The sequence below is a fragment of the Klebsiella sp. FDAARGOS_511 genome (assembly GCF_003812845.1).
In the GTDB taxonomy this organism is placed as follows: Bacteria; Pseudomonadota; Gammaproteobacteria; order Enterobacterales; family Enterobacteriaceae; genus Klebsiella; species Klebsiella grimontii.
In genome coordinates, this window is the sequence record NZ_CP033824.1 from 1,195,068 (window position 1) to 1,310,410 (window position 115,343).

The following is a 115,343-nucleotide window of genomic DNA, read 5'->3' on the forward strand; positions in this document are numbered from 1 at the left end:
GCACGCGTCTGCGAACAGGTTCGTTCCGGCATCCAGTCCCTGCCGCGCGGGCAGAAAAACGCCGGGCTGGCGATGGGACTGACCTTACCGCAAACCTACCGCTACGTTCTGCTGCCTAATGCCTATCGCGTTATCGTGCCGCCGATGACCTCAGAAATGATGAACCTGGTGAAAAACTCGGCCATCGCCTCCACCATCGGACTTGCCGATATGGCTGCACAGGCGGGCAAGCTGCTGGATTACTCAGCCCATGCCTGGGAGTCGTTTACCGCTATCACCCTGGCCTACGTGTTTATCAACGCCGTTATTATGCTGATCATGTACGTAGTCGAACGTAAGGTCCGCCTGCCGGGCAATATGGGGGGTAAATAATGTACGATTTTGACTGGAGTTCCATTATTCCGTCCATGCCGTACCTGCTGGCTGGACTGGTTATTACCTTAAAAATTACCGTGACCGCGATTGTTATCGGGATTGTCTGGGGGACGATTCTGGCCGTTATGCGCCTGTCGAGCTTCCTGCCGCTGGCGTGGTTTGCCAAAACCTACGTTAACGTCTTCCGCTCCATTCCGCTGGTGATGGTACTGTTGTGGTTTTATTTGATTGTTCCGGGGTTCCTGCAGAACGTGCTTGGTCTGTCGCCGAAAACCGATATCCGCTTGATTTCAGCGATGATCGCCTTCTCCATGTTTGAAGCGGCGTATTACTCGGAAATTATTCGCGCCGGCATTCAGAGTATCTCTCGCGGCCAGTCCAGCGCTGCGCTGGCGCTGGGCATGACCCACTGGCAATCCATGAAGCTGGTGATTCTGCCTCAGGCCTTCCGCGCCATGGTACCGCTGCTGCTCACCCAGGGCATCGTGCTGTTCCAGGATACCTCGCTGGTCTATGTCCTGAGCCTGGCCGACTTCTTCCGTACCGCCTCCACGATCGGCGAACGTGATGGAACCCAGGTAGAGATGATTCTGTTCGCAGGCGCCGTATATTTTGTATTTAGTCTCAGCGCATCGCTGTTGGTCAGCTGGTTGAAGAAAAGGACTGTGTAATGATTACCCTGAAAAACGTTTCAAAATGGTATGGTCACTTTCAGGTGCTGACCGATTGCTCCACGGAAGTGAAAAAAGGCGAAGTGGTGGTGGTTTGCGGACCATCAGGCTCGGGTAAATCCACGCTGATAAAAACCGTCAACGGTCTGGAGCCAATCCAACAGGGTCAAATCATCGTCGACGGCACCACGGTTAACGATAAAAAGACTAACCTGGCCAGGCTACGCTCTCGCGTCGGGATGGTATTCCAGCACTTCGAACTGTTCCCGCATTTGTCGATTATCGATAACCTGACGCTGGCGCAGGTTAAGGTGCTCAATCGCGATAAAGCCGCTTCACGCGCAAAAGGGCTTAAGCTGCTGGAACGCGTAGGGCTTTCCGCTCATGCAGAAAAGTTCCCCGCTCAGCTCTCGGGCGGGCAGCAGCAGCGCGTGGCCATCGCTCGTGCATTGTGTATGGACCCCATCGCCATGCTGTTCGATGAACCCACTTCCGCGCTTGACCCGGAAATGATCAACGAAGTGCTGGACGTGATGGTTGAACTGGCGAATGAAGGGATGACCATGATGGTGGTCACCCATGAAATGGGCTTTGCGCGTAAGGTCGCCAATAGGGTGATCTTTATGGACGAAGGAAAAATTGTCGAAGACGCGGATAAAGAGGCGTTTTTTGCTAATCCACAGTCAGAGCGCGCCAAAGACTTCCTCGCCAAGATCCTCCACTAACCTTCTGGCGTGTACGCTCCCGTACACGCCTTTTATCTATTCCCCATCCCTCTCCATCCATAGTCCGGGTAAAATCTTAGCTATTATCAAATGCGTGGCATAAATATATCCCGCCTCACGACAAATAATTCACGACCTGAAATCCTCAATTCAACAAAAATTCACTCTTTACCTCGTGGATTACATAATCCGGCATAGATAATATATCGCGGTTTTTACAACGACACTGAGTAGCATTAGCGGTTTTGTTTTGATTTTAAGAAAATAAAATTATTATTGAGGTTGAGAACCCGACTTCGTTAACCCTACTCTATGAACACTAAACATCCTTTATAAGGGTATAACGGACGAATGAAACAAATGGATATTGCTTCGTGAATAATAAAATACTGGTCACCGCCATCTCTTTTTATATTTTTCTAACCGCATCAACAATGGCGAGCTTATCGATTAGCAATACCAATCAGGTCGAACAGGATAAGGCGCGCCAAAGCGCACTGGCGCCAGCACAGCAGGAGTATCAATCATCAGGTACGGGATCGCGGAAATATCAACTCGTCTTCCCACTGGAAGCAACCTGCCGATATATCAACCACGTTGAAATTCTTTCCGCTGACGACAAACTGACCCGTAGCCTACTCGGCAATATAGCCCTGCAAGCAGAAAAAAAGTGTCTGGGTATTGAAGGCATACGTCTACTCACCACAACATTGCAAAATGAACTCATTGCCCGGGGATATATCACTTCCCTTATTGATGTTCCTTCCCAATCTCTGAACGATGGTATTCTGAGCATCACTCTGACCTATGGTTATATCGGTAATATAAGTTGGACTGCAGGCAACAGCGCGACAACCAGTCTGTGGAACGCGATACCCGCCAAAACCGGGGATATTCTGCAGCTAACTGAACTTGAACAAGGGATGGCTAACTTACAACGTTTACCCGGTTCATCGGCGCAGATGAAAATCCTACCCGGTAAAAAAAATGCGGAAAGCGATATTCAACTCACACGGCATCTGGCAAAAAAGTGGCAGGTAGGCGCCTGGCTGGATGATGCAGGAAGCCGTACCAGCGGGCGATACCAGGCAGGTGCCGCGATTTATCTTTATGACCTGACGACGCTAAATGACATCCTCTATGTCTCTGTCGGCGGCGATGTCGAGTTTAATCAACATAACGATGGCAATCAGAATAATAGCCTCTATTATTCTTTTCCTTTTGGATTTTGGTCACTCAATCTTTACGGTTCACAAAGCCAATATCGTCAACAGTTTAATGGTAGATACTCGACCGTTGAATATAAAAGTAAAAATGATTATGCCAGCGCAACCTTATCACGTTTACTTTCACATACCCGCAAGCAAAAAACAACAATTGATGCGCGTATATCAAAAAGCACATCACATTATTATTTTGGCGGCAGCGAAATCGGCGTTATGCGCAAACAGAATCCTGCCTGGGATATTACCGCGCACCACCAACGGTACTTTACCAACACTATTTTAGATGCCAGCCTGGGCGTACAGCGTAGCCTTCCCTGGCTTAGTTCCACCCCTACGCCTGAAGAAAAAGCAGGTCTGTACAGTAAACTTTCGCGCATTATCCACGCCGATCTTCAAGCTTTAATGAAGTTTGAATCAACGGGGGATAAATTCAGCTATGCGCCGCATATTAATATCCAGGTCAGCCCCGATATCTTGTCCGCAGATAATCAATTCAATATTGGTAATCGTTGGACAGTACGTGGCTTTGACGGTGAAAGAACGCTTTCAGGAAACCAGGGCTGGTACTGGCGCAATGATTTTATTTGGGATATGCCAACTCCGGATCGGCAGCTCTACTTAGGCCTGGATATTGGCCGCATTACAGGAACCGAGCAGTACGAAAATGGCAAAGTCATCTCTGGCGCCACTGCCGGAGTGCGCGGAAGCATCATTGCCACTCAGTATGATTTATTCATAGGAACGCCGCTGGCAAAACCAAACGGTTTTCATACCGATCCTGTCAGCATGGGATTTTCTTTACAATGGAGGTATTAAAGTCATTTTTTCAAACAACCGGTTAATTTTTTTATTTTTAAAGGACTCAGTTAAATGTTTAAATTCAAATTATCCTATGTTGCACTAGCAGCAGCTTTAAGCTCAAGCTTTGTTTATGCCGACCCGAATAGTTATACTCATCTATCAGGTGCCAAGGTTATTGATATTGAAAAACCCAATGCCGCCGGTGTCTCACATAATATGTATCGTGAGTTTAATGTTGATAGTAATGGCGTCGTTCTTAACAATAGCGCCAGCGATCTCACCCACGCGACGTTGGGCAATATTGCGAAAAATAACAATCTTACTAACGGTAGCGCTTCTGTTATTCTTAATGAAGTCACCTCAAACCGCGCAAGCTCGCTGAACGGATTTATTGAAGTGGCGGGTCAAAGAGCTGATGTTGTTATTGCTAACCCCAATGGTATTTCCTGCTCAGGTTGTAGCTTCATCAACACCAATAAGGTGGTTTTAACGACAGGGAAAGTGACACTTTCCGATACTGGCGCTATCGCCAGCTATAACGTTACCGGTGGTAAACTGTCCATCGAAAAAAACGGAATGAATGCCAGCAATAGCTACGCTGTTCTCCTCGCCGATGCAATAGCCATTAACGGTGCGGTTAATGCGAAGAACGCGATAGTAGGCGCTGGAAACTTTACCTTTGATAACGGCTCAGGTGCAATGACCCCGGCAGGTAAATCTGCGACGGCGCTGCAGACCTTATTCCCTGAATACAGTATCGACATTAGTAATCTGGGCGGCATCAAAGCCAATAGCATTACCATGGTTGGCAATAATTTAGGTTTTGGCGTACGAAATAAAGGCGCGATTGTTGCTAACTCTGGCCTCTCCTTGACTAGCTTAGGTTCACTCACCAACGAAGGCTCTATCGCCAGCAACGGTATTATCACTCAGATAGTATCTGTAGGGAATTTAAAAAACACTGGTAATATATCAACAACAAATACAACTGTGATCAACTCGCTAAGTTCCTTAACCAATAATGGGACTATTTCCACGACTCGTCAGCTGTTAGCCAAGGCGTCAGGGAATATCGAAAATACAGGTACCTTAAGCGGCGGTGCCGCGTTAAACGTTACGGCGGATGGCAACCTGAAAACCACTTATGGATCCAATCTGCTGTCAGATAACCAATTAGTCGTGACCGCGGGTGGTAACATTGAAAACGGGGGCTCTACCAGAGCTACAAACACTACGGTAACCTTTGGCGGAGACGCCCTTAAAGTGACCGGCAATATTTACGGTTATGATACCCTCCTCATTCAGGCAAAAAAAAATGATAGCCTGACATCCGGAGAAATCATCAACTCAGGCTATATAGCCGGTGACAACGCAACTGTTCAAACTAAAGGTACCCTGACGCTACAAAAAAATAGTCAACTGCACGGTTCATCAACGTTGGTAACAAAGAGCTACCAGCTAAAGAATGAAGGATATATTGGTGGACACAATATCAATATCGAAAATGACGTTACCAACAACTATGGTACGATTGTTGGCCGTGATAATGTTTTAATTAAAACCTATAACGATCTTTACAATGAAGGCGAAATTTTAAGTTCAACAAACATGACTTTGGATACACAAAATCACGGTAATATTACTAACCGTTCTCACATAGGAGCTGGCGGCACTTTAACCATGTCGGCTAAAAAAGTGATTAATGGCGGTTACCGCTGCGGTTTCCTGGGGTTGGCAACCTGTGGCAAAGGCACTATATCCACGACTAATCTGTTTTTAAACTCATCCCATAAATACGCCAATGAAATGGGCGGCACTCAGCAGTTTAAAATCGCGACCATTAACACCATCAATTAACATGAAGTTGTCAATGAAGATGAGCGTCTCTTTCTAAAAAAAATCTTATGCTGGTTCTTCGGCGCCAGCATTTTTACGCATAGTGATAAAGAGTTAGCCAGCCCTTTAAATAGAAGGTCAATATATTAACGCGTTTTATATTGACCTTCTAACTGATTAAACGTGTAAGCAAAAATCTCCGCGAATTTTATCGCTCTCAGTCGTATCCCTACGGCTCAAATGGCCGGCGCTGGAACTGATCGTGCCCGCATTTTGGGCAATGCGGCAGCACATCAGGCGTATAAACCGGCAGATGGTAGTGGCACTTCTCGCACACCAGATTGCCAAGTCCCACGACTTCGCCGCTGTGATAGACGCCATGATGGCTGAGATCCTGAAACACCTCGCGCCACTCAAGCTGTGTTTTATCGGTAATATCCGCCAGTTCCTGCCACAGACTCTCTTTGATCACCCGCATAAAGACACTATCAGTGAGCTCATCCTGACTCTCTTCATAACTGAGCGCGAACTCTTCCAGATCGCGTCTGACAGCGCGGATCACGTTCTCGATTTCGCTCTGCGTTAACTCGCCCGACTGGCTAATCTTGACCCTGGCCTGCTCCACCAACACGTCAATATCGCGTTCTCCGTTGCGTAACCGCTCGCTGAGCGTCGACACCAGCTCTCGGTAGAATTGAGCAACCTTGTCCATCTTTTCGCCTCCGGTGTGGTTAACTTCTTCTAATGATAGACGTTATCTACAGATTGCTCTGCAAGCCAAGCCACAGAGTCGCGAAATTTTCTCTACCGCTTTCATCTATGTAAGTGCGTGAAAGGCTGTTTTGACGTTGGCGTTTGGGCTATGCTATGCCGATCTGAAATAACACATCCATTGGCTACATTTTGTAGCTGTATTGAAAACAGGACCACTGGCTGCCATGCAAGAGCAATACCGCCCGGAAGAGATAGAATCAAAAGTCCAGCAACACTGGGACGAGAAGCGTACCTTTGAAGTTACCGAAGACGAGAGCAAAGAGAAGTATTACTGCCTGTCGATGCTTCCCTATCCTTCTGGTCGACTACACATGGGCCACGTGCGCAACTATACCATCGGTGACGTGATTTCCCGTTACCAGCGTATGTTGGGCAAAAATGTCCTGCAGCCTATCGGCTGGGATGCGTTTGGTCTGCCTGCGGAAGGTGCGGCGGTGAAAAACAACACCGCGCCGGCGCCGTGGACCTACGACAACATCGCCTACATGAAAAACCAGCTGAAAAAGCTGGGCTTTGGCTATGACTGGAGCCGTGAAGTGGCCACCTGCACCCCGGAATACTACCGCTGGGAGCAGAAGTTCTTCACCGAGCTGTATAAAAAGGGGCTGGTCTATAAAAAAACCTCCGCGGTGAACTGGTGTCCGAACGATCAGACCGTTCTGGCGAATGAACAGGTTATCGACGGTTGCTGCTGGCGTTGCGACACCAAAGTCGAGCGTAAAGAGATCCCGCAGTGGTTTATTAAAATCACCGCCTACGCTGACGAACTGTTGAACGATCTGGATAACCTGGATCACTGGCCTGACACCGTTAAAACTATGCAGCGCAACTGGATCGGCCGCTCTGAAGGCGTCGAGATCGCCTTTGACGTCAACGACTACGCCGACAAGCTGACCGTTTATACCACCCGCCCGGACACCTTTATGGGCTGCACCTACCTTGCCGTCGCTGCGGGCCACCCGCTGGCGCAGCAGGCTGCAGCCAATAACCCCGCGCTGGCGACCTTTATCGACGAATGCCGTAATACCAAAGTTGCCGAAGCCGATATGGCGACCATGGAGAAAAAAGGCGTCGATACCGGTTACAAAGCCATTCACCCGCTGACCGGCGAAGCGATCCCGGTATGGGCGGCAAACTTTGTGCTGATGGAGTACGGCACCGGCGCGGTTATGGCCGTCCCGGGTCACGATCAGCGCGACTACGAATTTGCCAGCAAATACGGTTTGAACATCAAGCCGGTTATCCTGGCCGCTGATGGCTCAGAACCCGATCTCTCCGAACAAGCGCTGACCGAAAAAGGCGTATTGTTTAACTCCGGCGAGTTCGACGGCCTGGATCATGAAGCTGGCTTTAATGCCATCGCGGATAAGCTCGCGTCTCTTGGCGTCGGCGAACGTAAAGTGAACTATCGCCTGCGCGACTGGGGCGTTTCCCGTCAGCGCTACTGGGGCGCGCCGATCCCAATGGTCACTCTTGAAGACGGCACCGTGATGCCGACGCCGGAAGATCAGCTGCCGGTTATTCTGCCGGAAGATGTCGTGATGGACGGCATCACCAGCCCAATTAAAGCCGATCCGGAGTGGGCGAAAACCACCGTTAACGGTCAGCCGGCGCTGCGCGAAACCGATACCTTTGACACCTTTATGGAGTCCTCCTGGTACTACGCGCGCTACACCTGCCCGCAGTACGACCAGGGTATGCTGGACCCGGAAGCGGCAAACTACTGGCTGCCGGTCGATATCTATATCGGCGGGATTGAACACGCCATTATGCACCTGCTCTATTTCCGCTTCTTCCACAAGCTGATGCGCGACGCAGGCATGGTGAACTCTGACGAACCGGCTAAACAGCTGCTTTGCCAGGGGATGGTGCTGGCGGACGCCTTCTACTACGTTGGCGAGAACGGCGAGCGTAACTGGGTGTCGCCGAAAGAGGCGACTACCGAGCGCGACGAAAAGGGCCGTATCGTTAAAGCCTTCGACCCGCAGGGCCGCGAGCTGGTCTATACCGGCATGAGCAAGATGTCCAAGTCGAAAAACAACGGCATCGATCCGCAGGAAATGGTTGAACGCTACGGCGCGGACACCGTGCGTCTGTTTATGATGTTCGCTTCGCCGGCTGACATGACGCTTGAGTGGCAGGAATCCGGCGTGGAAGGTGCGAACCGCTTCCTGAAACGCGTCTGGAAACTGGTCTACGAACATACCTCTCAGGGCGAAGCCGCTGCGCTGGACGTTGCCAGCCTCAGCGAAGATCAAAAAGCGCTGCGTCGCGACGTGCACAAAACGATCGCGAAAGTGACCGATGATATCGGCCGTCGTCAGACCTTCAACACCGCGATTGCGGCGATCATGGAGCTGATGAACAAGCTGGCGAAAGCGCCGCAGGAAGGTGAACAGGATCGCGCGCTGATGCGTGAGGCCCTGCTGGCCGTGGTTCGTATGCTCAACCCGTTCACTCCGCATGCCAGCTTTACCCTGTGGCAGGAGCTGGGTGGCGAAGGCGATATTGACAACACGCCGTGGCCGGTCGCTGACGAAAGCGCAATGGTTGAAGACACCACTCTGGTCGTGGTCCAGGTAAATGGTAAAGTTCGTGGTAAAATTACCGTTGCGGTGGATGCAACCGAAGAGCAGGTTCGTGAACGTGCGGGTCAGGAGCATCTGGTTGCGAAATATCTCGACGGTGTGACCGTACGTAAAGTGATCTACGTTCCGGGTAAACTGCTCAATCTGGTCGTTGGCTAAGCGCAGGAGGAAGCGTGCGATATCTGGCAACATTGTTGTTATCTCTGGCGGTGTTAATCACCGCCGGCTGTGGCTGGCACCTGCGTAGCACTACGCAGGTTCCGACCGCAATGAAAACCATGATCTTCCAGTCGGGCGATCCTAATGGTCCATTAAGTCGTGCCGTCCGTAATCAGCTGCGTCTGAACGGGGTTGAACTGGTCGATAGCAGTACGCTGCGCAAGGATATTCCTTCCCTGCGTCTGGAGACATCGTCCATTCAGAAAGATACGGCGTCTATTTTCCAGGACGGCCGTACTGCGGAATATCAAATGGTAATGACGGTAAATGCCAGCGTCCTGATCCCAGGCCATGATATCTATCCCATCACGACCAAAGTCTACCGCTCGTTCTTCGATAACCCACAGGCGGCGTTAGCGAAAGATGCTGAGCAGGACATGATCGTTCAGGAAATGTACGACAAAGCGGCGGAGCAGCTGATCCGTAAACTACCGAGCGTACACGTTGCGGATGTCGAAGCCACCAAAGAGGATGAGAAGCCGGTCACCACGACCCCAGCCGCTTCCACCTCCGGCAATCGCGTCTCCACTACGCTGGGTAACTGATGATTCGGTTGTACCCGGAACAGCTCCGCGCGCAGCTCACTGAAGGGCTGCGCGCGGCCTATCTACTGCTTGGCAACGATCCGCTGCTGCTGCAGGAGAGCCAGGACGCCATCCGCGAAGCCGCCGCAGCCCAGGGCTTTATCGAACACCACACCGCCACCGTTGATGCCAGTACCGACTGGCCTGCCCTCTTCTCGTTAAGTCAGGCCATGAGCCTGTTTTCCAGCCGCCAGACGCTGCTGCTGATCCTGCCCGATAATGGCCCTAATGCGGCAATTAACGAACAGCTCGCGACGCTCGTCGGCATGCTGCATGACGATTTACTGCTGATCGTTCGTGGTAATAAGCTGACGAAAACGCAGGAGAACGCAGCGTGGATGACGGCGCTAACCAGCCGGGCGGTGCAGGTTAGCTGCCAGACGCCGGAATATGCCCAGCTGCCGCGCTGGCTCGCCGCGCGCGCAAAGCAGAATAATCTGCAGCTTGATGACGCGGCCAGCCAGCTACTGTGCTACTGCTATGAGGGTAATCTGCTGGCTTTGGCGCAGGCTCTGGAGCGCCTTTCGCTGCTGTGGCCGGATGGTAAACTGACGCTGCCGCGGGTTGAGCAGGCCGTGAATGATGCCGCGCATTTCACACCTTACCACTGGGTGGATGCGCTGCTGGCCGGTAAAAGTAAGCGCGTTCTCCACGTTCTGCAACAGCTGCGTCTGGAAGGCAGCGAGCCCGCTATCCTTCTGCGCACCCTACAACGCGAACTGCTGCTGCTGGTCAACCTGAAGCGGCAATCGGCCCATACGCCGCTGCGTTCGCTGTTTGACAAGCATCGCGTATGGCAAAACCGCCGCCAGCTGGTCAGCGACGCGCTGGCCCGCCTTAGCGCCGATCAGCTGCGTCAGGCTGTCACGTTGTTGGCCCGCGCGGAGCTCACCTTCAAGCAGGATTACGGGCACTCCATATGGCCCGAGCTGGAAAGTCTCTCTTTATTGCTCTGCCATAAAGCGCTGGCAGACGTTTTTATTGATGGTTGATATGACTCAGTTACAGGCGATGTATGGCGGCACCTTCGATCCGGTGCATTACGGTCACCTTAAACCGGTGGAAATTCTGGCCAACCTTATCGGCCTCAATAAAGTCACCATCGTGCCCAACAATGTGCCGCCGCACCGCCCGCAGCCCGAAGCCACCAGCGACCAACGCAGGCATATGCTGGCGCTCGCCATCGCCGATAAACCTCTGTTTATCCTCGACGATCGTGAGCTTAAGCGCGACACGCCGTCATATTCAGCGCAAACCCTGCGCGAGTGGCGCCAGGAGCAAGGGCCACAACGCTCCCTGGCGTTTATTATTGGCCAGGATTCACTGCTCACCTTTACCACCTGGCACGAGTATGAAAGCATTCTTGATAACGTACATCTGATCGTTTGCCGACGCCCGGGTTATCCGTTGACCATGGCGTGCGAGCAGGATCAGCAATGGCTGGACAAACATCTCACTCATGACGTCGAGCGGCTGCATAGCAGCCCGGCGGGCGTTATCTACCTGGCCGAAACGCCGTGGTTTGATATCTCTGCCACCCTGATTCGCCAGCGTCTTGAAGCTGGCGAGTCCTGCGCGGACATGCTGCCGGAAACCGTGCTCGACTATATCCATGAGCAGAAGCTCTACTGCTAGCCTTACAACAAGGAGAGTCTCATAGACTCCTTTTGAGAGGGTCATCATGAAGTTATGGTTAGTTCGTCATGGCGAAACCGAAGCTAACGTCGCGGGCCTCTATAGCGGGCATGCTCCCACAGCCTTAACCAAACGCGGAATCGGACAAGCGCAAACGCTGGGAAAGCGGCTGCAGGCCGTTCCTTTTCAGCGCGTGTTTTGCAGTGAACTTGAGCGCACCCAGCGCACGGCCAGCCTGCTGCTTGGCGACCGTGACGTCCCTCGCCAGTCCTTCGCCGAACTCAATGAAATGTTCTTCGGCGACTGGGAAATGCGCCACCATCGCGATTTACAGCATGAAGATGCGGAAAACTACGCCGCGTGGTGCGCCGACTGGCAGCATGCGGCGCCCACTAACGGTGAAGGTTTTCAGGCGTTCGCCAGACGTGTCGCCAGCTTCACCGCCACTCTCCCTCAGCACCAGGAACTTGATCATCTGCTGATCGTCGGCCACCAGGGCGTTCTTAGCCTGTTAATCGCTCAACTTCTGAGTATGCCGGATGCGGCGATGTGGCACTTCCCCATCGAGCATGGCGCGTGGAGCCTTGTCGATCTACAGCCCGATTTCACTACCCTGCGCGTGCTGAATAGCCGGGCAGTTTGGCTGGCGGAAGAAGAATTGCGCGCAGACCATTGACAGGGCAAAGCAGGCTGTTATTCTCCGCAGCCAGGCTGCATTTACCATTTGAACTTTGCAGAAATTGTTTTACAAAAATGGCGATGCAAACATCGGCGATGGATGGGATGATAGCGGCCTTAACCGCCCATTTATCGACATTTATCCCGACTTTGCTACCAGTTCGGGTATACTGTCAGGCTGTTTATTATTATCACTCTTCACACACCCAGGGGGAACTCTTGCAGGGTAAAGCACTCCAGGATTTTGTTATCGACAAAATTGATGACCTGAAAGGTCAGGACATCGTTGCCATTGACGTTCATGGCAAATCCAGCATCACTGATTGCATGGTTATCTGCACAGGCACTTCTACGCGCCATGTTATGTCCATCGCCGACCACGTAGTGCAAGAGTCTCGCGCCGCCGGTATGCTGCCGCTGGGCGTTGAAGGCGAAGTCGCCGCGGACTGGATTGTCGTCGATCTCGGCGACGTTATGGTTCACGTCATGCAGGAAGAGAGCCGTCGTCTGTACGAGCTGGAAAAACTCTGGAGTTAACGCGTGAAGCTGCACCTGGTAGCCGTTGGCACCAAAATGCCGGACTGGGTTCAGACCGGCTTTAGCGAATATCTGCGCCGTTTTCCAAAAGATATGCCGTTCGAACTGGTGGAAATCCCCGCCGGAAAACGCGGTAAAAATGCCGACATCAAGCGAATTCTTGAAAAAGAAGGTGAAATGATGCTGGCGGCCGCAGGCAAAAACCGCATCGTCACCCTGGATATTCCGGGGAAGCCATGGGATACGCCGCAGCTGGCGCGCGAACTGGAACGCTGGAAACAGGATGGCCGGGATGTCAGTCTGCTCATCGGCGGCCCGGAAGGCCTTTCACCCGCTTGCAAAGCGGCAGCGGAACAAAGTTGGTCGCTCTCAACGCTCACCTTACCTCACCCTCTGGTTCGCGTACTGGTGGCCGAGAGTCTGTATCGGGCGTGGAGCATTACCACCAACCACCCTTACCACCGTGAGTAATGATGACCAGGGTAGACTAAGCAGCGAATGAAATTACAGAATTCTTTCCGCGACTATACGGCTGAATCCTCGCTGTTCGTGCGCCGGGCGCTGGTCGCTTTTTTGGGGATTTTGCTGCTTACCGGCGTATTGATCGCCAATCTTTATAACGTGCAGATTGTGCGTTACACCGACTATCAAACGCGTTCGAACGAAAACCGCATCAAGCTGGTCCCTATTCCGCCGAGCCGCGGCATTATCTACGATCGCAACGGCACGCCGCTGGCGCTCAACCGCACGATTTACCAGCTGGAAATGATGCCGGAGAAGGTCGACAACGTTCAGCAAACGCTGGATGCGCTGCGCGACGTTATCGATCTCACCGATGACGATGTAGCGAACTTTAAAAAAGAGCGCGCCCGCTCGCACCGCTTTACCTCCATTCCGGTGAAAGTCAATCTCAGTGAAGTGCAGGTCGCCCGTTTCGCGGTTAACCAGTACCGTTTTCCCGGCGTGGAAGTCAAAGGCTATAAGCGCCGCTACTATCCCTATAATTCCGCTCTGACCCACGTTATCGGCTACGTCTCCAAAATTAACGATAAAGACGTCGATCGCCTGGATAAAGAGGGAAAGCTGGCTAACTACGCCTCCACGCACGATATCGGCAAGCTGGGGATCGAACGTTATTACGAAGATGTCCTGCACGGGCAGACCGGCTATGAAGAAGTTGAAGTAAACAACCGCGGCCGGGTAATTCGCCAGCTAAAAGAGGTTCCGCCACAGGCCGGGCGCGATATCTATTTAACGCTCGACCTGAAGCTACAGCAGTATATTGAAACGCTGTTGGCCGGCAGTCGCGCGGCGGTCGTGGTCACAGACCCGCGTACCGGCGCCATCCTCGCGCTGGTCTCGACGCCAAGCTACGACCCCAACCTGTTCGTTGACGGTATTTCCAGCAAAGACTACTCCGGGCTGCTTAACGATCCTAATACACCGCTGGTCAACCGCGCGACCCAGGGCGTTTACCCCCCGGCGTCAACGGTTAAACCTTACGTTGCCGTGTCGGCGCTCAGCGCCGGAGTTATTACCCGCAACACCAGCCTGTTTGACCCCGGCTGGTGGCAGCTCCCCGGCTCGGATAAGCGCTACCGCGACTGGAAAAAATGGGGCCACGGCCATCTGAACGTCACCAAAGCGCTGGAAGAGTCGGCCGATACCTACTTCTATCAGGTTGCTTACGATATGGGTATCGACCGCCTGTCGGAGTGGATGGGTAAGTTCGGCTATGGCCACTATACCGGCGTTGACCTGGCGGAAGAGCGCTCCGGCAATATGCCGACCCGCGAATGGAAGCTCAAGCGCTTCAAGAAACCGTGGTACCAGGGTGATACCATTCCGGTCGGCATCGGACAGGGTTACTGGACCGCGACGCCTATCCAGATGAACAAGGCGCTGATGATCCTGATTAACGATGGCGTGGTAAAAGTGCCGCACCTGCTGCAGAGTACGGTAGAGGACGGTAAACCGGTGCCGTGGGTTCAGCCCCATGAACCGCCGGTCGGCGATATCCACTCTGGTTTTTGGGAGATCGCCAAAGACGGGATGTTTGGCGTCGCCAACCGCGGCAACGGTACCGCGCATAAATACTTCGCCAGCGCGCCGTATAAAATTGCGGCCAAGTCGGGTACCGCTCAGGTCTTCGGCCTGAAAGCCAACGAGACCTATAACGCGCACAGAATCGCTGAACGCCTGCGTGACCATAAACTGATGACGGCGTTTGCCCCTTACAACAACCCCCAGGTTGCCGTTGCCATTATTCTTGAGAACGGCGGCGCAGGTCCGGCAGTCGGTACCATTATGCGTCAGATTCTCGATCATATAATGCTAGGCGATAACAACACCAACCTGCCGAGTGAAAACCCGGCGGTAACGGCTGGGGAGGATCAATAATGACTGATAATCCGAATAAAAAATCGCTATGGGATAAAATCCACCTCGACCCCACCATGCTGCTTATCCTGCTGGCGCTGCTGACCTATAGCGCGCTGGTTATCTGGAGCGCCAGCGGTCAGGACATGGGCATGATGGAGCGTAAAATCGGCCAGATCGCTATGGGGATTGTTATCATGATCGTCATGGCGCAAATTCCGCCGCGGGTCTATGAGGGCTGGGCACCCTATCTCTATATCTTCTGTATTATCCTGCTAGTGGCGGTTGATGCCTTCGGCGCCATCTCTAAAGGGGCACAGCGCTGGTTGGATCTCGGCATCGTCCGCTTCCAGCCGTCGGAAATTGCCAAAATAGCCGTACCGCTGATGGTGGCGCGCTTTATCAACCGCGATGTTTGCCCGCCATCGCTGAAAAATACCGCTATCGCGCTGGTGCTGATTTTCCTGCCCACGCTGCTGGTCGCCGCGCAGCCTGACCTCGGGACCTCGATTCTGGTCGCTCTGTCCGGCCTGTTCGTGCTCTTTCTGTCTGGTCTCAGCTGGCGTCTGATCGGTATCGCCGTGGTGCTGGTCGCCGCCTTTATTCCGATCCTCTGGTTCTTCCTGATGCATGATTATCAGCGCCAGCGCGTAATGATGCTGCTCGACCCGGAAACCGATCCGCTCGGTGCGGGTTACCACATTATTCAGTCAAAAATCGCCATCGGCTCCGGCGGGCTGCGCGGGAAAGGCTGGCTGCATGGCACCCAGTCGCAGCTGGAGTTTCTGCCTGAACGCCATACCGACTTTATCTTTGCCGTACTGGCGGAAGAGCTGGGACTGATTGGCGTACTGATCCTGCTGGCGCTCTATATTCTGCTGATCATGCGCGGGTTGTGGATTGCCGCCCAGGCGCAAACCACTTTTGGCCGGGTCATGGCCGGTGGTTTAATGTTGATTTTATTCGTTTATGTCTTCGTAAATATTGGTATGGTAAGTGGTATTTTACCGGTGGTGGGGGTACCTTTGCCGCTGGTCAGCTACGGGGGCTCTGCCCTAATCGTATTGATGGCCGGGTTTGGTATCGTTATGTCGATCCATACTCACAGAAAAATGTTGTCGAAAAGCGTGTAAGGGGTTCGCGATGCGTAAGCAATGGCTGGGGATCTGCATAGCAGCAGGACTGCTGGCGGCATGTTCGGGTGAAGACGTTCAACAAAAAACGGTCAGCACTCCACAGCCGGCCGTTTGCAATGGCCCGACGGTGGAAATTAGCGGCGCCGATCCGCAGTATGAAACGCCTAACGCAACGGCGAATCAGGATTACGAACGTGATGGCAAAAGCTATAAAATCGTTCAGGATCCGTCTAACTTCACCCAAGCGGGCTTCGCAGCTATCTACGACGCCGAGCCTAACAGCAACCTGACTGCATCGGGAGAAGCGTTCGATCCCACACAGCTTACCGCAGCCCATCCCACGCTGCCGATCCCAAGCTACGCGCGGATCACCAACCTGGCGAACGGCCGCATGATCGTAGTACGTATCAACGATCGCGGCCCCTACGGTAACGATCGCGTGATTTCACTGTCGCGCGCCTCGGCCGATCGTCTGAATACCTCGAATAACACCAAAGTGCGCATCGATCCGATCGTCGTCGCGCCGGACGGCTCGCTTTCCGGTCCGGGGATGGCATGTACGACGGTGGCCAAACAGACCTATGCCCTGCCTGCCCGCCCGAATCTTGACGGCGATAACAGCGCGGGGATGAGTCAACCCGCACAAACTGACGTGCACGCCATCAGTAACTCAACCCTGAAGCCGGAAGACACTACCGGCGCTCCGGTTAACAGCGGCGGTTTCCTCGGCGCGCCGACGCCGCTGAATAACGGCGTGCTGGAAGGCAGCGAGCCTGTCGTGCAAACCGCCCCGGTTACCGCGCCGGGTTCAGTGCAAGGCAGCGTGGCGCCTGCCGTAGCCGCCACCGCCGCCGTGACGCCTGCCGCAGCCGCCAGCGGTGATTTCGTCGTGCAGGTCGGTGCCGTCAGCGATCAATCGCGCGCCCAGCAGTACCAGCAGCGTCTGAGCCAGCAATTTTCCGTCCCGGGCCGCGTCACGCAAAACGGCGCGGTATGGCGGATTCAGCTCGGCCCATTCAGCAGCAAAGCGCAGGCCAGCACGATCCAACAGCGTCTGCAAAGCGAAGCTCAGCTGCAGTCATTTATTACTCGCGCCAACTAAAGGCATCGCACCCGCATCCCCTGCTCGTTGCGCATGACAAAGTCATTAACAAAGTCGTGCGCAATGTCGGATGCTGGTTCGTAATGCGTTTGTTATAGTAAGGCACTTTTTTAACTCCATCACGGATGCCGTTGTTCAGACCATGAAGACCTCTTTTACCGCTCGTTTACTCGTTACGGCGCTCTCCGTGGCAGCGCTGTCCTCCGCTGCCCGCGCCGATGACCTGAATATCAAAACTATGATCCCAGGCGCCCCGCAGATTGACGCCGAATCCTGGATTCTTATCGATTACAACTCAGGCAAAGTACTGGCAGAAAACAACGCCGACTCCCGCCGTGACCCGGCAAGTCTGACCAAGATGATGACCAGCTATGTGATTGGTCAGGCCATGAAAGCGGGCAAGTTTAAAGAGTCCGACCTGGTCACCGTGGGTAACGACGCATGGGCGACCGGCAACCCGGTCTTTAAAGGCTCCTCGTTGATGTTCCTCAAACCGGGTATGCAAGTGCCGGTATCCCAGCTGATCCGCGGTATCAACCTGCAGTCCGGCAACGACGCCTGCGTGGCGATGGCCGACTACGTCGCGGGTAGTCAGGATGCCTTCGTCAGCCTGATGAACAACTACGTTAACGCCCTTGGCCTGAAAAATACCCACTTTCAGACCGTTCACGGCCTGGATGCCGATGGTCAATTCAGTTCTGCGCGCGACATGGCGCTTATTGGCCAGGCGCTGGTTCGCGATGTCCCGAACGAATACACCATCTATAAAGAAAAAGAGTTTACCTTCAACGGTATTCGCCAACTCAACCGCAACGGGCTACTGTGGGACAACAGCCTGAACGTCGACGGTATTAAAACCGGCCATACCGACAAAGCGGGCTATAACCTCGTGGCTTCCGCAACCGAAGGCCAGATGCGCCTGATCTCCGCCGTAATGGGCGGCCGTACTTTTAAAGGCCGCGAGTCCGAAAGCAAAAAGCTGCTGACCTGGGGCTTCCGCTTCTTCGAAACCGTTAACCCAATTAAAGCCGGTAAAGAGTTCGCTTCTGAACCCGCCTGGTTCGGCGATAGCGATCGCGCCTCTCTCGGCGTGGATAAAGACGTTTATCTGACTATCCCGCGCGGCCGCATGAAAGATCTGAAAGCCAGCTACGTGCTGAATAACGCCGAACTGCACGCGCCGCTGCAGAAAAATCAGGTGGTCGGCACGATTAACTTCCAACTGGATGGCAAAACGATCGATCAGCGCCCGCTAGTCGTGTTGCAGGAAATCCAGGAAGGCAATTTCTTCGGCAAAATCATTGATTACATTAAGTTAATGTTCCATCACTGGTTTGGTTAAAAATCGACCACTTGAAAGTGTGATTTACATCCCCATATACTAGATATCCTGATAACTCCCACACGTCGTGGGAGTTATTATTTTTTGTTGTAACACCGGAGCTGACATGAAAACCAAACTTAACGAACTGCTTGAATTCCCTACACCATTTACTTACAAAGTAATGGGACAGGCGTTGCCGGAGCTGGTTGACCAGGTGGTTGAAGTGGTACAGCGCCATGCACCAGGTGATTACTCTCCGACGGTAAAACCCAGCAGCAAAGGCAACTACCACTCAGTCTCTATTACCATCAATGCAACCCACATTGAGCAGGTAGAAACCCTGTATGAAGAACTGGGCAATATTGAAATCGTACGGATGGTACTGTAAATCTATTCCCCCGACCCGGCCCTGCGCCGGGTCTTTCTCGCTGTGATATACTCCCCCACTCAAGTCATTCTCTCTCTGCGGAGACGTTGTTTTGCAGCACAATAAAATCCTCATCCGCCAGCTCGGCCTGCAACCTTACGAACCTGTCTCGCAGGCAATGCATGAGTTTACCGATACCCGCGACGATGCCACCCTGGATGAAATCTGGCTGGTGGAGCATCACCCGGTGTTCACGCAGGGTCAGGCCGGAAAGGCTGAACATGTTCTGGTCCCCGGCGAGATACCGGTTATTCAGAGCGATCGCGGCGGACAGGTCACCTATCATGGCCCCGGACAGCAGGTGATGTACGTTCTGTTGAACCTTAAACGCCGCAAGCTGGGCGTGCGTGAGCTGGTGACTCTTTTAGAGCAAACCGTCGTTAACACCCTGGCGGAGTATGGTATTGAATCGCATCCGCGGGCAGACGCGCCCGGTGTCTACGTGGGCGAACAGAAGATCTGCTCTCTGGGTTTGCGCATCCGCAAAGGTTGCTCATTCCACGGTCTGGCGCTGAATATCAACATGGATCTGTCACCGTTCCTCAGGATTAACCCATGCGGTTATGCCGGAATGGAGATGACGCAGATGCGCCAGTGGCGGCCCGATGCCCGTACGGATACCGTCGCGCCACGCCTCGCCGCCAATCTGCTGGCTTTACTAAACGATCCGCCGGCGGAATATATTCAATCTTGCTAGCTATCACGTCCCGTGAACGCGGGACGTCACATTTTTACATCCGCCTGGATTAAGTCTTTATTTTTGCAATCAATTATCACTAATAAAATAATTGTGACCGCTATAATGGTGCTAATCATCACTAGCGGAAATATAGAGTGGACGAAAATAACTCTCAGACAGAACCAACCGAACGCCTTGACGATCGCCACGATCGGCAGATGTTTCGCATTCTGCGTAATATCGATCTCAATTTACTCACTATTTTTGAAGCGGTTTACGTCCATAAAGGTATCGTCAACGCGGCCAAAATACTGAATATCACGCCCTCTGCGATTAGTCAGTCCATCAACAAACTGCGCGCCCTCTTCCCTGACCCGCTTTTTATCCGCAAGGGCCAGGGCGTAACGCCAACGGCTTATGCCTCGCATCTTCATAAGCATATTAGCCAGGGTATGGAGGCATTTCTTAACGCCCTGGATTTAACCGGGAATACCCGGAGCGAGCGGGTGATAACCGTGGCTACCTCGCCGGCTATTGGCGCGTTGATCATGCCGGTTATCACCAGGCAGCTGCGGAGCGTCTTTCCCCAGATTTTGCTGCACAATGTCGCCATCACCGACGCGGCCAGCCAGTTAAACCAGCGTCAGGTTGACCTGCTGGTTGACAGTTTCCCCCACAGCGGGCAGGGGATTACGCACCATGTGCTATTTCAGGATAGCGTACATATCTTCTGCCGGGCAGGGCATCCGGCCCTGACGCTGCCGGCAACCTCAGCAAATCTCAGTCAATATGAATTCGCGCTTCTGCAGCCTGAAGGCCAGCGCTATACGACGATCCTGCGCCACCTGCATGAGCATCTCGGCGAACGTCGCTATGGGTTCAGCAGCTACAATCTGTTAACTCAAGCAGCCCTGGTCAACGACAGCGATATGCTGGGGCTAATCACGTCCGGAATGTTCTCGCTGGTCGAGAAGATTTGGCCCTTAAAAATGATCGATTTTCCGCCTCTGCGGGAAGAAAGAATTGATATTGCGCTGCACTATAACAAGCTCAGCGCGAAGGAGCCCTTGCTGAAAGAGATCGTTGAGACGATTCGCCAGGCTTTTTAGTCGATAAAGCACGTGAGGGAAAAGCATAAAACAACAACTATTTTACAATTTGCCGGCCAGCAGGCTGCTTTATCCCCCGTATCAATGATATACTGCCTGCGTTTAATTCAAAAATAGTTGATAAATGCAACATTTACTTGAATTGATTCGCTTTCCTTCGTCACTCGCAACTGGAACACGCACGCTATGAGTAAACCCATTGTGATGGAACGCGGTGTTAAATACCGCGATGCCGATAAAATGGCCCTTATCCCGGTGAAAAACGTGGCAACTGAGCGTGAAGCTCTGCTCAGAAAACCGGAATGGATGAAAATCAAACTTCCGGCTGACTCGTCCCGTATCCAGGGGATTAAGGCAGCGATGCGTAAGAACGGCCTGCACTCCGTGTGCGAAGAAGCCTCTTGCCCTAACCTCGCGGAATGTTTTAATCACGGAACGGCAACCTTTATGATTCTGGGTGCCATCTGTACCCGTCGTTGCCCGTTCTGCGATGTTGCCCACGGTCGCCCGGTTACGCCGGACGCCAACGAGCCGCAGAAGCTGGCGCAAACCATCGCCGATATGGCGCTGCGCTATGTGGTGGTGACTTCCGTGGATCGGGACGATCTGCGCGATGGCGGCGCTCAGCACTTTGCCGACTGCATCAAAGCGATTCGTGAAAAAAGCCCGACGATTAAAATTGAAACCCTGGTACCGGACTTCCGCGGCCGTATGGATCGCGCGCTGGAAATCCTCCAGGCGACGCCGCCGGACGTGTTTAACCATAACCTGGAAAACGTGCCGCGCCTGTATCGCCAGGTACGCCCTGGCGCCGACTACAACTGGTCGCTGAAGCTGCTGGAACGCTTTAAAGAAGCACATCCAGAGATCCCGACGAAATCGGGCCTGATGGTTGGTTTAGGCGAAACCAATGCTGAAATCGTAGAAGTGATGCGCGATCTGCGTCGCCATGGCGTCACCATGCTGACGTTAGGCCAGTATTTGCAGCCGAGCCGCCATCACCTGCCGGTACAGCGCTACGTGAGCCCGGATGAGTTCGAAGAGATGAAAGCCGAAGCGATGGCCATGGGCTTTACCCACGCTGCCTGCGGGCCGTTCGTTCGCTCGTCCTATCATGCCGACCTGCAGGCCAAAGGCATGGAAGTGAAGTAACCCCTCCCAACCGCGGCGTGATATTTTTCGCGCTGCGGTCCATCCTGCCAATGCATTCTTTTCCTGAGAAAAAGCCCAACGCGGTAACAGTTGGTTGCATCTTTTTAGACCAATGTATATACATTTAACATAAAAAAGGCCGCAGCGTTAACGTTGCGGCCTCTTTGCCGACGCGGTTTAGCCCCGTCGGTAGCGAGCCTCCTCTATCAGGAAACTCGTCGCGAATTACTCTTTATGAGAGAGCTTCTGTGCCGGCGCTTCTTCAGCACTGGTCTTCTTCGCACTGTCATCGTCATCGTTCATGGCTTTTTTAAAGCCTTTGATAGCCGAGCCCAGGTCTCCACCCAGCGTGCGTAACTTTTTGGTACCAAACACCAGGATAATCAGCGCTGCGACTACCAGCAGTTTGGTAATACTAATCTCACCCATAGCTAACCTTCTTCTCTAATACAAGCTGCGAATACGCCATCATACACGCATACAATTAACGGCTATTTGACGCGCGGACACAATAGCAATCTGTAACAAGGTGAATCAAGCCTTGTTTAAAAAAACGTCATAATAATTGCGGTGGCGCAAAGCGGCGATTACGCAACACCGGCAGGCGCTCGCGTACCTGCTGGATATAATCAGCTGAAAGTTCAGAAAAAATCAACTGCGGTCGCTCTCCCGCCCCGGCAAGCGTTGTCCCTAAGGGGTCGATAATACGGCTTTGGCCGATATTACGCGTCCCGCACTCTCCTGCGGCGACAATATAGCAGGTGGTATCCAGCGCTCGTGCCGCCAGCAGCGTCGCCCAGTGATGTTCCTTCAGCGGCCCTTTTACCCACGCGGCAGGCAACACGATAAGCTGCGCACCGCTGAGCGCTAACGACAGCGCCAGTTCAGGGAAACGTAAATCGTAGCAGGTCATCAGCCCGACGCGCATCCCATCGACTTCGATCAGCGGCGGAATTTGCCGCCCGGCATCGACCAACCTGGATTCCTGGATATTGAACGCATCATAGAGATGCAGTTTCTGGTATTGCTCCACAATCTTCCCCTGACGCAGGGCCACCAGCGTATTCGTCGCTCGACCTTCGCCGGAAGGGATATGCAGGGTCAGCACCGTCGTCAACGCACTATTTTCGCTCTCTGCCAGCAAGAGCTGTAAAAAGTCGCCATCAAGCTGCTGGGCGGATTTAACTGACAAATCCGCATCGTTATCGTCTCGCGCCAGCAACGCCTCTGGCAGAACCAGAAGAGATGCCCCCCGCTCCGCGGCCTGACGCATCATACTGACGCAGGTCTGCGCGTTTTCACTCCAGTCCGGCGTTACGGCAAATTGTCCGGCAGCAACAAGCATCTTTTCTCTCCCGTCAGGTTAGTCGTAGCCAGTAAGGCCTTTCGCGCGCTACACTCGAAGTTTAGTCTCAATCAATAAACAGGGAATGACCGTGTTGCAACTCCTTTTTGCTGTGTTTCTTGGCGGCGGCACCGGCAGCGTTTTGCGCTGGTGGCTGGGTATGAAGTTTAACCCCATGCATCATGCTATCCCCATTGGTACGCTCACCGCTAACCTGCTGGGGGCTTTTATTATCGGCGTAGGACTGGCATGGTTTAATCGCCTGACGGATATCGATCCGATGTGGAAGCTGCTTATCACCACCGGCTTTTGCGGCGGGCTGACCACCTTCTCCACGTTCTCCGCCGAGGTGGTGTTTCTCCTGCAGCAAGGGCGCCTTAGCTGGGCGTTACTCAACGTACTCGTCAACTTATTAGGCTCATTTGCCATGACCGCCGCTGCGTTCTGGCTGTTCTCTCATGCCGCCAGCCGCTAACCGCAGGCAAAAAAAAACCCGCCATGAGCGGGTTTTTATATTCTACTGACGCGTTGCTTAGATAGGCATTACGTTTGCAGCAGAAGGGCCTTTGGCACCGTTAGTGATTTCGAACTCTACGCGCTGACCTTCAGCCAGAGTTTTGAAACCGTTGGACTGGATTGCAGAGAAATGTACGAATACATCTTTGCTGCCATCTTCCGGAGTAATGAAACCGAATCCTTTGGACTCATTAAACCACTTAACGTTACCTTTAATCTTAGACATCAAAATTACCTTTATATGAAAAAATCGACACTAATACTGTGTCGGGTATCAGTACACCAATTGTGGTACCTTTTGTCCAGCGCAACTTTGCTAAAAAGTGATAAAAGTCTCTATCTTTTTGTACAGGGTTCACTTTAGTCTTTGTTTTTCCACAAGACAGTCCGCTTATCTCTTTTATGGCTATCAAAATTCGCATCAAAACTGAATGCGCGCCCAGGCAAAGTAAACGTTACCGTTGTTGTAGGTACCGGGTATATAGGTCATCTGGAATGTTGCCGGACCGTAACCGATGGAAGCCAGGGGCAGCACGACCGGAATAGGGATATAGTTCCAGTTATCACGCGCCGTCACGCCAAGCGTGTAGCCCAGACCCAAGTGGAAATTATCGTCCGCCAGCGGACGCCACGTCTTCTCCCAGCCATAGCCGCCGATAGGCTCCCACTTGTTATAAGAGTCTTTAAAGGCCATCAGATAGATGCCATGCCAGTTTCCTTTATCGTCCCAGCGCGAGACCCCGAAGCCGGCGCCCCACGGGCGTTCGTTATACCGGTCCGTTTTCTCTTTATCGTAGGCGAAACGGGCATGCCAGGTCACCGCAGGGATATAAAGATCGTAGTGCTCAGGCTCATTCCACGTCTGCGAGACGTTATCGCTCAGCGTGTTGTAGCCGTCGCGAAGCGTCGAGCTGAACGATGCATTAGCGGAGGTGGATGATAGCAGCAGGCCCAGGCATCCAAGAAAAAATCCAATAAATCGACGTCGCATTAACACTTTCTCTTACCAGTATCATTTTTAAAGCGGAGTAAGATAGCAAAGATAAACTTAATACTACCTTAACGGAATTAGGCAAACTCTTGATTTGCCCGGTACAAAAAATCTGAAATCCCTCTTAGCTAACGTTTAACTATGCTGGCCTTGTACCGTCAGCGAGAGATTCTCATCGATTTATTGATTTGCATCAGCGAGTTTCGCCCGTTTTTTAGGCACATTCGCTCACTTAATTTTTCCTTCGCTTTATTTATCAGCAGATTCTTTGGATTAATGGTTTAGGGGTAAAAGAATGCTTACGCTAGTAGAGATCCTGATTGGGATTGTGGTCATTGTGGGCGTCGCCCGCTACATCATTAAAGGCTATTCAGCCACCGGCGTGCTATTCGTCGGTGGCTTAGTATTACTCATCGCCAGTGCGCTAATGGGGCATAAGATTTTACCAGGCGACGCAAAGAGCACCGGTTACTCCGCCACCGATATTGTTGAATATATCAAGATACTGCTTATGAGCCGCGGCGGCGACCTCGGCATGATGATCATGATGCTCTGCGGGTTCGCGACTTATATGACGCACATCGGCGCCAATGACATGGTGGTGAAGCTGGCGTCAAAACCGCTGCGCTTCATTAACTCACCCTATCTACTGATGATCGCCGCGTATTTCGTTGCCTGCCTGATGTCGCTGGCCGTCTCCTCGGCAACCGGTCTTGGGGTGCTGCTGATGGCGACGCTGTTCCCGGTCATGGTCAACGTTGGCATCAGCCGCGGTGCCGCCGCCGCTATTTGCGCCTCTCCGGCGGCGATTATTCTGTCACCGACCTCCGGTGATGTCGTGCTGGCCGCTAAGGCCGCCGAAATGCCGCTGATTGACTTTGCCTTTAAAACCACGCTGCCCATCTCAATTGTCGCTATCCTCAGCATGGCGATCGCTCACTTTTTCTGGCAGCGTTATCTGGATAAAAAAGAAAACGTCGTCCATGAAATGCTCGATGTGAACGAAATAACCACCACTGCTCCCGCTTTCTACGCCATCCTGCCGTTTACGCCGATCGTTGGGGTACTGATTTTCGACGGCAAATGGGGCCCGGAGTTGCATATCATCACCATTCTGGTTCTCTGCATGCTGCTGGCGGCGATTCTGGAATTCTGCCGCGGCTTTAACACCAAAAATGTGTTTAACGGCCTGGAAGCGGCGTATCGCGGCATGGCTGACGCTTTTGCCGGAGTGGTGATGCTGCTGGTCGCCGCCGGCGTCTTTGCTCAGGGGCTGAGTACCATTGGCTTTATTAACGGTCTGATTTCTATTGCCACGTCGTTCGGCTCCGCCAGCATTATTCTGATGCTGGTACTGGTCATTCTGACCATGCTGGCGGCCATGACCACCGGTTCCGGTAACGCCCCCTTCTATGCTTTCGTTGAGATGATCCCAAAGCTGGCGCACTCTTCCGGTATCAATCCGGCTTATCTTTCGATACCGATGCTGCAGGCGTCTAACCTTGGACGAACCATTTCGCCGGTATCCGGCGTGGTGGTCGCTGTCGCCGGGATGGCAAAAATATCACCGTTCGAGGTGGTAAAACGGACCTCTGTCCCGGTTCTGGTGGGTTTGCTAGTGGTTATTATCGCCACCGAAGTGCTGGTTCCCGGCAGCGCAATCCGCTAACGGTGACCCCCTGTGAAAAGGCGCCTGTTGGCGCCTTTTTTATGCTTTAATAACGCAATGTTATCAATGACCATTTGTCATCAGGAATAAAAATGTTCAGGAAGGATTTCGTCGCCATTGCCCTTTTGCTTAGTGCCGCCCAGGTCAGCGCGGATCCGCTGATCGCCACGCAATACGGTGATTTTGATCGCTACGTGCTGGCTCTCTCCTGGCAAACGGGGTTCTGCCAAAGTATGCAAGACCGAAACCGCGGCGAGCCGGAAGAGTGTCGCCTGCAGCAAGAACGCAGCAATAAAGCCGATTTCCTGACCGTTCACGGCCTGTGGCCGAGTCTGCCAAAATCCATTGCCGCGCGCGGAGTGGACGAGCGCCGCTGGATGCGTTTTGGCTGCGCGACCCGCCCTGTCCCCAATATGCCGGAAGCGAAAGCCGGGCAAAAATGTCGGGCGGCGGAAACCGGTCTATCGCTGGAAATGGCGAATAAACTTAACGGCGTCATGCCGGGTTCGGGCGGCAACTCATGTCTTGAACGTTATGAATACGCCAAGCATGGCGTTTGCTTTGGGTTTGATCCTGACAACTATTTCGGCGCCATGGTGCGCCTGAACGGCGAAATTAAGCAAGGCCCCCTTGGCGCTTTCCTGGCCAAATATTACGGGCAAACCGTTAGCCGGGATGACTTCAACGCCGCGGTCGCTGAGGCCTATGGAAAACAGAACGTTAAGGCGTTCAAGTTAACCTGCAACGGCAACCCCGCCTATCTGACTGAGATGCAAATCTCCATCAAAGCCGCGGCTATCAATGCCCCTTTATCCGCTAACTCATTCTTACCTCAGCCCCATCCGGGGAACTGCGGTAAGCAATTTCTGCTGGATAAAGCCGGCTAGGTTTTATACGACTTAGCTATCGTTCGTTAATGAATGTGCGTTTAATCACTTCAAACCACCAGCAAGTCTCAGTATGATGAGAGGACATTAACCCTTGCCATTTTCGGTGAGGGTTTTCTTTTACGGACAGGTTCCTGGATAACATGGAGTATGAGATGACCAGACCCGCAATCATCATTAATGAACTTGACGCAGAGCGCATCGACAGGCTGCTGGAGCAACCGGCTTTCGCCAACTCGCCGGTCGCGGACGCGCTAAATGACGAGCTTGACCGCGCGCAAATGCTGGCCCCGGAAGCCATGCCGCATGATGTTGTCAGCATGAATAGCCAAGTCAGGTTTCGCGATTTAACAACCGGTGAAGAGCGTATCCGCACCCTGGTTTTCCCGGCCCAGGTAACGGATAGCGCCACTCAGCTATCGGTTATGGCCCCGGTCGGTGCCGCCCTGCTGGGACTAAAAGTCGGCAGCGCGATTCACTGGGAATTACCGGGCGGCACCTCAACGCATCTTGAAGTGCTGGAACTGCTCTATCAGCCGGAAGCCGCTGGCGATTTCCACCGTTAACCCCCTTCCTGCCTGAGGCGTTTACGCTTTATCCAGAGGATGTATCCACATCCTCTTTCTGAACTTTTCACTCTTCACTTCTCATTTGACAAACTTTTACGCCGCACTCCAGCCGTTCTGACAATTTTGCGACCTGAATGGCACAATACTTTCCTATAATGTGTTGATATAAAAGCAGACGAACAAGGAGGAATGCATATGTATAAAACAATCATTATGCCCGTTGATGTCTTTGAAATGGAGTTAAGCGATAAAGCCGTTCGCCATGCCGAGTTTTTAGCCCAGCAGGACGGGGTTATCCATCTTCTCCACGTACTACCCGGTTCTTCAAGCTTCACGATGAGTCGTTTTACCGCCGACCTGCGCCGCTTTGAAGAGCATTTGCAGCATGAAGCAGAAACGCGCCTGAAAACAATGGCTGGACATTTCAGCATTGACCCGTCGCGAATCAAAATGCACGTCCGCTTTGGCAACGTGCGCGATATGGTCAATGAACTGGCCAATGAAATAAAAGCCGATGTGGTCGTGATTGGCTCCCGCAATCCTTCCATCAGCACGCACCTGCTGGGCTCCAACGCCTCAAGCGTGATTCGTCATGCCCATATTCCGGTGATGGTGGTCAGGTAACTCCAGCATGCTAAAAAAAGAGGCTACCCAAGGGTAGCCTCTTTACTGTGCAGGTTGAGTCTTACTTTATTATGAATTATGCAGTTTTAGTGCGAATCAGGTAATCGAACGAGCTCAGCGACGCCTTCGCACCTTCGCCGGTGGCGATAATAATCTGTTTATACGGAACGGTCGTGCAGTCGCCAGCAGCGAAAACGCCCTTCACGTTGGTTTCACATTTAGCATCAATGATGATTTCCCCCATGCGGTTGCGTTCAATCGCGCCTTCCAGCCAGTTGGTATTCGGCAGCAGACCTATCTGAACGAAGATCCCCGCCAGCGCCACGTGATGTTCATCGCCGCTCACCCGGTCGCGGTACTGCAGGCCGGTGACTTTGCTGCCGTCGCCCACCACTTCTGTGGTCTGCGCGTTCAGGATAATATCGACGTTTTTCAGGCTGCGGACTTTATCCTGCAAAACCTGATCGGCCTTCATTTCCGGCGCGAACTCCAGCAGAGTGACATGTTCAACAACGCCTGCCAGATCGATTGCCGCTTCCACGCCGGAGTTACCGCCGCCGATCACCGCCACGCGCTTGCCCTTAAACAGCGGGCCGTCGCAGTGCGGACAGTAGGTTACGCCCTTGGTACGATACTGATCTTCACCCGGCACGTTCATGTTACGCCATTTCGCGCCGGTAGCAATGATCACGCTACGCGCTTTCAGCACCGCACCGGAGGCGGTTTCAATCTGATGTAGACCGCCTTCAACCGCAGCAGGGATCAGTTTTGAGGCACTCTGGGAATCGATAACATCAACATCGTATTCACTAACGTGCGCTTTTAATGCGCCAGCCAGTTTCTGGCCTTCCGTTTTAGGTACCGAGATATAGTTTTCGATATCCACGGTATCCAGCACCTGGCCGCCAAAACGCTCGCCCATCAGGCCGGTACGAATGCCTTTGCGCGCGGAGTAAACGGCTGCAGCTGCGCCGGACGGGCCGGAGCCGACGATTAAGACATCGTAGGCTTCACGTTTATTCAGCTCTTCCGCCGCACGTTTTTCCGCGCCGGTATCCACTTTAGCCACGATTTCAGTCAGCGTCATGCGGCCCTGACCAAATTCCTTACCGTTCATAAATACTGCCGGTACGCCCATCACGTTGCGTTCGGTGATTTCATTTTGATACGTTCCGCCGTCAATCGCCGTGTGCTTGATACGCGGGTTCAGTACCGCCATCAGGTTCAGCGCCTGAACCACATCCGGGCAGTTATGACATGAAAGCGAATAGTAGGTTTCGAATTCAAAATCGCCGTCGATATTGCGGATTTGCTCAAGCAGGGACTGGGCTTCTTTTGACGGATGGCCGCCGGTCCACAGCAGAGCAAGAACTAAAGAGGTGAATTCATGTCCCAGCGGAGAACCGGCAAAGCGCGGCCCCTGGCTGGAGCCGGGGTTGGTAATCAGGAATGACGGCTTGCGCACCGCCAGGCCGTTATCTTCTTTAAAGGTGACTTTATCTGACAGTTCAGCAATTTCAGCCAGCAGTTCCCTGATTTCTGCCGATTTAGCGCCGTCATCCAGCGTGGCAATCAGCTCAACAGGTTTAGTCAGCTTCTCAAGATAGGCCTTGAGCTGGGTTTTCATGTTGGTGTCGAGCATTTTTATCTCCTGGGCTTAAAACATCATCATGCAAGCGGCCTCGTCCAGGCAGCCTGAATACGCTTGCATCATGGTGTTGGAATGAAATGGGCGCCGGTGCGCCCATGACTGAAGTCATTTCCAAAGTATTTCGCGTCAGAGCAAGGCGGCTAGCCTGAGAATCCCCGAGAGCTTACTGAAGTAAGCGACCGGGGTGAGCAGGCGACGCCAACGCAGCTATGGCGTGAAAGACGACGGAAATTTAGATTTTGCCGACCAGGTCCAGGGATGGAGCCAGAGTCGCTTCGCCTTCTTTCCACTTAGCCGGGCAAACTTCGCCTGGGTGAGAAGCTACGTACTGAGCTGCTTTGATTTTGCGCAGCAGGTCAGACGCGTCACGGCCGATACCTTCAGCGGTAACTTCGATAGCCTGGATAACACCCTGCGGGTCAACAACGAAGGTTGCACGATCTGCCAGACCTTCATCTTCACGCATGTTGTCGAAGTTACGGGTCAGGGCGCCAGTCGGGTCGCCGATCATCGCGTATTTGATTTTGGCGATGGTTTCAGAGCTGCTGTGCCACGCTTTGTGGGTGAAGTGGGTATCGGTAGAGACGGAGTACACATCTACGCCCAGCTTCTGCAATTCTTCGTAATGGTCTGCGACGTCGCCCAGTTCAGTCGGGCAAACGAAAGTGAAGTCAGCCGGGTAGAAGAAGAAGACGCTCCAGCGGCCTTCAGTATCTTTCTCGGTTACTTCGATGAATTCACCGTTTTTGAACGCCTGGTTTTTGAAAGGTTTGATTTTGGTATTAATTAAGGACATCTATACTTCCTCCGTGTTTTCGTTGAGGTCTAAGTTAACGAATTTTTCCTGACTCGACCAATGCGTTTGCATTATCGAATCAATAAGCGTTATCTAACAACCGAAACAAGACAACTTTGTGAACCTGTCAACGCGATGGCAAACCGCTACCGCGTTTCGCATTATATGCGCTGAAAAGTAAAAAGGCCGCCCTCGCAGGCGGCCCCGTTACCTGAAACACCCGCAGGTAGGTTCAGCGCCAGTAGCTGGCAATGTGTTGCGCTCTACACCTTAATGTAACAGCTCAGCGATTACATCACCCGCTGAACGAAAGGGCAATCCACGCGGCGTCAGGTCTTACCTATGGCTGTAATAGGTTTTACCACAGCCATGACTTTTACCTTTGATTTTGCTGGGCTTCACTCTATCCCCCCCTGTTCATGCGGATCTGAATCCCCGGCTTCTACGATCGGGCCTTTTCCACCCAGCACAAACGAAGCGTCTTAATGCCCCTCACCGGTTGATAAGCTATCCCGGTGCCAACGTCATATCAGCAATTGACCTTATGAATAACGAAAGAAGGATTCAACACGCAATGAGGCTGCGGATAAAGAAAAACTACAGATTATGAAGGAGGCAAAGCCAGACTTCATAAACGTCCTTCCGTCTCTGGCGTTGCAGTAAACAAAAGGATCTGGCGGAATGCGCGACGGTGGTATATATTTAGATAAACTTAACGACGACACGAGCATTAAATAATTAAGAACGAACATTCACCAAACAAATATAATGAAAACATATTATAATCTATTTTTCTTACTGCCAGCTTAACAGGACGTTGAAAATGGCTAACCTTTACGATCTCAAGAAATTCGATCTGAATCTACTCGTTATTTTTGAATGCATTTACCAGCATTTAAGTATCAGCAAAGCGGCGGAAACGCTATTTATTACGCCCTCTGCCGTCAGTCAGTCACTTCAGCGTCTCCGTACCCAGCTAAATGACCCACTATTCGTTCGTTCAGGTAAAGGGATAACGCCGACTACGGTAGGTGTTAATCTGCATCATCATCTCGAAAAAAACCTGAATCAATTAGAACAAACTATCTATCTGACCAACCGTTCTGAATTAAAGAAACGTCTTGTGGTTTATGCCCCGCAGCTTTTTATTACCCCTAAAACAACTAATTTGATTCATATGCTATTAAATGATTCAAACCTGCACGTTGAGCATCACGATCTGCTGGCATCAGGAGAGTCGGTAGAAAGCTTGCTATCCTACCGTAAAGCCGACCTGATATTCAGCACTCTGCCACTAATATCGCGAGCTACCGTCTGTAAGCGCATCCAGGAGATGGACATTTCGCTGGTGTGTAATGAAAACCATCCCAGGCTGGCATCGCTGACCACGACAAAAGCCATACTGCAGGAACGCTTTACCTATTATCTGTCTAACGATCAGGGAACTAAATCCTTTCAAAACCAGGCTGCAGGCATTCTTGCTGATAGAAAAATCGCTTTCAGTAGCGATTCATACACCGCCATCCTTAATATTATTCAACAGACTGATTTAATCGGTTTTGTACCGACGTGTATTCTGGAATATATAAGTTTCCAGAATAAATTTAAAGTTATCAACGTGCCATTTAAGATCCCCTCCGTCAGTATTTACATGATCTATAATCGGGTAAATCTTGATGACCCCAAGTTTGCAAGATTCATCGATAATTTCGAAAACAATAATATCAGTGAATAATTAAAATAATTTTCATTAAATCAATGAATAATAACTAATCTCTTGATTACGAAAAGAATATGATATAAGTACACAGTATCTTTCGCATTAAAGGAATAATGGCTGTGTCTTTTATAAAACTTCCATTACCAGAGTCCGTTCTGCAGGCCAGTCAGCAGAGAATAGAATGGGTAATGGATAACTTCTCTCGCATTTGCGTCTCTTTTTCTGGCGGTAAAGATTCAACGACCATGCTGCACCTCACTGCGCAGCATGCCCGCCATACAGGCAAAAAGATTTGCGTCCTGTTTGTTGATTGGGAAGCGCAGTTTTCCTGCACCATTGCGCATTGCGAAAGGATGCGCGAAGAGTATCGTGACGTTATTGAGCAATTTTTCTGGGTGGCGCTGCCCCTCACCACGCAAAACTCGCTGACCCAATACAACCCCGAATGGCAGTGCTGGGAACCCGGCGCGCGCTGGGTGCGTCAACCACCGAAGGACGCGATTACCGATCCGGGCTATTTCCCATTTTATCAATCGGGTATGAGCTTTGAAACGTTCGTCCGCGAATTTGCCGATTGGTTTTCGCAAAACCGTCCCGCGGCGGTTATGGTCGGCATCCGTGCCGATGAATCGCTTAATCGGTTTATCGCCATCTCCTCGCAGCGTAAGCTTCGCTTTGCCGACGATAAGCCCTGGACCACCTCAGCGCCGGGCGGTCACGCATGGTACATCTATCCTATCTACGACTGGAAAACCGCCGATATCTGGACCTGGTTTGGTAAAAGCGGCCTGTCCTATAACCCACTCTATAACCTGATGTATCAGGCGGGCGTTCCGCTGCGTTATATGCGCATTTGCGAACCCTTTGGCCCGGAACAGCGCCAGGGACTGTGGCTCTACCATGTGCTGGAACCTGAACGCTGGGCCGTCATGTGCCAGCGCGTCAGCGGCGTCCACTGCGGCGGGGTCTACGCCGGTCACGATAATCAGTTCTACGGTCATCGAAAGCTGGATAAGCCGGAACAGCACACGTGGAAAAGCTATGCCCTGTTCTTGCTCGATAGCATGCCGGAGAAAACGGCGGAACACTATCGCAATAAAATCGCCGTTTATCTGCACTGGTATCAGAAGCAGGGAATGGCGGATATACCGGATACGCAACCGGCGGACATTGGTTCCAAAGATATCCCCTCATGGCGGCGCATCTGCAAAGTTCTCCTGAATAATGATTACTGGTGCCGCCAGCTTTCTTTTAGTCCGACCAAATCTCATCAATATAAACGCTATCGCGAGCGTATGAATAAAAAGCGCCAGCAATGGGGAATACTATGCAACGACAATTAATCCAGGCTATTGAACGCTATCTGCAATCGCTGGAAGATGAAGAGGAAAAGATTACTGCGCTTAACGCCTTTCGCCAGACTCTGCATGAATATAGTCCTTTCAAATCACAACCGGTTGATTGCGTGCTGTGGGTCAAACAGGAAAACGTTTTGCCTAATGATTACAACCCAAATAACCTTGCGCCGCCTGAAAAGCGCCTGTTATTCACCTCGCTGGAAACGGACGGCTTCACGCAACCCGTTGTGGTGCTGAAACAGGAGCAGGAGCGCTACGCCATTATCGATGGTTTTCATCGTCATGAACTGGCCAGCGGCAAAGCGACATTGAAAAAACGGCTGAAAGGCTACCTGCCCATCGCCTGCCTGGAAAGCAACGGCGCTAAGCGTGATTCTCTAATGGCCGCGACCATTCGCCACAACCGGGCGCGCGGGCGGCATCAGATTCATGCGATGTCGGAAATTGTCCAGGAATTGGCGCATCTCGGCTGGTCCGATACTAAAATCGGCAAAGAGTTAGGTATGGATTCAGACGAAGTATTGCGCCTGAAGCAAATCAACGGTCTGGTAGAGATGTTCGGCGACCGTCAATTTTCTCAGGCGTGGACCGTTAAATAATTACAGACGACACAGTCGTTCCGCCGCAGCCAGCAGCGTTGCTGGCTGTTTGGCGAAGCACAAGCGTATCAGCTTATGCGGGAACGGATCGGCGCAGAACACCGACAGAGGGATCGCCGCGACGCCGATTTCGGTGGTTAACCAGCGGCAGAAGCTGACATCATCCAGATCCGAGACGGCGCTATAGTCCGCCAGCAGGAAATAAGTCCCTTCGCAGGGCAAAATTTCCAGGCGACTGGAACGCAACGCATCAATAAACAGATCCCGCCGCTCGCGGTAAAACGCCGGAAGCTGCCGGTAATGCTCCGGTTCGCGACGCAGCATATCGGCAATCGCCAGCTGGGCGGGCGTATTGACGGCAAAAGTCAGATACTGATGCACTTTACGCAGCTCCGCGCTAATGGCGGCAGGCGCTACACAGTAGCCGACCTTCCAGCCGGTCATATGAAAGGTTTTGCCAAATGAAGAAACCGCTACCGCCCGTTCGCGCAGCTGCGGATGCGCCAGCACGCTGGCATGCCCTTCAGCAGCAAAGCAGATATGTTCATAAACTTCATCGCTAAGCACGTAGATTTCACGATCGGCGATCGCCTGCCATAGCGCGGCAAAATCTTCCCGCAGCCACACCGTTGCTGACGGGTTGTGCGGCGTATTGAGTATAACCAGTCGAGTTTTGTCGCTGAGGCTCGCGGCGAACTGCCGCCAGTCAACGCGAAAATGCGGCGGCTGGAGGGCAATTCGCTTCAGCACGCCGCCCGACAGCTCAATCGCCGGGGCATAGCTATCGTAGCTTGGGTCAAAGCAGATAACCTCGTCGCCGGCGCGCACCAGGGCGGTAATCGCCGCATACAGCGCTTCCGTCGCTCCGGCGGTCACGGTCACGTCGCTGTTGGCATCGGGAAGGTAGCCGTACAGCTCTTCGGTTTTATCGACGATGGCTTCGCGCAGCGCGGCTACGCCGGTCATCGGCGCATACTGATTGGCTCCCTGCGCAACATGATACGCCAGTCGCTCCTGCAAATAGCGTGGGCCGTCGAAATCCGGAAACCCCTGCGACAGGTTTATCGCCTGATGCTGCTGGGCCAGGGCGCTCATTTGGCTAAAAATGGTCGTGCCCAGTGAGGGGAGTTTACTCTCAGGAATCAGTGGCTTATTGCTCATTCTTTTTGTACCGTTTGTGATGCTGTTGTTGAAGCCACTATAACACGATGTTAATATTTGGCAATCAAGACGCTTAGACGTCTAAATGATAACGTTATTTCGCTTATGATTGAAAAACAGCTATCAGCACAACGCCACCGTCAGCACGACCTACCGCTCACTCTGGAGAACTCATGATCCGCGCTATCGTGACCGATATTGAAGGCACCACCAGCGACATTCGCTTCGTCCACAACGTTCTGTTCCCGTACGCCCGCGAACGCCTGGCCGGTTTCGTTACCGCTCAGCAGTTTGTCGAGCCGGTGAAGACCATTCTCGATAACCTGCGCGAAGAGATCGCCCAGCCGGCGGCTGGCGCCGAAGAACTGATTGCGACCCTCTTCGCCTTTATGGATGAAGACCGCAAATCGACTGCCCTCAAGGCGCTGCAGGGCATTATCTGGCGCGATGGCTACGTTCATGGCGACTTTACCGGCCACCTATATCCGGATGTTCTGCCGGCGTTGGAAAAATGGAGGTCACAGGGTATTGATTTATATGTATATTCTTCAGGCTCCGTTGCAGCGCAGAAATTGTTATTTGGCTACAGCGATGAAGGTGATATTACTCATCTGTTCAACGGCTATTTCGATACCCTGGTAGGCGCCAAGCGTGAAGCGCAGTCCTACCGCAACATTGCTGAGCAGCTGGGACAGCCTCCTGCCGCCATCCTGTTCCTTTCCGATATTCATCAGGAGCTGGATGCCGCGGAAGAGGCCGGTTTCCGCACCCTACAGCTGGTGCGCGGCGACCGCGACCCGGCCAGCCACCATCCGCAGGTTCAGCGTTTTGACGATATTCATCCGGAGCAGATCCCAGCATGAGCGCATTAACCATTTTTTCCGTGAAAGACCCGCAAAACTCGCTCTGGCACAGCACTGACGCCGAAGAGATCCAGCAGCAGCTCAATGCCAAAGGCGTCCGTTTCGAGCGCTGGCAGGCCGACCGTGATTTAGGCGCGGCGCCAACCGCAGAAACGGTCATTGCCGCCTATCAGCATGCGATTGATAAGCTAGTGGCAGAGAAAGGCTATCAGAGCTGGGACGTGATCAGCCTGCGCGCGGATAATCCGCAAAAAGAGGCGCTGCGGGAAAAGTTTCTCAACGAGCATACCCACGGGGAAGACGAAGTGCGCTTCTTCGTCGAGGGCGCCGGGCTGTTTTGCCTGCATATTGGCGATGAGGTGTTCCAGGTTTTGTGTGAGAAGAATGACCTGATTTCGGTTCCCGCTCACACGCCGCACTGGTTTGATATGGGCTCTGAGCCCAACTTCACCGCCATCCGCATCTTCGACAACCCGGAAGGCTGGATAGCCCAGTTTACCGGCGACGATATCGCCAGCGCCTACCCACGGCTGGCGTAATGCCGCGATTCAAGGGGTGAGCAGGCTTATCATCGCTCTCAAGGCGCTTTCCCGGAGGCGGCGCGTAACGCGCCTGTCCAGGCTACTCGACCCGCAGACGGCGATGATCCTGTAGGCCGGGCAAGGCGCCTGCCGCCGCCCGGCGATTCCCTGCGCCTAAGCGCTAATAAACCTCGGCGGATCGAAAGCGGTCACCGGCGGCAGCGCCTCGCGCCATGGCTCAATTTCCACCCAGCAGCTCTGAGCGCTACAGCCCTGCCCCAGTCGCGAACTGCCGCGATCCTCGGTGAGCACGTTGGGATTACCGTGCTTATCCAGCGACCCCTTTTCATTCGGATCCAACGGATCGTACCAGGCGCCGGTCGACATCTGCACCACCCCCGGCAAAATCTGCTCACTCAGGTGCACGCCGGCGAGAATCGCGCCACGGGCGTTATAAACCTTGACCACGCTGCCTTCGCGAATATCCCGCGCCTGCGCATCCTGAGGGTGCATCCACAGCGGCTCTCGCCCCTCAATTTTCGTCGCCCGGCTCACGCTGCCGTGATCGTACTGGCTATGCAGACGGGTGCGCGGCTGGCTGGAGAGCAGGTGCAGCGGCCAGCGCGCCGCCTCCTGCCGCTGCCGCTCCGCCTCCTGCTCATCCCACCACGGGTGGCCTGGGCACTCGCGATAACCAAAACCGGCGATGGTTTCTGAAAAAAGCTCAATCTTGCCGGACGGCGTGGCGAGAGGATAGCGCTGCGGGTCGGCGCGAAAATCCGCCAAAAAGACCTGCGGTTTTTCCGGCGCGCTATACTCCAGCACTCCCTGCTGCCAGAACGCGTCAAACGACGGCAACGCGATCCCTTCTTCCTGCGCGCGCGGCCGCGACGCTTCGTAGATTTGCCGCAGCCACTGCCCGGCATCGCGCCCCTCGCTAAAACGCTCAGCGAACCCCAGCCGTTCGGCGAGATCGCAGAAGATGGCGTAATCATCGCGCGCTTCGCCCACCGGCGGGATCTGCGCGCTCATGGCGATCATAAAGCCGTCGTGGCCTCCGCTGCCGATATCTTCCCGCTCCAGCGAAGTGGTGGCCGGCAAAACGATATCGGAAAATTTGGCCTGCGCGGTCCAGAACTGCTCGTGTACGACTACCGTTTCCGGCCTCCGCCAGGCTTCGCACAGGCGGTTAAGATCCTGATGATGATGAAACGCGTTGCCGCCCGCCCAGTAGACGAGGCGAATATCGGGATAGCGCAGATGCTGGCCGTCAAACTCGTACGCTTCACCCGGATGCAGCAGCATATCGGAGAGACGCGCCACTGGAATCACGCTGTTCACGGCGTTATCCCCGGCAGGAAGACGCGGTCCGGAAAAGGCTTTCCGCGCCGCTCCTGCCAGATTGGTACAGGCGTAGCCAAATCCTAACCCGCCGCCCGGCGTACCGATTTGCCCCAGCAGCGCGGTAAGCGCCACCGTCGCCCAGTAGGCCTGTTCGCCCTGGCGCGCCCGCTGAATCGACCACGAGATATTGACCATCGTGCGCAGGCTCGCCATCTCGCGCGCCAGCGCGACAATCCGCTGCGCCTCAAGACCGGTTATCGCCGCCGCCCACTCCGGCGTTTTCGCGATGCCATCGCGCTCCCCCATCAGGTAGGCGCGATAAGGCGCAAAGCCCACGGTATGGCTGGCGACAAAAGCGCTGTCGTAAAGGGATTCATTAATCAGCACGTAGCACAGCGCCAGCAGCAGCGCGGTGTCGGTCCCCGGACGAACCGCAAACCACTCTGCGCTCTCCACGGCGCTCAGATCGTTGCGTACCGGGCTGATATTGATAAAGCGCGTCCCCTGCGCCTGCATCTTTTCCAGCCAGTATTTCAGCATATGGTCGTTGGCGCCGCCGCCGTTGACCTGCGCATTACGCAGCGGCAGGCCGCCGAAGGCGACGAACAGCTGACACTCGCGCGCCAGCTCGGAAAAGTGGGTATGCTGGCGGTGCAGCGGGCTCAGCGGACCGAGAATATGCGGCAGGATGCGCTCACCCGCCGCGCTGCTGTAGGTATTGGTGCTGGCGGTATAGCCGCCGAAGCACTTAAGGAAGCGATGCAGCTGGCTTTGCGCGTGATGGAAACGCCCGGCGCTGGCCCAGCCGTAGGAACCGCCGAAAATCGCTTCATTGCCGCAACGCGCTTTGACCGAATTCAGTTCGCGCGCCAGCAGATCGAGCGCCACCTCCCAGCTCACCTCCACGAACGGCTCTTTACCTCGCCCCTCGCGGGAAGCCGGACCATTTTGCAGATAGCCGGCGCGCACCGCCGGACGGCGAATGCGCGTCTTGCTGGTGACCGCATCCGGGAGCGACTGTCCGATAGGTGAGGGATTTTTATCCCACGGCACCGGCGTCACCGCCTCAATGTTGCCGTCACGTGCCTGTACCTGCCAGGTTCCCCAATGCATTACGGTCAGATTATGTTGTTTTCTCATGTGGTTTTTTCTCACCTGCTAACGGCCGCTATAATAAATCGCAGGAATAATAAATTTAAAAGCCCTGTCGCCATACAATCTACTGCCTTAAAAGCGTTTACCAATTAAAATGGCTTAAGATTATTGCGTAATACGATATATTTAAGATATGCATTAATACTAATTAAGCAGCAATATTGTTTTGATTAAATAAGAGTTGCAAGCAAATTAAGCCCACAAAATAAAAAGGGATTAAACTGCATCATGAAATATTTTCAGGTTGCAGATGACAAATTTACGTTTTCCTCAGGCAAATCTGCGATATAACATTGTTGATATAACTTAGACATATTTTGTATTTGAGGTTGTGTAGTTGTTATTGTCATGCTACGGCTCCGCAGCCACCTCCATTACAGGACCATAATAAGAATGTCGCAGAAAAATAAATTATTGCCCCTCGCGCTGGGCATGCTCTCGCTTGCCTCCGTTAACGCTCTGGCGGCGGAGACGCTATCGCTTCAGGGAAAAACCATCGGCGTCGCCGTGGTCGGCACACAGCACTTCTGGGATCGTGAAGCCTATAAGGGTGCGACCGAAGAGGTAGAGAAACTGGGTGGTAAGGTGATCGGCGTCGACGGCGGCCGCGATAATCAGGTTCATGCGAATAACCACGATATTTTACTGTCGCGTAAGGTTGATGCGGTAATTAGCATTCTGGGCGACAGCGCCGTTGAGCCTAAATTCAAAGCGCTGCGCGATGCCGGCATTCCGGTATTTACCGTAGACCACGTTTCGAAATATTCGGTCAATAACACCACCTCCGATAACTACACGCTGGGATCGACCATTGGTCGTTATATGGCCGATGAGCTGGGTGGCAAAGGCAACGTCGCGGTATTTAACGCGTTCTCCAGCTCCCTGCGTATTTGCGGCATTCGTTACGACCAGTGGAAATATGTCCTTAAAGATTACCCGGATATTCATATTATTCAGCCGGAGCTGGCCGAACAGTTTGCCAACTCCCCGGAAGACGCGCGGAAGAAAACCCTCGAACTGCTGAGCCAGTACCCGAAAGGTAAGCTCGACGCAATTCACGTGGCCTGCTGGGATCAGCCGGCAATCGGTATTGTCCAGGCGCTGGAAGAGACCGGACGCGATAAAGACGTGAAAGTCACCGCCATCGACGCCGGCCCGGAAACGCTGGAGATCATGGCCGAACCGGGCAGCCCGTTCGTCGCCAACGTCGCCCAGCAGCCGCACCTGATTGGCCAGACCTCTGCCGATAACGTCGCGCGCTACTTCGACAAACAGAAGCTGCCCCTGCAAACCTTTATTCCGGTGGTCCCGGTGAAAGGTCCGCAAGAGGCGAAAGCGGTCTACAAACAGCTAGGATATGGCGAACTGCAGTGATCACTCAATCCTCCGGCGGGGCGACCCCCGCCGCTGGCCTGGCGATGAACCAGATCAGCAAAAGCTTTGCCAACGTGACTGCATTAAATGCGGTCACGCTGCTTCTGAACCCCGGTGAAATTCACGGCCTGATCGGCGAGAACGGCGCAGGAAAATCGACGCTGATAAAAATCCTCGCTGGCGTCTATCGGGCCGATAGCGGCAACGCCACGCTCGACGGCGAGCCGCTGCCGCTCGGCAATCCCGCGGCGATTGAAGCGCTGGGCATCCGCGTTATTCACCAGGAGCTCAACCTGATCCCGCACTTTACCGTGGCGGAATCGGTATTCCTCGGCCAGGAGTATCGCACCCGCTGGGGGGCGCTGGACCGGCGGCGGATGAACGCCGCGACCGAGGCGTTTTTCCGCGACAGCTGGCAGCTGGACATCAATCCCCGCCGCCTGATCCGCGACCTCAGCCTCGCCGAGCGCAAACTGGTGCAAATCGCCAGGGCGCTGATCGACGGCGCGGCAAAGCTGGTGGTCTTCGATGAGCCCACCGCGCCGCTGGAGGCGCAAGAGGCCAGCCTGGTCTCCTCAGCGATTCTGCGCCTTCGCGAGCAGGGGATCGCGATCCTCTATATTTCCCACTATCTCAACGAAATCGCCGCCCTTTGCGATCGCGGCACGGTGCTGCGTAACGGCGAGGTCGTCGGCTATCCCGACCGGGAGCTCCTGCAGAATACCGACGCGCTGATTAAAATGATGGTCGGTCGCGACATTGAACAGCTCTATACCCCTCGCCAGAGCAGCGCTCATCAGGTCGATGCCGCCGCGCCGGTGCTGTCGGTTCGCCATCTCAGCGACGGTCAGCAGTTGCACGATATTAGCTTTGATATTCAGCCGGGAGAGATCGTCGGCATCGCCGGGCTGCTGGGCGCCGGGCGCGACGTGCTGGTCGATCTGCTTTACGGGCTGCGCCGCCCCCGCAGCGGCACGATTAGCATCGACGGCCAGGCGAAGCGGCTGCGGACGCCGTATCAGGCTACCCGCGCCGGGCTAGCCCTTGTGCCGCGCGACCGTCGCCATCAGGGGCTGATTCTCCCCTTCTCCACCGCCGACAATATCAATCTGGCCTCGCTACCGGAGACCGCCACTTTCGGCTGGGAACATCGCGGCAAAGCGCTGGATAAAGCGCGCGGCTGGATCGAACAGCTCGCCATCCGCCCCGGCCGTCCGGAACTGCCGGTGCGTTTTATGAGCGGCGGCAACCAGCAAAAGGCGATTCTCGCCCGCTGGCTGGGCACCGATGCGCGGCTTTTCATCCTCGATGAACCCACCCTCGGGGTGGATATCGGCGCGCGCAGCGATATCTATCAGCGTACCCGCGAGCTGGCGGATCGCGGTCGCGGCGTACTGGTCTCATCCAGCGACGCGCCGGAGCTGCTGGGCCTTTGCGACCGCATCCTGGTGATGTGGCGCGGCGAGCTAGTGGCTAATCTCCCGACCCGCGGGCTGACGCTGGACGCGCTGCTGGTGACGATTAACGGTGGACAGGAACAACAGGTATGAGTGCAGGTATCCAGCGCCGCCCCCTTCCGGGCATCACGACGCTTATCGAAAAATTTCCCCTGATTCTCTTTTTTGCGCTGCTGGTCTGGCTCAGCCTGCAGTCGCCTTTCTTTTTAAGCTGGCAAAATATCAGCATGATGCTGGTGCAGAGCGTGCCTCTGGCGATCCTCTGCTTCGGCCTGGTCTGCGTGATTGCCGTCGGCGGCGATGATGTGGTCTCCGGCGGCATCGACCTGTCGCTGCCCGCCATCGCGGTGCTCGGCGTCGCGCTGCTCAGCCTCGGCATGGCCGAGTGGAACACCCCGTACCTGGCGCTGTTTATACTGCTGATTGCCGTGAGCCTGGCCTGCGGCGCGGTCAACGCTACGCTGGTGCTGGCGGCGGGTCTGCCGCCGCTGCTGGCGACCCTGTCAACCTCGGTGGCCTTCACCGGACTGACCGACCTGCTGACCGGCCAGCGGCGCATCGCGGTAAACGACCCGCTGATGGTGGCTTTTCGCGATAACGATCTGTTCGGCATTCCCTTGCCGCTTATCTATCTGCTGGCGGTCTTCGCGCTGTTTCAGTTTTTGCTCCACCACTCCCGCTTCGGCCAGCATTTACAGGCGGTGGGCGGTAACCGCGATATGGCGCAGATGAGCGGGCTCAACGTTCGTCGTTTGACCATTATCGTCTGGCTGCTGGCAGGCATTGCCGCCGGCCTGGCGATTTTACCGCTGCTCAGCCAGGGCTCCGGCAGCTCCAGCGGCACGGCGACGCCGCTGCTGCTGGAAACCGTCCTCGCTACTTTTATCGGCGCGGCGTTTTCGCGGCGTCGGGTGGTCACCATCTGGGGGGCGCTGCTCGGCGCGGTACTGGTCAACGCGCTCTCAAACGGGCTCGGCCTGCTGGGGGTGAATATTTTCTGGATGGGCGCGATCAAAGGCGGCCTGATCCTCGTGGTGCTGGCGGCGTCGGCGGTCAGACATAAAGGAGGCAACTGATGAGCCAGATGACGCTCAAGACCCCATCAACGAGTCAAACCGGCAGCACCCCGCTGGCGTGGCTTTCTCGGGCGGGATTCGGCGGCATTACCCTGCTGGCGATTGCCCTGTTCGGCTGGGCGAACCCGGTATTTCTGACCTTCGATAACTGGGCCAATCTGCTGCAGGGCAGCGCGATTTTGCTGATCGTGGCGATGGCGATGACCCTTATCGTTAGCGCCGGGGCGATTGACCTCTCCGTCGGCGTCGCGCTTGATTTCGGCGCTGCCTTTGCGCTGGTGGCGCTCAAAACCTGGCACCTGCCGTGGCAGGCAGCGGTGGGCTGCGCGCTGCTCGGCGGGGTGATTATCGGCCTGCTGAACGCCTTCCTGATCCTTGTCTGCCAGATTCGTCCGTTCCTCGCCACCCTCGGCACCTGGTTTATCGCCAGCAGCGCCGAACGCATCTATACCGACGGCGGCGGCTCTATCTCCTACCGCCGGATGGCGCCGGAGTATCACGATCTGGCGGTCGGCAATATCGCCGGTATTCCAACGCCGGTGGTGATCGTGCTGGCGCTGTGGCTGACGGCCTGGCTGATTACCGAACGTACGTTGTTCGGCAAATACGTGCGCGCTATTGGTCAGAACAGCGAAGCGGCGCGGATCGCCGGGATCCGCGACCGCCGGACCATGCTGTGGGTGCTGGTGTCGGCCTCCGCGCTGTGCGCCGTCGGCGGCGTCATTCTCTCCGCCAACCTGCGTCAGTTTACGCCACTGGCCGGTCAGGCCTACCTGATGGACGCCATCGCCGCGGTCTTTATCGGCACCGCCTTCAACCGGCTGGGTCGGGTCAGCATCGCCGGCACCCTCGGCGGCGTGCTGTTCCTCGCGATTATAGATAACGGCCTGAACCTGATGGGGCTGAACTACCTGGTGAAAGACGCGCTGGTTGGCGTGATTCTGGTGGTCGCGCTGGCCCTCTCCTTCTGGCAGGCGCGTCTGCGCCAGACCCATCGTTAAGCGGAGCTCTCATGGCAACCTTTGACGCCGTCTTTGTCGGCCTGACTATTCTTGATATCGCCGGTCGCCCGGTCATCGACATCCCGCCGCGCGGCGGGGTAGCCTTTATCGAACAGATCCGACTTAACCCCGCCGGAACCGCCGCCGGGGCCAATATTAACGCCGCGAAACTGGGCATTCGCACCGCCGCGGTGGCCTGCCTCGGCGAAGATGAAAAAGCCGATTTTATCCTCGCCAGCTACGCGCGTCTGGGGATCGACTGCTCGCTGATCCAGCGCACCGCGCAGCAGGAAACATCGGCGACGATCCTGCCCATCCGCCCCAACGGCGAGCGCCCGGCGCTGCACTGTCGGGGGGCCTCCGATGCCCTTTTCGTCGGCGAAGAGGAGTTTGACGCGATCCTTGATTGCCGCTTTCTGCACCACGGCGGCAGCGGCCTGCTGGCGGCGATGGACAGTGGGCAAAGCGCGCTGCTGTTACAGGCGGCGAAAGCCCGCGGCGTCACCACCAGCTTTGATTTAATCGCCCCCGACGCGCGCACCCTGAATCTGCTGCGCCCGCTGCTGCCGTCGGTGGACTACTTTATGCCTTCCCTTGAAGAAGCGGCGTATCTCTCCGGGGAGACCCAGCCGGAAGCGATCGCCCGCTTCTTCTTTGCGCTTGGCGTCGGAACCTGCATTCTGAAGGACGGCGAGAACGGCTCCTGGCTGCTGACCCGCGACGGCGCCGTCGAGCATATCGCGCCGTACCGGGTCGATGCCGTAGATACTACCGGCTGCGGCGACAGCTACTGCGGCGGCTTTATCGCCGCGCTGGCCCGTGGGCTAAGCGTCAAAGAGGCGTGCGAGGTGGCTTCCGCCGTCGCCGCCCTGGTGGCGACCGGCATGGGATCGGATGCCGGCGTGGTTGACTGGCAGCATACGCAGGAGTTTATGGCGACCCACCGTCGTGGATAACAAGCTTCGCCGCCGCATTGCGCGGCGGCAAGCGCGGCTTAACGCCACTGATAGAGCAGCGGCTCTCCGGCGACGTAGCGCTGGAGATCGGCGGCAATCATCGCCGTATGCTTAGCAATGCTCTCCCGCGTCGCCCCGGCGATATGCGGAGTAATAATCACGTTATCAAACTCGGTAACGAAAGGATGATCGCGCCACAGCGGCTCGCGATGGTAGACATCCAGCGCCGCACCGCCCAGCGGGCCGTGGCGCAGCGCGTGAATCAGCGCCTCCTCATCCACCACCGCCGCGCGCGAGGTATTAATCAACAGCGCGCCCGGCTTCATGCTATTCAACAACTGCGCGTTCACCAGCCCATCGCTGTGCGGGCCGCTGCTCAGATGCAGGCTCACGATATCCGCCTCGCGGAACAGCCCTTCAAGCGTCGTCTTCTGCAACCCCGGTTCGTTGATATCCTCAGCGGCGACAAACGGGTCCACCACCAGTACCGCCATGCCAAAGGCGCGGGCGATACGCGCCACCCGGCGGCCAATATTACCGTAACCGATCAGCCCCAGGGTTTTGTTGCGCAGCTCGCTGCCTTTAAACACCTCATACGGGCTTTGCGGACTGACGTCCCACACCACATCGCGGCGCAGCCCGCTCTGGGTAGCCTGGGCCGCGTTCTCAGCGTGAGTGAATTCACCGCGCTTCAGTGCCGCGTGGGATTGCGGAATATGCCGCGCCAGGCTCAGCATCAGCCCCAGCGTCAGCTCGGCGGCAGCGTCGGCGTTGCGCCCCGGCGTATAGAGCACGCGGATACCGCGCGCCTGGGCGGCTTTGGTATCGATGTTCACCGGATTGGCGCGCGTGCAGGCGATCACCTGTAAACGCGGGCAGGCGGCGATCACCGCTTCCGTCACCTCATCGTAGCTGGTCACCAGCACCTCGGCGTCGTGGGCCAGTTCGATCAGCTGGCCTGCGCTCAGCTTCGGCTTGCCCAGCGCCCAGCCTTCCACCCGCAGTTCGCCCAGTTGCTGAAAAGCGCTGAGGTCGCCGGCGTGCTCGGCGGTAAAAACAATTTTCATATGCGTTATTCCTGAGAAATATGTTGAAGCGCCTCGCGGCGGGCCTGCCACACCGGGAGCATCTGCTCGCGCAGCAGGCGGTAAACCGGATAGAGCGCGACATAGCGGCTGTGCGCCTGCGGATTGGGCCGATAGCGAGTCTGTTCCAGCGCCGGATGACGGGTCAGCGCATCGACGCTGCGCGCCGCCAGAATCGCCGCGCCGCGCGCGCTAAGTTCGTTGAAAGGACTGGAAACCACCGTTCTGCCGGTACAGTCGGCAATAATTTGCAGCCAGGTCGCCGAAGCCGCGCCGCCGCCGGTCAGGTACAGTTCGCCGCCCTGCGGGTAGCCCTGAAGCGAGTCGACGATGGCGAAGGCCAGCCCTTCGAACACCGCCCGCTGCAGCTCCGCGCGGGTGGTGTGCTGGCTAATGCCGAAATAGCCGGCCCGCGCCTCAGGGCTAAAGAACGGCGCGCGTTCGCCGTTGAGGTAGGGCTGCCAGAAGACGCCGCCGCTGCCCGGTTCAACGCTGGCGATGTTCTGTTCCAGCTGCCGTAAATCCGGCTCAAGCGAGATTTGCTGCTGGAGCCAGTCGATGTTCGGCGTCCCGGCCTGCATCGGAAAAAGGTTAATAAAGCTGCCGGCTTCGGTATGGGTGACGTAGCGCGTCCCCTCGTTGACCGTCTGGCGACCGTGGCAGACGATGCCGGTGCAGCAGGTGGTGCCGAGAATGGTATAGATATCGCCGTCGTTGACCGCGCCGCAGCCCAGCGCCGCGCTGCAAACATCCAGCGCACCAGCCGCCACCGGCGTGTCCGCAGGCAGCCCGGTGAGCGCCGCGACCTCTTCACGCAGCGCGCCCGCCTGTGCGTCCGGCGCCAGTAGCGGCGGGAACAGATGTTGTAAATCTGCCAGACCCATCTCATTGAGCACCACCGTGGATAGCTTCCCGCTCTGCTGATTCAGCAAAGAGGTGCTGGCATCGGTGAGATCCAGCGCCGCGACGCCGGTGAGGCGAAAGCGGATCCAGTCCTTGGCGAAAAACAGATAGCGGGCCGCCGCCAGCCGCTCTGGCTGGTGATGCTTGAGCCAGCATAGCTGCATGCTGGTGTTACAAGGCTGCAGGTGGGTGCCGGTATCGTCAAAGAAACGGCGGTCAAAGCCGGGGCGGCTGAGCAGTTCGCTCATCAGATCGCGGCTGCGGGTGTCGCTCCACAGAATACCCGGCCCGACCGGTTCGCCTTCGGCGTCGCTGAGCCACACCCCTTCGCCTTGCCCGGCGAGGCCGATGGCGCGTAAACGCCCGTTTTGCAGCGCCGGATGCCGGGCGATATCGCGTAAAATCGCTACCACCGACTGCCACAGCTGGGCCATATCCTGCTCGGCGTCACCGTTGGCCGACAGCAGAGGACCGGTGTTCTGCGCCGCGCTGGCGCACGCCTGAAAGCGTTCATCAAACAGCACCGCTTTCACACGCGAGGTGCCGATATCGATTCCGAGATAAAAATCCATGCCTGACCCGTTAGTGAAGAGAAATTAGTCACGTTCGTAGCGGCGGCGCATCAGCTCGCATTCGAAGAGAAACTCCAGTCCTTCGAGCTGGCGACGGGCCTCGTGAATGTCTTTACCCCAACAGGTCAGGCCGTGGCCGCGCAGCAGGAAGCCGTAGCGCAGCGGGTGGGTCTGGGCATAATCTTCAATGCGCGCCGCCAGGGCATCGATATCCTGGTCGTTATCAAAAATAGCGACCGGCACGGTATCGAGATGGCTGTGCTGGCCGGTCAGGGTTTTCTGCATCTCATAACCCTGCAGCGCCAGGGTGGCGCTTTTTTCAATCCGCGACAGCACGGTGGCGTTGACGGTATGCACGTGCAGAACCACGTTCGCCTCCGGGAACAGGCGATACACCAGGGTATGCAGGCCGGTTTCAGCGGAGGGTTTACGCCCGGAAGGCGCTGTGTTGCTGGCGATCTCCACCTGGAGGAAATCCTCCGTCGTCAGGCTGCCTTTATCGCGCCCCGACTCGCTGAGCCAGCACCAGGTCTCATCCTGACGCACCGACATATTGCCGCCGGTGGCCGGCGCCCAGCCCTTCGCGCCGATCCAGTGACAGGTGGTGACCAGTTGCGCGAGTCTTTCTTGCCACATAGCAGTTCCTTAGTTTAGCGATGTTGTATTTAGCCGTCTAAATGGCTATTTACCCGATACTAACACCGCCGACGTAAGCGAACAATATTTCAGGAAAGACTTACATTGATAATGGTTATATCAGAAAAGAATATGAAATTACTGTTTTTAACAACAATACAACTGAGCATTTTCATGACGCCAAAATTACCGGCTACAGGTGGTCAAAAAGATGGGGGATCGTGCCGCCGGGAAATGGCGCAAAATTGGCATCATTTGTCGATTCCGCCCTCCCCGCAGGTCGGGTAAGGTGCCAGCCGACAGGAATGCGTGCAATAGCGCACTCCCCTGCTCCACGGCGGTGCAAAACATGTCATTGTGCACACATTTATGGCAAACATCGGCTAAAAAACGCCATTTTATGTGCACACTGCCCACTTCATTGTGTTACCCCTGCCCCGCTTTTTCTGGCACACCTCTTGCTACTCCTCTGCCATCGCTTTTCGGATAGCCACTCAGAGGTTCCACCATGTCAAACAGCAATGATTTTCCGCTCGTCGAAGCGCCCGCATCCGGGCGTAAAGGCGTATTTTCCATCTCGATGGTTCTGTTCAGCTTTACTTTTTTTACCGGCACCATGTTCGCGGGCGGCAAGCTTGGCGTTTCTTTCTCCATCGTTAACCTGCTGTGGATTGCGGTCATCGGTAACTTTTTGCTGGCCCTGTACGCCGCGTCGCTCGGTTGGATAGCCGCGCGCAGCGGGCTGAATACCGTGCTGATGGGCCGTTTTTGCTTCGGTGAAATCGGCAGCAAGCTCGCCGATTTTATTCTCGGTTTCGCCGAGCTGGGATGGTACGCCTGGGGGACCGCGACGGTCGCCATCTCGCTGGTCAAAATCCTCGCCCTTCCTGAGGCGACAACCATTCCGCTGATGATCCTGTTCGGCATCCTGTTCTGCGTCACCGCGCTGGTGGGCTATAAGGGGCTGGATGCGCTGTCGCGCGTGTCGGTACCGCTGATGTTTATTCTGCTGGTGGTGTCGATGTATCTCGCCGCCCATCATGCCGGCGGCTGGCAGGCGATGACCAAAATCGAACCGGGCGAAACCATGACCTGGTCGGCGGCCATCACCATGGTATTCGGCACCTTTGCCAGCGGCGCGACCCAGGCGACGAACTGGACGCGGCTGGCTAACTCCAGCCGCACCGCCATCGTCGCCAGCATGAGCAGCTTCCTGATCGGCAACGGGCTGATGATTATCGCCGGCGCCTGGTGCGCCATCGTCTACCAGCAGGCCGATATCGTGGAAGTGCTGATTTTGCAGGGGCTGTCGGTCGCCGCGGTGGTGATGCTGTGCCTCAACCTGCTGACGATTCAGGGACCGACGATCTACAACGTTTCGGCGGCGGCCTGCCATCTGCTGCGCAGCGAGCGTCGCCGCACCCTGACCGTGGTTGCCGCCGGGGTCGGCATTCTGCTGGCCATTGGCGGTATGTATGAAATGCTGATCCCTTTCCTCGTGCTGCTGGGCAGCATCATTCCGCCCATCGGCGGCGTGATCCTCGCCGACTACTGGTTTTATCGCGGCGGCCGCTATCCGCTGCTGCACACCGCCCGTTTGCCGCGTTTTAACTGGCTGGGACTGAGCGCCTACGCCGTGGGCGCGGTGGTGGCTTACCTGTCGCCGTGGATCGCCCCGCTGGTTGGCATTAGCGTGTCCGCGCTGGCCTATATCGCGCTGACTCGCCTGAGCAAACGCCAGCCCGCCGCTGATTCGGTCGCGGAGCAGTAGCCGTGAGCCTGACGGTCGGCGAAATCCTCGCCCTGGAGGGGCTATCCGCCATGCGCCTGCGCGCCGGTAAGCAGGGGCTGCAGCTGGCGGTTCGCTGGTACTACGTGGCGGAAAATGAAAATATCGCCGAATGGATCATGGGCGGGGAGCTGGTATTTATCACCGGGATCAACCATCCCCGCGATGAAGACAACCTGATTCATTTGCTGATGGAAGGCAAACAGCGCGGGATCGCCGGCATGGTGATCCTCACCGGCGACGTCTATATTCAGGCGATCCCGCCGCGCCTGATCGCGCTGGCCGACGCGCTGGGCATTCCGCTAATCGAACAGCCCTATCTGCTGAAAATGGTGATCGTGACCGAACGCATCGGTACCGCACTGGTACGCAGCGAAAACGCCCTGCAATCGCAGCGCGATATTCTGCTGCAGCTGTTAACCGGCGACTACCCCGACCTGCAAATACTGCATCAGCGCGCGCTCCACCAGCAGCTGGATTTTACACGTCCGCTGCGGGTGGCGGCGCTGCGCCTTGAGGGGATACCGCGTCTGTTTCGCCAGTTTCCGCCGGAGCAGGCCGAAGCCTGGCTTCAGCAGGCCCGCCGCACCGTGCGCCAGCGCCTGCAGCAGCAGCTCAATCAGCAGGGCAACCCCTTCCCTCTGGTCGAGCGCAGCAATATGTTTCTCTTCCTCCTGCCGGATGAAGACGGCGAGTTTTATCAGCAGAAAACGTGGCTCCAGGCGTGGCTGATTGCGCTGGCGGAGGGCGACGACGGGCTTTCGCTGCTGTGCGGCCTTTCGGCGCCGGTGCAGCAGCTGCAGGGATATCAGCGCGCGCTGTCGCAAGCGCGTCAGGCGCTGGATCTTAGCGATAATCTGCGTCCGGCCCAGCGCATCAGCGACTACCAGCAGCTGGGGTTTATCAAGCTGCTCTCCGCCGTTAGCGACCCCGCCCTGCTGAGCGACTTTATGCACGACACCCTCGGCTGTCTGATTGAGCCGGATCGCAAAAGCCCGTGGCTGCTGATGGAGACCCTGGAAACGCTGCTTCAGGAGAGCGGCAACGTGGTCAGGGCCGCCGAGCGGCTGGGCATTCACCGTAACACGCTGCATCAACGTATTCAGCGTATTGAAAAGTTGACCGGCTATCCGGTCAGCCATCCGCAATTTCATCTCAACGCCTCGGTCGCCTTAGCGATCTGGCGTATGTCGCAAAACCATTTACGGGAACAACCATGAAAATTATCAACGCGCGCCTGCGCCAGCAAGAAGCGCTCTATACCCTCGACTTACAGGACGGCGTGATTAAAAGCATTACCGCGCAGGCGGCGGCGCAGGTGGCTGGCGCCAGCGACATCGATGCCCAACAAAAGCTGGTTATCCCGCCATTCGTCGAGCCGCATATCCATCTTGACGCCACCCTGACGGCGGGCGAGCCGGAGTGGAATATGAGCGGCACCCTGTTTGAGGGCATCGCCCGCTGGAGCCAGCGCAAAGCGAGCGTCACCGTCGAAGATACGCGCCAGCGGGCGCTGAAAACCATCGGCATGCTGCGCGACAACGGCGTACAGCACGTGCGTACCCACATTGATGTCACCGATCCCTCCCTGACCGCCCTTGAGGCGATGCTGAGGGTGAAAAAGGAGGCGGCCCATCTTATCGATCTGCAGATCGTCGCCTTTCCGCAGGAGGGCATTGAGTCCTTTCCCGGCGGACGCGAACTGATGACCCGCGCCATCGAAATGGGCGCCGACGTGGTGGGCGGCATTCCGCACTATGAAAATACCCGCGATAAGGGCGTCAGCTCGCTGGTTTTTCTGATGGACCTGGCCGAGCGCCACGGCTGCCTGGTGGACGTGCACTGCGATGAAACCGACGACCCGCAGTCGCGCTTTCTGGAAGTGCTGGCGGAAGAGGCCCGGGTGCGCGGCATGGGCGCGCAGGTCACCGCCAGCCATACCTGCGCCATGGGCTCTTACGATAACGCCTACTGCTCGAAGCTGTTCCGCCTGCTCAAAGCTTCGGGCATTAACTTTATCTCCTGCCCGACCGAAAGCATTCATCTGCAGGGTCGCTTCGACAGCTGGCCGAAACGCCGCGGCGTGACGCGGGTGGCGGAGCTGGACCGCGCCGGGATCAACGTCTGCTTCGCTCAGGACTCCATTCAGGACCCGTGGTACCCGCTGGGCAACGGTAACATCATGCGCATTCTCGACGCCGGGCTGCATATCTGCCATATGCTGGGATACGAAGATTTGCAGCGCTGCCTCGATCTGATTACCGAGAACAGCGCCCGCACCCTGTGCCTCGGCGACAACTACGGCATTGCCGAAGGACGCCCGGCGAACCTGCTGATCCTCGATGCGGAAGACGACTATGACGCGCTGCGCCGCCAGGCCAAAGTGCTGACCTCCATTCGACATGGCAAGGTCATTTTGCAGCGTCAGGCGGAGCAGATTCGCTATCCGGCATAAGCCTGAAGTTGACGCGGTCGCGATGCCGCGTCAACCCACTGCTCGCCCGGGGATTTATGTGGTACCTTTTAACGACTTTTTCCGTGCCGGCCATGGGCTCCAGCGTCGGCGCGGGCTCACTGAGGATAACCCGTACCCTGATACTATGAGCGAAAAAAAATGGATTAAGGCAGAGGACGTTGCCCGGCTCGCTGGCGTCTCCCGTTCCGCGGTTTCCCGTACCTTTACGCCCGGGGCATCGGTGGCGGAAAAAACCCGCCAGAAGGTTCTCGCCGCGGCGGAAACCCTGGGCTATCAGGTGAATATCATCGCCCGCACGATGAACACCGGCAGCAGCAACTTTATTGGCATCGTCACCGCTGGGTTTGATAACCCGTTCCGCAGCAAGCTGCTGTCGCCGCTGGTCCACCAGCTGGCGCTCAACGGTTTTATGCCGCTACTGATGAACGCCGACGATCCGCAGCAGCTCGCCCCGTCGCTCAGGCAGCTGCTGAGCTATCACGTCGCGGGGGTCATTATCACCTCCGGGGCGCCGCCGCTGTCGCTGGCGGAGGAGTATCTGGAGCGAAAAATCCCGGTAACCCTTATCAACCGCCACGCCGAGCTGGCCGGCTGCGACCGCGTGTGCAGCGACAACGCGCAGGGGGCGAAGCTGGTGGCCGAGCTGTGTGCCCAGCGCCGGTGGCGCCAGGCCGGGTTTATCGGCGAAAGTCTGGATAACTTCAGCACCCGCCAGCGCTACGAAGCGTTTGTTGCCCATAGCCAGGGCATGGAGATCGCCGCGCACTTCTGCGACAGCAGCGGCTATCAGGCGGGATTTGCCGCCGCCAGGCAGCTGCTCGCCGCGCATCCGCGTCTGCAGGCGCTATTCTGCGCCACCGATATGCTGGCGCTTGGCGCCCTGGACGGCCTGCGGGCGGACAACCCCACGGCTTCGCTGCCGGCAATTATCGGTTTCGACGATATCCCGCAGGCGGACTGGCAGCCCTATCAGCTGACTACCGTGCAGCAGAATACCGCCCTGCTCGCCCACCACGCGGTGGATCTGCTGGTGACGAGGATCGCCAAATTCAGCCTGCCGTCACGCCATCGTGAAGTGCCGGTGAAACTGATCGTTCGTCAAAGCGCGAAATGAAAAATTCATTTTATGTCGAAGCGATCACAGAATAATTCTTTTAATCCATCCACACTCATTTTGCCCTTCGGGGCTGTTTTTTTCAGGCGAATTGCACACGTGTGCAAAAATAGGGAGTTACGATGAAATCACTGGAATTACATGAACTGCAGGCCCGCTATCGTTTAGCCTGCGAGCTGGCGAAGGCCGGCGCTGAGCTGGCGTTCGAATACTATCAGCAGCGCGACCGGCTGGCGGTGGATCATAAAGGCGACGACCTGCAGGATGTGGTCAGCGTCGCCGATAAGCGGGTCGAAGCGTTTGTTAAGCAGCGCATTACCGACGCCTTCCCGCAGGACGGTTTTCTCGGCGAGGAGAGCGGGACGCAGATGCCGGACGCGCGCGTGCTGTGGGTTGTCGATCCTATCGACGGCACCAGCTGTTTTCTTAACGGCCTGCACACCTGGTGCCTGTCGCTGGCCATCCTTGCCGAAGGCGAACCGGTTATCGGGGTGGTGTACGACCCCAACCACCGCGAGCTGTTCCACGCCCTGAAAGGCCAGGGCGCATGGCTTAACGATACGCCCATCGCGCCGCATCCGGCGGCGACGGTCAAAGAGGGGGTGATGGGCGTCGGCACGTCGCACCGCGTGACGCCTGCGGTCTTTCTGCCCTTCCTTGATGCGCTGCTGAGCGACGGCGGGATGTTTATCCGCAACGGCTCCGGAGCGCTGATGAGCGCCTGGGCGGCGGCGGGCAGGCTTATCGGCTACTACGAACCGCATATGAACCCATGGGACGGACTGCCGGGGCTGGTGCTGATGCGCGAAGCGGGCGGCCTTAGCAACGACTATCTGGCAAACGACGGGATTCGTCACGGCAACCCGCTGCTGCTGGCCAGCAAGACGCTCTACCCACAATTAAAAAACATGCTTTGTCACCCACTACCTTAACCCGTATCGGGTCAGGCTTTATCTGATTATGTACTCTACACAACGACAATCAACCCTAAATAATTCGAGTTGCAGAAAGGCGGCAAGTGAGTGACAAATTCGTCGGGAACGAATTTGACCAGCCGAAGGCTGGCCTCCGGTGAGAGGCAGGAGCCTCTCATTAATCCCCAGGAGCTGACTCTGGTAAGTGACTGGGGTGAACGAACGCAGCCAACGCATATGCAACTTGAAGTATGACGGGTTAAACCTCATGGACGAACCACACTAATCAGTCAGGCCTCCGACCTTCGGAGATACCATTATGTCTGGAAGAATTATCGCATTTTTTCGCGCTTCGCCGCCCAAAGCGGGCGGAGAGTTCGATGAGCAGCGCTTTCGCAGCGTGCGCTGGCAAACCTTTATTACCATGACCCTGGCGTACGTCACCTTCTACGTTTGTCGGCTGTCGTTCACCGTCGCCAAAAGCGCGCTGGTGGAGCTCGGCATTACCCCGACGGAGCTGGGCATGATCGGCTCAACGCTGTTTTTCAGCTACGCCATCGGCAAGCTGGTCAATGGCTTTATCGCCGATCATGCCAACGTGGTGCGCTATATGAGCCTCGGGCTGCTGCTAAGCGCCGGGATGAACCTGATGATGGGGATGACCAGCAACGCCATGCTGCTGGCTATCTTCTGGGGGATCAACGGCTGGGCGCAGTCGATGGGCGTCGGCCCCTGCGTGGTATCGCTGGCGCGCTGGTACGGCTGTAAAGAACGAGGCACCTTTTACGCCATCTGGTCGACGGCGCATAATATCGGCGAAGCGATGACCTATATGGTGATCGCGGCGGTGATTGCCGGGTTCGGCTGGCAGATGGGCTACCTGTCGACCGCCGCGCTCGGCGCCGCCGGGGTGGTGCTGATGCTGCTGTTTATGCGCGACTCGCCGCAAAGCTGCGGCTTCCCGTCAATCAACGTGATTCGCGACGAACCGCTGGAGGAGACGGAAGCCCGCGGCTCGGTGTTTAAAAACCAGCTGCTGGCGCTGCGCAACCCGGCCCTGTGGACGCTGGCGCTGGCCTCGGCGTTTATGTATATCGACCGCTACGCGGTGAACTCATGGGGGATCTTCTTCCTCGAACAGGATAAAGCCTACTCTACTCTCGAAGCGTCCGGGATTATCGGGGTCAACGCCATCGCAGGTATCGCCGGAACCATTATCGCCGGGATGCTCTCCGACCGTTTCTTCCCGCGCAACCGCAGCGTGATGGCCGGCTTTATCAGCCTGCTCAATACCGCCGGCTTTGCGCTGATGCTCTGGTCGCCGCACGGCTACTACACCGATATTCTGGCGATGATTATCTTCGGCGCCACTATCGGGGCGTTGACCTGCTTCCTTGGCGGCCTGATCGCCGTCGATATTTCGTCGCGTAAAGCGGCGGGCGCCGCGCTCGGCACCATCGGTATCGCCAGCTACGCGGGGGCGGGACTCGGCGAGTTTCTCACCGGCATCATCATCGATAAAACCTCGATGATCGAAAACGGCAAAACGCTGTATGACTTCAGTACGCTGTCGCTGTTTTGGGTAGGCACCGGCCTGATGTCCGCGCTATTCTGTTTTACCACCGCCGCGATTGTCGCCAGGCGACACGCGATAGAACGTCAGACCTCATTCTCGTCATAACCTTTTAACTTATAAGGAAGATTTTATGATGCCTGTACGACATCAGGTTTTGCTACGTCTGCTGCTCGCCTGCACCCTGCCGCTGCTGGCTGCGCCGGGGCACGCCGCCGCGCAGTTTGCGCTGGAAAAGGTGGTTGAACTCAGCCGCCACGGCATTCGTCCGCCGACGGAGGGCAACCGGGAGGCCATCGAAGCCGCGACCCAGCGTCCGTGGACGCAGTGGACCACCCACGACGGCGAGCTCACCGGCCACGGCTATGCCGCCGTCGTCAATAAAGGGCGCGATGAAGGCGCGCGCTATCGCCAGCTCGGTCTGCTGACGGCGGGCTGTCCGGCGAACGGGGAAATTTACGTTCGCGCCAGCCCCCTGCAGCGCACGCGGGCCACCGCCCAGGCGCTGGTGGACGGCGCATTTCCCGGCTGCGGCGTGATGATTCATCACGTCAGCGGCGACGCCGACCCGCTGTTTCAGACCGATAAATTTGCCGCCACGCAACCCGATCCCGCCCGCCAGCTGGCGGAGGTGAAGAAGAAGGCCGGCGATCTGGCCCAGCGTCGGCAGGCGCTGGCCCCGGCTATTCAACTGCTGAAAAACGCGGTTTGCGTACCCGATAAGCCCTGCCCGGTGTTTGATCTACCGTGGCAGGTGGAGCAGAGCAAAAGCGGCAAAACGTCGATTAGCGGTCTGAGCGTAATGGCCAATATGGTCGAGACGCTGCGCCTGGGGTGGAGCGAAAACCTGCCCCTCAGCCAGCTGGCGTGGGACCATATTACCCGCGCCAGCCAGATCACCGCCCTGCTGCCGCTGCTGACGGAAAACTACGATCTGAGCAACGACGTGTTTTATACCGCGCAAAAACGCGGCTCGATTCTGCTTAACGCGATGCTGGAAGGGGTACAAGAAGGCGCCACGCCAAACGTACGCTGGCTGCTGCTGGTGGCACACGATACCAATATCGCCATGGTGCGTACGCTGATGGATTTTAGCTGGCAGCTGCCGGGGTACAGCCGCGGCAACATCCCGCCGGGCAGCAGCCTGGTCCTCGAGCGCTGGCGCGATACCCACAGCGGGAAACGCTACCTGCGCGTCTACTTCCAGGCGCAAAGTCTGGACGATTTACGCCGCCTGCAAATGCCGGATAGCCAGCATCCAATGCTGCGCCAGGAGTGGCGTCAGTCGGGCTGTCAGACCACCGACGTCGGAACGCTGTGCCCTTACCAGGCGGCGTTGACGGCGCTCGGCAAGCATATCGACCGGCAGTCCGCTCCGGCGGTAGAAATGGCGCTGCCATAAGTTGAAGGCGAAGCGAGTGAGGTCGCTTCGCCTTTTTCGCTCAGGTTCAGGCCTTTTCTGGCTTGAACGCCCCGGCGGCGACCTGCTCCGGGGTCACCACGCCGCTGTCCAGCACCCAGCCGCTGACTAACGATGCGGGCGTGACGTCAAAGGCCGGGTTGTACACCGCGGCCTCTCTCGGCGCCCATTGTACCGCGCCAAAGCTGCCAGCGACGCCGGTCACTTCGGCGGCTGCCCGCTGCTCAATCGGAATCGCCGCGCCGTTCGGGCAATGGCGGTCCAGGGTGGTCTGCGGCGCGGCCACGTAAAAGGGAATCTGATGATACTTCGCCAGCACCGCCAGCGAATAGGTGCCGATTTTATTCGCCACGTCGCCGTTGGCGGCAATACGGTCAGCGCCCACCCAAACCGCGTCGACCTGGCCCTGCGCCATCAGGCTGGCGGCCATCGAATCGGTAATTAGCCGGTACGGCACGCCCAGCTCACCCAGCTCCCAGGCGGTCAAACGTCCGCCCTGCAACAGCGGGCGCGTTTCATCCACCCAGACGTTGGCCACGTTTCCCTGCTGATGCGCCAGCGCAATCACCCCCAGCGCGGTGCCGACGCCCGCCGTCGCCAGGCCGCCGGTATTGCAGTGGGTCAACAGGCGGCTGCCCGGCGTCACCAGCGCGCTGCCCGCCTCGGCGATGCTGGCGCAAAGCTGTTTATCTTCTGCGATCAGACGCAGCGCTTCCGCTTCCAGCGCCTGCGGAAAGTGCTCCTCCGCCAGCGCCTGCTTCATGCGATCCAGATTATTCATCAGGTTTACCGCCGTCGGCCGCGCAGCGCGCAACGTTTCCAGCGCCTGAAATAGCGCATCACGGGTCAGACCGCGCTGCGCCAGCAGCGCCAGCAACAGGCTCGCCGACAGGCCAATCAGCGGCGCGCCGCGCACCCGCAGGGCGTGAATATGATCCACCAGCAGCGCCACGTTATCCGCCGCCAGCCAGCGTTTTTCCTGCGGTAAGGCCTGCTGGTCAAGAATAAAGAGCTGATTTTCGCTTACCCGCAGGCTGGTGGTCTGTAGTGTCTGCATTTAGTTAAATCCCTGTTGCGTTGTTGTATCACATTGTGTCAGGATGGAATCCAGAAGTATAGACGTCTGAACGGCTTAATCAGAATTTTGAGGATCGAGGCAATGTCGCAATACCATACTTTCACGGCCAGCGATGCGGTGGCTTACGCCCAACAATTTGGCGGTATCGAAAACCCGTCAGAACTGGTGTCCGCGCAGGAAGTGGGCGATGGTAACCTCAACCTGGTGTTTAAAATTTTCGATACCGAGGGCGTGAGCCGGATCATCGTTAAGCAGGCGCTGCCCTACGTGCGCTGCGTGGGAGAATCCTGGCCGCTGACCCTTGATCGCGCCCGCCTTGAGGCGCAAACCCTTGTGGCTCACTATCAGCACTGCCCGCAGCACACGGTACGGATTGTCCATTTCGACCCCGTGCTGGCGGTGATGGTGATGGAGGACCTCTCCGATCACCGCATCTGGCGCGGCGAGCTGATTAACAACGTTTACTACCCGCAGGCCGCCAGCCAGTTGGGGGAATACCTGGCCCAGGCGCTGTTCCACACCAGCGACTTTTATCTGCATCCTCACGAGAAAAAAGCCCAGGTGGCGCAGTTTATTAACCCCGAGATGTGCGAAATCACCGAGGATCTGTTTTTCAACGACCCGTATCAGGTTCACGAGCGCAACAGCTATCCAGCCGCGCTGGAAGCCGATGTCGCCGCCCTGCGCGACGATACGCAGCTGAAGCTGGCGGTGGCCGCGCTCAAGCACCGCTTCTTCTCCCATGCCGAAGCGCTGCTGCATGGCGATATCCACAGCGGCTCGATTTTCGTCGCCGAGGACAGCTTTAAGGCCATCGACGCCGAGTTCGGCTTTTTCGGCCCGATAGGCTTCGATATCGGTACCGCCATCGGCAACCTGCTGCTCAACTACTGCGGTCTGCCAGGCCATCTGGGCATTCGCGATGCCGCTGCGGCTCGCGAACAGCGCCTCAGCGATATTCAGCAGTTCTGGACAACCTTCGCCGAGCGTTTTCAGACGCTGGCGGCGGAGAAATCCCGTGATGCCGCGCTGGCCTGGCCCGGCTATGCTTCCACGTTTCTGAAGAAAGTCTGGGCAGACGCGGTGGGCTTCTGCGGCACCGAACTGATTCGCCGCAGCGTCGGGCTGTCGCACGTGGCGGATATCGATACTATCCAGGACGAAGCCATGCGCCATGAATGCCTGCGCCACGCCATCACGCTGGGTAAAGCGCTTATTCTCATTGCTGACCGTCTCGACAATGTCGAAGAACTGATTGCGCGAATTCGTCAGTACGGTTGAATCTCCGTCCAGCCTTTCCAGGCTCGCGCTGCGCTTAGCCGGGCTACGGGTTCGCCACCGTCTGTGGTCCGGTAGCCCGGGTAAGGCGTTTACGCCGCAACCCGGGAAGGCAACAACCCACAATCCCCTACCCCAGATACTCAATCACCGATAGCCCGCCGTTATAGTCGGTGCTGTAGATTATGCCCTGCGCATCAACGAAGACGTCGCAGGACTGGATCACCCGCGGGCGGCCTGGGCGGGTATCCATCATTTTTACCGGTGCGGCAGGCACCAGCGCCCCGGTTTCCACCGGTCGATAAGGGTTAGATATATCGTAAGCCCGCACGCCCGCATTCTGGTAAGTGGCAAAAATCAGCGTTGAGCTGACAAAGCTGCCGGGACGGTTTTCATGCAGGTTATGCGGGCCGAAATGCGCCCCTTTCGCCACATAGTCGGTCTCATCCGGCTGCGGGAAAGTCGAAATACTCACCGGGTTTGTTGGGTCGCGAATATCAAACAGCCAGATCAGCTTCTCGCCGTCCTGCTGGTTATCCAGCACCGCCTCATCAAGCACCACCAGCAGATCCCGATCCGGGAGCGGCAGCGCGGTGTGGGTGCCGCCGCCAAACGGCGGGCTCCAGTTACGGTGGCTGATCAGCTTCGGATGCGCGCGGTCCTGCACATCAAGCAGGGTCAGACCGCCGTCGCGCCAGCTGCCGTAGGCGGTGTCGCCGGCGATAATCGCGTGATGCAGGGCATAGCGCTTGCCCTCCGGCCACTGCGCGGTCTCCCCCGCCGCCAGATTCATTCCCGGTAGCCACCAGCGCCCGGCGACTTCCGGCTTACGCGGATCGGCCAGGTCGATAGTGAGGAAAATGTAGTCGCTAAAACCGTCGATCAGCGAGGAGACGTAGGCCCAGCGTCCGCCGACGTACCAGATGCGGTGAATGCCGATGCCGTTAAGCGACAGGAAGCTGATTTCACGCGGTTTATCCGCAACCGAAATATCAAAGATCCGCAGTCCGGCGCTCCAGCCCTTATCCCGTACGTCGCTGACCGTCTCGCCCACCGAACGGGTGTAGTAAACCTTCTCGTCGGCGAAGCGGGCATCGGCGAACAGATCCCGGGCGTTGATCACCAGCAGCAGATCGTCGTGCGCCTGTAAATGGACGTTCCAGGTACCCGGCGGCGCAGCGATGTAATTGACCGTTTGCGGATTTTTCGGGTCGCGCACATCCACCACGGAAAAACCCTGCGAGACCATATGGCCGATATAGGCAAAACCACGATGGACCATCAGTTGGACGCCGTCCGGGCGTCCCCCCTGATCGCTATGCCCGATCAGCCGCATATTGCGGCTGTATTCTGGTGTGGGTAACGCAGTCACGCAACCTCCTGTTGCCCGGTAAGCGCAGCGCTACCGGGTAGTTGTTATTTGTTCTTTGCTTCGAGAGTGGCGAACCACGGGGCGATAAAGTCTTCGGTCTGGCCCCAGCCCGGGATTATTTTACCCAGCGAGGCGACGTTCACCGCCCCCGGCTGCGCCGCCAGCAGCGCCTGCGGGATCGCCGCCGCTTTAAAGTCGTAGGTCGCAGGCGTCGGTTCCCCGGCAATCTTATTGGCGATCAGGCGCACGTTGGTGGCGCCGATAAGCTTCGGATCCACCGCCACGCTCACCTTCCACGGACTGCCGGATTCGCGCATCAGCTGCAGATCCTGGTTGGAAATATCGATGCTGTAGAGTTTGATCTCGGTGCGGCCGTTCTCTTTCAACGCTTTATACGCGCCCTGGCTGAAGGCGTCCCAGGTTCCCCAGATAGCATCAATTTTGCCTTTCGGATATTTCGCCAGGATCGCGCCGACCTTGTTGGCGGTATCGCCCTGCACGTCGGAAGAGACCGCGCCGATGGACTCCAGCTCTTTGATGCCGGGGTTTTGTTTAAGCAGCGTCTGGTAGGCCGCCTGGCGGCGCTCCATCGGCGGGAAACCCGCGACCCACAGTTTGACGATGTTGGCTTTGCCGTTGAAATCTTTCACCAGTTGGCCAAAGGAGAGTTCGGTCAGCGAAGCGTCATCCTGCTGGGTAACGGTAACGCCCGGGATCTCGCCGTTTACCGCGGTATCGAAGACCGAGACTTTGATCCCGGCGTCCACCGCTTTTTTCACCAGCGCGGTGGCGTAGGGGTCGCGTCCCTGAGATAGAATAATGCCGTCGTATTTCTGGCTAATCGCCTGGTTAACGAAGTCCTGGAATTTGGCATCATCACCGTTACTGAGGAAGGTGCTGATTTTAAACCCGAGCTTTTTCCCCTCCTGGAGCGCCCCGGAGACAAACTGGGTGGTGTTATCGTCGGAGCCCAGATTGCGGATCACCGCGATGCGAATCGGCCCGCTATGTTCGGCAATCGCCGCCGGAAGCGGCGTCGGAGTTTCAGCAAAAGCTGCCGTCGCGTTGAACAACCCCAGTGCGATGAGTGAATACGTTATCTTTTTCATAGTGTTTCCTTTTTGTTACCCTAGATAATTCGAATTGCAGGACGGCGGCAAGTAAACGAATCCCGATGAGCTTACATAAGTAAGTGATTCGGGTGAGTGAACGCAGCCAACACACCTGCAATTTGAAGAATGACGGGTAAAATTTTAGGTACGGCGCTGAAAATAAGTCAGTGCGAGTGCGCCAGCCAGCACCAGCCCTTTAATAATGTCCATTGCGTAGTACGGCACCGAGAGCATCACCAGGCCGTTGGAGAGCACGCCCAGAATCACCGCCCCCACCAGCGTACCGAGCGCGTTCGGTTTACCTGAACCAGCCAGCGAGAAGCCAATCCACGCCGCCGCCACCGCATCCATCAGGTAGCCGCCGCCGGCGTTCACCTGCGACGAGCCGATACGCGAAGCCAGCAGAATGCCGCCGAGCCCCGCCAGCAGAGAGGCGATCACATATGCCGCCACCTTATAACGGGTGATCCGCAGGCCGGAGAGGCGCGCCGCTTCCGGGTTGCCGCCGATGGCGTACATCCGCCGCCCGTGGGTGGTAAAAGAGAGCGCCAGCTGAGCGATAACGGTCACCACCAGCATAATGATCACTATCGTCGGCACCTGCCCCAGCGAACCGAACGCCGCCGGGATCGCGCCTTCCGCCATATCGCCGCTCGGCAGCACCATATTTTCGGTGATCGACCCGCCATAGCTGTAGGTCATCGCCACGCCCTGAATCACGAACAGGCTGGCAAGCGTCGCCAGCATGTCGGGAATACGCAGGATCACGATAAGAAACGCGTTAAACAGCCCCACTAAGGTACAGAGCGCCAGGGTGACAACAATCGCCTCGGTGGTGCCGAAGCCGTGCCAGACAAACAGCGAAATCACCAGCGCATTGGCCAGCGAGGCGGTGGAGCCTACGGACAAATCGAAGCCGCCGATGGTCAGCGATATCGACACGCCGATGGCGATCACCGTCACGATGGCGATGGAGCGCAGGATGTTGATGATGTTAAACGGGTCGAGGAAGTTGTCCGACGCGAGGCCAAAAACGGCGATCAACAGGACGACGGTCAGCAACATGCCCCATTTGTAGAGAAAATCGAAAAATCGCTGACGGCCCGATACCGTCGCGTTCACTGCCAGGGCTTTACTCACGCTGCTGCTCCTCCGGTGGAGTAATAAAGAATGTTCTCTTCCCGGGCCTCTGCGCCCGGAATTTCCGCCACGATGCGCCCGTCCCACAGCACGCAGATGCGATCGCACAGCCCGACCAGCTCGGAGAATTCGCCCGAGGCGTAAATCACCCCTTTGCCTTCCCGCGCCAGGCCGTCAATCACGTTGAAAAGATCCGTTTTGGCTTTGACGTCGACCCCTTTGGTCGGCTCATCGAAAATCAGGACGTTGGCGTTGCCGCGCAGCCATTTGCCAATCGCCACCTTTTGCTGATTGCCGCCGGAGAGACGGCGCAAGGTTTGCGCCGGACCCGACGTCCGTATCCCCATCCGGGCGATCACTTCTTCCGCCCAGCGCCAGGCCTGACGATGGCCAAACAGGCTCCAGCGAGAGAAGCTGCTGTCGGCGCTAACCGCCAGATTCATCGCCACCGGCTCTTCGATAAAAATGCCCTCTTTGCGCCGCTCTTCCGGCACCAGCGCCAGACCGCGCGCCACCGAATCCGCCGGGTCGCGCGGTCGCCACGGCTGGCTATTCAGCTCGCCGCGCGTCAACCGGCTTTTGCTGGCGCCAAACAGCGCCTTGCACAGCTCGGTTTTCCCGGCGCCCGCCAGCCCGGCGATCCCCAGAATCTCCCCCTTGCGCAGGCGCAGCGAGATATCCTGCAGCAGCCCTTCGTCGTGCAGCCCTTCAACCTGTAACAGCACCTCATCGCTATGCGGCGGCCGCTTCGGCGGGAAGATATCGCTCAGCTCATGGCCGAGCATCTTTTCGACGATCTGCTCGCCGCTCAGATCGGCCATCGGCCCGCTCTCAATCAGCCGGCCGTCGCGCAGCACCGTCAGGGTGTCGCAAACCGCGTTTAATTCATGAATGCGGTGCGAGATAAACACGATACCGATGCCCTGCCGCTGCAGGCGGCGAACCACCGCAAACAGGCGCTCGCTTTCGTTTTGGTCCAGCGGCGCGGTCGGTTCATCGAGGATAAGAAAGCGGCAGTGGTGCGACAGCGCGCGGGCCAGCAGAATTTGCTGCTTTTCCGCCAGCGTGCAGCTGTCGATGGAGCGGCGTACATCGAGGCTGACGTCAAGCTGGGCCAGCGCCTCGCGCGCCAGCTGGCGCAGCCGCCCCCAGCGAAAAGCCAGCCCCGGTTCAGCCAGCCTGTCGAGCATGATGTTTTCCGCGATGCTCAGGCCCGGGACCAGCGCGACGTCAACCTCCTGCTGCACCAGGTGAATCCCCAGCTGTTTGGCGTCGCGCGGCGAGCGAATGCTTACCGGCTGATTGTTAATCACCACTTCGCCTTCGTAATGGGCGTGCGTGCCGCACAGCACCGCCATGAGCGTTGACTTACCTGCGCCGTTGGCGCCGGTGAGTGCGTGCACCGACCCCCCCTTCAGGGTAAAAGACACGTTGCTCAGCGCCCGAAAGCCGGAAAAGGCCAGGCTAATATTTTGCATCTCAAGGCGATTGCCGGTCATCCCCTGCACCCTGTCGATTAATGTTCTGATTTAACGAATTTTTCATAGCCGCCCTTGACTGACAAATGCATAAAAGGCATAAGTTAAAGCGAAATAATATTAGCCATCCGGATGTCCAGACATAACATCGGGTTAGCGAAACAGCACAAGGACAGCATTGATGAGTCACAGCGATATCCGCGTGGTCCCCGGCCCCGCCAACTACTATTCCCATCCCGGCAGCCTTGCCCGGCTGCAGGATTTTTACAGCGAAGAACAGCTTTCACGCGCGGTGTGGGTTTACGGCGAGCGGGCTATCGCGGGCGCGCAGGCTTTTCTGCCGACAGCGTTTAACGCGCCTGGCGCCAAAAAAATATTATTTAAAGGCCACTGCAGCGAAAGCGACGTCAGCGAGCTGGCCCGCGCATCCGGCGACGATCGGTCGGTGGTGATTGGCGTTGGCGGCGGCGCGCTGCTCGATACCGCGAAGGCGCTGGCCCGTCGTCTCGGCCTGCCGGTGGTGGTCATCCCCACCATCGCCGCTACCTGCGCGGCGTGGACGCCACTGTCGGTGTGGTATAACGATGCCGGTCAGGCGCTGCAGTTCGAGATTTTCGACGACGCCAACTTCCTGGTGCTGGTGGAGCCGCACATTATTCTTAACGCGCCAGCGGAATACCTGCTGGCGGGCATCGGCGATACGCTGGCGAAATGGTATGAAGCGGTGGTGCTGGCTCCGCAGCCGGAGACGCTGCCGCTCACCGTGCGCCTGGGTATCAACGGCGCGCTGGCGATCCGCGATGTGCTGCTGGAAAGCAGCGAAACGGCGCTGGCCGACCAGCAGCGCGGCGAGCTGACCCAGGCTTTTCGCGACGTGGTGGATGCGATCATCGCCGGCGGCGGTATGGTCGGCGGGCTGGGCGAGCGCTATACCCGCGTCGCCGCCGCCCATGCCGTGCATAACGGGCTGACGGTGCTGCCGCAGACCGAGAAGTATCTTCACGGGACCAAAGTCGCCTACGGCATTCTGGTCCAGAGCGCCCTGCTCGGCCAGGACGAGGTGCTGGCGCAGCTGGTGCAGGCGTATCAGCGCTTTAACCTGCCGACCACGCTGGCGGCGCTGGAGGTGGATATCAAGAATCGCGAACAGCTGGATCAGGTAATTGCCCATACCCTGCGCCCGGTGGAGTCCATCCATTTTCTGCCGGTTGAACTGAACGCCGAAACCCTGCGCGCGGCGTTTGAAAAGGTCGAACGTTTCGTCGGTTAATCTCCGTTTTATTCGCCTCTGCCGCCCGGCGGAGGCGCTTTCGAGCCGCCTCGCAAAGCTGATTTTTCTGCCTTCGCCAGAAGACGATTCTGCGTTAGGGTACCCTCATAAGAAAGTAACAAAATTATCTTATAAACTTATTATTTTCTTATGTTCAACTGAGGTGTACAGTGGAGGTACATAGCATGCTCATCTGGTCAAAAGTGGCAAAAAAGGAACTGGCAAATATCGATTATCGCTATCAGCAGAGAATCAAAAGCAGGCTAGCTGATTTAGGTGACCGTACGGCTCCTCGGCCCGATGTCAGAAAGTTATCTAAACCAGAGAATCATTACCGTCTTCGGGTAGGGATTATCGGGTCATTTTCACACGTCAGGGGCTGACGCTGAGCGACCTGTTTATCGTGTCCGTTAAGCGCAGAACCTCAACAACCTATTTGCATGAGGAGAATATGCCATATGGCTGTTCAGATAATTAAGGATGATGAAGGGAAAGCGCAGTACGCGGTGATCCCCTACAACGAATACTTCCAGATGTGTTTGCAGCTAGCCGAGCTGGATGATGAAACGGAAGCCGATCTTGAAGATATTCCGGTAGAACACGATATCTACGACAACGTGATGCTGCCGGGTGACGTCTGCGACATCATGGATAAAGAGAAAGTCAGCCTGCAGGCGGCGTGGCGCATTTTGCGCGGCCTGTCGCAGCAGGAGGTGGCCGATAAGCTCGGAATTAGCCAGTCGGCGGTTTCCCAGCTAGAAGCTATCGACTCCCGCCCGCAAAAGCGCACCCGCGAAAAGCTGGCGGCCATTTACGGCTGCACGCAGGAGCAGATCAGCCTGTATCTGCCGAAAGAGGGTTAACAGCACTTCGCGCCGCCTTTACCACCGTAGCGCGCGTCCTGACGCTCGCGGAAAAACTCTTCATAGGTCATCGGCGTTTGCTCGGGGTGGGTCGCGCGGATGTGTTCCACGTAGTTGTCGTAATCCGGGACGCCGATCATCATTTTCGCCGCCTGGCCTAAATATTTTCCTGCTTTCGAAAGGGTATCAAACATTTTCAACTCTCATAATCGCCCCCCTTCTTTCGAAGAGGGGCGATAACGTGATGGCTTAGTGAGCGCGTTTCGCCTGGGTCACCAGGCTATCGGCATCGGCAGGTATCGCCTGGTACGGGGTCTCTTTCGCCGTCGGTTTGTCCTCTTTCAGCGCCGCCAGCGCGGTCTTAATCGAGAACAGCGCCAGCACCACAACCACCACCATAAAGAAGATGGTCAGCCCGGCATCCAGACGGTTGTTAAACACCAGCTGCGCCAGCTGCGACTCGGTGTACTGCGGCGGAATATTTCCGCTGTCGATCATCGCCTGGAACTTGTTGGCAATCGCCAGGAAGCCGACTTTGGTGTCGGTGCTGAACGACTTTTGCCAGCCTGCGGTCAGGGTACAAATCAGCAGCCATGAGGTCGGCAGCAGCGCGACCCATGCATAGCGCTGGCGCTTCATCTTAAACAGTACCACCGCGCACAGCATCAGCGCCATCCCCGCCAGCATCTGGTTAGCAATACCAAACAGCGGCCACAGCGTGTTGATGCCGCCGAGCGGGTCAACCACGCCCTGATGCAGGAAGTAGCCCCAGGCCAGCACGCACAGCGCCGTGGCGAGAAGGTTCGCCGGCAGCGAGCTGGTTTGCTTCAGGCCGGGGCTTATCACCCCCAGCAGATCCTGCAGCATAAAGCGCGCCGCGCGCGTACCGGCATCCACCGCGGTCAGGATAAACAGCGCCTCGAACAGAATGGCGAAGTGATACCAGAAGGAGACATCCATCAGGCCGCCCAGCGAACCGTGCAGAATGTAGGCCATGCCTACCGCCAGCGTCGGCGCGCCGCCCGCGCGGGAGATAATCGACTGCTCTCCCACTTCGTGAGCGATCTGGTTAAGGGTATCCGGCGTCACGGTAAAGCCCCAGTTGCTCACCACCTGCGCCGCCGACGCCACCACATCGGTCACGCCCGCCGGAGCCAGCACCGCCATCGGGCTATTCATCGCGAAATAGACGCCCGGGTCGATAATACAGGCCGCCACCAGCGCCATAATCGCCACGAAGGACTCCATCAGCATGCCGCCGTAGCCGATAAAGCAGGCCTGGCCTTCATTGGCCAGCATTTTCGGCGTGGTGCCGGAGGCGATCAGGGCATGGAAGCCGGAAACCGCGCCGCAGGCGATGGTAATAAACAGGAACGGGAACAGGCTGCCGCTCCACACCGGGCCGGTGCCATCGATAAATTTGGTCAGCGCCGGCATCGTCAGCGTTGGACGCATGATCAGGATACCGATCGCCAGGCCGACGATGGTGCCGATTTTCAGGAAGGTGGAGAGGTAGTCGCGCGGCGCCAGCAGCAGCCAGACCGGCAGCACGGCGGCGATAAAGCCGTAGCCCACCAGAATCCAGGTGAGCTGCACGCCGGTATAATCAAACCACGGCGCCCAGGTCGGGCTTTCCGCCACCCAGCCGCCGGAAATGATGGCGAACACCAGCATCACCAGGCCAATCACCGACACTTCGCCAATGCGCCCAGGGCGCAGATAGCGAATATAGATCCCCATGAAAATCGCCAGCGGGATGGTAAAGGCTACGGTGTAAGTCCCCCACGGGCTGTGGGTCAGCGCTTTCACCACGATCATCGCCAGTACCGCGAGGATAATCACCATGATCATAAAGCAGGCCACCAGCGCCAGTACGCCGGCGGTCGGGCCCATTTCCTCTTTCACCAGTTCGCCGAGCGAACGTCCGTCGCGGCGAGTGGAGACGAACAGCACCATAAAGTCCTGTACCGCCCCGGCCAGCACCACGCCCGCGAGAATCCAGATCATTCCCGGCAGGTAGCCCATTTGCGCCGCCAGCACCGGGCCGACCAGCGGCCCCGCGCCGGCAATGGCCGCAAAATGGTGGCCGAACAGCACTTTTTTGTCGGTCGGAACGTAGTCGAGGCCGTCGTTGTGACGCACCGCCGGGGTCATGCGCGTCGGGTCGACCGCCAGTACATTTTTAGCGATATACAGGCCGTAGAAGCGATAGGCGATCAGATAGACGCAGACTGCCGCGACGACAATCCACAGCGCGTTGATCTGTTCACCCCGGTTTAGCGCGATATAGCCCAGGGCAAAGGCTCCGATAACGGAGAGCAGTGTCCAGATGAGGTATTTCCCTGAATTATTCATCATTGTGTTCCACTGTAGGGTAATCAGGATGTTACAAGTTGTTTCTAGAACATAATGTGAATTTTAACAACTTTGAAACGTTGCGGATGTCGCCTGACGGCAAGGATTTATCTCACATTGCAAGCGAGATCACTTCTGGCAGGAAAAGAGATGAAAACGGAGAGGATAATCTGTAACTGCATCGCGGTCTGTTTCCCGGAGGCGGCGCTTAACGCGCCTGTCCGGGCTACTGGTCCGCAGACGATGATGAACCCGTAGCCCGGGTAAGCGCTGCGCGACCCGGGAAGAAAACGCACCGATACATTCATCCCGGCGTATCCCCGGGTTGCGGCGTAAACGCCTTACCCGGGCTACCGGTCCGCAGATGACGGTGAGCCCGTAGCCTGGGTCAGCGCAGCGCCACCGGGGAAGCACACCGCAGACGACGGTGAGTTGTCCGGAACCACAGACGGCGCGTTACCCGTAGCCCGGGTAAGCGCTGCGCGACCCGGGAACAGGCTATGCCTCAGCCGAGGATCGCCGTACTCAGCCGGCAGGTGCAGCAGCGGCGCCCCCGCTCGTCGAACACCGCAATTTCCCAGCTCTGGCCCTGACGCCCCAGGTGCAGCGGTCGACATTCACCGCGCACTTTACCGCTGGAAACCGCCCGGTGGTGAGTGGCGTTGAGCTCGGTGCCTACTACGCACTGCCCCTCTTCGGTCATCAACCATCCGGCCATTGAACCGAGGGTTTCTGCCAGCGCGGCGGAGGCGCCGCCGTGCAGCAGCCCGAACGGCTGATGGGTTCGCGCATCGACCGGCATTTCCGCCTCCAGTACCCCCTCTTCCAGCCGGGTATAAACGATGCCCAGATGCGCCACCATCGTATTCGCGCTGGTCGCATTAAGCGCATCCAGCGTCAGCTGACGTTTCCAGGCCATTTATGCTCCCAGCGTCGAGCCGCCGTCCACCACGATATCCTGCAGCGTGATGTGGCTGGCGTGAGCGGAGGCGAGGAACAGAATGGTATTGGCAATCTCCCGTGGACGGGCGATTTTGCCCAGCGGAATGCCCAGCTTAAACTGCTCGCCGAAGCCGCGAATACGCTGCTGTTCAGCGTCGTCGCTGACCCACAGCGTCCGCTGCATGTCGGTGTCGGTCGAGCCAGGAGAAACCAGATTACAGCGTACCCCGCTGCCCGCCAGCTCCAGGCCGACGGTCAGCGCCAGGCTCTTCAGCGCTGCTTTCGAAGCACCGTAAGCGCTCATGCCGATACGCGGGGTATGTGCGGCGTCGGAAGCCACGGTGATAATCGCCCCGCCCTTCTGGCGGCGAAACTGCGCCATCGTCTGCTGGAACAGGTTAAACGCCCCGCCGACGTTGACGGCGAAGGTCTGTTGCCAGTCCTCCAGGCTCAGCGCATCCGTCGGCCCCATCCGTAAAATGCCGGCGGCATTGACCAGCACATCCAGCCGTTCAATGCCAGCCAGCAGGCGACCGCAGACCTGCGCCACCTGCCGCGCGTCGGCGACATCCAGCGTCTCGGTGGCGAACGGATAGCTTTCACCGTCGAACGCCAGATCGAAGCCGGTTACCTGCGCGCCGGCCTCAACGAACGCCAGGGCGGTGGCGTAGCCGATCCCCTTGCCCGCCCCGGTGATCCACACGGTCTGGCCGTGAAAATCGAGTCCATTCATTATTTCACCTCGCGGGAAAGCAGCGCCCACCAGGCATCAATGGTCGGGTTTTTCGCCAGCACCACGAAGTCAATATCGCCGTGAACTTTACGCCAGCGCGCGGCGAGCGCCATCATGCGTACCGAATCCAGGCCGTAGTCGATCAGGTTTTCGTCATCCATCGGTTCATCGGATTCATCGAGCAGCGGCAGCACCAGCGCACGCAGCGCTGCTTTCGATGCCGGCAGCGGCAGCAACTCTTCAGTCATCACCACGCGACCGGAGCGGCCCGCCACGTAGTTGAGCGCCATCAGATGCTCTTCACGGCTGAAATCGGCCAGCGCATCGGCGACAAAGAATGGTTTAATATCGCGCATAAACGCGTCAGTCGCAGTGGTCATACAGCCGATATGGGCGTAAACGCCGGTGATGATCAGCTGATCGCGCCCCGCCTCTTTCAGCATCTCCTCCAACGGCGAGCGATGAAACGCGCTGTAGCGCCATTTCACCAGCACCGTGTCGCTGTCGTCCGGTGCGAGCGCGGCAATCACCTGCTGCTGTTCCGGCGAACGGGTCAGGCCCGGTCCCCACATGTCGTTCAGCAGCGCGCGGTCTTCATCGCTCTGCTCTTTCGGCTGAGCGGTGTAAAAGACCGGAATATGGTTCTGTTTGCAGAACTCGCGCAGGGCGGCGATGTTGGCCACTACTCTCTCCATCATCGGGCTGTTTTCGCCCCAGAAGTTGAGGAAATACTCCTGCATATCGTGGATCAACAGCGCGGCACGGGACGGCTCAAATGCCCAGTTCACTTTGTTCGCCGGGATATCGCTGGCTTCCGGCAGCGCGTAAGCCTGTAATTTTGGGATTGCCATTCTGTCTTCTCCTTCAGCCCAGCTTGCGTTCAGCCAGCCACTGACGTAATTGTTTTTTATCGACTTTGCCCACCGGCGTCAGCGGCAGCGCATCAACGCACTCCACGCGGTCCGGAAGTTTAAATTCTGCGACCCCTTGTTCACGCAGGAAGCGGCGCACCGCCACCGCACGCAGAGGCTCTTTCACTACCAGATACGCACAGCTTTTTTCACCGAGCAGGCTATCTTCCATGCTGACCAGCGCCGCGTGGATCACCGAAGGGTGGCGCAGCAGCAGGTTTTCGATCTCTTCCGCCGCGATCTTCTCGCCGCCGCGGTTGATCTGATCTTTTTCCCGCCCCTGCACGGTGATGTAGCCCGCTTCATCGATCGAAATCAGATCGCCCGAACAGTAGAAGCCCTCGGCATCAAAGGCTTCGGCATTATGCTGCGGGCTCTTGTAGTACCCGCGGAAGGTGTAAGGCCCGCGGGTCATCAGGCGTCCGACTTCGCCGCGCGGCAGCGGATTACCGTCGGCATCGGCCACCCACACTTCGTCATCCGGGCACATCGGACAGCCCTGGGTGTTGATGATGCGCTCGGGGCTGTCGTTGAGGCGGGTATAGTTCACCAGCCCCTCCGCCATGCCGAAGACCTGCTGCAGCTGGCAGCCGATTTCCGCCGGAATGCGCGCGGCGAGGGTCGCTGACAGGCGCGCTCCGCCCACCTGCAACAGTCGCAGCGATTGCAGTTGAGCATTGCTGCCGGCGTCATGGATCTCCTGTAGCCACAGGCTGACCGCGGGGGGAACCAGCGAGGTCAGGTTGATCTGGTGCTTTTCTATCAGCGGGAAGCAGAGGGTCGCGCTCGGATCGTGCGCTAACACCACCACGCCGCCCGCGAGGAACACGCCTAATGAACCCGGCGAGCTCATCGCGTAGTTGTGGGCGGCGGGAAGCGCGTTCAGGTAGCGCGTTTCGGCGCTCACGCCGCACAGCTCGTTGCTGCGGCGAATGCTATAGTCGTAGTCGTTATGCGTACGTGGAATGAGCTTCGGCGTCCCGGTACTGCCGCCGGAAAGCTGGAAAAAAGCCACTTCGTCGGCAGGCGTCGGATGCGCAACGAAACTATCGTCAGCGCGCTCAATGGCCGCCGTCAGGCTCTGCTCGCCGTCGTCGTTCAGCAGCAGCACCACGCGTACCGACGGATGTTGCGTAACAAAAGCGTTAAGAAAATCATCATCGGCAAACAGCGCATGTGCGCGGTCGGCAATCAGTAAGGCGGGTTCAATTTGCGCGGCGTAGGCGTTCAGCTCGCTACGCTGATGGCTGAACAGCGCGTTGACCGGCGCCACGCCAATGCGCAGCAGCGCGAAAAAGTTAATATAGAATTCCGCGACGTTGCCCAGCTGCACCAGCGCCGTTTCGCCGCGCTTCAGGCCAAGACGCTGCAGCGAGGAAGCGAGGTTATCCACCAGGTGGTTGAATTCACGATAGCTGTAGCTTCTTTCGCCGTCGATAATCGCCGGGGCGTCGTTTTCCGCATGACGGGTAATCAGATGGGTTAACGGCAGATCCTGCCAGTAACCTTTTTGCCGATAGCGGGCCGCGAACGCTTCCGGCCAGCGGGTAAATTCGATCATCATCGTCCCTTATTGCAAGCCGAATACGTTCAGCATGGTGGTCAATTTGACGCCGGTTTCGCGCCACTCGCCCAACGGCGAAGAGGCCGGAACGATACCTGCGCCGGCAAATAGCCGCAGGGTGCGCTGCTGCAGGCGCGCGCAGCGGATGGTCACTACCCACTCGCCGTTGCCTTCATCATCACACCAGCCGACAATGCCGCCGAATAGCTGGCGGTCGAACGGCTCCAGTTCGCCGATCAGGCGTTTCGCCGCCTGATGCGGGAAACCGCTCAGCGCCGGAGTCGGATGCAGCAGGCAGGCCAGCGACATGGCATTCTCGTTTGCCAGCGCGGTACCCTGAATCTGCGTCGCCAGATGCCACAGGGTCGGCGTGGTGATCAGTTGCGGAGAGTCCGGCAGAGAGAGTTCGCTGCTGCGCGGCGCTAATACGGCCTTCATCGCCTGAGTCACCAGCTCATGTTCATGGCGGTCTTTTTCCGACGCCAGCAGCCTGTGCCCTGCTTCACGATCCAGCACATTGTCCGGCTGGCGGCGGGCAGAACCGGCCAGCGGAAGAGAGCTGAAATGCGCGCCTTCTTTACGCAGCAGCAGCTCTGGGCTTGCGCCCAGCAGCACGCCGCCGTCTGAGAGCGGCACGTGGAAGTTAAAGCTGGCCGGGTTCTGGGCGATCAGGCGCTCGAGCAGCGCCCCGCTATCGACTCGTTCGCGGGTGGTGATATCAATCAGGCGCGACAGGACTACCTTGTCCACTTCCGGCGTCGCGGTGAGGGCCGCCGCGCGCGCCACCATCGCCATAAAGGTATCCTGCTCGGGGATCTCCCGGCGCTGCACGACATCCATCGGATTTTGCCCCGACGCATAGCGCGCGGAGTGCTGCTTTTCAGTGCGGGAGAATGCTGTCCAGCTCGCGGGGATAAACAGCTCGGAGGGCTCGCTGGTATCGAACGGAATGGCGCCGACCATCACCGGCCTGGCGATCCCGGCAGTTCGCGCCGCTTTAAAAGCAGCGGCCATTTTTTGCTGAAACTCTCCGTTCGGATCATCGCCGTCGGCGGCGGGATGAGAGAATCGGCTAAAGCAGCCAGCGGTGGTGAAACTGCGGTACGGCGACATAAAGAAGAAGCTTTCCGGCGGCAGGGTCATTTTTTTCTCCCGAACTTCCTCAGCCAAAGACGTTTCCATATCATCCTCCAAAAACGATAAAGATATTACGAATAATTATCATTTATATTTTGGTTGGCTAACCTAAAAGGTATTGCGCTTTATGTCAACCGTACAGGTAGCATGTTGTGCGACTTATACTCGTCATACTTCAAGTTGCAGGTGTGTTGGCTGTGTTCGCTCACCCGAATCACTTACTACAGTAAGCTCATCGGGATTCGTTCACTTGCCGCCTTCCTGCAACTCGAATTATTAGGGTATAGACTTGCATCCACGCGGCGCAAAGCTGAAAATGAGAAGCATTTATCACCACTCAATCAGGATGCGAATACGTGAATTTCTCCACCTTTTGCCGCCGTACCCTCCTCGCCAGCGGCCTGGCGATTTTAGGTATTAGCTCAGCGCTGGCGGCAGACTGGCCACGACAGATTACCGACAGCCGCGGAACACATACGCTGGAAAGCCAGCCGTTGCGCATTGTTTCCACCAGCGTGACGCTGACCGGCTCGCTGCTGGCGATTGACGCGCCGGTGGTGGCCAGCGGGGCCACGACGCCCAATAACCGCGTCGCCGATGGCCAGGGTTTTTTGCGGCAATGGAGCGAGGTGGCGAAAGCGCGCAAGCTCTCACGCCTCTATATTGGCGAACCGAGCGCTGAGGCCGTCGCCGCGCAAATGCCGGATTTGATTCTGATTAGCGCCACCGGCGGCGATTCGGCGATGACGCTCTACGACCAGCTTTCCACCATCGCTCCAACGCTTATCATTAACTACGATGATAAAAGCTGGCAGGCCCTGCTGACCCAACTGGGGGAGATTACCGGCCACGAAAAACAGGCGGCGGAGAGAATCGCGGAGTTTGATAAAAAGCTAGCGGCGCTGAAAGAGAAAATGAAGCTGCCGCCGCAGCCGGTCACCGCGCTGGTCTATACCGCCGCGGCCCATAGCGCCAATATCTGGACCAAAGAATCCGCTCAGGGACAGCTGCTCGAGCAGTTAGGCTTTACCCTCGCCGACCTGCCCGGCGGGCTGCATGCCAGCCAGAGCCAGGGAAAACGTCATGATATCGTGCAGTTGGGCGGGGAGAATCTGGCCGCCGGGCTTAATGGCCAGAGCCTGTTCCTGTTCGCCGGCGACCAAAAGGACGCCGACGCGATTGACGCCAATCCGCTGCTGGCGCATCTGCCAGCGGTCGAAGGCAAACGCGTTTATCCGCTAGGGACGGAAACCTTCCGCCTGGATTACTACAGCGCCGTTCTGGTGCTGCAGCGTTTAGCAGCTCTCTTTGCCTAAGCCGATCTCCCGGGGGCGGCGCAAAGCGCCTGACCAGGCTACAGGACCGCAGACCGCTGGGGAAGCGTAGCCCGGACAGATGCGCAGCATCGCCGCCGGGAAACCCAGCGGAGTTAACTTTCGCTGACCACTTCCGGGCGCTGAAAGCGGCGCAGTTCGCGTAACAGCCCCACCAGCACCGCGCCTACAATCACCAGCGCCCAACCGCTGGCGCTCGCCGAGGCCACCGGCGTCAGGATCGCGCCCAGTCCGCCGAGCAGCGCCGCGCCTATCGCATCGCCGGTCACGTTCTGCGCGGTCCACAGACCGTTGATGCGCCCGAGCATATTTTCCGGGGTCTGGGTCTGAATCAGCGTATATTGCAGCAGCGAGCTTATCGCACTCAGCCAGCCAAACAGCGCCAGACACAGCGCGCCCAGCTCCCACACCGGCATCAGGCTGAACAGCGCAATCGCCACAAACGAGCCGACGGTGGTCGCCAGCATCAGCACGCCCGGCCTCGCCGTCTGCGCCAGTTGCCCGCTGGTCAACGCTCCGAGCGCCGCGCCGAGAGGGATCGCGGCATACAAAAGGCCAATCTGCGACGCCGACATCTGCCAGCTTCCGGCCAGCGCCGGATAGAGCACGCGCACCGCGCTGGCCATCGTCAGCAGGCCGCCAAGCAGCGCGATGCCGCCGATAAGCGGGCTGTTAAACAGAAACTTCAGCCCCGCGTTCAGCGATTTCAGCGGGTGCTCGCGCGGCTGCGGCGGCGGCGCCAGCAGCGGTAAACGCAGGAGGGTCAACGTGGTGATAAAGGTTCCCGCCGCCGCCAGGCCATAGTTCCAGGCCACGCCGCCGGTTGCCAGCAGCAGACCGCCAATCATCGGCGAAATCACCGAGCCCAGCCGCACCGTCAACATGGTGATCGCCCCTGCCTGCATCAGATTTTCCCGGCCAACCAGCGCCGGCGTCGCCGCCAGCAGCGCGGTCACGCCAATAGAAGCGAACAGACCGTCCCAGATACCGAGCAGATAGATGGCGATTAACGACGGCTCCGGCAGCATGGCGTTCAGGCACAGCCCAACGAAGCCAATCCCGCAGGTGCCGCGCGCCAGCAGGATCAAACGCTTGCGCTCATAGCGGTCGGCAAGCACGCCGCCGATCATCAAACCGACAAACATTGAAGCGCCGGTCAAGGTCACCGACAGCCCCACTTGCCAGGTCGAATGGGTCATCATCTGGATTTGCACCGGGATCGCCACGCCCAGCAGGCCAAGCGACAGGATTGAAATAAAACGAGCGATAAAGACGGCGCGAAAGGCCGGGTGAGTTTTCAACAAGCTGAGATTCAGCAGCCAGGATTGTCGGTTCATGACAGCGCCTTGTTATTATTTTCCATACCATTTTTATGGGTGCACATGCTAACATAACTGAATAGAATCGATAACGATAATTACTATCATTATCATGCCAGGGATGTAAGCCATGTCGTGTTCCACGACCGCGGCGCGCGCCTTTGCCGTGCCGGGTCTTTTAATCGTTTTAATCATCGCCGTTGCGCTCAGCCTGTTGATCGGCGCCAAACCCCTACCGTTTAGCGTCGTCCTCGATGCCTTCACCGGCACCTGCCAGAGCGCCGATTGCACCATCGTCCTTGATGCCCGGCTGCCGCGAACCCTCGCAGGGCTGCTGGCCGGCGGCGCGCTGGGTCTGGCCGGCGCGCTGATGCAAACGCTGACCCGCAACCCGCTGGCGGACCCGGGGATCCTTGGCGTCAACTCCGGCGCCAGCTTCGCTATCGTGCTCGGCGCGGCGCTGTTTGGCCTTTCCTCGCCGCAGGAGCAGCTGCTGATGGCCTTTTGCGGCGCGTTCGGCGCCTCGCTGCTGGTCGCCTTTACCGGCAGCCAGGGCGGCGGACAGCTTAGCCCCGTGCGTCTGACCCTCGCGGGGGTCGCCCTGGCGGCGGTGCTGGAAGGGCTTTCCAGCGGTATCGCGCTGCTTAATCCTGACGTCTATGACCAACTGCGCTTCTGGCAGGCGGGCTCGCTGGACGTGCGCACCCTGCAAACCCTGAAAATTGTGCTAATCCCGGTGCTGATGGCCGGTCTGGTGACCCTACTGCTGAGTCGGGCCTTAAACAGCCTGAGCCTCGGTAACGATACGGCCACCGCCCTCGGCAGCCGCGTCGCGCGGACTCAGCTTATCGGTCTGCTCGCGATTACGGTCCTGTGCGGTAGCGCCACGGCGGTGGTTGGGCCAATCGCCTTTATCGGCCTGATGATGCCGCATATGGCCCGCTGGCTGGTGGGCGCGGATCATCGCTGGTCGCTGCCGGTGACCCTGCTGGCGACCCCCGCTCTGCTGCTGTTTGCCGACGTACTGGGGCGCCTGCTGGTGCCCGGCGAACTGCGGGTTTCGGTGGTCAGCGCCTTTATCGGCGCGCCGGTGCTGATCTGGCTGGTGCGCCGCCAGCCGCGCGGAGGTGGCATGTGATTGCGCCTTCTCGTCGCCTGATATTGAGCTGTCTGCTGCTGCTGGTCGCCAGCGTGCTGGTCTCCCTGTGGGGGCTGGGTAGCGGCCTGGTGCCGTTAAGCGTTGAGCAGGTTATCTCCGCGCTGCTCGGCGATGCGCCGCGTAACGTCACCCTGGTGGTGACCGAGTGGCGACTGCCGCGCGTGCTGATGGCGCTGCTGATCGGCGCCGCCCTTGGCGTCAGCGGCGCGATTTTCCAGTCGCTGACCCGTAACCCGCTGGGTAGCCCGGACGTGATGGGATTCAACACCGGGGCCTGGAGCGGCGTGCTGGTGGCGATGGTGATGTTCGGCCAGAACCTGGCGGCTATCGCCATGGCGGCAATGGTTGGCGGTATTCTCACCGCGCTGGTGGTCTGGCTGCTGGCGTGGCGCAACGGCATTGAGACCTTTCGCCTGATTATAATCGGCATCGGCGTGCGGGCCATGCTGGTGGCGTTCAACACCTGGCTGCTGCTGCGCGCTTCGCTGGAAACCGCCCTCTCCGCCGGGCTGTGGTATGCCGGTTCGCTTAACGGTCTGACCTGGGGGAAAACCTGGCCCTCCGCGCCGCTGATTCTCTTGATGCTGGCGTGCGGGGCGCTGCTGGCGCGGCGTATGCGGCTGCTGGAGATGGGCGACGACACCGCCTGCGCGCTGGGCGTGCGGGTTGAACGCTCGCGGCTGCTGCTGATGCTGGTCGGGGTGGTGCTGACCGCCGCCGCTACCGCGCTCGCCGGGCCGATTTCGTTTATCGCCCTCGTGGCGCCGCATATCGCGCGGCGCCTTAGCGGTACCGCCCGCTGGGGGCTGGCGCAGGCGGCGCTATGCGGCGCCCTGCTGCTGGCGCTGTCTGACTACTGCGCGCAGCGTCTGTTTATGCCCTATCAGTTACCGGTGGGCGTGGTGACCGTCAGCATTGGCGGCATCTACCTTATCGGGTTATTAATTCAGGAGTCCCGCAAAAAATGACCGCTGTAACCTCCCGTTTGCGCGGCGACCAGTTGACCCTGGCGTACGGCAAAAAAACCATCGCCGAATCGCTGAACGTCACCATTCCCGACGGCCACTTTACCGCCATTATTGGCCCCAACGGCTGTGGTAAATCGACGCTGCTGCGCACTCTGAGCCGCCTGATGACGCCCGCCAGCGGTCATGTTTATCTCGACGGCGAGCAGATCCAGCGTTACGCCAGTAAAGAGGTTGCCAAACGCATCGGCCTGCTGGCGCAGAACGCCACCACCCCGGGGGATATTACGGTCCAGGAGCTGGTGGCCCGCGGGCGCTATCCGCACCAGCCGCTTTTTACCCGCTGGCGCAAAGAGGATGAAGAGGCGGTCAGCAGAGCGATGAAGGCCACCGGTATTACCGATCTGGCGCGACAAAGCGTCGATACGCTATCCGGCGGCCAGCGCCAGCGGGCGTGGATCGCCATGGTGCTGGCCCAGGAGACGGCGATTATGCTGCTCGATGAGCCCACCACCTGGCTGGATATCAGCCATCAGATCGATCTGCTTGAGCTGCTGAGCGAGCTGAATCAGCAGAAGGGTTATACGCTGGCGGCGGTGCTGCACGATCTGAACCAGGCCTGCCGCTACGCCACCCATTTGATTGCCCTGCGCGAGGGTAAAATCGTCGCCGAAGGCGCGCCGAAGGAGATCGTCAGCACGGAGCTCATTGAAAAGGTTTACGGTCTGCGCTGTACGATCATAGAGGATCCGGTGGCACATACGCCGCTGGTGGTGCCGCTGGGTCGAAAGTAGAGACTCCCGGCTCGCGCTACGCTTAGCCGGGCTACGGGTTCACCGCCTTCTGCGGGCCGGTAGCCCGGACAGGCGCGTCAAGCGCCGCCTCCGGGAAATGTGCCAGGTCTGAAATGCTCTGCGGTTTGCTTCCCCGGTGGCGCTTCGCTGACCGGGCTACGGGTTCACCACCATTTGCAACCCGGGAGTTCATCGTTCCCTAACCCAGTATCTCCCTGAGCACCGGGCCGATCGCTTCAAAAGCCTGCTGAGAGATAATATCCACGTGGGCGCAATCCTGGCTAAATACCTCCAGCTCACCGACCCACGGCCTCCAGACCCTCTGCGGATCCATCCCGGGCTGACGAGTTTTCTCCGCCACAAACAGCGTCGCCTTACCGTCAAACTTCGCGCTGTGCGCGGTGGTCAGCAGGCGCACCGCGTCGGCGTAGTTACCCTCGATCACGCTGAACAGCTCGCCGGAAGCCTGCCCCTGCTGAGCGGCAAGAAACGCCTCGCGCTCGCGGGCGATCTCCGCCAGCACCTCAGGATCCAGACCGTTGGCCTCTTTCTCCGCCCAGTTCTGCGTTTCCGGCGGCCAGGTATCCAGCAGGCCGAGAAACGCCACCGCTTCGCCGCGCTGGCGTAAGCGGGCGGCAATTCCCTGCGCCAGGGTGCCGCCGAGCGAATAGCCCAGCAGATAATAGGGGCCGTGGGGCTGCTGCGAAAGCAGGGTTTGCAGATGATGCTCGCAGACCGCATCCAGATCCGCCGCCGTCGCCATCGGTCCGTGCGGTCGCGGCGACTGAATGCCGACGATCGACCAGCGCGGGTTTAAATAACGCGCCAGCACGCTGAACTGCCAGGCAAAACCGGAAGCCGGGTGGAAGCAAAATAGCGTCGGGCCGTCGCTCTCGCGCAGCGGCAGGATCGCGTCGAAACCCAGCCGTTGCGCCTGCTCATCGCTGAGATCCGATACCAGCAGCGCGCTCAGCTTGCCGACGGTAGAAGCGACCATCACCTGCCCCGGCGTCACCTGGCGTTGCAGTTCGCGGCCGAGCGTCGCCGCCAGACGCATCGCCAGCAGCGAATGGCCGCCGAGGGCGAAGAAATCGGCGTCGATATCGTTCACCTCGCAGCCCAGCAGCTGGCTGAACGCTGCGGCAACGGTGGTTTCAACGCCCGGCTCCGGCGGACGACCGCGGCTTACGCGGCTCAGCGTCGGCAGCGGCAGCGCTTTGCGATCCAGCTTGCCGTTGGCGCTCAGCGGCAGCGCCGGCAGCTGAATCAGCACCACCGGCACCATATGCGGCGGCAACTGTTCGCCAAGCCGCGCTTTAAGCGCCTCGGTATCCAGCGGCAGGCCGGATTCAGAAACCAGATAGCCCACCAGCTGGCGGGCATCGCCCCCGGTCGCCGCCGCCTGGTTGAAGACGCAGGCGTGAGCCACCGCCTGCGCAACGTCCGGCAGCGCCGACATTGCGCGATCAATTTCCCCAAGTTCGATCCGCTGGCCGCGGATTTTTAGCTGATCGTCGCTGCGCCCGAGATACTCGACCGCGCCGTTATCCAGCCAGCGGGCAACGTCGCCGGTGCGGTACATGCGCTCGCCCGGCGCGTAAGGATCGGCGATAAAGCGGCTGGCGGTTAAATCGGGACGCCCGAGATAACCCTGCGCCAGCTGAATGCCGGTCAGGTAGAGATCCCCCGCCACGCCCGGCGGTACCGGGCGCATCGATGCATCCAGAATACGCAATCCGGTATTCCATACCGGCCAGCCAATCGGCACGCTGGCGCCGGTTACCGCCGCCAGAGCAGGCCCGCAGGCCGGATACCAGCTGACGTCCACCGCCGCTTCCGTCGGTCCATACAGGTTATGCAACGGCGCGCCGGTCAGTGATTCCCACTCCCGGCACAGCGTTGTCGGCAACGCTTCACCACTACAAAATACTCGTTGCAGGGTTTGGCAGGAGGCGACATTTTCCGTATCCAGCGAAGCGACAAACGCCGCCAGCATCGACGGCACAAAGTGGGTGGTGGTCACGCCGTAGCGGGCAAAAAACTGCTGCATCGCCAGCGGATCGCGATGGGCTTCCGGCTCGGCCATCACCAGCTGCGCGCCGGCGATAAACGGCCACCAGAACTCCCATACCGACACATCAAAGCTGCACGGCGTTTTCTGCGCCACCACATCATCGGCGGTGAGCGGATAGTGGTCCTGCATCCACAGCAGGCGGTTGACGATGGCGGTTTGCCCGACCATGACTCCTTTCGGTCGCCCCGTCGAGCCGGAAGTGAAGATGATATACGCGGTATGTTCCGGCTGCGAGAGCGCCAGCGGCGCGGCATCCGCCGTCGCCAGCGGCTGCTGGTAGCACAAGCTTTCGAGGCCGGGAATATCGCTAAAGCGCGCCCGCTGATCTTCAGAGGTAATCAACAGCGACGGCCGGGCGTCTTCCAGCATCATCCGCAGACGATCGTCGGGATAGCCGGTATCCAGCGGCAGCCAGGCGGCGCCGGCTTCAACGATGCCGTGCAGCGCCAGGGTCAGAAATACCGAACGCGGCAGCGCCACCGCCACGCTATCGCCCGGTTTGACGCCCCGCGCGCGAAGCTGTTCAGCCAACGCCACCACCTGCTGGCGCATCTCGCGGTAGCTAAACTGCCAGCGGCCGTCCGCCAGCGCCGGGGCATCCGGGGTTTTCGCCGCCTGCTCCGCCACCAGGGCGCTCAGGGTGGTGAGCGGCAGATCGACGGCGGTGGCGTTCACCCGCCGTAGTTGCTCCGCTTCCGCCGCCGATAGCATATTCACGTCGCCGCAGCGCAGGGCCGGATTATCGGCAAACTGCGCCAGCAGCGCGGAAAGTCGGGCGATATGGTTGCCCAGCGTCTGTTTATCATAACGCTGCTTATTGGCCAGCACCTCCAGAGACAGGCCACCGGCTTCATCCGGGAACAGCGCCAGCTCCAGGTCGTTGACCGGACCGGTCGCCAGGGTATGGGTTATCGCCTGTACGCCATCGATATCTAGCTGATAATCAAAAACTTTAATATTAAGCACCGGGCCAAACAGTGGTTCATCGCCCGCCGCCTTGCCGCTGTCGCGGACAATCTGTTCGGCATCATAGCGCTGATGGCGGCGCATTTTCCTCAGCTGTCCGGCAAGACGCGCGGCCAGCTCCGGCAGCGTTTCCCCGGCGTCAATGGTGACCGCCAGCGGCAGAACGTTGAGCACCGGACCGGTGGCGGTGAGCGCCGCGGAGCCCATACGACGCATAAAAATAAAGCCTGCGGCATACTCCGTTCGGCTGCACAGCCGTCCCAGCCACAGGGCGGTCAGCGCCAGCGCCAGATCCGCGCGCTGGCACTGCGGCGCACTTGCCGCCAGCCGGCTAAAGACGCCGGCATCCGCCTCCAGCTTCATGCGCCAGATATCGCTGCTGGTCGCCCTTCCCGCTAGCGGCGCGTCCGACAGCGAGGCCGGGGACGGCAGCGCCTGACGCTGCGCCTGCCAGAACCGTTTGTCACGCTGCCAGGCGTCGCTGCCGTAATAGCGCTGGTACTCTTCCACCACCTCAGCAAAGGGCGTAAACGGCGAGGCGGGCGTATCTTCACCGCGCTGCCAGGCACGATAAATTGCGGCGATCTGGCGGGTAATGGCCGGGAAGCTGAAGCCATCGACCAGCAAATGGTGGTAACGCTGATACCAGTACCAGCACTTATCCCCCACCCGCAGCAGCTGATGGCAGACCAGCGGATTACCGCCGTCCACCCGCAGATTCTGCCCGAGGTCGGCCTGCATCAGCGCCAACGCCGCGGCGTGCGGATCGCTCAACGCGCGCAGATCCCGACAGTCCGGCTCGGCAAAAATGCGATGTTCATCGACCCACTGCCAGGCTTCGCCGTTATCTTCACAAAAGCGCATGCTGAGGGTGTCGGCCTGCGACAGCCCGGTGATAATCGCCCGCCCGAGCAGGACCGGGTCAATATCGCCGCGCAGCTCAACATAGTGGGCGACGCTCCAGGCACCGGGCAGCGTCGAGAGGCGCTCCGCCATCCAGATCCCAGGCTGCGCCGCAACCAGCGGTAAACGTGTGGTCATTATCGGCTCCTCAGGACGCATGGTGGGCGGGGCTCAAGGTAGACCAGTTCGCCGCCAGCCAGGCGTTGCACGCCTCTAACGACTGCGGCGGGCACTCTACCGACCAGCCTTGCGGCAGCGCGCAGTGGCGCGGCCACAGGCTGTACTGCTGCTGCTCATTGCGCAGGATGTAAAACTGCCCTTGTGGATTGTCGAAGGGATTACTGAATTGCATGTCAAATTCCTCGTAAAGCGCGGTTTGCTACTCGTCACGGCATAAAGGCTGCCACAGCTGGATGAGCCCCGCCGTCAGCCCGCCGCGCCAGCACAGCGCATCATGCCCGCCGTCAACCTGACGCCAGAAAATCGTCTGCTGTTCCAGATGCGTCAGTAGCGCCTGGTTAGCGCGAAAAATGATCGGCTCGCGAATACCGGCTTCCAGCCAGATACGTAGCCCTTGCGGATGTAATTCGCCGCGGCTCAGGCGGTCAACCAGCAGGCCCGTCTGCGCGCCGCCGCGATGCGGCCACCAGTAGGAGCCGGACTGGCTGAGCACGCAGCCAAAGCGCTGGGGCCAGTAGAGGGCGGCGAACATCGACGCCAGTCCGCCAAAGCTCTGCCCCGCCACCACCGTGCGATCGGCGCGATCGCTAAAAGGCGCTAGCCGGTGAACCATTGGCAGCAGCTCTTCCTGTACCGCCAGCCAGAACGCGTCATTGCAGGGCAGCTCTGCGGCCCGGTGTGAGTTATCAATCGCGTCAATCAGCAGATAAACTGCCGGCGGCAGCCGTTTTTCGCGGGTTAGGCCCGCCAGCGGCGACCATACCGGCATGCTTTCGGCCCAGAACTGGCCGTCGAGCAGGATCGCCAACGGGCGCTGCTGCGGCTGCGCGTCGCCGGTGGCGTAAACCCATATTCGTCTGCGGTTACCGAGCCGCTGGCTGCGCCACTCAATGCAGATCGGAGGCTGATAAGGCTCATCGCGCAGCGCCCAGCCCGGCTGCTCAGGGGCTTCCGGCAGCTCCAGCGCGGAGACCGCGTGACCGCGCCCGCCCTTCCAGCTTTGCGGATTAAGTGGGTCGGCAATCGCCCGCGGCAGCAGCTTGCGCCAGCCTTCGCGCAGCAGCGCGCGGTCCGGGCTGTCGCCGTTAAAAAGCTGAGGAGAAAAATCGTCGTCGCGCGCGGAAGGGATAAAGCAGTAGCTGCCGCGCCAGGTGGGAGAAAGCGTGGTTTGCCAGCACCAGGCATCGGTGCCGGGAATGCGCTGCAGCGTTTGCGGCACGGCGTTTTTATGATGGTCAGTCACGCCGGTAATATAAATCCACACCCGCCGGGTTGCCGAAGACGCTTCGTCGCCCGCCGGATCGCGCCACCAGAAGGTCACCCGATACGCGTCGTCCACGGCCTCTATTTGCGGACCGGAGATAGTGCGCCACCAGTCGTCGCATCCTGTCTTATGCATTCCTTTTCAACCCTATGTTTATCGTGACATTTATCAACAAACGCATTAATAAACGCAATATTTATTGATAATATTATTGATAACTATTTTCATTTGCAATAGCGTATTAGCGCGCTGTGGGAAGCGCGTCTTTCAAAAATAAACATGTCAGAGAGGGCTCATTTAGCCAGCGACGGAATGCCTTTGCCCTCGACTGGCACTATTGATTCCGCCTCCCCTCCCGACGGGAAGGGCCTTTGGGGAAGGCGGCGACGAAAAGCAGGAATGACAATGAATAACAGGATCAAATCCCTGGCCTTGCTGGTCAATCTGGGAATCTACGGGGCTGCCTTTCCGCTGAGCGCGGCGGAAACGGCCTCCGATAGCAAAGCCGCAGCCGCTGATGAAACCATGGTCGTCACCGCCGCCGAGCAGAACCTGCAGGCCCCCGGCGTTTCAACCATTACCGCGGACGAAATTCGTAAACGCCCGCCCGCGCGCGACGTGTCGGAAATTATTCGTACCATGCCCGGCGTTAACCTGACCGGCAACTCCACCAGCGGCCAGCGCGGCAACAATCGCCAGATTGATATTCGCGGCATGGGCCCGGAAAACACCCTGATCCTGATTGACGGCAAGCCCGTGACCAGCCGCAACTCCGTACGTCTGGGCTGGCGCGGCGAGCGCGATACCCGCGGCGATACCTCATGGGTACCGCCGGAGCTGATCGAACGTATTGAAGTCATTCGCGGCCCGGCGGCCGCGCGCTACGGCAACGGCGCGGCGGGCGGCGTGGTCAATATCATCACCAAGAAGAGCGACGGCGAATGGCACGGTTCATGGAATACCTACATGAACGCCCCGGAGCATAAAGACGAAGGCTCGACTAAACGCACCAACTTTAGCCTCAGTGGCCCGCTGGGCGGCGATTTCAGCTTCCGCCTGCTGGGCAACCTCGACAAAACCCAGGCCGATGCCTGGGATATCAACGACGGACATCAGTCCGAGCGTACCGGCGCCTATGCCAATACCATGCCTGCCGGGCGCGAAGGGGTGAAAAATAAGAACATTAACGGCGTCGTGCGCTGGGATTTCGCCCCGATGCAGTCGCTGGAGTTTGAATCCGGCTACAGCCGTCAGGGCAACCTCTACGCGGGCGATACGCAGAACACCAATACCAACGATCTGGTGAAAGAGAACTACGGTAAAGAGACGAACCGCCTCTATCGCCAGACTTACTCCGTCACCTGGAACGGCGGCTGGGATAACGGCGTGACCACCAGCAACTGGGCCCAGTACGAACGTACCCGTAACTCGCGTAAAGGCGAAGGTCTGGCGGGCGGCACGGAAGGTATCTTCAACAGCAACCAGTTCAGCGATATCGACCTCGCCGACGTGATGCTGCACAGCGAAGTCAACATTCCTCTGGATCTGGTGTTCAAACAGAACCTGACGCTGGGCACCGAGTGGAATCAGCAGCGGATGAAGGATCTGGCGTCAAATACCCAGACCTTTATGGGCGGCGATATCGACGGCTATGACAGCACCGGCCGTAGCCCGTACTCGAAGGCCGAGATCTTCTCCCTGTTTGCCGAAGATAACGTGGAGCTGACCGACACCACCATGCTGACGCCGGCGCTGCGTTTCGATCATCACACGATCGTCGGCAACAACTGGAGCCCGTCGCTGAACCTGTCTCAGGGTCTGTGGGATGACTTCACGTTAAAAATGGGCATCGCCCGCGCCTACAAAGCGCCGAGCCTGTACCAAACTAACCCGAACTATATTCTCTATAGTAAAGGCCAGGGCTGCTACGCCAGCGGTAACGGCACCGGTTGCTACATGATGGGTAACGATGACCTGAAAGCCGAAACCAGCATCAACAAAGAGATTGGCCTTGAGTTTAAGCGCGACGGCTGGCTGGCGGGGGTGACCTGGTTCCGCAACGACTACCGCGATAAAATCGAAGCGGGCTACGCGCCGATTGCAAAAACGTCGAAAGGTAACGTCAAAACCGATATCTATCAGTGGGAAAACGTGCCGAAAGCGGTGGTTGAAGGTCTGGAAGGCACCCTGAACGTGCCGGTCAGCGAAACGGTGAACTGGACCAATAACATCACTTATATGCTGCAAAGTAAAAACAAGGAAACCGGCGATCGTCTGTCGATTATTCCGGAATACACCTTGAACTCTACCCTGAGCTGGCAGATTCAGCAGGATATTTCCGTACAGTCGACCTTCACCTGGTACGGCAAGCAGCAGCCGAAGAAATATAACTACAAAGGTCAACCGGCGGAGGGTTCTGAAACGGACGAAGTCAGCCCGTACAGCATCGTTGGCCTGAGCGCCACTTGGGATGTGACCAAAAACGTCAGCCTGACCGGCGGCGTGGATAACGTCTTCGACAAGCGCCACTGGCGCGCGGGTAATGCGCAAACCACCGGTAGCCTGACCGATGTTTCTTATATGGCTGGCGCTGGCGCCAATACCTATAACGAATCAGGCCGCACCTGGTATATGAGCGTCAATACCCACTTCTGATTGTCTACCGTTCCCCCGCCCTCTTCCCATAGAGGGCGGAAGGGAGAATCTGTTAACATCGCCTGATGCACATCCAACACTCGATCATTCAACTTGCCGGTCACTCGCTGCAGCGGGTGGATTTCGACCCGTTGACCTTCCAGCCTGAAGACCTCCTCTGGCTCCCGCATCATGCCCGGTTAAGCGGCTGCGTCCGCAAGCGGCAGTCCGAGCATCTCGCCGGGCGTATCGCCGCGGTTTACGCGCTGCGGGAAGTGGGTGAAAAAGAGGTGCCTGCCATTGGTGACCAACGCCAGCCCCTGTGGCCCGCGCCGTGGTACGGCAGCATCAGCCACTGCGAACGCAGCGCGCTGGCGGTTGTCTCCGCCGGGCCGGTCGGCGTTGATATCGAACGAGTCATGGCGCCTTCGCTGGCGGCGGAACTGGAAAGCAGCATCATCAATAGCGCGGAAAAAAGACGGCTGGACGCCAGCGGCCTGCCGCCTGAGCTGGCGCTGACGCTGGCGTTTTCGGCAAAAGAGAGCGCGTTTAAGGCCAGCCATTCGGCGATCCAGGCCAGGATAGGTTTCAGCGACTTTGAAGTTACATATATAAAGGAAGGAAACCTGCGGCTTCGGCTCTCCGCCGGGGAGTATCAGCTACAGTGGATTAAGGCAGGGGACTGCGTCATCACGCTCTGCGCGCCATAAAAGACGCGCCGCTGCGACAACCGGAGACGGATGGCAACCCGCTTTCAGCACCATAGCCGCATTTCTGCCGGGCGGCGGCTACCGCCTTGCCCGGCCTACGAATACCGCGCTACCCTCTCGCTGCACATTTGTTGCAGGCCCGGTATCACCGGGCACGCGCTTGCCACTCGCTGATATCAGCGCATTTTCTGCGCCAGTTCGGCGACGGATGCGGCATCGAAACCGTGATGTTTACGCAGCCAGCCGCGGTCCGCCGCCGCCGCATACTCGCCATCCGGGATCCCCAGACGTTTGAGCGGGATTCCCGCGCCGGCTTCGGCCAGCACTTCCGCCACCAGGCTCCCAAGGCCGCCGTTGACGTTATGCTCCTCCACCGTAATCACCGTCTTGCACGGCTTCAGGGCCGCCAGCAGCGCGGCGGTATCGCAAGGGCGAATAGACGGCACGCTCACCACTTTGGCCTGAATCCCCGCATCGGCCAGCATCTGCGCGGCATCGACGATTTCGTGCACCGTCGATCCGGTAGCGACCAGCGCGATATCCTCGCCTTCCCGCAACGTGATGACCGCTCCCGGCACAAAGCGATAGCTTTCGTCATACAGTTCCGGCAGCGCCTTACCGTCAAGACGAACATAGACCGGCCCCTGATAGCCGATGGCGTAATCGATAATCTGTCGACATTCGCGCGGCGAAGACGGGGCGAAAATCTGGATATTGCCGAAGCCGCGCATCACCGCCAGGTCGTCAATCGCGTGATGGGTGCTGGCCAGCGGTCCGTAACTGGCGCCGGCGTTAAGGCCAAATAGCTTAACGTTGGTGTTGTTGTAGCAAACGTCGACCTTAATCTGCTCATTAGCGCGGGAAATCAGGAACGGCGCGGCGTTACAGGTGACCGCCACTTTCCCCCCCAGCGCCAGACCCGCCGCCGTCCCGACCATGCTCTGCTCGGCGATGCCCACGTTCACCAGACGACCGGGGAACTGCTTAATAAACGGCGCGATTTTGGCCGTTGAGGTGGAGTCAGCGACGACCGGCACCAGATCGACGCCGCGGTCAACCGCATCAATAAAGGCCTGAACCATCACGCTCGCCAGGTGTTCTGCATTACTCATCTTTCAGTTCCTCCAGTGCCAGTGCAATCTCTTCGCCTTTCGGTACCCGGTGGTGCCACTCCGGGCGCCCCTGGATAAAGGAAATACCGGCGCCTTTCGTGGTGTTGGCGATAACGACGTTCGGTTTACCTTCCTGCTTCAGCCCTTCCAGGGTCGCGACAACCGAGGCCATGTCGTTGCCCTGGCATTCGGTGACCGTCATCCCGAAGGCCTTCCATTTGTCGGCCAGCGGATCGGTATTCATAATTTCGCGCGTCGGCCCCGCCAGCTGGAGATTGTTCTTGTCATTAATAATGATCAGATTATCAAGGCCGTAGTGCGCCGCGGCTAGCGCCGCTTCCCAGTTACTGCCCTCCGCCAGTTCGCCATCGCCGGTAATTAAAAAGATGCGGCGGGAGCTGTTGCTTTTTTTCGCCGCCAGCGCCAGCCCCACCGCAACAGGCAAACCGTGGCCCAGCGCGCCGGTGTTGAGCTCAATGCCCGGCGTTTTCTGACGAACCGGATGACCGGGAAGATGGGAATTGGCATGCTGATAGGTGTCCAGCCAGTCAACCGGGAAGAAGCCCGCCTCGGCCAGCACGCAGTAGTAGCAGCCCACCGCATGGCCTTTCGACTGGATGTAAATATCGCGCTGATCGTCAGCAAGACGCTCCGGCGCGACGTTCAGAATGCGGAAATAGAGCGCGGTGAGCAGTTCAACCTGCGACAGGTCGGCGCCGGTGTGCCCGCCCGCAGGGCTGTTGGCGTTCAATCTGACGATATGGCGACGTACGGCGCGGGCTTTGCGCTCGAGTGCCTGGACATCATAGCTATAGGGATTCATTTAATACCTCTGAATTTATTTTCAACTTGGAATATTTATTCCGTCAGGGACTAAAAAAACCAGACATCCCCAGGCAACGCATCGTAAGACTTACGCCGCTGCATCATACTCAGGAACATTCTGCCTCCTTACCACCGGGCATGACGTCACCCGGGCACTTTTCAGTTGACCTGAAATCGCCATGAATATATATTCACTTGCGACTCTTTATTCAATTATGCAGCTACTGTTCTGTTTTTGTCCATCGCTGATTTTGAGGATTGGCGAAAGTTAGATATCCATCACACTTAACTGTCTTTTCTTTTCGCGTATGATAATGAGCTCTAACATAATGGCTGCACGTAAATGATTTTCGGGGAAATATATGGCTAAGCAGGATGAACAACGGCTATTAGTTAAGATTGCCACGCTCTACTATCTTGAAGGACGAAAGCAGTCCGATATCGCTCAACTTCTCTCGCTTTCTCAGTCATTTATCTCCCGAGCGATCGCCCGCTGCCAAAAAGAGGGCGTGGTCAAAATCAGCGTTGTTCAGCCATCGAATATTTTCCTCAATCTTGAAAAAGGCCTCGAGGATCGCTACGGAATTAAACAGGCCATCGTCGTGGATACCGAAGACGACGCCAACGATCACACCATCAAGCGCGCCATCGGTTCCGCCGCCGCCCACTATCTGGAAACGCGATTGCGGCCGAAAGATCTGATCGGCGTCTCTTCGTGGAGTTCGACTATCCGCGCAATGGTTGATGAGGTTCACGCCCAAAACCTGAAGGCCAACGGCGTGATTCAACTGCTTGGCGGCGTGGGCCCAAATGGTAACGTGCAGGCGACTATCCTGACCCAGACCCTGGCGCAGCATCTGAACTGTGAAGCCTGGCTACTCCCTTCCCAGAGCATTGAAGGCTCCACTGAGGAGAAAAATCGCCTCGTGGCCAGCAAAGATGTCGCCGACGTCATTGCCCGCTTCGACGAAGTCGATATCGCCATCGTCGGAATTGGCATCCTTGAGCCTTCGCAGCTGCTCAAAACTTCCGGTAACTACTATCACGAAGATATGCTCCAGGTGCTGGCGGAACGCGGCGCCGTGGGCGACATTTGCCTGCACTACTACGATAAAAACGGCAAGGCGGTGTTACGCGATGATGAAGATCCTGTGATCGGCATGGCGCTGGAGAAGGTGAAGAAGTGCCCTAACGTGGTGGCCCTTGCCGGTGGCAGCGAGAAGGTGGCGGCTATCAAAGGCGCGCTTTCGGGCGGTTATATCGATGTTCTGATCACCGATTATCCAACGGCCAGGCTGCTTATCGCCGGGTAATTTCCTCACTCAAACACTTTCCCACAGCCTTTACGCTCTCCTTCAGGCGTAAAGGCTTAGGCAATAAATTTTTATATTTCAATCGTATATAACCATCCAACCGCGCTCTTTTCCTCCGACATCCGGAAGCTTCACCAAACGGATAAGTGTGATTGCCAGCACAATTGATAACTTTTCCGGTAGCCCGACGGGAAGTTTCTGGCTAAGGTAACAAATAAATAATCACTATCGAATATATATTCAGTGATTAAAAAAGTGAAAACGAATTGTCACATCATGGCCTGCTAAGAAGCAATGCGATAAAGAGGAATACCGACTTCCCCCTCCGCGCCAGGACGAAGTGTGACTCAGGAGACTACCTAATGCAGGCAACACGTAAAGAGTTCATCATTGCGCTGGACGAAGGCACCACCAATGCCAAAGCCGTCGTACTCGATAGCCGCGGCCAGGTCGTGGTGAAATTCTCTCAGCCGCTGGCGCTCCAGACGCCGCGTGAAGGCTGGGTCGAGCAGTCGGGAGAAGTCCTGGTTGACGCTTCGCTGGCGGTTATCGCGAAAGCGGTAGCGCACGTTGGCGCAGAAAAGGTCGCGGCATTAGCCATCAGCAACCAGCGCGAGACCGCGATCGGCTGGTATCGCCAGAGCGGTAAGCCAATTAACGCCGCGATCACCTGGCAGTGCAGCCGCAGCGCCGCGTTTTGCGATGAACTGCGCCACAGCGATAAAGAGCAGCAAATCAAGGCCGTGACCGGCCTGCCGATCGCGCCTCTGTTTTCGGCCTCGAAAATGCGCTGGCTGCTGGAATCTCTTCATGAGGGGCGCGCGCTGGCTGAGCGCGGAGAAATCTGCCTCGGCACTATCGACAGCTGGCTGCTGTGGAACTTAACCCAGGGCGATGCGTTCTACTGCGATTACTCCAATGCCGCGCGTACCCAGCTGCTGAACCTGCAAACCGGCCAGTGGGACGACGACATGTTGGCGCTGTTCCAGATCCCGCGCGCCGCGCTGCCGGAGATCAAGCCCTCCAGCGGATTGTTTGGCTATACCCGGGGGTTGAACGCTATCCCAGACGGTATTCCGGTGATGGCGATGGTCGGGGATTCCCACGCCGCGCTGTTTGGCCACGCGCTGGGCGAACTCGGCTGCGTGAAAGCCACCTACGGTACGGGGTCATCGGTGATGGCGCCGGTAAAATCCGCACAGTGCGATATCGACGCGCTGGCCACCACCATCGCCTGGCACGACGGCGACAGCATCACCTACGGACTCGAAGGTAATATTCCGCATACCGGCGATGCCGTAGCGTGGATGGCGGACAGCACCGGCTTGAGCGAACTTTCCGATGCTGAACTGGCGCATGAACTCAACACCCTGCCCACCTCCGTGGACTCCACGCTGGGCGTCTATTTTGTGCCGGCGTTAACCGGCCTGGGCGCCCCGTGGTGGGATGACAGCGCCCGCGGCGTGATTTGCGGCCTGAGCCGCGGCGTCAAGCGCGCCCATCTGATTCGCGCCGCGCTGGAATCCATTACCTATCAAATTGCCGATGTTGTGGTGGCGATGCGCCAGCAGGACGACTTCCACTTAACGGCGCTGATGGTCGACGGTGGCCCGACTAAGAACGACTGGTTAATGCAGTATCAGGCTGACCTGCTTGGCTGCCCGGTGATGCGCAGCGACGTTGCCGAGCTGTCGGCGATTGGCGCGGCCCTCCTTGCGCGCAAGGCCCTGAATCCGGGAACGGTCACCGACCTGAAAGCCTTTTTAACCGAACACAGCGAATTTATCCCCGATATGGCCCGCCACCAGCGCCTGCAGAAGAGATGGCAGGAGTGGCGCCATGCGGTGAACAGAACATTATGGAAACCGGCAACGTCCGCCTGACGCCCACCAGGGAATCGAACGCGTGACGCACCTTAGAGCCTATTCCCGTAGGCGTTATTGGCGCAGGCAGTTTGAATACGGACAGCGCTTCGATCCCGGAGCGTACACGTAGTACGTGAGGATTAACTCGCGATGCTCGCCCTCCGGGCCGCCCTGAAGGGCGTTCAAAATGGCCAGTAAAATAGCCCTAATGGATAGGCTCTTAATTATCAACAAAAGGAGACCCCCGGCCCATAAACTCGATTTGCAGGCCTTACGTTGTTTCACCGTACCCGACAATAACAACCAAGAGAGAAAATTGTCATGAAATTACGTTTAACGCTTTTAACCGCAGCCACCCTGACCGCCTTTTCTTTCGCTGCCCAGGCGGCAGAAAAAGGCACCATTATGATCATGGTTAACTCGCTGGATAACCCCTATTACGCCTCTGAAGCCAAGGGCGCCAGCGAAAAAGCCAAAGAGCTGGGCTACCAGACCACCATTTTGTCGCATGGCGAAGATGTCAAAAAACAGAATGAGCTGATCGATACCGCCATCGGTAAAAAAGTTCAGGGCATTATTCTGGATAACGCCGATTCCACCGCCAGCGTCGCCGCCATTGAAAAAGCGAAGAAAGCGGGTATTCCGGTGGTTTTAATCAATCGCGAAATTCCTGTCGATGATATCGCGCTGGAGCAAATTACCCACAATAACTTCCAGGCCGGTTCTGAAGTCGCCAACGTATTTGTCGAGAAAATGGCGGAAAAAGGAAAATATGCCGAACTGACCTGTAACCTTGCAGATAATAACTGCGTGACCCGCTCTAAATCTTTCCACCAGGTGATTGACCAGTACCCGGATATGGTCAGCGTCGCTAAACAGGACGCGAAGGGCACCTTAATCGACGGCAAGCGCATTATGGACAGTATTCTGCAGGCGCACCCCGATGTTAAAGGCGTAATTTGCGGCAACGGTCCCGTTGCTCTCGGCGCCATTGCCGCGCTGAAAGCGGCGAATCGTAACGATGTGGTGGTGGTCGGTATCGATGGCAGCAACGATGAACGCGACGCGGTAAAAGCCGGCACCCTGCAGGCCACCGTGATGCTTCAGGCACAGGCCATCGCCGCTCAGGGGGTGACCGACCTCGATAACTACCTGCAAAAAGGTGAAAAACCGGCCAAGCAGCGCGTGATGTTCCGCGGCATTCTGATTACTCAGGACAATGCAGACAAAGTGCAGGACTTCAATATCAAATCCTGATTTCGGGTTGTTGCGCCCCGTCCGGGGCGCACAGGAGCGTATTATGTATAAAAAAATCTCGCTGATGCTGGTCGTTCTCGCGCTCGGAGGCTGTCGTATCGTCTCTCAGCAGGAGCTGGCCGATCTTAAATCTCCGCCCAATCCGCATATGGCGGATATCGATCGGACATGGCAAGACCAGCTGGTTCCCCAGGTTGTGGCTAAAGCTCGCCCCGTTGCCGAGCTTATGACCGCCCTGCGCGCGGCGAAAGATATTGATAGCGCCTGCAAAGCGTTAGGCTATCGCGCTCAGGACGAAAACCCCTGCGTGTTTTACGTCAAAGTCGAAGGCAATATCAGCAAAATTGATTCCGCTTCGCGCAGCGGAAAAATGACGATTGAGGATACCCACGGCGGCAACGTGGTGGTGCAAATTGGCCCGACGCTGCGCGGCACATTATTACGCGACGGCTATCAGGGCGCCAGCTATCAGGACTTTAACGATCAGGTGCTGTTTGGCGAATATAGCCGGAAGATTAACGAACACGCGGTAAAAATGATCCAGACGGCGCAAGTGAAAACCGGCGAAGCGGTACAGGTGTACGGCGTGTTCTCGGCCTGGGATATTCCACAGAACATTCCTGATATTACGCCAGCAAAAATTGTTCGTTTGGGAGGACAATAACATGCAGCGGCAAGAACTCGTCAATTCCCAACCAGTCGACTCTGAAGTTATTATCGAAACCCGCGAATTATCCCGTGTTTATCCGGGCGTCGTCGCCTTAGATAACGTGAATTACCGGGTCTATCGAAATAAAGTAAACGTTCTGATCGGTGAAAATGGTGCGGGTAAATCCACCATGATGAAAATGCTTGCTGGCGTTGAAACACCCTCGTCCGGTCAAATTATTCTTGATGGCGCTCCGGTGACCCTTAGCTCGACGCACCAGGCGGAAAAGCAGGGAATCAGCATCATATTTCAGGAGTTAAATTTATTCCCGAATATGAACGTCATGGATAATATTTTTATGGCTAACGAATTCTTTCAAAAAGGGAAGATTAACGAAAAATATCAATATGAGTTAGCCAAATCATTACTGGAAAGGCTGGAGCTTGATGTCGATCCCTACACCCAACTCGGCGAATTAGGCATCGGCCATCAGCAACTGGTAGAAATTGCGCGCGCGCTTTCAAAAGACACCCGGGTATTGATTATGGATGAACCCACTTCCGCGCTCAGCCAGTCGGAAGTCAAAATCCTGTTTAACGTCATTGAGCAGCTTAAACGTCGCGGCGTCACCATCATCTATATTTCCCACCGTCTGGAAGAGCTAATGGAAATTGGCGACCACATCACCATTTTCCGCGACGGGCGCTTTATCAGCGAGCGCGAGGTCAGCGACGCCAGTATTCCGTGGATTATCGAACAGATGGTCGGCGATAAGAAAAAACATTTCGACTACCGGCCGGCGCCGAAAGGCGAAGCGGTGCTTGCGGTTGAAGGTCTGACGGCGCTTCATTCCAGCGGCGGCTATAAGCTCAACGATGTGACCTTTACCTTAAGTAAGGGAGAGGTGATCGGCATCTATGGCCTGCTCGGCGCCGGACGCACGGAGCTGTTTAAAGGCCTGGTCGGTCTGATGCCCTGCCAGAGCGGGAACGTCCATCTCAACGGCGAAAATATCGACAAGGCGCCGTTCCAGGCGCGGCTTAAAAAAGGGCTGGCGCTGGTGCCCGAAGACCGTCAGGGCGAAGGCGTGGTGCAGATGATGTCGATTCAATCGAATATGACCCTCTCTGATTTCAGCCTGCAGGGCTTTCGCCGGGCGTGGAAGTGGCTCAATCCGCAGAAAGAAATCGCCTGCGTCAAAGAGATGATTCGCGAACTGGCGATCAAGGTCAGCGACCCCGATCTGCCTATCACCTCGCTCAGCGGCGGCAACCAACAAAAAGTGGTGCTCGGCAAAGCGCTGATGACGAAGCCGGAGGTGGTGTTTCTCGACGAGCCCACTCGCGGTATCGACGTCGGCGCGAAAACCGACGTATATCACCTGATCGGCAAAATGGCCCAGCAGGGTCTGGCAGTGATGTTCTCTTCATCGGAGCTGGATGAAGTGATGGCGCTGGCGGATCGCATCCTGGTCATGGCCGACGGCCGGATTACTGCCGATTTACCGCGTCATGCGGTGACCCGCGAAAAATTAATCGCGGCTTCAACACCTCAAGATTAATCAGGCTGGAACCCATCATGAACCAGAAATATATGATTTATATGTACCTGCTGAAGGCCAGAACGTTTATCGCTCTGCTGCTGGTTATCGCGTTCTTCAGCGTGATGGTACCGAATTTCCTGACCACATCTAACCTGCTGATTATGACCCAGCACGTGGCCATCACCGGCCTGCTGGCCATCGGCATGACGCTGGTTATCCTGACGGGCGGTATCGACCTCTCCGTCGGCGCCGTCGCCGGCATCTGCGGCATGGTGGCCGGGGCGCTGTTAACCAGCGGCCTGCCCTTATGGAACGGCAGCGTTATCTTCTTCAACGTACCGGAAGTGATCCTCTGCGTGGCGCTCTTCGGCGTGCTGGTCGGCTTTGTGAACGGCGCGGTCATCACCCGCTTCGGCGTCGCGCCCTTTATCTGCACCCTGGGCATGATGTATGTCGCCAGAGGCTCGGCGCTCTTGTTCAACGACGGCAGCACCTACCCGAACCTTAACGGCATGGAAGCGCTGGGCAACACCGGTTTTTCCACCCTCGGATCCGGGACGCTGATGGGCATTTATCTGCCAATCTGGCTGATGATCGGCTTCCTGCTGCTGGGCTACTGGCTGACCACCAAAACCCCGCTGGGCCGCTATATCTATGCCATCGGCGGTAACGAATCCGCCGCTCGTCTGGCCGGCGTGCCTATCGTTAAGGCAAAAATCTTCGTCTACGCCTTCTCCGGCCTGTGCTCGGCGTTCGTCGGCCTTATCGTCGCCTCCCAGCTACAAACCGCGCACCCGATGACCGGCAATATGTTCGAAATGGATGCCATCGGCGCCACCGTGCTCGGCGGAACCGCGCTGGCGGGCGGTCGCGGTCGGGTGACCGGCTCAATCATCGGCGCGTTCGTCATCGTCTTCCTCGCCGACGGCATGGTGATGATGGGCGTCAGCGACTTCTGGCAGATGGTCATTAAGGGCGTGGTTATCGTCACCGCCGTCGTCGTCGACCAGTTCCAGCAAAAACTGCAGAACAAAGTCATCCTGATGCGTCGTCATGAGGAGAAGCTGGCTGCGGCAGGAGCCACCAGTTAATCACGTCTTTATTACCCCGCCGGACGCTCTGCCGTCCGGCCTCTATAAGGGATGAAAAATATGCAAAGAAATTTCACAAATAAAACGGTGGTTATCACCGGGGCCTGCCGCGGAATTGGCGCCGGTATTGCCGAGCGCTTTGCTCGCGACGGCGCGAATCTGGTGATGGTCTCTAACGCCGAGCGCGTCCACGAAACGGCGGAAACCTTACGCCAGCGCTATCAGGCCGATATCCTGTCGTTACAGGTTGATGTCACCGATGAAGCGCAGGTGCAGTCGCTTTACGAGCAGGCGGCGGCACGTTTCGGCGCCATCGACGTCTCTATCCAGAACGCGGGGGTGATCACCATCGACTATTACGATCGCATGCCAAAAGCCGACTTTGAAAAAGTGCTGGCAGTTAACACCACCGGCGTCTGGCTGTGCTGCCGCGAGGCCGCCAAATATATGGTCAAACAGAACCACGGCAGCCTGATCAACACCTCTTCCGGCCAGGGCCGCCAGGGGTTTATCTACACCCCGCACTATGCCGCCAGCAAAATGGGCGTGATCGGCATCACCCAGAGCCTGGCCCACGAGCTGGCGCCGTGGAATATCACCGTCAACGCCTTCTGTCCGGGCATTATCGAGAGCGAGATGTGGGACTACAACGATCGCGTCTGGGGCGAAATCCTCAGCACCGAGCAGAAGCGCTACGGTAAAGGCGAGCTGATGGCGGAGTGGGTCGAAGGCATTCCGATGAAGCGCGCCGGCAAACCGGAAGACGTTGCCGGGCTGGTGGCATTCCTGGCTTCCGATGATGCGCGTTATCTCACCGGGCAGACCATCAATATCGACGGCGGCTTGATTATGTCGTAGTTGGGCTGTTTCCCCGGGTTGCGGCTGACGCCTTACCCGGGCTACAGATCGGCACGGTTTGGTCACCTGGCGTGCCGCAGGATATTTATTCAGAGAGTGATAACTATGATCGCAAAAGATTTTGCCCAACAGCTATTTAATCTGCAGGACCGCGTGGCCTTTGTAACCGGCGCGGGCAGCGGCATCGGCCAAATGATTGCTTACGGACTCGCCAGCGCGGGCGCTCGGGTCGTCTGCTTCGATCTCCGCGAAGATGGCGGCCTTGCCGAGACCGTAAAAAATATCGAAGCCATCGGCGGCGAGGCCTGTTTCTACACCGGCGATGTGCGCCAGCTTAGCGACCTACGCGCTGGGGTGGCGTTGGCAAAAAGCCGCTTTGGCCGCCTTGATATCGCCGTCAACGCCGCCGGTATCGCCAACGCCAATCCGGCGCTGGAGATGGAAACCGAGCAGTGGCAGCGGGTGATCGATATTAACCTCACCGGCGTATGGAACTCCTGTAAAGCGGAAGCCGAACTGATGCAGGAAACGGGCGGCGGTTCGATTATTAATATCGCCTCGATGTCCGGCATTATCGTTAACCGCGGCCTCGATCAGGCCCATTACAACTGCTCCAAGGCGGGCGTGATCCACCTGTCAAAAAGCCTGGCGATGGAGTGGATTGGCAAAGGGATTCGGGTCAACTCCATCAGCCCCGGCTATACCGCCACGCCGATGAACACCCGGCCTGAGATGGTTCATCAGACTCGCGAATTCGAAAGCCAGACGCCGATCCAGCGTATGGCGAAGGTTGAGGAGATGGCCGGCCCGGCGCTGTTCCTCGCCAGCGATGCCGCATCGTTCTGTACCGGCGTTGACCTGGTGGTTGATGGTGGTTTTGTCTGCTGGTAGAACGGACCGAATACCGGTATGGATGTCAATATACTGGCAGCGACCGGCGAAGCAGTATGCAGGGTGGCGGCGCGATTGTTTTAACCGGTCGATGTTCTCTCGCCGTCCATCCTGCCCCATAAGCAGAAAAAAGGTGCCTTAAGGTGCCTTACCCAGCCTGCGGATAAGCGGGGATAGCTCCCCGCATACCGGCTACTTCTTCGTTTCGTAAGCGAGAACGGCCTTAAACTCCATACTACGTTCTTTGATGCTCAGCTCGCACAGCGAGTCGCGCACCATTAACGTCAATCCCAGCGCTGTCAGACATAGCACGATGATTGCCACCAGGGCGTATTTTGTCAGCATCTCGTTGCCTCCATACGAAGAAGAGGCTACTATCCAACGTGCTAGGTTTGGATTGTAGGCCTCAGGTTGATGGGAACATCTCCTGGGGCTTCGTCTTTCTGAATCCTCACCTAAGCCTGAACGCAGAAAGCCTCAGGCACCCGCCGTCATCATACGCTTCCCTGCGCAATTCACTGTATATTTAACCAGCCAAATCCCTTTTTCAGAAAACGTTTAGACGGCCTACATTCCGGGGAAGGTCACGCTGTTGCCCGGCGCTTCGCGATGCAGGTGGATAAAGTTCAAATGACGCTCGTACTGGTCAAGAATATCGGTAATGACCTGTTCTTTGCTGTAGTCCATCAGGTCGTTGCCCTGACTCCCTTCCAGCAGGAAGGTCTCCAGACGATAGTAGGTCGACTTCCCGCTGCGCGCCCGGTAGGTAAAGCCGGGAATGGCGTACTGCTGCGGCCAGATCTGATAAACAAAGTTCTGCTCATCGCCCATATGCACCAGCAGGTCAAGATGGCCAAGGCTGTCTCCCTCTTCCGGCGGCAGGCTTTTCAGCTCGACGTAAGCGCCGCGCAGCTTCAGCTCCTGCGCCACCTCTTCCATCGCAGGGAAGCACACCGTCTCCATCATCTGGCGGGTATAGCGCGTGCCGGGGTAGTTCATCAGCCGCGACAGGCGCTTCTTCCAGCTCAGGCGATCCTGCACGCCGAGCGGTCGCGGGGCGGTGTCGCGGTTGGCGCTCTCGCGGCGATAATCCTCAACCTTCAGCGACTTATATAACCCCGCCATCACGAAGAAGATCACGAAGCTAAACGGCAGCCCCATAATCACCGTTGCGTTCTGCAGGGCGGAAATGCCGTTAGTCATCAGCATCCCCAGGGTCAGCAGGCCGATAACCACCGACCAGAAGATGCGCAGCCAGTTTGGCGCATCGCTGTTGATATCCTTCAGCTTCGAGGTGAAGTTACCCAGCACCAGCGCCCCGGAATCCGCGGAGGTCACATAGAACAGCAGGCCGGTAATGGTTGCCACCGAAGCGCTAAAGGTAAACGCCGGATACTGCGCCAGCAGGTTATAGAAGCCGCGCTCCGGGTGGGCGACCGCCTCGGCGGCGAAGGCCGCGTTGCCGTGGATGATTTCATACAGCGCGCTATTGCCGAACACCGACAGCCACAGCAGGGTAAAGGTGAACGGGATAATCAGCGTTCCCACCACAAACTGACGAATGGTGCGTCCACGTGAAATACGCGCCAGGAACAGGCCGACAAACGGCGACCACGCCACCCACCACGCCCAGAAGAACAGGGTCCAGTTATTCATCCACTCTACCGGCCGATCGAAGGCGAAGCTATTAAGGGTCATGCCCATAAAACGATTCACATAGTCGCCAACGTTGAGCACCAGCGCGTTGAGCAGAAACTCGGTGTCGCCCATAAACAGGATGAACAGGATCAGCCCGAGGGCCAGCACCACGTTAAGCTCGGAAAGAATACGGATGCCTTTATCCACCCCAGAGGTCACCGAGATAGTGGCGATGATCACCGACAGTACGATCAGCGCCGCTTTCGCCCCCAGCGAATCCGGAATATCAAACAGCACGTTGAGGCCGTAGTTTAGCTGCACCACACCAATCCCGAGGGTGGTGGCGATACCGAAGATGGTGCCGATAACGGCGGCGATATCCACGCTGTGGCCAATCGGACCATTAATCTTCTTGCCGAAGATCGGATAGAGCGCGGAGCGGATGGTCAGGGGTAAATTATAACGATAGCTAAAGTATCCCAGCGCCATCCCCATCAGGGCATACATCGACCATCCGGTCAGCCCGTAGTGAAACAGCGTCCACACCATCGCCTGGCGCGCCGCCTCCATGGTCTGCCCCGCCCCTTCCGGCGGCTGCATATACTGGGTCACCGGCTCGGCGACGGAGAAGAACATCAGGTCGATGCCGATACCGGCGGCGAACAGCATTGCCGCCCAGCTGAGCACGCTAAATTCCGGCTTCGAGTGTTCCGGCCCGAGCTTCACCGAACCGAAACGCGAGCAGGCGATGCACACCACAAACACAATATAGAGCGTCGCGGCCAGCAAATAGTACCAGCCGAAGGTGCGGGAAACCCAGTTCAGGGTACGGCCAATCCAGGCCGCGGAAAAATCGCTGAAGAAAAGAGTCATCAGGGAAAACAACAAAATCAGTCCGGCGGAAGTGTAAAAAACCACCGGATTGATTTTGTCCTTTTCTCTGCTCGGCGAAAGGTCTGTCATCCATTCTCCTTACTGTTTTTGCAACTATTAAAACCAAAATCCGCAACAATTAAGACACATTTTATATTGAACGTCCAATCAAAAACCGCTTTAATAGATAAACAAAGCTGATGAATGGAGTCTACGAAATGCCCAAACTGGGGATGCAACCGATACGGCAGCGGCAGCTGATTGACGCCACCCTGGCCGCCATCAATGAAGTGGGAATGCACGATGCCACCGTCGCGCAGATCGCCCGACGGGCTGGCGTATCGACCGGCATCATCAGCCACTATTTCAAGGATAAGAACGGGTTGCTGGAAGCGACGATGCGCGATATCACCGGCCAGCTGCGCCAGGCGGTGTTGAGCCGCCTGCACGCCCTGCCCGACGCCGGCCCGCAGGAACGCCTGCGCGCCATCGTGGCGGGCAACTTCGACGACAGCCAGATAAGCAGCGCGGCGATGAAGGCCTGGCTCGCCTTTTGGGCCAGCAGCATGCATCAGCCGATGCTCTATCGCCTGCAGCAGGTCAGCAGCCGACGACTGCTGTCGAATATCGTCTATGAATTCCAGCGCGCCCTGCCGCGCGAAGAGGCGCAGGAGGCCGGATACGGTCTCGCCGCGCTGATCGACGGGCTGTGGCTACGCGCGGCGCTGAGCGGTAAACCGCTGGATAAAGCCCGCGCCGAAACGCTCGCCGAGCACTTCATCAGCCAATACCTGCCACCGACTTCTCAATAATGGAGGACCCATGTCCCGAATGGCCGAACAGCAGCTTTACATCGACGGTGGTTATGTATCCGCCACCAGCGGTAAAACCTTCGAGACGATTAACCCCGCCAACGGGGAAGTGCTGGCGACCGTCCAGGCCGCCGGGCGCGAAGATGTCGACCGGGCGGTAAAAAGCGCCCAAAAAGGGCAAAAAATCTGGGCGGCGATGAGCGCCATGGAACGTTCGCGCATTTTGCGTAAAGCGGTAGATATTCTGCGCGCTCGCAACGACGAACTGGCGCGTCTGGAAACCCTCGATACCGGCAAACCGCTGAGCGAAACCGCCGCCGTCGATATCGTCACCGGCGCGGATGTGCTGGAGTACTACGCGGGCCTGATCCCGGCGCTGGAAGGCAGCCAAATCCCGCTGCGCGACAGCGCATTTGTCTATACCCGCCGGGAACCGCTGGGCGTGGTCGCCGGGATCGGCGCCTGGAACTACCCGATCCAGATCGCCTTGTGGAAATCGGCCCCGGCGCTGGCGGCCGGTAACGCGATGATCTTTAAACCGAGTGAAGTTACCCCGCTCACCGCTCTGAAGCTGGCGGAGATCTACCGCGAAGCGGGCCTGCCGGCAGGCGTGTTTAATGTGCTACCGGGCACGGGCGCCGAAACCGGTCAGTATCTCACCGAGCACCCGGACATCGCCAAAATCTCCTTTACCGGCGGCGTCGCCAGCGGCAAAAAAGTGATGGCTAACGCCGCCGCTTCTTCACTGAAAGAAGTAACCATGGAGCTGGGCGGCAAATCACCGCTGATCGTCTGCGAAGACGCCAGCCTCGACCTCGCCGCCGACATCGCGATGATGGCTAACTTCTACAGTTCAGGCCAGGTCTGCACCAACGGCACCCGGGTATTCGTTCCGGCACGCCTGAAAGCGGCGTTTGAAGAGAAAATCCTCGCGCGCGTGGCGCGTATCCGCCCCGGCGATCTGTTCGCTGAAGGCACCAACTTCGGGCCGCTGGTGAGCTTTCCGCATCGCGATAACGTGCTGCGCTACATCGAGACCGGTAAGCAAGAAGGCGCGCGCCTGCTCTGCGGCGGCGAAGCGCTGAAAGGCGAAGGCTTCGACCACGGCGCGTGGGTCGCCCCGACGGTGTTTACCGACTGCGATGACCAGATGACCATCGTTCGCGAAGAGATCTTCGGCCCGGTGATGTCGATTCTGAGCTACGACGATGAAGAAGAGGCCCTCCGCCGCGCCAACGCCACCGAATATGGCCTCGCCGCCGGCGTCGTCACCCCGGATTTAAACCGCGCCCATCGCCTGATTCATCGGCTGGAGGCCGGGATCTGCTGGATCAACACCTGGGGCGAATCCCCGGCGGAGATGCCGGTCGGCGGCTACAAGCACTCCGGCATTGGCCGCGAAAACGGCGTGCAGACGCTGCACAGCTACACCCAGATAAAATCCATCCAGGTTGAGATGGGTCAGTTTCAATCCATATTTTAACCAGGAGGTCATTTTTGCAGTTTGACTACATTATTATTGGTGCCGGTTCCGCCGGCAACGTACTGGCGACACGACTGACGGAAGATCCCGATACCACCGTCCTGCTGCTGGAAGCGGGCGGCCCGGATTACCGTTTCGACTTCCGCACCCAGATGCCCGCCGCGCTGGCCTTTCCCCTCCAGGGTCGGCGCTATAACTGGGCCTACGAGACCGAGCCTGAACCGCATATGAACAATCGCCGCATGGAGTGCGGACGCGGAAAGGGCCTCGGCGGATCCTCGTTAATTAACGGCATGTGCTATATCCGCGGCAACGCCATGGATCTCGACAACTGGGCCTCGGCGCCGGGGCTGGAGCACTGGAGCTACCTCGACTGCCTGCCCTACTACCGCAAAGCGGAAACCCGCGATATCGGCGCCAACGACTACCACGGCGGCGACGGCCCGGTCAGCGTCACCACGCCAAAGCAGGGCAATAATCCGCTGTTCCACGCGATGATTGAAGCCGGCGTACAGGCCGGCTACCCCCGCACCGACGATCTCAACGGCTATCAGCAGGAAGGGTTTGGCCCGATGGATCGTACCGTGACGCCGCAGGGACGCCGCGCCAGTACCGCGCGCGGCTATCTCGACCAGGCCCGCGCGCGTCCCAATCTGACTATTCGCACCCACGCGCTGACCGATCATATTATTTTTGCCGGCAAGCGCGCCGTCGGCGTCGAATGGCTGGAGGGCGACAGCGCCGCACCGTCAAAAGCCACCGCCAATAAAGAAGTGCTGCTCTGCGCGGGCGCTATCGCCTCGCCGCAGATCCTGCAGCGCTCCGGCGTCGGCAACCCGGAACTGTTGCGCCAGTTCGATATTCCGCTGGTTCACGCCCTACCCGGCGTCGGCGAGAACCTGCAGGATCATCTGGAGATGTACCTGCAGTACGAATGTAAAGAGCCGGTGTCGCTCTACCCGGCGCTGCAGTGGTGGAATCAGCCGAAAATCGGCGCCGAGTGGCTGTTCGGCGGGACCGGCATTGGCGCCAGCAACCAGTTTGAAGCGGGCGGATTTATCCGCAGCCGCGAGGCGTTTGCGTGGCCGAATATTCAGTACCATTTCCTGCCGGTAGCGATTAACTACAACGGTTCAAACGCGGTAAAAGAGCACGGATTCCAGTGCCACGTCGGTTCCATGCGCTCCCCGAGCCGCGGGCACGTGCGTCTGAAATCGCGCGACCCGCACCAGCATCCGGCGATCCTGTTCAACTATATGTCGCATGAACAGGACTGGCAGGAGTTCCGCGACGCCATTCGCATCACCCGTGAAATCATGAGCCAGCCGGCGCTCGATAACTATCGCGGCCGGGAGATCAGTCCGGGCATTGAGTGCCAGAGCGATGCCGAACTGGATGAGTTCGTGCGCAACCATGCGGAAACCGCCTTCCACCCCTGCGGTACCTGTAAAATGGGCTACGACGAGATGGCGGTGGTCGATGGCGAAGGTCGGGTTCACGGGCTGGAAGGCCTGCGCGTGGTCGACGCCTCGATTATGCCGCAGATTATTACCGGCAACCTTAACGCGACCACGATTATGATTGGCGAAAAAATGGCCGATGCCATTCGCGGCCGCCAGCCGCTGCCGCGCAGTACCGCGACTTATTATGTCGCCGGGGATGCGCCGGTTCGCCGCTAAACGATCTATGCCGGGTGGCGGCGTCGCCTCACCCGGCCTGACCGCGATTTTCCCGGATTGCGCTACGCTTATTCGGGCGACTCATCGCCCACGGCCTGAATTCAACGAAAATCTTCCAGCCGCTTTATCTGCCGTCCACCAGCATCAAAGTTCTCCGGCGCCAGCCACGCCCGCAGCGCCGCATCGCGCGCGGGCCATTCGCTATCGATAATCGACAGCATATCGCTATCGCGGGTGCGTCCTTTACGCACCATCCTCTGGCGAAGACGCCCTTCCCAGGTAAACCCCAGCCGATCGGCGGCGCGGCGGGAGGCGAGATTCATCGAGTCGCACTTCCACTCCAGCCGACGATAGCCGTGAGCAAAACCATTTTGCAGCAGCAGCCATACCGCCTCGGTCCCGAGCGGCGTATTTTTCATCGCCCGCGACCAGGTGACGTGGCCAATCTCCACCGTGCCCATCGCCCGTTCAATCGCCATATAGCTGACCAGCCCGACGGCCCGCTCGGCGTGCAGATCGATAACCGCATACGGTACCAGCCCGTCGTCCATGACCTTGCCGGTGATCCAGTGCGCCGTTGACTCCACGCTCTGCGGACAGTTGCTGGCCAGCCACGTCCAGTCGCTGTCATCGCCGAGGGCATAGGCAGCAAACAGATCCGCCGCGTGCCGCTCGGTATCCAGCGGCTCCAGCCGGCAAAAGCGGCCATTTAACGCCGTGCGGCGCAGAAGCCCCACGCCCTGCCAGCCCGGCACGCGATCGTTGACCTGCTGACCAAATTCATTGATTTCCGGCACGCTTATCTCTCCCGTAGTGTTATCAGGTTGTTATATCAAGAAACCCGGATTGCAGGAAGATGCTGGCAGAATAAGCGACTGAGTTAAGATGGGATGAAAATCAGCCCCGCTTGCGCGAGGCTTAGCGGGGCTACGAGTGGATGGCCCGGTAAGGCGTTTACGCCGCGACCCGGGAAATCATCCTCTTACTTCGCCAGGCTCGCGAAGCGGGCGAATACCGCATCAAAAATCGCCAGCCCTTTTGTCACCTGTTCGGCGCTGATGGTGCACGGCGGCACCACGTGAATGCGATTTTCCACGACGAACGCCAGCAGGCCGGCTTCGGTCAACGCGCCTTTAATGGCCGCCATATCGGCCGCGCCCAGCGGCGTTTTATATTCGCGGCTGCTGACCAGCTCCAGCGCCTGGAACAGACCGCGGCCGCGCACGTTGCCGATAATCGCGTGCTTCTCCGCCAGCGCTTCCAGCCCCGGACGCAGCACCTCATTGCCGATGGTCGCCGCGTTTTCCACCACCTTCTCTTCTTTCATCGCGTCAATGGTGGCGACAATCGCCGCCATCGCCAGCGGATGACCGGAATAGGTTAGCCCCCCGGCAAAGAAATGGTCATCAAAGTAGCGGGCGATCGGCTCGCTGATCAGCACGCCGCCGGCAGGGACGTAGCCGGCGTTAACCCCTTTAGCGAACGTCACCAGATCCGGCACTACGCCGTCCTGCTCGAAGGCGAACCAGCTCCCGGTGCGGCCAAAACCGGCCATCACTTCATCGAGGATCAGCACAATACCAAACTCGTCGGCCAGCGCCCGCACGCCCTGCATATAGCCCTCCGGCGGGACAAGAATCCCGGCGGTCCCCGGAATTGACTCCAGCAGAATCGCGGCAATCGCGTTCGGACCTTCACATTCGATCATCCGCCGCAGATGGGCCAGTGCGCGCTGGCACTCCTCTTCTTCCGTCGTGGCGTTAAATTCGCTGCGGTAGAGATAGGGGTTAAAGAAGTGAACGTGACCGCGCGAATACTCGTTCGGCACGCGCCGCCAGTCACCGGTGGCGGCAATCGCGCTGCCGGTATTGCCGTGATAGGAACGATAGGCGGAGAGCACTTTATCGCGCCCGGTATAGAGCCGCGCCATACGGATGGCGTTCTCGTTGGCATCGGCGCCGGCGTTGGTGAAGAACACTTTGCTAAAACCTTCCGGCGCCAGCTCGACAATCCGCTTCGCCGCTTCGCCGCGGGCGAGGTTGGCGGTGGCGGGCGCAATAGTCACCAGCTCTTCCAGCTGGGCTTTCATCGCCGCCAGTACGCGAGGGTGCTGATAGCCAATGTTGACGTTGACCAGTTGGCTGCTGAAATCGAGGTAAGTATTGCCTTCGTAATCCCACAGCTCGCAGCCTTTTGCCCCGGCGATCACCAGCGGATGTAAATTGCCCTGCATCGACCATGAATGAAACACATAAGCGCGATCCAGCTGCCGAACTTCATCATTGCTTATCGCTACATCGTTCTGTAGTGCCAGCTTCATACCCTGCCCTCTCTCATGTCGTTGTTGTTGGCCTCATCATTGGCCGTTCAGAGGAGAAACGGATAGAGCCAGTCAGGCGAAAATGATGTGACACCGTGTCACATCGCCGCGCGCCGACTGGCCCTGTGCCCGCGCGCGAAGGGTTTCTATAGTGGGAGCGACAACCTGCACAGGAGAATGAAATGGCAACGAGCAAAGTGGTGTTTATTACCGGGGCGACCTCGGGTTTTGGGGAAGCGGCGGCGCAGGTCTTCGCCGATGCGGGCTGGTCGCTGGTGCTGAGCGGACGCCGTTTTGAGCGGCTAAAGAAGTTACAGGACAAGCTCGCCTCGCAGGTACCGGTGCACATTATCGAACTCGACGTGCGCGATAGCGATGCGGTCGCCGCGGCCGTAGCGGCGCTGCCCGCTGAGTTCGCCGATATCACGACATTGATTAACAACGCCGGACTGGCGCTGTCGCCGCAGCCCGCGCAGAAAGTGGATCTGGACGACTGGAAAACGATGATCGATACCAACGTCACCGGGCTGGTTAACGTGACCCACGCGCTGCTGCCGACGCTGATTAACCACGGCGCGGGGGCGAGCATCATCAATATCGGCTCTATCGCCGGGCAGTGGCCCTATCCCGGCAGCCACGTCTACGGCGCCAGCAAGGCTTTCGTGAAGCAGTTCAGCTATAACCTGCGCTGCGATCTGCTCGGGACCGGAGTGCGCGTGACCGATCTCGCGCCGGGTATTGCCGAGACGGAATTTACCCTGGTGCGCACCAAAGGCGACCAGGCGGCGTCGGACAACCTGTATCGCGGCACCACGCCGCTGAGCGCGCGGGATATTGCCGAACAGATGTTTTATATCGCCACGCTGCCGGACCATATGAATATCAACCGGGTCGAAGTGATGCCGGTGCGTCAGGCCTGGCAGCCGTTCGCCATCGATCGGGATTAAGATTTGGTTGTATCAGACACCGCGCCCGGGCCCGGTAGCCCGGACAGGCGCGTCAAGCGCCGCCTCCGGGAAAGTGTACAGGGGTTCCGTTCACTATTATTCCGCAGAAAATGTCTCAACGTGGTAGGTGAACGGGTAAAGGGGGAGAAAACCGTCTCCCCCTTTACAATCCCCGCGGTCCCGCAAAGAAATCGGTGCTGCGCACTGCGCTCACCTCCCGGTCCTCAGCCTGCGGTCGGCTCAACTCGACATCACTGTCTCGATTCGCCTCTGTCCGCCATCCCTGGCGGCCAGCCCTTGTCTTCGGTCCTCCGGTTCGCCGATTTCAGCGGGGGCCAGGGCATCGCGGCGTGTCCCATAGTTTCAGAAAGATACCAACAGCTGACGGAAAATCCCCCGGAGGCGGCGCTGCCGCGCCTGTCCGGGCTACCCAATCTGCCTCCCTCAGGCTCCGGGCCCGGAAATCCCGGGTCGCGGCGTAAACGCCTTACCCGGGCTACTCCCCGCAAACGGCTGGAAACCCGTAGCCCCGGTAAGCGCAGCGCCACCGGGGAGATTGACCGCTGATGCTTAGCGGCTGCTCTGCAAAAACTGCCTGACGCGTTCGGAATCCGGATTGGTGAAAAACTTCTCCGGCGGCGCCTTCTCTATCAACAACCCTTTTTCGAGAAACACCACCTCATCCGAGACCTGGCGCGCAAAATCCATCTCATGGGTCACCACCACCATCGTGTAGCCCTCGGCGGCCAGCGCCTTCATCACGCCCAGCACCTCGTTGACCAGCTCGGGGTCCAGTGCCGAGGTCGGCTCATCAAACAGAATGACCTCCGGCGACATCGCCAGCGAACGGGCAATCGCCACCCGCTGTTTCTGTCCGCCGGAGAGCGTAATCGGATAAACGTCGGCTTTATGCGCCATCCCCACTTTCTCCAGCTGCTGCATGGCGATGGTTTTCGCTTCATCACGCTTCATCCCCTTCACGTGCAGCAGCGCTTCGCTGACGTTCTGCTGCACCGTCAGGTGCGGCCACAGGTTAAAGCTCTGGAACACCATGCCAACCCGCTCGCGGATTTTCGATAGCTGGCGGTGGGACATCGCCCGGCCATTATGCTCATCAATACCCAGCCGCTGGCCGCTGATGCGGATCTCGCCGCGATCCGGCTGTTCCAGCCAGTTCATGCAGCGCAGCAGCGTCGATTTACCCGACCCCGACGAGCCGAGAATGCTCACCACGGTCCCCTTCTCTACCGTCAGATTGATATCACGAAGAACTTCAATGTTATCAAACTGTTTAGAGACGTTTTTGACGCTTACTGCAGTGGTATCAGACATGACTCATTCCTCTTCTGACTCCCCAGGCGCTCAGACGCTTAATCAGCAGCTCCAGTAGGATGCTGATCGCCCAGTAGAGCCCAATCGCGACGATAAAAGCGTTAAACGGGATAAAATAAGTAGCCTGCACGCTGTTAGCCGCAGCGGTTATCTCCTGGACGGTGATAATGCTGAGAAACGCGGTATCTTTCAGGCAGATAATCAGCTGATTGCCCATCAGCGGTAGCGCTGAAGAGAGAATATTGGGCAGAATAATGCGGCGGAATATTTTGTAGCGCGAAAATCCCTGCGCCACCGCGGCCTCGATATAGCCGCCGGAAAATACCCGGCGCTGGCTGCGCAAAATCTCAAAGAAATAGGCGCCATGGTAGATAATTAAGGCGATCAGGCCGGCGGTCCACGGTTCCATACTAATACCAACTTGCGGTAGCCCGTAATAGAGCAAATAGGCAAGAATCAAAAAAGGAATCGCCCGCATTAAGCTGACAAAGGCAATAATAAGCCGGTTAAGCGTTTTCTTTTGATATTCGGTTAAATAGCACAGGACCACGCCGATAATTAATCCGGCGATAGCCGCGGTAATAAAAAGCTCAAGGGTGGCGAGTAAACCGGCAATAAAGCTGTCGCGCACCGACCAGATAACGGCCCACTGATTCATAGTACCTCCTGTATTTATCGCGCCAGACGTTTCGCTTTACGCTCGGCCATCCCCTGCAGTTTCAGCAGCAGGCCAATAATCACCACGTACAGCAGACCCGCCGCCAGAATTGGCGAAAGAGGTTCATAGGTGACCGAAGAAATTCGGTTAGTGACGCGCGTCAAATCCACCACGCCAATCACCGCAATGGCCGGGCTACCCTTGATCAGGAACGACATCTCGTTAACCAGCGCGGGCAGGCTTTCAATCCACATCTGCGGCAGCATGATATAGCGGAAGTAGGCCCAGCGACGCATTCCTACCGACTCCGCCGCTTCCCGCTGTTCGCGGGGGAAGGTGCGAAAGGCGTTGCGCCAGATTTCGGCGTTAAAGGCCGAGGTATTGAGCGTCAGCGCCACAATCGCCGCGACGTTTTTATCGAGGTTAATCCCGACGGTCGGCAGAGAAAGAAACAGGAACAGCACCAGCGTGACCAGCGGCGTCGCGCGGGCAAGGCTGATATAGATCACCAGCAGCTGATCGATAACCGGGATACGCAGCATGCGCACCAGGGCGATCAGCAGACCAATCACTACCCCAAAGGCAATGGCGATGGCCGAAATCCAGAGGGTCGTCCATGCGCCTTCAATCAGTAACTGCCAGGAAATTGCATCCATGAAGCCCTCCTTCACCTAAACAGGCGGCGGTTTCCCGCCGCAGAACCCATTACAGACCGGCTAATTTATGGAACTGTTCCGGGCTGGTGATTGGCACGTCAGGAAGATCGTCATAGGTTTCGCCAAACCACTTTTTCTGTAGTTCCGCGAGCTTGCCGGTCTCCTTCATGTGGTTCATAAACTTGGTCATATAGGCCAGCAGCTGCGGCGAGTTTTTCGGGATCGGCCACGCCATATAGCCCGGGCCGGATACCGCCAGACCTTTAGCGAACACCTTCGGCTTGGCCTTCGCCAGATCGTTGACCGAGATAACCACGTTAATCACGTAGTCCAGCCGTTTGTTGGCAAGGTCGGCGTAGGCTTCAGGATAGGAGGGATACTCCACTACCGGCCCCAGCTTACCGCCGGTTTTCTCCAGCATCGCTTTCAGCTCCGGCAGCCGCGCCAGCAGCGCGCTGCCCGCCTGGACGCCCACTTTTTTCCCGCTCAGTTCGGCAATGGTGTTCAGAGAATTATCGCCCGCGCGTTTAACAAAATAGTGCTGCGCTGACGCCCACGGCGGCGTGAAATCAAAAACCTTGAGACGATCATCGGTAATCACTGCGCCGGTTAACGCCATATCGTATTGCCCGGTAGACACCGCCGCCAATAATCCGGTCCACGGCAGAATGCTCTGGTCGACGTTGAATTTCGCGTATTTACGTAATTCATCGAGCATATCTTTGTTAAAGCCATCCGCCTGGCCGTTATTCATAAAGTTAAAAGGCGCGTAATCATCTTCGGTCGCGACTTTCAGGGTGCCGGATTTTTCTATTGCCGGAAGATCCGCGGCGGCTGCGTGATAAGAAAAGGCCATCGCCATGATGGCGCCCAGACAAATTGAACCTAATGATTTGTTCATTAATTCACCCCTAATTAATTCGCCAGACGTGTTCATTCCAGAACATGAAAAGGTTTTGCAAAATATGTGCCGACGGAAGTTCCGAACCGCGACTGATGAATACGTTTTTAGAGCCATCCCATCAGGCGTACATTCTTGCAGCCAGTTTGGACACGGACAGCGCGGAACACCCGAAGCGTACACGTCGTACGTGAGGAGTGTGAGCACTGCCCAGGACCAAAATGGCAAATAAAATAGCCTGATGGGGTCGGTTCTCACTGTAGGGACGGTTTTTAATTTCCAGATAGAGCCAGATTCACCGCGCGGACGTGTCAGTCATTCTCAGGGTGGTATGGAATTTGCTCCAGTTCCTGTACTGAGCGTTTGAGTAAGGAGCCTGGCATGATCCGACACCTGTTACACGTTGATTTCGACCCGCGCCGCGGTTTGCAGGAGCAGGTGCGCGAGACGCTGATTAACGCCATTCTGGGCGGCATTTTTTCCGCCGACACGCCGCTCCCCTCCTGCCGCCAGCTGGCCAGCCAGCTGCGGGTCTCGCGTAACACCACGGCGCTGGTTTTTGAGGGCCTGGTTAACGAAGGTTATCTGCTGAGCCGTCCGCGCAGCGGTTACTACCTGCACCCGGATTATCAGCACGCCAACCCCGCCGCCGCGCCAGAAGCTGCACCCCAGGATGAGCGTTCTGCACCACGCTGGGGCACGCGGCTGCAAATCACGCCCAGCCAGCAGGAGTCGATTCTGAAACCGGCCGGCTGGATGAACTACCGCTATCCGTTTATCTACGGTCAGCCGGATACCCGCCAGTTTCCGCTGGCGACCTGGCGTTCGGCGGCGAACTGGCTGCACGGCGGCGTGCGCGACCCGGCGTGGGTGGTGGATCATATCGATCAGGACGTGCCGATGTTGATTGAGCAGATCCGCACCCGGGTACTGCCCAAGCGCGGCATTGTCGCCGCGCCGGACGAGATTCTGATTACCCTCGGTTCGCAAAACGCGCTTTACCTGCTGACGCGCCTGCTGATGTCATCCAGCA

Annotated in this window: 103 protein-coding genes and 1 pseudogene (2 of these 104 cut by a window edge); 66 read left to right on the forward strand and 38 right to left on the reverse strand. The window is 57.6% G+C overall.

The window, feature by feature from the left end:
• From EGY08_RS06915 to EGY08_RS06935, 5 genes are all read left to right on the forward strand, one after another.
• On the forward strand, positions 1-372 hold the 3' portion of the coding sequence (locus EGY08_RS06915; RefSeq protein ID WP_004111387.1) for an amino acid ABC transporter permease. The gene continues 369 nt to the left of window position 1, outside the view; the window shows 372 of its 741 coding nt (coding positions 370-741); its start codon lies beyond the left edge, outside the window; it ends in the stop codon at positions 370-372.
• On the forward strand, positions 372-1,046 hold the full coding sequence (gltK, locus tag EGY08_RS06920) for a glutamate/aspartate ABC transporter permease GltK (protein ID WP_004130439.1): 675 nt from the start codon (positions 372-374) through the stop codon (positions 1,044-1,046). The genes EGY08_RS06915 and gltK overlap by 1 nt, the downstream gene beginning before the upstream one ends.
• Positions 1,046-1,771, forward strand: a complete 726-nt coding sequence (locus EGY08_RS06925; protein ID WP_004130438.1) for an amino acid ABC transporter ATP-binding protein — start codon at positions 1,046-1,048, stop codon at positions 1,769-1,771. The genes gltK and EGY08_RS06925 overlap by 1 nt, the downstream gene beginning before the upstream one ends.
• A 434-nt stretch (positions 1,772-2,205) precedes the next feature.
• Entirely contained in the window at positions 2,206-3,813 is a 1,608-nt protein-coding gene (locus EGY08_RS06930) for a ShlB/FhaC/HecB family hemolysin secretion/activation protein (protein WP_217276474.1), read from the forward strand.
• Between the two features lie 54 nt (positions 3,814-3,867).
• Positions 3,868-5,655 (forward strand): filamentous hemagglutinin N-terminal domain-containing protein, encoded by a 1,788-nt coding sequence (locus tag EGY08_RS06935; protein ID WP_123828340.1) that lies wholly within the window; start codon positions 3,868-3,870, stop codon positions 5,653-5,655.
• A 208-nt stretch (positions 5,656-5,863) separates the two neighbouring features.
• Here the strand turns inward: EGY08_RS06935 and EGY08_RS06940 are convergent, their stop codons facing one another.
• Entirely contained in the window at positions 5,864-6,346 is a 483-nt protein-coding gene (locus EGY08_RS06940) for a zinc ribbon-containing protein (protein ID WP_004130430.1), read from the reverse strand.
• A gap of 226 nt (positions 6,347-6,572) precedes the next feature.
• Here EGY08_RS06940 and leuS point away from each other — a divergent pair, with 226 nt between their 5' ends.
• From leuS to lipA, 15 genes are all read left to right on the forward strand, one after another.
• Positions 6,573-9,155, forward strand: a complete 2,583-nt coding sequence (gene leuS, locus EGY08_RS06945; protein WP_087828671.1) for a leucine--tRNA ligase — start codon at positions 6,573-6,575, stop codon at positions 9,153-9,155.
• 14 nt (positions 9,156-9,169) lie between these two features.
• Complete coding sequence (gene lptE / locus EGY08_RS06950; RefSeq protein ID WP_004130425.1) at positions 9,170-9,760, forward strand: LPS assembly lipoprotein LptE; 591 nt, start codon at positions 9,170-9,172, stop codon at positions 9,758-9,760.
• Positions 9,760-10,791: a DNA polymerase III subunit delta gene (gene holA, locus EGY08_RS06955; RefSeq protein ID WP_004130422.1), complete on the forward strand. Its 1,032-nt coding sequence runs from the start codon at positions 9,760-9,762 to the stop codon at positions 10,789-10,791. Before lptE ends, holA begins: the two co-directional genes overlap by 1 nt.
• Complete coding sequence (gene nadD / locus EGY08_RS06960; protein WP_004130420.1) at positions 10,784-11,434, forward strand: nicotinate-nucleotide adenylyltransferase; 651 nt, start codon at positions 10,784-10,786, stop codon at positions 11,432-11,434. Before holA ends, nadD begins: the two co-directional genes overlap by 8 nt.
• Positions 11,435-11,480: 46 nt before the next feature.
• Positions 11,481-12,110, forward strand: a complete 630-nt coding sequence (locus EGY08_RS06965) for an adenosylcobalamin/alpha-ribazole phosphatase (protein ID WP_049114259.1) — start codon at positions 11,481-11,483, stop codon at positions 12,108-12,110.
• A 221-nt stretch (positions 12,111-12,331) separates the two neighbouring features.
• Entirely contained in the window at positions 12,332-12,649 is a 318-nt protein-coding gene (gene rsfS, locus EGY08_RS06970) for a ribosome silencing factor (protein WP_004130418.1), read from the forward strand.
• A gap of 3 nt (positions 12,650-12,652) precedes the next feature.
• Positions 12,653-13,120 carry a 23S rRNA (pseudouridine(1915)-N(3))-methyltransferase RlmH gene (gene rlmH, locus EGY08_RS06975; protein WP_004100160.1) on the forward strand — a complete coding sequence of 156 codons (468 nt, stop codon included), beginning with the start codon at positions 12,653-12,655 and terminating at the stop codon, positions 13,118-13,120.
• Between the two features lie 27 nt (positions 13,121-13,147).
• Positions 13,148-15,049 (forward strand): peptidoglycan DD-transpeptidase MrdA, encoded by a 1,902-nt coding sequence (mrdA, locus tag EGY08_RS06980; protein ID WP_004130417.1) that lies wholly within the window; start codon positions 13,148-13,150, stop codon positions 15,047-15,049.
• Positions 15,049-16,161, forward strand: coding sequence for a peptidoglycan glycosyltransferase MrdB (gene mrdB, locus EGY08_RS06985; RefSeq protein WP_004100156.1), 1,113 nt, complete (start codon positions 15,049-15,051; stop codon positions 16,159-16,161). Before mrdA ends, mrdB begins: the two co-directional genes overlap by 1 nt.
• Positions 16,162-16,171: 10 nt before the next feature.
• A complete protein-coding gene (rlpA, locus tag EGY08_RS06990) occupies positions 16,172-17,266 on the forward strand; it encodes an endolytic peptidoglycan transglycosylase RlpA (protein ID WP_004130416.1) in 1,095 nt (364 codons plus the stop codon).
• Between the two features lie 142 nt (positions 17,267-17,408).
• Positions 17,409-18,608: a D-alanyl-D-alanine carboxypeptidase DacA gene (gene dacA / locus EGY08_RS06995; RefSeq protein ID WP_032742271.1), complete on the forward strand. Its 1,200-nt coding sequence runs from the start codon at positions 17,409-17,411 to the stop codon at positions 18,606-18,608.
• 106 nt (positions 18,609-18,714) lie between these two features.
• On the forward strand, positions 18,715-18,978 hold the full coding sequence (ybeD, locus tag EGY08_RS07000; RefSeq protein ID WP_004100153.1) for a DUF493 family protein YbeD: 264 nt from the start codon (positions 18,715-18,717) through the stop codon (positions 18,976-18,978).
• 91 nt (positions 18,979-19,069) lie between these two features.
• Complete coding sequence (gene lipB / locus EGY08_RS07005) at positions 19,070-19,714, forward strand: lipoyl(octanoyl) transferase LipB (protein ID WP_004130414.1); 645 nt, start codon at positions 19,070-19,072, stop codon at positions 19,712-19,714.
• Between the two features lie 137 nt (positions 19,715-19,851).
• Positions 19,852-20,805 carry a YbeF family transcriptional regulator gene (locus EGY08_RS07010; RefSeq protein WP_004130413.1) on the forward strand — a complete coding sequence of 318 codons (954 nt, stop codon included), beginning with the start codon at positions 19,852-19,854 and terminating at the stop codon, positions 20,803-20,805.
• Positions 20,806-20,991: 186 nt separating this feature from the next.
• Positions 20,992-21,957, forward strand: a complete 966-nt coding sequence (gene lipA / locus EGY08_RS07015; protein WP_004130412.1) for a lipoyl synthase — start codon at positions 20,992-20,994, stop codon at positions 21,955-21,957.
• A 225-nt stretch (positions 21,958-22,182) separates the two neighbouring features.
• Here lipA and tatE read toward each other — a convergent pair whose 3' ends face one another.
• Both tatE and EGY08_RS07025 read right to left on the reverse strand, forming a co-directional pair.
• Complete coding sequence (gene tatE, locus EGY08_RS07020; RefSeq protein WP_004130411.1) at positions 22,183-22,386, reverse strand: twin-arginine translocase subunit TatE; 204 nt, start codon at positions 22,384-22,386, stop codon at positions 22,183-22,185.
• A gap of 127 nt (positions 22,387-22,513) precedes the next feature.
• A complete protein-coding gene (locus tag EGY08_RS07025) occupies positions 22,514-23,302 on the reverse strand; it encodes a deaminated glutathione amidase (RefSeq protein ID WP_004130410.1) in 789 nt (262 codons plus the stop codon).
• 91 nt (positions 23,303-23,393) lie between these two features.
• Between EGY08_RS07025 and crcB the strand changes: the two genes are divergently transcribed.
• Entirely contained in the window at positions 23,394-23,777 is a 384-nt protein-coding gene (gene crcB, locus EGY08_RS07030) for a fluoride efflux transporter CrcB (protein WP_049112038.1), read from the forward strand.
• Positions 23,778-23,834: 57 nt separating this feature from the next.
• Here crcB and cspE read toward each other — a convergent pair whose 3' ends face one another.
• Positions 23,835-24,044: a transcription antiterminator/RNA stability regulator CspE gene (gene cspE, locus EGY08_RS07035; protein ID WP_004100146.1), complete on the reverse strand. Its 210-nt coding sequence runs from the start codon at positions 24,042-24,044 to the stop codon at positions 23,835-23,837.
• A 195-nt stretch (positions 24,045-24,239) separates the two neighbouring features.
• Complete coding sequence (gene pagP, locus EGY08_RS07040) at positions 24,240-24,815, reverse strand: lipid IV(A) palmitoyltransferase PagP (protein WP_162626021.1); 576 nt, start codon at positions 24,813-24,815, stop codon at positions 24,240-24,242.
• Between the two features lie 289 nt (positions 24,816-25,104).
• On the opposite strand from pagP, the gene dcuC reads away from it, so the two are divergent.
• From dcuC to uspG, 4 genes are all read left to right on the forward strand, one after another.
• Positions 25,105-26,478, forward strand: coding sequence for an anaerobic C4-dicarboxylate transporter DcuC (gene dcuC / locus EGY08_RS07050; protein ID WP_123828341.1), 1,374 nt, complete (start codon positions 25,105-25,107; stop codon positions 26,476-26,478).
• A gap of 92 nt (positions 26,479-26,570) precedes the next feature.
• Entirely contained in the window at positions 26,571-27,365 is a 795-nt protein-coding gene (rna, locus tag EGY08_RS07055) for a ribonuclease I (protein WP_049112036.1), read from the forward strand.
• A gap of 155 nt (positions 27,366-27,520) precedes the next feature.
• The gene (gene rnk, locus EGY08_RS07060) at positions 27,521-27,931 is read left to right on the forward strand and encodes a nucleoside diphosphate kinase regulator (protein WP_004111326.1); all 411 of its coding nucleotides are present in this window, start codon (positions 27,521-27,523) and stop codon (positions 27,929-27,931) included.
• 198 nt (positions 27,932-28,129) lie between these two features.
• On the forward strand, positions 28,130-28,558 hold the full coding sequence (gene uspG, locus EGY08_RS07065; RefSeq protein WP_004100140.1) for a universal stress protein UspG: 429 nt from the start codon (positions 28,130-28,132) through the stop codon (positions 28,556-28,558).
• 76 nt (positions 28,559-28,634) lie between these two features.
• Here uspG and ahpF read toward each other — a convergent pair whose 3' ends face one another.
• Together ahpF and ahpC are read right to left on the reverse strand one after the other, a co-directional pair.
• Positions 28,635-30,200, reverse strand: coding sequence for an alkyl hydroperoxide reductase subunit F (gene ahpF / locus EGY08_RS07070; RefSeq protein WP_004130405.1), 1,566 nt, complete (start codon positions 30,198-30,200; stop codon positions 28,635-28,637).
• A gap of 241 nt (positions 30,201-30,441) precedes the next feature.
• Positions 30,442-31,005, reverse strand: a complete 564-nt coding sequence (gene ahpC / locus EGY08_RS07075; protein ID WP_004130404.1) for an alkyl hydroperoxide reductase subunit C — start codon at positions 31,003-31,005, stop codon at positions 30,442-30,444.
• Positions 31,006-31,828: 823 nt separating this feature from the next.
• Here ahpC and citR point away from each other — a divergent pair.
• The 3 genes from citR (at position 31,829) to EGY08_RS07090 (ending at position 34,682) form a co-directional block, all read left to right on the forward strand.
• Positions 31,829-32,740 (forward strand): DNA-binding transcriptional repressor CitR, encoded by a 912-nt coding sequence (gene citR, locus EGY08_RS07080; protein WP_004130402.1) that lies wholly within the window; start codon positions 31,829-31,831, stop codon positions 32,738-32,740.
• 104 nt (positions 32,741-32,844) lie between these two features.
• Positions 32,845-34,068, forward strand: coding sequence for a phosphoadenosine phosphosulfate reductase (locus tag EGY08_RS07085; protein ID WP_123828342.1), 1,224 nt, complete (start codon positions 32,845-32,847; stop codon positions 34,066-34,068).
• A complete protein-coding gene (locus EGY08_RS07090; protein ID WP_004130398.1) occupies positions 34,053-34,682 on the forward strand; it encodes an IbrB-like domain-containing protein in 630 nt (209 codons plus the stop codon). The genes EGY08_RS07085 and EGY08_RS07090 overlap by 16 nt, the downstream gene beginning before the upstream one ends.
• Here the strand turns inward: EGY08_RS07090 and EGY08_RS07095 are convergent, their stop codons facing one another.
• Positions 34,683-35,828, reverse strand: coding sequence for a pyridoxal phosphate-dependent aminotransferase (locus EGY08_RS07095; protein ID WP_162626031.1), 1,146 nt, complete (start codon positions 35,826-35,828; stop codon positions 34,683-34,685).
• Between the two features lie 188 nt (positions 35,829-36,016).
• On the opposite strand from EGY08_RS07095, the gene mtnC reads away from it, so the two are divergent.
• Complete coding sequence (gene mtnC / locus EGY08_RS07100) at positions 36,017-36,706, forward strand: acireductone synthase (RefSeq protein WP_004130394.1); 690 nt, start codon at positions 36,017-36,019, stop codon at positions 36,704-36,706.
• On the forward strand, positions 36,703-37,245 hold the full coding sequence (locus EGY08_RS07105) for a 1,2-dihydroxy-3-keto-5-methylthiopentene dioxygenase (RefSeq protein WP_004130392.1): 543 nt from the start codon (positions 36,703-36,705) through the stop codon (positions 37,243-37,245). Before mtnC ends, EGY08_RS07105 begins: the two co-directional genes overlap by 4 nt.
• A gap of 156 nt (positions 37,246-37,401) precedes the next feature.
• On the opposite strand, the gene EGY08_RS07110 is transcribed toward EGY08_RS07105, so the two are convergent.
• Positions 37,402-39,711: a molybdopterin-dependent oxidoreductase gene (locus EGY08_RS07110; protein ID WP_123828343.1), complete on the reverse strand. Its 2,310-nt coding sequence runs from the start codon at positions 39,709-39,711 to the stop codon at positions 37,402-37,404.
• Positions 39,712-40,119: 408 nt separating this feature from the next.
• Here EGY08_RS07110 and EGY08_RS07115 point away from each other — a divergent pair, with 408 nt between their 5' ends.
• Genes EGY08_RS07115 through EGY08_RS07135 form a run of 5 tightly spaced genes read left to right on the forward strand, consistent with a single transcriptional unit; the run spans position 40,120 to position 45,590 of the window.
• Complete coding sequence (locus EGY08_RS07115; protein ID WP_004130388.1) at positions 40,120-41,100, forward strand: sugar ABC transporter substrate-binding protein; 981 nt, start codon at positions 40,120-40,122, stop codon at positions 41,098-41,100.
• 44 nt (positions 41,101-41,144) lie between these two features.
• Complete coding sequence (locus EGY08_RS07120) at positions 41,145-42,650, forward strand: sugar ABC transporter ATP-binding protein (RefSeq protein ID WP_170100751.1); 1,506 nt, start codon at positions 41,145-41,147, stop codon at positions 42,648-42,650.
• Positions 42,647-43,633 carry an ABC transporter permease gene (locus EGY08_RS07125; protein WP_004130384.1) on the forward strand — a complete coding sequence of 329 codons (987 nt, stop codon included), beginning with the start codon at positions 42,647-42,649 and terminating at the stop codon, positions 43,631-43,633. Before EGY08_RS07120 ends, EGY08_RS07125 begins: the two co-directional genes overlap by 4 nt.
• Positions 43,633-44,634 carry an ABC transporter permease gene (locus EGY08_RS07130; RefSeq protein WP_123828344.1) on the forward strand — a complete coding sequence of 334 codons (1,002 nt, stop codon included), beginning with the start codon at positions 43,633-43,635 and terminating at the stop codon, positions 44,632-44,634. The genes EGY08_RS07125 and EGY08_RS07130 overlap by 1 nt, the downstream gene beginning before the upstream one ends.
• Before the next feature lie 11 nt (positions 44,635-44,645).
• Complete coding sequence (locus tag EGY08_RS07135; protein WP_049123139.1) at positions 44,646-45,590, forward strand: carbohydrate kinase family protein; 945 nt, start codon at positions 44,646-44,648, stop codon at positions 45,588-45,590.
• Positions 45,591-45,628: 38 nt separating this feature from the next.
• Here EGY08_RS07135 and EGY08_RS07140 read toward each other — a convergent pair whose 3' ends face one another.
• The 3 genes from EGY08_RS07140 to EGY08_RS07150 are packed head-to-tail and all read right to left on the reverse strand — an operon-like array spanning position 45,629 to position 48,786.
• Positions 45,629-46,657 carry a 2-hydroxyacid dehydrogenase gene (locus EGY08_RS07140; protein ID WP_004130378.1) on the reverse strand — a complete coding sequence of 343 codons (1,029 nt, stop codon included), beginning with the start codon at positions 46,655-46,657 and terminating at the stop codon, positions 45,629-45,631.
• A 5-nt stretch (positions 46,658-46,662) separates the two neighbouring features.
• On the reverse strand, positions 46,663-48,150 hold the full coding sequence (locus EGY08_RS07145) for an FGGY-family carbohydrate kinase (protein WP_087828678.1): 1,488 nt from the start codon (positions 48,148-48,150) through the stop codon (positions 46,663-46,665).
• 24 nt (positions 48,151-48,174) lie between these two features.
• The gene (locus EGY08_RS07150; RefSeq protein ID WP_004130374.1) at positions 48,175-48,786 is read right to left on the reverse strand and encodes a methylthioribulose 1-phosphate dehydratase; all 612 of its coding nucleotides are present in this window, start codon (positions 48,784-48,786) and stop codon (positions 48,175-48,177) included.
• A 132-nt stretch (positions 48,787-48,918) separates the two neighbouring features.
• On the opposite strand from EGY08_RS07150, the gene EGY08_RS30755 reads away from it, so the two are divergent.
• The 8 genes from EGY08_RS30755 (at position 48,919) to EGY08_RS07190 (ending at position 58,054) form a co-directional block, all read left to right on the forward strand.
• Positions 48,919-49,074 carry a hypothetical protein gene (locus EGY08_RS30755; protein ID WP_158414298.1) on the forward strand — a complete coding sequence of 52 codons (156 nt, stop codon included), beginning with the start codon at positions 48,919-48,921 and terminating at the stop codon, positions 49,072-49,074.
• A gap of 220 nt (positions 49,075-49,294) precedes the next feature.
• A complete protein-coding gene (codB, locus tag EGY08_RS07155; protein ID WP_004130372.1) occupies positions 49,295-50,557 on the forward strand; it encodes a cytosine permease in 1,263 nt (420 codons plus the stop codon).
• A 2-nt stretch (positions 50,558-50,559) separates the two neighbouring features.
• Complete coding sequence (locus tag EGY08_RS07160; RefSeq protein ID WP_004130370.1) at positions 50,560-51,795, forward strand: PucR family transcriptional regulator; 1,236 nt, start codon at positions 50,560-50,562, stop codon at positions 51,793-51,795.
• Positions 51,792-53,030, forward strand: coding sequence for a cytosine deaminase (gene codA / locus EGY08_RS07165; protein ID WP_049112308.1), 1,239 nt, complete (start codon positions 51,792-51,794; stop codon positions 53,028-53,030). The genes EGY08_RS07160 and codA overlap by 4 nt, the downstream gene beginning before the upstream one ends.
• A 145-nt stretch (positions 53,031-53,175) precedes the next feature.
• A complete protein-coding gene (locus EGY08_RS07170) occupies positions 53,176-54,165 on the forward strand; it encodes a LacI family DNA-binding transcriptional regulator (protein WP_049112311.1) in 990 nt (329 codons plus the stop codon).
• A 122-nt stretch (positions 54,166-54,287) separates the two neighbouring features.
• Positions 54,288-55,097, forward strand: a complete 810-nt coding sequence (locus EGY08_RS07175) for an inositol monophosphatase family protein (protein WP_123828345.1) — start codon at positions 54,288-54,290, stop codon at positions 55,095-55,097.
• 301 nt (positions 55,098-55,398) lie between these two features.
• Complete coding sequence (locus EGY08_RS07185; RefSeq protein WP_004130364.1) at positions 55,399-56,760, forward strand: MFS transporter; 1,362 nt, start codon at positions 55,399-55,401, stop codon at positions 56,758-56,760.
• Positions 56,761-56,785: 25 nt separating this feature from the next.
• The gene (locus tag EGY08_RS07190) at positions 56,786-58,054 is read left to right on the forward strand and encodes a histidine-type phosphatase (protein ID WP_087828679.1); all 1,269 of its coding nucleotides are present in this window, start codon (positions 56,786-56,788) and stop codon (positions 58,052-58,054) included.
• Between the two features lie 46 nt (positions 58,055-58,100).
• Here EGY08_RS07190 and mtnA read toward each other — a convergent pair whose 3' ends face one another.
• On the reverse strand, positions 58,101-59,129 hold the full coding sequence (mtnA, locus tag EGY08_RS07195; protein ID WP_123828347.1) for an S-methyl-5-thioribose-1-phosphate isomerase: 1,029 nt from the start codon (positions 59,127-59,129) through the stop codon (positions 58,101-58,103).
• A 102-nt stretch (positions 59,130-59,231) separates the two neighbouring features.
• On the opposite strand from mtnA, the gene mtnK reads away from it, so the two are divergent.
• Positions 59,232-60,431, forward strand: coding sequence for an S-methyl-5-thioribose kinase (gene mtnK, locus EGY08_RS07200; RefSeq protein WP_004130358.1), 1,200 nt, complete (start codon positions 59,232-59,234; stop codon positions 60,429-60,431).
• A 127-nt stretch (positions 60,432-60,558) separates the two neighbouring features.
• On the opposite strand, the gene EGY08_RS07210 is transcribed toward mtnK, so the two are convergent.
• The 4 genes from EGY08_RS07210 to EGY08_RS07225 form a co-directional block, all read right to left on the reverse strand.
• On the reverse strand, positions 60,559-61,800 hold the full coding sequence (locus EGY08_RS07210; protein ID WP_123828348.1) for an LVIVD repeat-containing protein: 1,242 nt from the start codon (positions 61,798-61,800) through the stop codon (positions 60,559-60,561).
• Positions 61,801-61,844: 44 nt separating this feature from the next.
• Complete coding sequence (locus EGY08_RS07215) at positions 61,845-62,909, reverse strand: sugar ABC transporter substrate-binding protein (protein WP_049114539.1); 1,065 nt, start codon at positions 62,907-62,909, stop codon at positions 61,845-61,847.
• A gap of 144 nt (positions 62,910-63,053) precedes the next feature.
• Entirely contained in the window at positions 63,054-64,052 is a 999-nt protein-coding gene (locus tag EGY08_RS07220) for an ABC transporter permease (protein WP_004130353.1), read from the reverse strand.
• On the reverse strand, positions 64,049-65,551 hold the full coding sequence (locus tag EGY08_RS07225) for a sugar ABC transporter ATP-binding protein (RefSeq protein WP_123828349.1): 1,503 nt from the start codon (positions 65,549-65,551) through the stop codon (positions 64,049-64,051). The genes EGY08_RS07220 and EGY08_RS07225 overlap by 4 nt, the downstream gene beginning before the upstream one ends.
• A 160-nt stretch (positions 65,552-65,711) precedes the next feature.
• Here EGY08_RS07225 and EGY08_RS07230 point away from each other — a divergent pair, with 160 nt between their 5' ends.
• The 3 genes and pseudogenes from EGY08_RS07230 (at position 65,712) to EGY08_RS07240 (ending at position 67,663) form a co-directional block, all read left to right on the forward strand.
• On the forward strand, positions 65,712-66,800 hold the full coding sequence (locus EGY08_RS07230) for an oxidoreductase (RefSeq protein ID WP_123828350.1): 1,089 nt from the start codon (positions 65,712-65,714) through the stop codon (positions 66,798-66,800).
• A gap of 185 nt (positions 66,801-66,985) precedes the next feature.
• Positions 66,986-67,278, forward strand: a pseudogene (locus EGY08_RS31040) (type II toxin-antitoxin system RelE family toxin).
• Positions 67,259-67,663: a helix-turn-helix domain-containing protein gene (locus EGY08_RS07240; RefSeq protein WP_112165454.1), complete on the forward strand. Its 405-nt coding sequence runs from the start codon at positions 67,259-67,261 to the stop codon at positions 67,661-67,663. Before EGY08_RS31040 ends, EGY08_RS07240 begins: the two are co-directional and overlap by 20 nt.
• Here EGY08_RS07240 and EGY08_RS07245 read toward each other — a convergent pair.
• From EGY08_RS07245 to entC, 7 genes are all read right to left on the reverse strand, one after another.
• A complete protein-coding gene (locus EGY08_RS07245; protein WP_004130340.1) occupies positions 67,660-67,857 on the reverse strand; it encodes a YbdD/YjiX family protein in 198 nt (65 codons plus the stop codon). The two genes, EGY08_RS07240 and EGY08_RS07245, sit on opposite strands and share 4 nt — an antisense overlap.
• 55 nt (positions 67,858-67,912) lie before the next feature.
• Positions 67,913-70,018: a pyruvate/proton symporter CstA gene (gene cstA / locus EGY08_RS07250; RefSeq protein WP_123829412.1), complete on the reverse strand. Its 2,106-nt coding sequence runs from the start codon at positions 70,016-70,018 to the stop codon at positions 67,913-67,915.
• Positions 70,019-70,523: 505 nt separating this feature from the next.
• Positions 70,524-70,937: a proofreading thioesterase EntH gene (gene entH, locus EGY08_RS07260; protein ID WP_049114832.1), complete on the reverse strand. Its 414-nt coding sequence runs from the start codon at positions 70,935-70,937 to the stop codon at positions 70,524-70,526.
• Entirely contained in the window at positions 70,938-71,693 is a 756-nt protein-coding gene (gene entA, locus EGY08_RS07265) for a 2,3-dihydro-2,3-dihydroxybenzoate dehydrogenase EntA (protein WP_004130336.1), read from the reverse strand. It lies immediately after the preceding gene.
• The gene (gene entB / locus EGY08_RS07270; protein ID WP_004130335.1) at positions 71,693-72,544 is read right to left on the reverse strand and encodes an enterobactin biosynthesis bifunctional isochorismatase/aryl carrier protein EntB; all 852 of its coding nucleotides are present in this window, start codon (positions 72,542-72,544) and stop codon (positions 71,693-71,695) included. Before entB ends, entA begins: the two co-directional genes overlap by 1 nt.
• Before the next feature lie 13 nt (positions 72,545-72,557).
• On the reverse strand, positions 72,558-74,165 hold the full coding sequence (gene entE / locus EGY08_RS07275) for a (2,3-dihydroxybenzoyl)adenylate synthase EntE (protein WP_123829413.1): 1,608 nt from the start codon (positions 74,163-74,165) through the stop codon (positions 72,558-72,560).
• 9 nt (positions 74,166-74,174) lie between these two features.
• On the reverse strand, positions 74,175-75,350 hold the full coding sequence (gene entC / locus EGY08_RS07280; protein WP_123828351.1) for an isochorismate synthase EntC: 1,176 nt from the start codon (positions 75,348-75,350) through the stop codon (positions 74,175-74,177).
• Between the two features lie 311 nt (positions 75,351-75,661).
• Here entC and fepB point away from each other — a divergent pair, with 311 nt between their 5' ends.
• Positions 75,662-76,621 carry a Fe2+-enterobactin ABC transporter substrate-binding protein gene (gene fepB / locus EGY08_RS07290; RefSeq protein ID WP_049113738.1) on the forward strand — a complete coding sequence of 320 codons (960 nt, stop codon included), beginning with the start codon at positions 75,662-75,664 and terminating at the stop codon, positions 76,619-76,621.
• A gap of 113 nt (positions 76,622-76,734) precedes the next feature.
• On the opposite strand, the gene entS is transcribed toward fepB, so the two are convergent.
• Complete coding sequence (gene entS / locus EGY08_RS07295) at positions 76,735-77,976, reverse strand: enterobactin transporter EntS (protein WP_004130327.1); 1,242 nt, start codon at positions 77,974-77,976, stop codon at positions 76,735-76,737.
• A gap of 112 nt (positions 77,977-78,088) precedes the next feature.
• Between entS and fepD the strand changes: the two genes are divergently transcribed.
• Genes fepD through fepC form a run of 3 tightly spaced genes read left to right on the forward strand, consistent with a single transcriptional unit; the run spans position 78,089 to position 80,876 of the window.
• Positions 78,089-79,096 (forward strand): Fe(3+)-siderophore ABC transporter permease, encoded by a 1,008-nt coding sequence (gene fepD, locus EGY08_RS07300; RefSeq protein ID WP_087828685.1) that lies wholly within the window; start codon positions 78,089-78,091, stop codon positions 79,094-79,096.
• Positions 79,093-80,085, forward strand: a complete 993-nt coding sequence (gene fepG, locus EGY08_RS07305) for an iron-enterobactin ABC transporter permease (RefSeq protein WP_004130323.1) — start codon at positions 79,093-79,095, stop codon at positions 80,083-80,085. Before fepD ends, fepG begins: the two co-directional genes overlap by 4 nt.
• Positions 80,082-80,876: an iron-enterobactin ABC transporter ATP-binding protein gene (gene fepC, locus EGY08_RS07310; RefSeq protein ID WP_087828686.1), complete on the forward strand. Its 795-nt coding sequence runs from the start codon at positions 80,082-80,084 to the stop codon at positions 80,874-80,876. The genes fepG and fepC overlap by 4 nt, the downstream gene beginning before the upstream one ends.
• A gap of 199 nt (positions 80,877-81,075) precedes the next feature.
• On the opposite strand, the gene entF is transcribed toward fepC, so the two are convergent.
• From entF to fes, 3 genes are read right to left on the reverse strand one after another with little or no spacing between them, the layout of a single operon-like run.
• Positions 81,076-84,957, reverse strand: coding sequence for an enterobactin non-ribosomal peptide synthetase EntF (entF, locus tag EGY08_RS07315; RefSeq protein ID WP_123828352.1), 3,882 nt, complete (start codon positions 84,955-84,957; stop codon positions 81,076-81,078).
• Positions 84,958-84,967: 10 nt separating this feature from the next.
• On the reverse strand, positions 84,968-85,171 hold the full coding sequence (locus tag EGY08_RS07320; protein ID WP_049113610.1) for an MbtH family protein: 204 nt from the start codon (positions 85,169-85,171) through the stop codon (positions 84,968-84,970).
• Positions 85,172-85,198: 27 nt separating this feature from the next.
• Positions 85,199-86,398 carry an enterochelin esterase gene (gene fes, locus EGY08_RS07325; protein ID WP_004130317.1) on the reverse strand — a complete coding sequence of 400 codons (1,200 nt, stop codon included), beginning with the start codon at positions 86,396-86,398 and terminating at the stop codon, positions 85,199-85,201.
• 270 nt (positions 86,399-86,668) lie between these two features.
• Here fes and EGY08_RS07335 point away from each other — a divergent pair, with 270 nt between their 5' ends.
• Both EGY08_RS07335 and entD read left to right on the forward strand, forming a co-directional pair.
• Positions 86,669-88,918 (forward strand): TonB-dependent siderophore receptor, encoded by a 2,250-nt coding sequence (locus EGY08_RS07335; protein WP_123828353.1) that lies wholly within the window; start codon positions 86,669-86,671, stop codon positions 88,916-88,918.
• Between the two features lie 65 nt (positions 88,919-88,983).
• On the forward strand, positions 88,984-89,607 hold the full coding sequence (entD, locus tag EGY08_RS07340; protein ID WP_004130314.1) for an enterobactin synthase subunit EntD: 624 nt from the start codon (positions 88,984-88,986) through the stop codon (positions 89,605-89,607).
• 176 nt (positions 89,608-89,783) lie between these two features.
• On the opposite strand, the gene EGY08_RS07345 is transcribed toward entD, so the two are convergent.
• The gene (locus tag EGY08_RS07345; protein ID WP_049113604.1) at positions 89,784-90,719 is read right to left on the reverse strand and encodes a transketolase family protein; all 936 of its coding nucleotides are present in this window, start codon (positions 90,717-90,719) and stop codon (positions 89,784-89,786) included.
• The gene (locus tag EGY08_RS07350; protein ID WP_004130310.1) at positions 90,712-91,542 is read right to left on the reverse strand and encodes a transketolase; all 831 of its coding nucleotides are present in this window, start codon (positions 91,540-91,542) and stop codon (positions 90,712-90,714) included. The genes EGY08_RS07345 and EGY08_RS07350 overlap by 8 nt, the downstream gene beginning before the upstream one ends.
• Before the next feature lie 364 nt (positions 91,543-91,906).
• On the opposite strand from EGY08_RS07350, the gene EGY08_RS07355 reads away from it, so the two are divergent.
• The 8 genes from EGY08_RS07355 (at position 91,907) to EGY08_RS07390 (ending at position 101,011) form a co-directional block, all read left to right on the forward strand.
• On the forward strand, positions 91,907-92,857 hold the full coding sequence (locus EGY08_RS07355) for a sugar-binding transcriptional regulator (protein ID WP_004130309.1): 951 nt from the start codon (positions 91,907-91,909) through the stop codon (positions 92,855-92,857).
• 362 nt (positions 92,858-93,219) lie between these two features.
• Entirely contained in the window at positions 93,220-94,740 is a 1,521-nt protein-coding gene (locus EGY08_RS07360) for an FGGY family carbohydrate kinase (protein WP_123828354.1), read from the forward strand.
• Positions 94,741-95,043: 303 nt separating this feature from the next.
• Positions 95,044-95,979 (forward strand): D-ribose ABC transporter substrate-binding protein, encoded by a 936-nt coding sequence (locus EGY08_RS07365; RefSeq protein WP_004130307.1) that lies wholly within the window; start codon positions 95,044-95,046, stop codon positions 95,977-95,979.
• Positions 95,980-96,022: 43 nt separating this feature from the next.
• Positions 96,023-96,643, forward strand: coding sequence for a DUF2291 family protein (locus EGY08_RS07370; RefSeq protein WP_004130305.1), 621 nt, complete (start codon positions 96,023-96,025; stop codon positions 96,641-96,643).
• 1 nt (position 96,644) lies between these two features.
• A complete protein-coding gene (locus EGY08_RS07375; RefSeq protein ID WP_004130303.1) occupies positions 96,645-98,189 on the forward strand; it encodes a sugar ABC transporter ATP-binding protein in 1,545 nt (514 codons plus the stop codon).
• Positions 98,190-98,206: 17 nt separating this feature from the next.
• Positions 98,207-99,262 carry an ABC transporter permease gene (locus EGY08_RS07380; protein WP_004130301.1) on the forward strand — a complete coding sequence of 352 codons (1,056 nt, stop codon included), beginning with the start codon at positions 98,207-98,209 and terminating at the stop codon, positions 99,260-99,262.
• A 60-nt stretch (positions 99,263-99,322) separates the two neighbouring features.
• Positions 99,323-100,120, forward strand: coding sequence for an SDR family oxidoreductase (locus tag EGY08_RS07385; RefSeq protein WP_004130299.1), 798 nt, complete (start codon positions 99,323-99,325; stop codon positions 100,118-100,120).
• Positions 100,121-100,225: 105 nt separating this feature from the next.
• Positions 100,226-101,011, forward strand: a complete 786-nt coding sequence (locus tag EGY08_RS07390) for an SDR family oxidoreductase (RefSeq protein ID WP_004130297.1) — start codon at positions 100,226-100,228, stop codon at positions 101,009-101,011.
• Positions 101,012-101,203: 192 nt separating this feature from the next.
• Here EGY08_RS07390 and EGY08_RS07395 read toward each other — a convergent pair whose 3' ends face one another.
• Positions 101,204-101,356: a Hok/Gef family protein gene (locus EGY08_RS07395; RefSeq protein ID WP_004130292.1), complete on the reverse strand. Its 153-nt coding sequence runs from the start codon at positions 101,354-101,356 to the stop codon at positions 101,204-101,206.
• 222 nt (positions 101,357-101,578) lie between these two features.
• Positions 101,579-103,612: a choline transporter gene (locus EGY08_RS07400; RefSeq protein WP_004130290.1), complete on the reverse strand. Its 2,034-nt coding sequence runs from the start codon at positions 103,610-103,612 to the stop codon at positions 101,579-101,581.
• Between the two features lie 128 nt (positions 103,613-103,740).
• Between EGY08_RS07400 and betI the strand changes: the two genes are divergently transcribed.
• The 3 genes from betI to betA are packed head-to-tail and all read left to right on the forward strand — an operon-like array spanning position 103,741 to position 107,496.
• Complete coding sequence (gene betI / locus EGY08_RS07405; RefSeq protein WP_004130288.1) at positions 103,741-104,334, forward strand: transcriptional regulator BetI; 594 nt, start codon at positions 103,741-103,743, stop codon at positions 104,332-104,334.
• 10 nt (positions 104,335-104,344) lie between these two features.
• Entirely contained in the window at positions 104,345-105,817 is a 1,473-nt protein-coding gene (betB, locus tag EGY08_RS07410; RefSeq protein WP_004130286.1) for a betaine-aldehyde dehydrogenase, read from the forward strand.
• A 14-nt stretch (positions 105,818-105,831) separates the two neighbouring features.
• Positions 105,832-107,496 (forward strand): choline dehydrogenase, encoded by a 1,665-nt coding sequence (betA, locus tag EGY08_RS07415; protein WP_087828691.1) that lies wholly within the window; start codon positions 105,832-105,834, stop codon positions 107,494-107,496.
• Positions 107,497-107,597: 101 nt separating this feature from the next.
• Here the strand turns inward: betA and EGY08_RS07420 are convergent, their stop codons facing one another.
• Positions 107,598-108,293: a GNAT family N-acetyltransferase gene (locus EGY08_RS07420; protein WP_123828355.1), complete on the reverse strand. Its 696-nt coding sequence runs from the start codon at positions 108,291-108,293 to the stop codon at positions 107,598-107,600.
• A gap of 185 nt (positions 108,294-108,478) precedes the next feature.
• Positions 108,479-109,816, reverse strand: a complete 1,338-nt coding sequence (locus EGY08_RS07425; protein WP_004130273.1) for an aspartate aminotransferase family protein — start codon at positions 109,814-109,816, stop codon at positions 108,479-108,481.
• A gap of 182 nt (positions 109,817-109,998) precedes the next feature.
• Between EGY08_RS07425 and EGY08_RS07430 the strand changes: the two genes are divergently transcribed.
• Positions 109,999-110,763, forward strand: a complete 765-nt coding sequence (locus EGY08_RS07430; RefSeq protein ID WP_004130269.1) for an SDR family NAD(P)-dependent oxidoreductase — start codon at positions 109,999-110,001, stop codon at positions 110,761-110,763.
• A 570-nt stretch (positions 110,764-111,333) separates the two neighbouring features.
• Here the strand turns inward: EGY08_RS07430 and EGY08_RS07435 are convergent.
• The 4 genes from EGY08_RS07435 to EGY08_RS07450 are packed head-to-tail and all read right to left on the reverse strand — an operon-like array spanning position 111,334 to position 114,310.
• Positions 111,334-112,095: an amino acid ABC transporter ATP-binding protein gene (locus EGY08_RS07435; RefSeq protein WP_009653167.1), complete on the reverse strand. Its 762-nt coding sequence runs from the start codon at positions 112,093-112,095 to the stop codon at positions 111,334-111,336.
• Entirely contained in the window at positions 112,088-112,753 is a 666-nt protein-coding gene (locus tag EGY08_RS07440; protein WP_004130263.1) for an amino acid ABC transporter permease, read from the reverse strand. The genes EGY08_RS07435 and EGY08_RS07440 overlap by 8 nt, the downstream gene beginning before the upstream one ends.
• Positions 112,754-112,767: 14 nt before the next feature.
• A complete protein-coding gene (locus EGY08_RS07445) occupies positions 112,768-113,409 on the reverse strand; it encodes an amino acid ABC transporter permease (RefSeq protein WP_049113179.1) in 642 nt (213 codons plus the stop codon).
• A 49-nt stretch (positions 113,410-113,458) separates the two neighbouring features.
• Positions 113,459-114,310: a transporter substrate-binding domain-containing protein gene (locus tag EGY08_RS07450; protein WP_004130261.1), complete on the reverse strand. Its 852-nt coding sequence runs from the start codon at positions 114,308-114,310 to the stop codon at positions 113,459-113,461.
• A 381-nt stretch (positions 114,311-114,691) separates the two neighbouring features.
• Here EGY08_RS07450 and EGY08_RS07455 point away from each other — a divergent pair, with 381 nt between their 5' ends.
• A protein-coding gene (locus tag EGY08_RS07455; protein ID WP_004130259.1) for a PLP-dependent aminotransferase family protein crosses the window boundary here: on the forward strand, positions 114,692-115,343 show its start. It continues 815 nt past the right edge of the window; 652 of the gene's 1,467 nt are visible here — the first part of the coding sequence; it begins with the start codon at positions 114,692-114,694; its stop codon lies off the right edge, out of view.

Excerpts from the sequence above, each read along its gene's own strand:
- entS (WP_004130327.1), bottom strand. The coding sequence starts at position 77,976 with ATGAACCGACAATCCTGGCTGCTGAATCTCAGCTTGTTGAAAACTCAC.
- EGY08_RS07385 (WP_004130299.1), top strand. The coding sequence starts at position 99,323 with ATGCAAAGAAATTTCACAAATAAAACGGTGGTTATCACCGGGGCCTGC.
- tatE (WP_004130411.1), bottom strand. The coding sequence starts at position 22,386 with ATGGGTGAGATTAGTATTACCAAACTGCTGGTAGTCGCAGCGCTGATT.
- EGY08_RS07025 (WP_004130410.1), bottom strand. The coding sequence starts at position 23,302 with ATGCTTGTTGCTGCCGGACAATTTGCCGTAACGCCGGACTGGAGTGAA.
- EGY08_RS07110 (WP_123828343.1), bottom strand. The coding sequence starts at position 39,711 with ATGAGAAAACAACATAATCTGACCGTAATGCATTGGGGAACCTGGCAG.
- EGY08_RS07425 (WP_004130273.1), bottom strand. The coding sequence starts at position 109,816 with ATGAAGCTGGCACTACAGAACGATGTAGCGATAAGCAATGATGAAGTT.
- codA (WP_049112308.1), top strand. The coding sequence starts at position 51,792 with ATGAAAATTATCAACGCGCGCCTGCGCCAGCAAGAAGCGCTCTATACC.
- EGY08_RS07450 (WP_004130261.1), bottom strand. The coding sequence starts at position 114,310 with ATGAACAAATCATTAGGTTCAATTTGTCTGGGCGCCATCATGGCGATG.
- gltK (WP_004130439.1), top strand. The coding sequence starts at position 372 with ATGTACGATTTTGACTGGAGTTCCATTATTCCGTCCATGCCGTACCTG.
- nadD (WP_004130420.1), top strand. The coding sequence starts at position 10,784 with ATGGTTGATATGACTCAGTTACAGGCGATGTATGGCGGCACCTTCGAT.
- EGY08_RS06940 (WP_004130430.1), bottom strand. The coding sequence starts at position 6,346 with ATGGACAAGGTTGCTCAATTCTACCGAGAGCTGGTGTCGACGCTCAGC.
- EGY08_RS06925 (WP_004130438.1), top strand. The coding sequence starts at position 1,046 with ATGATTACCCTGAAAAACGTTTCAAAATGGTATGGTCACTTTCAGGTG.
- fepD (WP_087828685.1), top strand. The coding sequence starts at position 78,089 with ATGTCGTGTTCCACGACCGCGGCGCGCGCCTTTGCCGTGCCGGGTCTT.
- uspG (WP_004100140.1), top strand. The coding sequence starts at position 28,130 with ATGTATAAAACAATCATTATGCCCGTTGATGTCTTTGAAATGGAGTTA.
- EGY08_RS07145 (WP_087828678.1), bottom strand. The coding sequence starts at position 48,150 with ATGGATTTTTATCTCGGAATCGATATCGGCACCTCGCGTGTGAAAGCG.
- EGY08_RS07185 (WP_004130364.1), top strand. The coding sequence starts at position 55,399 with ATGTCTGGAAGAATTATCGCATTTTTTCGCGCTTCGCCGCCCAAAGCG.
- holA (WP_004130422.1), top strand. The coding sequence starts at position 9,760 with ATGATTCGGTTGTACCCGGAACAGCTCCGCGCGCAGCTCACTGAAGGG.
- mtnC (WP_004130394.1), top strand. The coding sequence starts at position 36,017 with ATGATCCGCGCTATCGTGACCGATATTGAAGGCACCACCAGCGACATT.
- EGY08_RS07320 (WP_049113610.1), bottom strand. The coding sequence starts at position 85,171 with ATGCAATTCAGTAATCCCTTCGACAATCCACAAGGGCAGTTTTACATC.
- leuS (WP_087828671.1), top strand. The coding sequence starts at position 6,573 with ATGCAAGAGCAATACCGCCCGGAAGAGATAGAATCAAAAGTCCAGCAA.
- entC (WP_123828351.1), bottom strand. The coding sequence starts at position 75,350 with ATGGAAACGTCTTTGGCTGAGGAAGTTCGGGAGAAAAAAATGACCCTG.
- rnk (WP_004111326.1), top strand. The coding sequence starts at position 27,521 with ATGACCAGACCCGCAATCATCATTAATGAACTTGACGCAGAGCGCATC.
- EGY08_RS07135 (WP_049123139.1), top strand. The coding sequence starts at position 44,646 with ATGGCAACCTTTGACGCCGTCTTTGTCGGCCTGACTATTCTTGATATC.
- mrdA (WP_004130417.1), top strand. The coding sequence starts at position 13,148 with ATGAAATTACAGAATTCTTTCCGCGACTATACGGCTGAATCCTCGCTG.
- EGY08_RS07175 (WP_123828345.1), top strand. The coding sequence starts at position 54,288 with ATGAAATCACTGGAATTACATGAACTGCAGGCCCGCTATCGTTTAGCC.
- EGY08_RS07445 (WP_049113179.1), bottom strand. The coding sequence starts at position 113,409 with ATGGATGCAATTTCCTGGCAGTTACTGATTGAAGGCGCATGGACGACC.
- EGY08_RS07365 (WP_004130307.1), top strand. The coding sequence starts at position 95,044 with ATGAAATTACGTTTAACGCTTTTAACCGCAGCCACCCTGACCGCCTTT.
- dcuC (WP_123828341.1), top strand. The coding sequence starts at position 25,105 with ATGCTTACGCTAGTAGAGATCCTGATTGGGATTGTGGTCATTGTGGGC.
- ybeD (WP_004100153.1), top strand. The coding sequence starts at position 18,715 with ATGAAAACCAAACTTAACGAACTGCTTGAATTCCCTACACCATTTACT.
- betB (WP_004130286.1), top strand. The coding sequence starts at position 104,345 with ATGTCCCGAATGGCCGAACAGCAGCTTTACATCGACGGTGGTTATGTA.
- EGY08_RS07430 (WP_004130269.1), top strand. The coding sequence starts at position 109,999 with ATGGCAACGAGCAAAGTGGTGTTTATTACCGGGGCGACCTCGGGTTTT.
- EGY08_RS07115 (WP_004130388.1), top strand. The coding sequence starts at position 40,120 with ATGTCGCAGAAAAATAAATTATTGCCCCTCGCGCTGGGCATGCTCTCG.
- betI (WP_004130288.1), top strand. The coding sequence starts at position 103,741 with ATGCCCAAACTGGGGATGCAACCGATACGGCAGCGGCAGCTGATTGAC.
- mtnA (WP_123828347.1), bottom strand. The coding sequence starts at position 59,129 with ATGCAGACACTACAGACCACCAGCCTGCGGGTAAGCGAAAATCAGCTC.
- cstA (WP_123829412.1), bottom strand. The coding sequence starts at position 70,018 with ATGAATAATTCAGGGAAATACCTCATCTGGACACTGCTCTCCGTTATC.
- rna (WP_049112036.1), top strand. The coding sequence starts at position 26,571 with ATGTTCAGGAAGGATTTCGTCGCCATTGCCCTTTTGCTTAGTGCCGCC.
- fepC (WP_087828686.1), top strand. The coding sequence starts at position 80,082 with ATGACCGCTGTAACCTCCCGTTTGCGCGGCGACCAGTTGACCCTGGCG.
- ahpF (WP_004130405.1), bottom strand. The coding sequence starts at position 30,200 with ATGCTCGACACCAACATGAAAACCCAGCTCAAGGCCTATCTTGAGAAG.
- EGY08_RS07390 (WP_004130297.1), top strand. The coding sequence starts at position 100,226 with ATGATCGCAAAAGATTTTGCCCAACAGCTATTTAATCTGCAGGACCGC.
- EGY08_RS06935 (WP_123828340.1), top strand. The coding sequence starts at position 3,868 with ATGTTTAAATTCAAATTATCCTATGTTGCACTAGCAGCAGCTTTAAGC.
- entF (WP_123828352.1), bottom strand. The coding sequence starts at position 84,957 with ATGACCACACGTTTACCGCTGGTTGCGGCGCAGCCTGGGATCTGGATG.
- EGY08_RS30755 (WP_158414298.1), top strand. The coding sequence starts at position 48,919 with ATGAAATTACTGTTTTTAACAACAATACAACTGAGCATTTTCATGACG.
- dacA (WP_032742271.1), top strand. The coding sequence starts at position 17,409 with ATGAAGACCTCTTTTACCGCTCGTTTACTCGTTACGGCGCTCTCCGTG.
- EGY08_RS07130 (WP_123828344.1), top strand. The coding sequence starts at position 43,633 with ATGAGCCAGATGACGCTCAAGACCCCATCAACGAGTCAAACCGGCAGC.
- EGY08_RS07090 (WP_004130398.1), top strand. The coding sequence starts at position 34,053 with ATGCAACGACAATTAATCCAGGCTATTGAACGCTATCTGCAATCGCTG.
- rlpA (WP_004130416.1), top strand. The coding sequence starts at position 16,172 with ATGCGTAAGCAATGGCTGGGGATCTGCATAGCAGCAGGACTGCTGGCG.
- entA (WP_004130336.1), bottom strand. The coding sequence starts at position 71,693 with ATGAATGGACTCGATTTTCACGGCCAGACCGTGTGGATCACCGGGGCG.
- mrdB (WP_004100156.1), top strand. The coding sequence starts at position 15,049 with ATGACTGATAATCCGAATAAAAAATCGCTATGGGATAAAATCCACCTC.
- EGY08_RS07355 (WP_004130309.1), top strand. The coding sequence starts at position 91,907 with ATGGCTAAGCAGGATGAACAACGGCTATTAGTTAAGATTGCCACGCTC.
- entB (WP_004130335.1), bottom strand. The coding sequence starts at position 72,544 with ATGGCAATCCCAAAATTACAGGCTTACGCGCTGCCGGAAGCCAGCGAT.
- EGY08_RS07225 (WP_123828349.1), bottom strand. The coding sequence starts at position 65,551 with ATGACCGGCAATCGCCTTGAGATGCAAAATATTAGCCTGGCCTTTTCC.
- EGY08_RS07360 (WP_123828354.1), top strand. The coding sequence starts at position 93,220 with ATGCAGGCAACACGTAAAGAGTTCATCATTGCGCTGGACGAAGGCACC.
- mtnK (WP_004130358.1), top strand. The coding sequence starts at position 59,232 with ATGTCGCAATACCATACTTTCACGGCCAGCGATGCGGTGGCTTACGCC.
- entE (WP_123829413.1), bottom strand. The coding sequence starts at position 74,165 with ATGATCGAATTTACCCGCTGGCCGGAAGCGTTCGCGGCCCGCTATCGG.
- EGY08_RS07140 (WP_004130378.1), bottom strand. The coding sequence starts at position 46,657 with ATGAAAATTGTTTTTACCGCCGAGCACGCCGGCGACCTCAGCGCTTTT.
- EGY08_RS07230 (WP_123828350.1), top strand. The coding sequence starts at position 65,712 with ATGAGTCACAGCGATATCCGCGTGGTCCCCGGCCCCGCCAACTACTAT.
- EGY08_RS06965 (WP_049114259.1), top strand. The coding sequence starts at position 11,481 with ATGAAGTTATGGTTAGTTCGTCATGGCGAAACCGAAGCTAACGTCGCG.
- EGY08_RS07245 (WP_004130340.1), bottom strand. The coding sequence starts at position 67,857 with ATGTTTGATACCCTTTCGAAAGCAGGAAAATATTTAGGCCAGGCGGCG.
- EGY08_RS07120 (WP_170100751.1), top strand. The coding sequence starts at position 41,145 with ATGAACCAGATCAGCAAAAGCTTTGCCAACGTGACTGCATTAAATGCG.
- codB (WP_004130372.1), top strand. The coding sequence starts at position 49,295 with ATGTCAAACAGCAATGATTTTCCGCTCGTCGAAGCGCCCGCATCCGGG.
- EGY08_RS07380 (WP_004130301.1), top strand. The coding sequence starts at position 98,207 with ATGAACCAGAAATATATGATTTATATGTACCTGCTGAAGGCCAGAACG.
- ahpC (WP_004130404.1), bottom strand. The coding sequence starts at position 31,005 with ATGTCCTTAATTAATACCAAAATCAAACCTTTCAAAAACCAGGCGTTC.
- lipA (WP_004130412.1), top strand. The coding sequence starts at position 20,992 with ATGAGTAAACCCATTGTGATGGAACGCGGTGTTAAATACCGCGATGCC.
- EGY08_RS07440 (WP_004130263.1), bottom strand. The coding sequence starts at position 112,753 with ATGAATCAGTGGGCCGTTATCTGGTCGGTGCGCGACAGCTTTATTGCC.
- EGY08_RS07240 (WP_112165454.1), top strand. The coding sequence starts at position 67,259 with ATGGCTGTTCAGATAATTAAGGATGATGAAGGGAAAGCGCAGTACGCG.
- EGY08_RS07215 (WP_049114539.1), bottom strand. The coding sequence starts at position 62,909 with ATGAAAAAGATAACGTATTCACTCATCGCACTGGGGTTGTTCAACGCG.
- entD (WP_004130314.1), top strand. The coding sequence starts at position 88,984 with ATGCACATCCAACACTCGATCATTCAACTTGCCGGTCACTCGCTGCAG.
- EGY08_RS07345 (WP_049113604.1), bottom strand. The coding sequence starts at position 90,719 with ATGAGTAATGCAGAACACCTGGCGAGCGTGATGGTTCAGGCCTTTATT.
- EGY08_RS07125 (WP_004130384.1), top strand. The coding sequence starts at position 42,647 with ATGAGTGCAGGTATCCAGCGCCGCCCCCTTCCGGGCATCACGACGCTT.
- EGY08_RS07375 (WP_004130303.1), top strand. The coding sequence starts at position 96,645 with ATGCAGCGGCAAGAACTCGTCAATTCCCAACCAGTCGACTCTGAAGTT.
- fes (WP_004130317.1), bottom strand. The coding sequence starts at position 86,398 with ATGCATAAGACAGGATGCGACGACTGGTGGCGCACTATCTCCGGTCCG.
- EGY08_RS06930 (WP_217276474.1), top strand. The coding sequence starts at position 2,206 with ATGGCGAGCTTATCGATTAGCAATACCAATCAGGTCGAACAGGATAAG.
- EGY08_RS07350 (WP_004130310.1), bottom strand. The coding sequence starts at position 91,542 with ATGAATCCCTATAGCTATGATGTCCAGGCACTCGAGCGCAAAGCCCGC.
- EGY08_RS07150 (WP_004130374.1), bottom strand. The coding sequence starts at position 48,786 with ATGTGGCAAGAAAGACTCGCGCAACTGGTCACCACCTGTCACTGGATC.
- EGY08_RS07435 (WP_009653167.1), bottom strand. The coding sequence starts at position 112,095 with ATGTCTGATACCACTGCAGTAAGCGTCAAAAACGTCTCTAAACAGTTT.
- EGY08_RS07395 (WP_004130292.1), bottom strand. The coding sequence starts at position 101,356 with ATGCTGACAAAATACGCCCTGGTGGCAATCATCGTGCTATGTCTGACA.
- EGY08_RS07370 (WP_004130305.1), top strand. The coding sequence starts at position 96,023 with ATGTATAAAAAAATCTCGCTGATGCTGGTCGTTCTCGCGCTCGGAGGC.
- EGY08_RS07400 (WP_004130290.1), bottom strand. The coding sequence starts at position 103,612 with ATGACAGACCTTTCGCCGAGCAGAGAAAAGGACAAAATCAATCCGGTG.
- EGY08_RS07190 (WP_087828679.1), top strand. The coding sequence starts at position 56,786 with ATGATGCCTGTACGACATCAGGTTTTGCTACGTCTGCTGCTCGCCTGC.
- citR (WP_004130402.1), top strand. The coding sequence starts at position 31,829 with ATGGCTAACCTTTACGATCTCAAGAAATTCGATCTGAATCTACTCGTT.
- EGY08_RS07170 (WP_049112311.1), top strand. The coding sequence starts at position 53,176 with ATGAGCGAAAAAAAATGGATTAAGGCAGAGGACGTTGCCCGGCTCGCT.
- entH (WP_049114832.1), bottom strand. The coding sequence starts at position 70,937 with ATGGCCTGGAAACGTCAGCTGACGCTGGATGCGCTTAATGCGACCAGC.
- EGY08_RS07105 (WP_004130392.1), top strand. The coding sequence starts at position 36,703 with ATGAGCGCATTAACCATTTTTTCCGTGAAAGACCCGCAAAACTCGCTC.
- EGY08_RS07335 (WP_123828353.1), top strand. The coding sequence starts at position 86,669 with ATGAATAACAGGATCAAATCCCTGGCCTTGCTGGTCAATCTGGGAATC.
- cspE (WP_004100146.1), bottom strand. The coding sequence starts at position 24,044 with ATGTCTAAGATTAAAGGTAACGTTAAGTGGTTTAATGAGTCCAAAGGA.